General features: G+C 75.4%; 112 protein-coding genes and 5 tRNA genes. 88 read left to right on the forward strand and 29 right to left on the reverse strand.

Annotation, left to right across the window (positions count from 1 at the left end; all coding sequences use genetic code 11):
- Positions 1-59 precede the first annotated feature (59 nt).
- Genes hisD through ACI8AR_RS03795 form a run of 4 tightly spaced genes read left to right on the forward strand, consistent with a single transcriptional unit; the run spans position 60 to position 3,261 of the window.
- Positions 60-1,364: a histidinol dehydrogenase gene (hisD, locus tag ACI8AR_RS03780; RefSeq protein WP_457049784.1), complete on the forward strand. Its 1,305-nt coding sequence runs from the start codon at positions 60-62 to the stop codon at positions 1,362-1,364.
- Complete coding sequence (locus ACI8AR_RS03785) at positions 1,361-2,479, forward strand: histidinol-phosphate transaminase (protein WP_457049785.1); 1,119 nt, start codon at positions 1,361-1,363, stop codon at positions 2,477-2,479. Before hisD ends, ACI8AR_RS03785 begins: the two co-directional genes overlap by 4 nt.
- Positions 2,480-2,484: 5 nt before the next feature.
- Positions 2,485-3,081, forward strand: coding sequence for an imidazoleglycerol-phosphate dehydratase HisB (gene hisB / locus ACI8AR_RS03790; protein WP_456926677.1), 597 nt, complete (start codon positions 2,485-2,487; stop codon positions 3,079-3,081).
- A 3-nt stretch (positions 3,082-3,084) separates the two neighbouring features.
- Positions 3,085-3,261 carry a hypothetical protein gene (locus ACI8AR_RS03795; protein WP_456926678.1) on the forward strand — a complete coding sequence of 59 codons (177 nt, stop codon included), beginning with the start codon at positions 3,085-3,087 and terminating at the stop codon, positions 3,259-3,261.
- Here the strand turns inward: ACI8AR_RS03795 and ACI8AR_RS03800 are convergent.
- Positions 3,248-3,586 (reverse strand): hypothetical protein, encoded by a 339-nt coding sequence (locus ACI8AR_RS03800; RefSeq protein WP_457049786.1) that lies wholly within the window; start codon positions 3,584-3,586, stop codon positions 3,248-3,250. The genes ACI8AR_RS03795 and ACI8AR_RS03800 overlap by 14 nt on opposite strands.
- A gap of 81 nt (positions 3,587-3,667) precedes the next feature.
- Here ACI8AR_RS03800 and hisH point away from each other — a divergent pair, with 81 nt between their 5' ends.
- Positions 3,668-4,303: an imidazole glycerol phosphate synthase subunit HisH gene (hisH, locus tag ACI8AR_RS03805; RefSeq protein ID WP_457049787.1), complete on the forward strand. Its 636-nt coding sequence runs from the start codon at positions 3,668-3,670 to the stop codon at positions 4,301-4,303.
- 85 nt (positions 4,304-4,388) lie between these two features.
- Here the strand turns inward: hisH and ACI8AR_RS03810 are convergent, their stop codons facing one another.
- A complete protein-coding gene (locus ACI8AR_RS03810) occupies positions 4,389-5,429 on the reverse strand; it encodes a molybdopterin-dependent oxidoreductase (protein WP_457049788.1) in 1,041 nt (346 codons plus the stop codon).
- Positions 5,430-5,494: 65 nt separating this feature from the next.
- Between ACI8AR_RS03810 and ACI8AR_RS03815 the strand changes: the two genes are divergently transcribed.
- Complete coding sequence (locus tag ACI8AR_RS03815) at positions 5,495-7,810, forward strand: M20/M25/M40 family metallo-hydrolase (protein ID WP_457049789.1); 2,316 nt, start codon at positions 5,495-5,497, stop codon at positions 7,808-7,810.
- Between the two features lie 33 nt (positions 7,811-7,843).
- Here ACI8AR_RS03815 and ACI8AR_RS03820 read toward each other — a convergent pair whose 3' ends face one another.
- A complete protein-coding gene (locus tag ACI8AR_RS03820; RefSeq protein WP_457049790.1) occupies positions 7,844-8,824 on the reverse strand; it encodes a helix-turn-helix transcriptional regulator in 981 nt (326 codons plus the stop codon).
- A gap of 107 nt (positions 8,825-8,931) precedes the next feature.
- Between ACI8AR_RS03820 and ACI8AR_RS03825 the strand changes: the two genes are divergently transcribed.
- Positions 8,932-9,333, forward strand: coding sequence for a VOC family protein (locus ACI8AR_RS03825; protein WP_457049791.1), 402 nt, complete (start codon positions 8,932-8,934; stop codon positions 9,331-9,333).
- A 6-nt stretch (positions 9,334-9,339) separates the two neighbouring features.
- Here the strand turns inward: ACI8AR_RS03825 and ACI8AR_RS03830 are convergent, their stop codons facing one another.
- Positions 9,340-10,104 (reverse strand): SDR family NAD(P)-dependent oxidoreductase, encoded by a 765-nt coding sequence (locus tag ACI8AR_RS03830; protein WP_457049792.1) that lies wholly within the window; start codon positions 10,102-10,104, stop codon positions 9,340-9,342.
- Positions 10,105-10,114: 10 nt separating this feature from the next.
- Positions 10,115-10,741 carry a nitroreductase family protein gene (locus ACI8AR_RS03835; protein ID WP_457049793.1) on the reverse strand — a complete coding sequence of 209 codons (627 nt, stop codon included), beginning with the start codon at positions 10,739-10,741 and terminating at the stop codon, positions 10,115-10,117.
- Positions 10,742-10,799: 58 nt separating this feature from the next.
- Here ACI8AR_RS03835 and priA point away from each other — a divergent pair, with 58 nt between their 5' ends.
- The 3 genes from priA to hisF are packed head-to-tail and all read left to right on the forward strand — an operon-like array spanning position 10,800 to position 12,708.
- Positions 10,800-11,534 carry a bifunctional 1-(5-phosphoribosyl)-5-((5-phosphoribosylamino)methylideneamino)imidazole-4-carboxamide isomerase/phosphoribosylanthranilate isomerase PriA gene (gene priA, locus ACI8AR_RS03840; protein ID WP_457049794.1) on the forward strand — a complete coding sequence of 245 codons (735 nt, stop codon included), beginning with the start codon at positions 10,800-10,802 and terminating at the stop codon, positions 11,532-11,534.
- Positions 11,531-11,917, forward strand: a complete 387-nt coding sequence (locus tag ACI8AR_RS03845; RefSeq protein ID WP_457049795.1) for a RidA family protein — start codon at positions 11,531-11,533, stop codon at positions 11,915-11,917. The genes priA and ACI8AR_RS03845 overlap by 4 nt, the downstream gene beginning before the upstream one ends.
- Entirely contained in the window at positions 11,914-12,708 is a 795-nt protein-coding gene (hisF, locus tag ACI8AR_RS03850) for an imidazole glycerol phosphate synthase subunit HisF (protein ID WP_457049796.1), read from the forward strand. The genes ACI8AR_RS03845 and hisF overlap by 4 nt, the downstream gene beginning before the upstream one ends.
- A 67-nt stretch (positions 12,709-12,775) precedes the next feature.
- Here hisF and ACI8AR_RS03855 read toward each other — a convergent pair whose 3' ends face one another.
- On the reverse strand, positions 12,776-13,417 hold the full coding sequence (locus tag ACI8AR_RS03855; RefSeq protein ID WP_457049797.1) for a TIGR03085 family metal-binding protein: 642 nt from the start codon (positions 13,415-13,417) through the stop codon (positions 12,776-12,778).
- Between the two features lie 113 nt (positions 13,418-13,530).
- Here ACI8AR_RS03855 and ACI8AR_RS03860 point away from each other — a divergent pair, with 113 nt between their 5' ends.
- The 17 genes from ACI8AR_RS03860 (at position 13,531) to ACI8AR_RS03940 (ending at position 36,008) form a co-directional block, all read left to right on the forward strand.
- Positions 13,531-15,306 carry an ABC transporter ATP-binding protein gene (locus tag ACI8AR_RS03860; protein WP_457049798.1) on the forward strand — a complete coding sequence of 592 codons (1,776 nt, stop codon included), beginning with the start codon at positions 13,531-13,533 and terminating at the stop codon, positions 15,304-15,306.
- Positions 15,303-17,123, forward strand: coding sequence for an ABC transporter ATP-binding protein (locus ACI8AR_RS03865; RefSeq protein ID WP_457049799.1), 1,821 nt, complete (start codon positions 15,303-15,305; stop codon positions 17,121-17,123). The genes ACI8AR_RS03860 and ACI8AR_RS03865 overlap by 4 nt, the downstream gene beginning before the upstream one ends.
- Before the next feature lie 27 nt (positions 17,124-17,150).
- Entirely contained in the window at positions 17,151-17,564 is a 414-nt protein-coding gene (locus ACI8AR_RS03870; RefSeq protein WP_457049800.1) for a hypothetical protein, read from the forward strand.
- A gap of 37 nt (positions 17,565-17,601) precedes the next feature.
- Entirely contained in the window at positions 17,602-18,132 is a 531-nt protein-coding gene (locus tag ACI8AR_RS03875) for a hypothetical protein (protein WP_457049801.1), read from the forward strand.
- Positions 18,133-18,142: 10 nt separating this feature from the next.
- Positions 18,143-19,795, forward strand: coding sequence for an FAD-binding dehydrogenase (locus ACI8AR_RS03880; RefSeq protein ID WP_457049802.1), 1,653 nt, complete (start codon positions 18,143-18,145; stop codon positions 19,793-19,795).
- Complete coding sequence (locus ACI8AR_RS03885) at positions 19,792-20,463, forward strand: hypothetical protein (protein WP_457049803.1); 672 nt, start codon at positions 19,792-19,794, stop codon at positions 20,461-20,463. Before ACI8AR_RS03880 ends, ACI8AR_RS03885 begins: the two co-directional genes overlap by 4 nt.
- 53 nt (positions 20,464-20,516) lie before the next feature.
- The gene (gene hisI / locus ACI8AR_RS03890; protein ID WP_456938849.1) at positions 20,517-20,891 is read left to right on the forward strand and encodes a phosphoribosyl-AMP cyclohydrolase; all 375 of its coding nucleotides are present in this window, start codon (positions 20,517-20,519) and stop codon (positions 20,889-20,891) included.
- Positions 20,878-22,386, forward strand: coding sequence for an anthranilate synthase component I (locus tag ACI8AR_RS03895; RefSeq protein WP_457049804.1), 1,509 nt, complete (start codon positions 20,878-20,880; stop codon positions 22,384-22,386). Before hisI ends, ACI8AR_RS03895 begins: the two co-directional genes overlap by 14 nt.
- Positions 22,383-23,039 carry a Trp biosynthesis-associated membrane protein gene (locus ACI8AR_RS03900; protein WP_457049805.1) on the forward strand — a complete coding sequence of 219 codons (657 nt, stop codon included), beginning with the start codon at positions 22,383-22,385 and terminating at the stop codon, positions 23,037-23,039. Before ACI8AR_RS03895 ends, ACI8AR_RS03900 begins: the two co-directional genes overlap by 4 nt.
- 59 nt (positions 23,040-23,098) lie before the next feature.
- Positions 23,099-23,908, forward strand: coding sequence for an indole-3-glycerol phosphate synthase TrpC (trpC, locus tag ACI8AR_RS03905; RefSeq protein ID WP_457049806.1), 810 nt, complete (start codon positions 23,099-23,101; stop codon positions 23,906-23,908).
- 44 nt (positions 23,909-23,952) lie between these two features.
- Complete coding sequence (gene trpB / locus ACI8AR_RS03910; RefSeq protein WP_457049807.1) at positions 23,953-25,329, forward strand: tryptophan synthase subunit beta; 1,377 nt, start codon at positions 23,953-23,955, stop codon at positions 25,327-25,329.
- Entirely contained in the window at positions 25,326-26,123 is a 798-nt protein-coding gene (gene trpA, locus ACI8AR_RS03915) for a tryptophan synthase subunit alpha (protein WP_457049808.1), read from the forward strand. Before trpB ends, trpA begins: the two co-directional genes overlap by 4 nt.
- Positions 26,120-27,070 (forward strand): prolipoprotein diacylglyceryl transferase, encoded by a 951-nt coding sequence (gene lgt / locus ACI8AR_RS03920; RefSeq protein WP_457049809.1) that lies wholly within the window; start codon positions 26,120-26,122, stop codon positions 27,068-27,070. The genes trpA and lgt overlap by 4 nt, the downstream gene beginning before the upstream one ends.
- A gap of 316 nt (positions 27,071-27,386) precedes the next feature.
- On the forward strand, positions 27,387-32,051 hold the full coding sequence (gene gltB / locus ACI8AR_RS03925) for a glutamate synthase large subunit (RefSeq protein WP_457049810.1): 4,665 nt from the start codon (positions 27,387-27,389) through the stop codon (positions 32,049-32,051).
- Positions 32,044-33,531 carry a glutamate synthase subunit beta gene (locus ACI8AR_RS03930; RefSeq protein WP_457049811.1) on the forward strand — a complete coding sequence of 496 codons (1,488 nt, stop codon included), beginning with the start codon at positions 32,044-32,046 and terminating at the stop codon, positions 33,529-33,531. The genes gltB and ACI8AR_RS03930 overlap by 8 nt, the downstream gene beginning before the upstream one ends.
- Before the next feature lie 189 nt (positions 33,532-33,720).
- Positions 33,721-35,136: a pyruvate kinase gene (gene pyk, locus ACI8AR_RS03935; protein WP_457049812.1), complete on the forward strand. Its 1,416-nt coding sequence runs from the start codon at positions 33,721-33,723 to the stop codon at positions 35,134-35,136.
- Entirely contained in the window at positions 35,133-36,008 is an 876-nt protein-coding gene (locus ACI8AR_RS03940; protein ID WP_456938858.1) for an acyl-CoA thioesterase, read from the forward strand. Before pyk ends, ACI8AR_RS03940 begins: the two co-directional genes overlap by 4 nt.
- Here the strand turns inward: ACI8AR_RS03940 and ACI8AR_RS03945 are convergent.
- Both ACI8AR_RS03945 and ACI8AR_RS03950 read right to left on the reverse strand, forming a co-directional pair.
- A complete protein-coding gene (locus ACI8AR_RS03945) occupies positions 35,986-37,665 on the reverse strand; it encodes an aminotransferase class V-fold PLP-dependent enzyme (protein ID WP_457049813.1) in 1,680 nt (559 codons plus the stop codon). The genes ACI8AR_RS03940 and ACI8AR_RS03945 overlap by 23 nt on opposite strands.
- 184 nt (positions 37,666-37,849) lie before the next feature.
- Positions 37,850-37,923 (reverse strand) — tRNA-Leu (locus tag ACI8AR_RS03950).
- Positions 37,924-38,001: 78 nt separating this feature from the next.
- On the opposite strand from ACI8AR_RS03950, the gene ACI8AR_RS03955 reads away from it, so the two are divergent.
- Both ACI8AR_RS03955 and ACI8AR_RS03960 read left to right on the forward strand, forming a co-directional pair.
- Positions 38,002-38,616, forward strand: coding sequence for an ANTAR domain-containing response regulator (locus ACI8AR_RS03955; RefSeq protein ID WP_457049814.1), 615 nt, complete (start codon positions 38,002-38,004; stop codon positions 38,614-38,616).
- A 150-nt stretch (positions 38,617-38,766) separates the two neighbouring features.
- The gene (locus tag ACI8AR_RS03960; protein WP_457049815.1) at positions 38,767-40,101 is read left to right on the forward strand and encodes an ABC transporter substrate-binding protein; all 1,335 of its coding nucleotides are present in this window, start codon (positions 38,767-38,769) and stop codon (positions 40,099-40,101) included.
- 76 nt (positions 40,102-40,177) lie between these two features.
- Here ACI8AR_RS03960 and ACI8AR_RS03965 read toward each other — a convergent pair whose 3' ends face one another.
- The 5 genes from ACI8AR_RS03965 to ACI8AR_RS03985 all read right to left on the reverse strand — a co-directional run bounded on the left by ACI8AR_RS03965 (position 40,178) and on the right by ACI8AR_RS03985 (position 44,796).
- The gene (locus ACI8AR_RS03965) at positions 40,178-40,597 is read right to left on the reverse strand and encodes a DUF7712 family protein (protein WP_457049816.1); all 420 of its coding nucleotides are present in this window, start codon (positions 40,595-40,597) and stop codon (positions 40,178-40,180) included.
- A gap of 88 nt (positions 40,598-40,685) precedes the next feature.
- Positions 40,686-41,543 (reverse strand): ABC transporter ATP-binding protein, encoded by an 858-nt coding sequence (locus tag ACI8AR_RS03970; protein ID WP_456938862.1) that lies wholly within the window; start codon positions 41,541-41,543, stop codon positions 40,686-40,688.
- Positions 41,540-42,553, reverse strand: a complete 1,014-nt coding sequence (locus tag ACI8AR_RS03975; protein ID WP_457049817.1) for an ABC transporter ATP-binding protein — start codon at positions 42,551-42,553, stop codon at positions 41,540-41,542. Before ACI8AR_RS03975 ends, ACI8AR_RS03970 begins: the two co-directional genes overlap by 4 nt.
- Positions 42,543-43,541: a branched-chain amino acid ABC transporter permease gene (locus ACI8AR_RS03980; RefSeq protein ID WP_457049818.1), complete on the reverse strand. Its 999-nt coding sequence runs from the start codon at positions 43,539-43,541 to the stop codon at positions 42,543-42,545. The genes ACI8AR_RS03975 and ACI8AR_RS03980 overlap by 11 nt, the downstream gene beginning before the upstream one ends.
- Positions 43,542-43,545: 4 nt before the next feature.
- Positions 43,546-44,796 (reverse strand): ABC transporter permease subunit, encoded by a 1,251-nt coding sequence (locus tag ACI8AR_RS03985; protein WP_457049819.1) that lies wholly within the window; start codon positions 44,794-44,796, stop codon positions 43,546-43,548.
- 288 nt (positions 44,797-45,084) lie between these two features.
- On the opposite strand from ACI8AR_RS03985, the gene ACI8AR_RS03990 reads away from it, so the two are divergent.
- A complete protein-coding gene (locus ACI8AR_RS03990; protein WP_457049820.1) occupies positions 45,085-45,705 on the forward strand; it encodes a GNAT family N-acetyltransferase in 621 nt (206 codons plus the stop codon).
- Here ACI8AR_RS03990 and ACI8AR_RS03995 read toward each other — a convergent pair whose 3' ends face one another.
- The gene (locus ACI8AR_RS03995; protein ID WP_456926715.1) at positions 45,706-46,110 is read right to left on the reverse strand and encodes a PaaI family thioesterase; all 405 of its coding nucleotides are present in this window, start codon (positions 46,108-46,110) and stop codon (positions 45,706-45,708) included. It lies immediately after the preceding gene.
- 82 nt (positions 46,111-46,192) lie between these two features.
- Between ACI8AR_RS03995 and polA the strand changes: the two genes are divergently transcribed.
- Positions 46,193-48,931 carry a DNA polymerase I gene (gene polA / locus ACI8AR_RS04000; RefSeq protein WP_457049821.1) on the forward strand — a complete coding sequence of 913 codons (2,739 nt, stop codon included), beginning with the start codon at positions 46,193-46,195 and terminating at the stop codon, positions 48,929-48,931.
- A 96-nt stretch (positions 48,932-49,027) separates the two neighbouring features.
- Here the strand turns inward: polA and ACI8AR_RS04005 are convergent, their stop codons facing one another.
- Positions 49,028-49,870 (reverse strand): class I SAM-dependent methyltransferase, encoded by an 843-nt coding sequence (locus ACI8AR_RS04005; RefSeq protein ID WP_457049822.1) that lies wholly within the window; start codon positions 49,868-49,870, stop codon positions 49,028-49,030.
- A gap of 214 nt (positions 49,871-50,084) precedes the next feature.
- Here ACI8AR_RS04005 and rpsA point away from each other — a divergent pair, with 214 nt between their 5' ends.
- Positions 50,085-51,554, forward strand: a complete 1,470-nt coding sequence (rpsA, locus tag ACI8AR_RS04010) for a 30S ribosomal protein S1 (protein WP_457049823.1) — start codon at positions 50,085-50,087, stop codon at positions 51,552-51,554.
- A 180-nt stretch (positions 51,555-51,734) separates the two neighbouring features.
- Here the strand turns inward: rpsA and ACI8AR_RS04015 are convergent, their stop codons facing one another.
- Positions 51,735-51,914 (reverse strand): hypothetical protein, encoded by a 180-nt coding sequence (locus ACI8AR_RS04015; RefSeq protein ID WP_456939011.1) that lies wholly within the window; start codon positions 51,912-51,914, stop codon positions 51,735-51,737.
- Between the two features lie 248 nt (positions 51,915-52,162).
- Between ACI8AR_RS04015 and coaE the strand changes: the two genes are divergently transcribed.
- Entirely contained in the window at positions 52,163-52,768 is a 606-nt protein-coding gene (gene coaE / locus ACI8AR_RS04020) for a dephospho-CoA kinase (protein ID WP_457049824.1), read from the forward strand.
- A gap of 81 nt (positions 52,769-52,849) precedes the next feature.
- On the opposite strand, the gene ACI8AR_RS04025 is transcribed toward coaE, so the two are convergent.
- From ACI8AR_RS04025 to ACI8AR_RS04040, 4 genes are all read right to left on the reverse strand, one after another.
- Positions 52,850-52,924 (reverse strand) — tRNA-Val (locus ACI8AR_RS04025).
- A 48-nt stretch (positions 52,925-52,972) separates the two neighbouring features.
- Positions 52,973-53,043: transfer RNA gene (locus ACI8AR_RS04030), tRNA-Cys, on the reverse strand.
- 43 nt (positions 53,044-53,086) lie between these two features.
- Positions 53,087-53,159: transfer RNA gene (locus ACI8AR_RS04035), tRNA-Gly, on the reverse strand.
- A gap of 98 nt (positions 53,160-53,257) precedes the next feature.
- A complete protein-coding gene (locus tag ACI8AR_RS04040) occupies positions 53,258-53,707 on the reverse strand; it encodes an SsgA family sporulation/cell division regulator (protein ID WP_457049825.1) in 450 nt (149 codons plus the stop codon).
- 214 nt (positions 53,708-53,921) lie between these two features.
- On the opposite strand from ACI8AR_RS04040, the gene ACI8AR_RS04045 reads away from it, so the two are divergent.
- The 4 genes from ACI8AR_RS04045 to ACI8AR_RS04060 all read left to right on the forward strand — a co-directional run bounded on the left by ACI8AR_RS04045 (position 53,922) and on the right by ACI8AR_RS04060 (position 56,048).
- Complete coding sequence (locus ACI8AR_RS04045) at positions 53,922-54,572, forward strand: sigma-70 family RNA polymerase sigma factor (RefSeq protein ID WP_457049826.1); 651 nt, start codon at positions 53,922-53,924, stop codon at positions 54,570-54,572.
- The gene (locus ACI8AR_RS04050; protein ID WP_457049827.1) at positions 54,569-55,462 is read left to right on the forward strand and encodes an anti-sigma factor domain-containing protein; all 894 of its coding nucleotides are present in this window, start codon (positions 54,569-54,571) and stop codon (positions 55,460-55,462) included. The genes ACI8AR_RS04045 and ACI8AR_RS04050 overlap by 4 nt, the downstream gene beginning before the upstream one ends.
- A gap of 14 nt (positions 55,463-55,476) precedes the next feature.
- Positions 55,477-55,950 (forward strand): TIGR02611 family protein, encoded by a 474-nt coding sequence (locus ACI8AR_RS04055; protein ID WP_456939016.1) that lies wholly within the window; start codon positions 55,477-55,479, stop codon positions 55,948-55,950.
- Between the two features lie 26 nt (positions 55,951-55,976).
- Positions 55,977-56,048, forward strand: a tRNA-Val gene (locus ACI8AR_RS04060).
- A gap of 212 nt (positions 56,049-56,260) precedes the next feature.
- On the opposite strand, the gene ACI8AR_RS04065 is transcribed toward ACI8AR_RS04060, so the two are convergent.
- Entirely contained in the window at positions 56,261-56,806 is a 546-nt protein-coding gene (locus tag ACI8AR_RS04065) for a dihydrofolate reductase family protein (protein ID WP_456939017.1), read from the reverse strand.
- 111 nt (positions 56,807-56,917) lie between these two features.
- On the opposite strand from ACI8AR_RS04065, the gene ACI8AR_RS04070 reads away from it, so the two are divergent.
- The 21 genes from ACI8AR_RS04070 (at position 56,918) to ACI8AR_RS04170 (ending at position 76,973) form a co-directional block, all read left to right on the forward strand.
- Positions 56,918-57,349: a hypothetical protein gene (locus ACI8AR_RS04070; RefSeq protein WP_457049828.1), complete on the forward strand. Its 432-nt coding sequence runs from the start codon at positions 56,918-56,920 to the stop codon at positions 57,347-57,349.
- 57 nt (positions 57,350-57,406) lie between these two features.
- Positions 57,407-57,796: an HNH endonuclease gene (locus ACI8AR_RS04075; RefSeq protein ID WP_457049829.1), complete on the forward strand. Its 390-nt coding sequence runs from the start codon at positions 57,407-57,409 to the stop codon at positions 57,794-57,796.
- Positions 57,797-57,806: 10 nt separating this feature from the next.
- Positions 57,807-58,346: an MOSC N-terminal beta barrel domain-containing protein gene (locus ACI8AR_RS04080; protein ID WP_457049830.1), complete on the forward strand. Its 540-nt coding sequence runs from the start codon at positions 57,807-57,809 to the stop codon at positions 58,344-58,346.
- A gap of 102 nt (positions 58,347-58,448) precedes the next feature.
- On the forward strand, positions 58,449-60,512 hold the full coding sequence (gene thrS, locus ACI8AR_RS04085; RefSeq protein WP_457049831.1) for a threonine--tRNA ligase: 2,064 nt from the start codon (positions 58,449-58,451) through the stop codon (positions 60,510-60,512).
- Positions 60,509-61,102, forward strand: coding sequence for an HIT family protein (locus ACI8AR_RS04090; RefSeq protein ID WP_457049832.1), 594 nt, complete (start codon positions 60,509-60,511; stop codon positions 61,100-61,102). Before thrS ends, ACI8AR_RS04090 begins: the two co-directional genes overlap by 4 nt.
- 2 nt (positions 61,103-61,104) lie before the next feature.
- Positions 61,105-61,737: a phosphatidylinositol phosphate synthase gene (gene pgsA, locus ACI8AR_RS04095; RefSeq protein ID WP_457049833.1), complete on the forward strand. Its 633-nt coding sequence runs from the start codon at positions 61,105-61,107 to the stop codon at positions 61,735-61,737.
- A complete protein-coding gene (locus tag ACI8AR_RS04100; protein ID WP_457049834.1) occupies positions 61,734-62,669 on the forward strand; it encodes a phosphatidylinositol mannoside acyltransferase in 936 nt (311 codons plus the stop codon). The genes pgsA and ACI8AR_RS04100 overlap by 4 nt, the downstream gene beginning before the upstream one ends.
- On the forward strand, positions 62,669-63,880 hold the full coding sequence (locus ACI8AR_RS04105; protein ID WP_457049835.1) for a glycosyltransferase family 4 protein: 1,212 nt from the start codon (positions 62,669-62,671) through the stop codon (positions 63,878-63,880). Before ACI8AR_RS04100 ends, ACI8AR_RS04105 begins: the two co-directional genes overlap by 1 nt.
- An 11-nt stretch (positions 63,881-63,891) precedes the next feature.
- Positions 63,892-64,431, forward strand: coding sequence for a hypothetical protein (locus tag ACI8AR_RS04110; RefSeq protein ID WP_457049836.1), 540 nt, complete (start codon positions 63,892-63,894; stop codon positions 64,429-64,431).
- Between the two features lie 66 nt (positions 64,432-64,497).
- Complete coding sequence (pdxS, locus tag ACI8AR_RS04115) at positions 64,498-65,397, forward strand: pyridoxal 5'-phosphate synthase lyase subunit PdxS (protein ID WP_457049837.1); 900 nt, start codon at positions 64,498-64,500, stop codon at positions 65,395-65,397.
- The gene (gene pdxT / locus ACI8AR_RS04120) at positions 65,394-66,062 is read left to right on the forward strand and encodes a pyridoxal 5'-phosphate synthase glutaminase subunit PdxT (protein WP_457049838.1); all 669 of its coding nucleotides are present in this window, start codon (positions 65,394-65,396) and stop codon (positions 66,060-66,062) included. The genes pdxS and pdxT overlap by 4 nt, the downstream gene beginning before the upstream one ends.
- Positions 66,059-66,811 carry a YebC/PmpR family DNA-binding transcriptional regulator gene (locus ACI8AR_RS04125; protein WP_457049839.1) on the forward strand — a complete coding sequence of 251 codons (753 nt, stop codon included), beginning with the start codon at positions 66,059-66,061 and terminating at the stop codon, positions 66,809-66,811. The genes pdxT and ACI8AR_RS04125 overlap by 4 nt, the downstream gene beginning before the upstream one ends.
- A 147-nt stretch (positions 66,812-66,958) precedes the next feature.
- The gene (locus ACI8AR_RS04130) at positions 66,959-67,828 is read left to right on the forward strand and encodes a L,D-transpeptidase family protein (RefSeq protein ID WP_457049840.1); all 870 of its coding nucleotides are present in this window, start codon (positions 66,959-66,961) and stop codon (positions 67,826-67,828) included.
- Between the two features lie 97 nt (positions 67,829-67,925).
- A complete protein-coding gene (gene ruvC, locus ACI8AR_RS04135; protein WP_456926739.1) occupies positions 67,926-68,492 on the forward strand; it encodes a crossover junction endodeoxyribonuclease RuvC in 567 nt (188 codons plus the stop codon).
- Positions 68,489-69,127, forward strand: a complete 639-nt coding sequence (gene ruvA, locus ACI8AR_RS04140; protein WP_457049841.1) for a Holliday junction branch migration protein RuvA — start codon at positions 68,489-68,491, stop codon at positions 69,125-69,127. Before ruvC ends, ruvA begins: the two co-directional genes overlap by 4 nt.
- Entirely contained in the window at positions 69,124-70,248 is a 1,125-nt protein-coding gene (ruvB, locus tag ACI8AR_RS04145) for a Holliday junction branch migration DNA helicase RuvB (RefSeq protein WP_457049842.1), read from the forward strand. The genes ruvA and ruvB overlap by 4 nt, the downstream gene beginning before the upstream one ends.
- A 171-nt stretch (positions 70,249-70,419) precedes the next feature.
- Entirely contained in the window at positions 70,420-70,785 is a 366-nt protein-coding gene (locus ACI8AR_RS04150) for a preprotein translocase subunit YajC (protein WP_457049843.1), read from the forward strand.
- A gap of 10 nt (positions 70,786-70,795) precedes the next feature.
- Positions 70,796-72,499, forward strand: coding sequence for a protein translocase subunit SecD (gene secD / locus ACI8AR_RS04155; RefSeq protein ID WP_457049844.1), 1,704 nt, complete (start codon positions 70,796-70,798; stop codon positions 72,497-72,499).
- Complete coding sequence (gene secF, locus ACI8AR_RS04160) at positions 72,496-73,866, forward strand: protein translocase subunit SecF (RefSeq protein WP_457049845.1); 1,371 nt, start codon at positions 72,496-72,498, stop codon at positions 73,864-73,866. The genes secD and secF overlap by 4 nt, the downstream gene beginning before the upstream one ends.
- Positions 73,863-74,459, forward strand: coding sequence for an adenine phosphoribosyltransferase (locus ACI8AR_RS04165; RefSeq protein ID WP_457049846.1), 597 nt, complete (start codon positions 73,863-73,865; stop codon positions 74,457-74,459). Before secF ends, ACI8AR_RS04165 begins: the two co-directional genes overlap by 4 nt.
- Before the next feature lie 90 nt (positions 74,460-74,549).
- Complete coding sequence (locus ACI8AR_RS04170) at positions 74,550-76,973, forward strand: RelA/SpoT family protein (protein WP_456939038.1); 2,424 nt, start codon at positions 74,550-74,552, stop codon at positions 76,971-76,973.
- Here ACI8AR_RS04170 and ACI8AR_RS04175 read toward each other — a convergent pair.
- The 3 genes from ACI8AR_RS04175 to ACI8AR_RS04185 form a co-directional block, all read right to left on the reverse strand.
- Positions 76,963-77,610, reverse strand: coding sequence for a class I SAM-dependent methyltransferase (locus ACI8AR_RS04175; RefSeq protein WP_457049847.1), 648 nt, complete (start codon positions 77,608-77,610; stop codon positions 76,963-76,965). The genes ACI8AR_RS04170 and ACI8AR_RS04175 overlap by 11 nt on opposite strands.
- 81 nt (positions 77,611-77,691) lie before the next feature.
- Positions 77,692-78,408, reverse strand: coding sequence for a peptidylprolyl isomerase (locus ACI8AR_RS04180; protein ID WP_457049848.1), 717 nt, complete (start codon positions 78,406-78,408; stop codon positions 77,692-77,694).
- Entirely contained in the window at positions 78,405-79,265 is an 861-nt protein-coding gene (locus ACI8AR_RS04185; protein WP_457049849.1) for a peptidylprolyl isomerase, read from the reverse strand. The genes ACI8AR_RS04180 and ACI8AR_RS04185 overlap by 4 nt, the downstream gene beginning before the upstream one ends.
- Before the next feature lie 167 nt (positions 79,266-79,432).
- On the opposite strand from ACI8AR_RS04185, the gene ACI8AR_RS04190 reads away from it, so the two are divergent.
- From ACI8AR_RS04190 to aspS, 4 genes are read left to right on the forward strand one after another with little or no spacing between them, the layout of a single operon-like run.
- Positions 79,433-80,128 carry an MBL fold metallo-hydrolase gene (locus ACI8AR_RS04190; RefSeq protein WP_457049850.1) on the forward strand — a complete coding sequence of 232 codons (696 nt, stop codon included), beginning with the start codon at positions 79,433-79,435 and terminating at the stop codon, positions 80,126-80,128.
- Positions 80,125-81,399: a histidine--tRNA ligase gene (gene hisS / locus ACI8AR_RS04195; RefSeq protein WP_457049851.1), complete on the forward strand. Its 1,275-nt coding sequence runs from the start codon at positions 80,125-80,127 to the stop codon at positions 81,397-81,399. The genes ACI8AR_RS04190 and hisS overlap by 4 nt, the downstream gene beginning before the upstream one ends.
- On the forward strand, positions 81,399-82,379 hold the full coding sequence (locus ACI8AR_RS04200) for an aldo/keto reductase (RefSeq protein WP_457049852.1): 981 nt from the start codon (positions 81,399-81,401) through the stop codon (positions 82,377-82,379). Before hisS ends, ACI8AR_RS04200 begins: the two co-directional genes overlap by 1 nt.
- A 27-nt stretch (positions 82,380-82,406) precedes the next feature.
- Positions 82,407-84,182: an aspartate--tRNA ligase gene (aspS, locus tag ACI8AR_RS04205; RefSeq protein ID WP_457049853.1), complete on the forward strand. Its 1,776-nt coding sequence runs from the start codon at positions 82,407-82,409 to the stop codon at positions 84,180-84,182.
- Positions 84,183-84,203: 21 nt separating this feature from the next.
- Here aspS and ACI8AR_RS04210 read toward each other — a convergent pair whose 3' ends face one another.
- Positions 84,204-84,734 (reverse strand): ASCH domain-containing protein, encoded by a 531-nt coding sequence (locus ACI8AR_RS04210; protein WP_457049854.1) that lies wholly within the window; start codon positions 84,732-84,734, stop codon positions 84,204-84,206.
- A 74-nt stretch (positions 84,735-84,808) separates the two neighbouring features.
- On the opposite strand from ACI8AR_RS04210, the gene ACI8AR_RS04215 reads away from it, so the two are divergent.
- The gene (locus ACI8AR_RS04215; RefSeq protein WP_457049855.1) at positions 84,809-85,900 is read left to right on the forward strand and encodes a pyridoxal-phosphate-dependent aminotransferase family protein; all 1,092 of its coding nucleotides are present in this window, start codon (positions 84,809-84,811) and stop codon (positions 85,898-85,900) included.
- An 80-nt stretch (positions 85,901-85,980) separates the two neighbouring features.
- On the opposite strand, the gene ACI8AR_RS04220 is transcribed toward ACI8AR_RS04215, so the two are convergent.
- Both ACI8AR_RS04220 and ACI8AR_RS04225 read right to left on the reverse strand, forming a co-directional pair.
- Entirely contained in the window at positions 85,981-86,865 is an 885-nt protein-coding gene (locus ACI8AR_RS04220; RefSeq protein WP_457049856.1) for a hypothetical protein, read from the reverse strand.
- A gap of 160 nt (positions 86,866-87,025) precedes the next feature.
- Positions 87,026-87,895 (reverse strand): aldo/keto reductase, encoded by an 870-nt coding sequence (locus ACI8AR_RS04225; protein WP_457049857.1) that lies wholly within the window; start codon positions 87,893-87,895, stop codon positions 87,026-87,028.
- Positions 87,896-87,930: 35 nt separating this feature from the next.
- Between ACI8AR_RS04225 and ACI8AR_RS04230 the strand changes: the two genes are divergently transcribed.
- The 14 genes from ACI8AR_RS04230 (at position 87,931) to nusB (ending at position 101,523) form a co-directional block, all read left to right on the forward strand.
- Positions 87,931-89,304 carry a replication-associated recombination protein A gene (locus tag ACI8AR_RS04230; protein ID WP_457049858.1) on the forward strand — a complete coding sequence of 458 codons (1,374 nt, stop codon included), beginning with the start codon at positions 87,931-87,933 and terminating at the stop codon, positions 89,302-89,304.
- A gap of 110 nt (positions 89,305-89,414) precedes the next feature.
- Entirely contained in the window at positions 89,415-89,840 is a 426-nt protein-coding gene (locus tag ACI8AR_RS04235; RefSeq protein ID WP_387986799.1) for a DUF948 domain-containing protein, read from the forward strand.
- Complete coding sequence (locus ACI8AR_RS04240; protein WP_457049859.1) at positions 89,840-90,133, forward strand: hypothetical protein; 294 nt, start codon at positions 89,840-89,842, stop codon at positions 90,131-90,133. Before ACI8AR_RS04235 ends, ACI8AR_RS04240 begins: the two co-directional genes overlap by 1 nt.
- Positions 90,134-90,180: 47 nt before the next feature.
- Positions 90,181-92,871, forward strand: coding sequence for an alanine--tRNA ligase (gene alaS, locus ACI8AR_RS04245; RefSeq protein ID WP_457049860.1), 2,691 nt, complete (start codon positions 90,181-90,183; stop codon positions 92,869-92,871).
- 5 nt (positions 92,872-92,876) lie between these two features.
- The gene (gene ruvX / locus ACI8AR_RS04250; protein WP_457049861.1) at positions 92,877-93,542 is read left to right on the forward strand and encodes a Holliday junction resolvase RuvX; all 666 of its coding nucleotides are present in this window, start codon (positions 92,877-92,879) and stop codon (positions 93,540-93,542) included.
- Positions 93,539-95,209 carry an endolytic transglycosylase MltG gene (gene mltG / locus ACI8AR_RS04255; RefSeq protein ID WP_457049862.1) on the forward strand — a complete coding sequence of 557 codons (1,671 nt, stop codon included), beginning with the start codon at positions 93,539-93,541 and terminating at the stop codon, positions 95,207-95,209. Before ruvX ends, mltG begins: the two co-directional genes overlap by 4 nt.
- Positions 95,210-95,216: 7 nt before the next feature.
- Positions 95,217-96,029 (forward strand): shikimate dehydrogenase, encoded by an 813-nt coding sequence (locus tag ACI8AR_RS04260; RefSeq protein ID WP_457049863.1) that lies wholly within the window; start codon positions 95,217-95,219, stop codon positions 96,027-96,029.
- Positions 96,030-96,243: 214 nt separating this feature from the next.
- Positions 96,244-97,422, forward strand: a complete 1,179-nt coding sequence (gene aroC / locus ACI8AR_RS04265) for a chorismate synthase (RefSeq protein ID WP_457049864.1) — start codon at positions 96,244-96,246, stop codon at positions 97,420-97,422.
- Entirely contained in the window at positions 97,419-97,952 is a 534-nt protein-coding gene (locus tag ACI8AR_RS04270) for a shikimate kinase (RefSeq protein WP_457049865.1), read from the forward strand. The genes aroC and ACI8AR_RS04270 overlap by 4 nt, the downstream gene beginning before the upstream one ends.
- A gap of 5 nt (positions 97,953-97,957) precedes the next feature.
- The gene (aroB, locus tag ACI8AR_RS04275; protein WP_457049866.1) at positions 97,958-99,004 is read left to right on the forward strand and encodes a 3-dehydroquinate synthase; all 1,047 of its coding nucleotides are present in this window, start codon (positions 97,958-97,960) and stop codon (positions 99,002-99,004) included.
- Positions 99,001-99,435, forward strand: a complete 435-nt coding sequence (aroQ, locus tag ACI8AR_RS04280) for a type II 3-dehydroquinate dehydratase (RefSeq protein WP_457049867.1) — start codon at positions 99,001-99,003, stop codon at positions 99,433-99,435. The genes aroB and aroQ overlap by 4 nt, the downstream gene beginning before the upstream one ends.
- The gene (locus ACI8AR_RS04285) at positions 99,435-100,535 is read left to right on the forward strand and encodes a M24 family metallopeptidase (RefSeq protein WP_457049868.1); all 1,101 of its coding nucleotides are present in this window, start codon (positions 99,435-99,437) and stop codon (positions 100,533-100,535) included. The genes aroQ and ACI8AR_RS04285 overlap by 1 nt, the downstream gene beginning before the upstream one ends.
- On the forward strand, positions 100,536-101,096 hold the full coding sequence (efp, locus tag ACI8AR_RS04290) for an elongation factor P (RefSeq protein WP_457049869.1): 561 nt from the start codon (positions 100,536-100,538) through the stop codon (positions 101,094-101,096).
- Positions 101,097-101,112: 16 nt separating this feature from the next.
- On the forward strand, positions 101,113-101,523 hold the full coding sequence (gene nusB / locus ACI8AR_RS04295) for a transcription antitermination factor NusB (RefSeq protein ID WP_457049870.1): 411 nt from the start codon (positions 101,113-101,115) through the stop codon (positions 101,521-101,523).
- Positions 101,524-101,531: 8 nt separating this feature from the next.
- Here the strand turns inward: nusB and ACI8AR_RS04300 are convergent, their stop codons facing one another.
- Together ACI8AR_RS04300 and bldD are read right to left on the reverse strand one after the other, a co-directional pair.
- Positions 101,532-101,681: a hypothetical protein gene (locus ACI8AR_RS04300; RefSeq protein WP_457049871.1), complete on the reverse strand. Its 150-nt coding sequence runs from the start codon at positions 101,679-101,681 to the stop codon at positions 101,532-101,534.
- A 377-nt stretch (positions 101,682-102,058) separates the two neighbouring features.
- Positions 102,059-102,595 (reverse strand): transcriptional regulator BldD, encoded by a 537-nt coding sequence (gene bldD, locus ACI8AR_RS04305; protein WP_457049872.1) that lies wholly within the window; start codon positions 102,593-102,595, stop codon positions 102,059-102,061.
- A gap of 231 nt (positions 102,596-102,826) precedes the next feature.
- Here bldD and pyrR point away from each other — a divergent pair, with 231 nt between their 5' ends.
- The 11 genes from pyrR to rpoZ all read left to right on the forward strand — a co-directional run bounded on the left by pyrR (position 102,827) and on the right by rpoZ (position 114,209).
- Entirely contained in the window at positions 102,827-103,420 is a 594-nt protein-coding gene (pyrR, locus tag ACI8AR_RS04310) for a bifunctional pyr operon transcriptional regulator/uracil phosphoribosyltransferase PyrR (RefSeq protein ID WP_457049873.1), read from the forward strand.
- A complete protein-coding gene (locus ACI8AR_RS04315; protein ID WP_456936402.1) occupies positions 103,417-104,334 on the forward strand; it encodes an aspartate carbamoyltransferase catalytic subunit in 918 nt (305 codons plus the stop codon). Before pyrR ends, ACI8AR_RS04315 begins: the two co-directional genes overlap by 4 nt.
- The gene (locus ACI8AR_RS04320) at positions 104,331-105,617 is read left to right on the forward strand and encodes a dihydroorotase (RefSeq protein WP_457049874.1); all 1,287 of its coding nucleotides are present in this window, start codon (positions 104,331-104,333) and stop codon (positions 105,615-105,617) included. Before ACI8AR_RS04315 ends, ACI8AR_RS04320 begins: the two co-directional genes overlap by 4 nt.
- Positions 105,614-106,780 (forward strand): glutamine-hydrolyzing carbamoyl-phosphate synthase small subunit, encoded by a 1,167-nt coding sequence (carA, locus tag ACI8AR_RS04325; RefSeq protein ID WP_457049875.1) that lies wholly within the window; start codon positions 105,614-105,616, stop codon positions 106,778-106,780. The genes ACI8AR_RS04320 and carA overlap by 4 nt, the downstream gene beginning before the upstream one ends.
- Positions 106,780-110,085 carry a carbamoyl-phosphate synthase large subunit gene (gene carB / locus ACI8AR_RS04330; RefSeq protein ID WP_457049876.1) on the forward strand — a complete coding sequence of 1,102 codons (3,306 nt, stop codon included), beginning with the start codon at positions 106,780-106,782 and terminating at the stop codon, positions 110,083-110,085. The genes carA and carB overlap by 1 nt, the downstream gene beginning before the upstream one ends.
- Positions 110,082-111,413, forward strand: a complete 1,332-nt coding sequence (locus ACI8AR_RS04335) for a dihydroorotate oxidase (protein WP_457049877.1) — start codon at positions 110,082-110,084, stop codon at positions 111,411-111,413. The genes carB and ACI8AR_RS04335 overlap by 4 nt, the downstream gene beginning before the upstream one ends.
- Positions 111,410-112,288, forward strand: coding sequence for an orotidine-5'-phosphate decarboxylase (gene pyrF / locus ACI8AR_RS04340; protein ID WP_457049878.1), 879 nt, complete (start codon positions 111,410-111,412; stop codon positions 112,286-112,288). The genes ACI8AR_RS04335 and pyrF overlap by 4 nt, the downstream gene beginning before the upstream one ends.
- Positions 112,285-112,578: a hypothetical protein gene (locus tag ACI8AR_RS04345; protein WP_457049879.1), complete on the forward strand. Its 294-nt coding sequence runs from the start codon at positions 112,285-112,287 to the stop codon at positions 112,576-112,578. Before pyrF ends, ACI8AR_RS04345 begins: the two co-directional genes overlap by 4 nt.
- 297 nt (positions 112,579-112,875) lie before the next feature.
- Positions 112,876-113,232 (forward strand): integration host factor, actinobacterial type, encoded by a 357-nt coding sequence (gene mihF / locus ACI8AR_RS04350; RefSeq protein WP_456926787.1) that lies wholly within the window; start codon positions 112,876-112,878, stop codon positions 113,230-113,232.
- Positions 113,233-113,284: 52 nt separating this feature from the next.
- Positions 113,285-113,890 carry a guanylate kinase gene (gene gmk / locus ACI8AR_RS04355; RefSeq protein WP_456936410.1) on the forward strand — a complete coding sequence of 202 codons (606 nt, stop codon included), beginning with the start codon at positions 113,285-113,287 and terminating at the stop codon, positions 113,888-113,890.
- Between the two features lie 55 nt (positions 113,891-113,945).
- Positions 113,946-114,209 carry a DNA-directed RNA polymerase subunit omega gene (gene rpoZ / locus ACI8AR_RS04360; RefSeq protein WP_089305624.1) on the forward strand — a complete coding sequence of 88 codons (264 nt, stop codon included), beginning with the start codon at positions 113,946-113,948 and terminating at the stop codon, positions 114,207-114,209.
- Positions 114,210-114,223 lie beyond the last annotated feature (14 nt).

The following is a 114,223-nucleotide window of genomic DNA, read 5'->3' on the forward strand; positions in this document are numbered from 1 at the left end:
GCGACCGCGCCCCGACTAGGCTGGGGAGTCGTCCCTCGCCTGGTTCCGGAGGCCTCCCCGTGCTCGCCCGCATCGACCTGCGTGGATCCGCGCTGCCGGGGGTCCGTGACCTGGCCGGCCTGCTGCCGCGCGCCGCCACCGACATCGACTCCGTCCTGGCCACCGTCCGGCCGCTGTGCGAGGACGTCCGCGTCCGCGGCGCCCAGGCGGTCCGCGAGATCACCGCCCGCCTCGACGGCGTCGACCTCGAGGACTTCGCCGTCCCGGTGGAGGCGATCCGGGCCGCGCTCGACGGGCTGGCCCCCGACGTGCGGGCCGCGCTCGAGGAGGCCATCGCCCGGGTGCGGCGGGTGCACGCCGACCAGGCCCGCACCGACGTCACCACCCAGGTGGTCCCCGGCGGCACGGTCACCGAGCGCTGGGTGCCGGTGCGCCGCGTCGGCCTCTACGTCCCCGGCGGGCTGGCGCCGCTGCTGTCCAGCGTGGTGATGAACGTCGTCCCGGCGCAGATCGCCGGCGTCGCGTCGATCGCCGTCGCCTCCCCGCCGCAGCGCGACCACGGCGGCCTGCCCGACCCCGGCGTGCTGGCCGCGTGCGCGCTGCTCGGTGTCACCGAGGTCTACGCCGTCGGCGGCGCGCAGGCGATCGCGGTGTTCGGCTACGGCGCGGGCTCGTGTGAGCCGGTGGACGTGGTCACCGGTCCGGGCAACGTCTACGTGACCGCCGCCAAGCGGCTGCTGCGCGGGCTGATCGGCATCGACTCCGAGGCCGGCCCCACCGAGGTCGCGATCCTCGCCGACGACACCGCCGACCCGGTGCACGTCGCCGCCGACCTGATCAGCCAGGCCGAGCACGACCCGCTGGCCGGCGCGGTGCTGGTCACCACGAGCGAGGAGCTGGCCGACGCCGTCCTCGGCCTCGTCCCCGGCCAGGTCGCGGCCACCAAGCACTCCGACCGCATCCTCACCGCGCTCGACGGCAGCCAGTCGGGGATCGTGCTGGTCGACGACCTCGACGCCGGCCTCGCGGTGGTCGACGCCTACGCCGCCGAGCACCTGGAGATCCAGACCCGGGACGCGCGCGAGGTGGCGCTGCGGGTGCGCAACGCCGGCGCGGTGTTCGTCGGCGCCTGGTCGCCGGTGTCGCTGGGCGACTACATCGCCGGCTCCAACCACGTGCTGCCCACCGGCGGCTGCGCCCGGCACTCCAGCGGTCTGTCGGTGCAGTCGTTCCTGCGCGGCATCCACGTCGTCGAGTACGACGAGCAGGCGCTGGCCGAGGTGGCCGGGCACGTCGACGCCCTCGCCCACGCCGAGGACCTGCCCGCGCACGCGGCCGCGGTCCGGGTGCGGCAGAAGCCGTGACGACCACGCCGAGGACATCGCTCGACGATCTCCCGCTGCGGCCGGAGCTGCGCGGCCGCACGCCCTACGGCGCCCCGCAGCTGCAGGTCACCCACCGGCTCAACACCAACGAGAACCCGCACCCGCTGCCTGCGGAGCTGCTGGCCACGCTCGGCGAGGCGCTCGGGCACGCGGCGGTCGAGCTCAACCGCTACCCCGACCGGGACGCCGTCGCGCTGCGCGCCGACCTCGCCGCCTACCTCGGCCGCGGCGGGGAGCGGATCGAGCCCGCGCAGGTGTGGGCGGCCAACGGCTCCAACGAGGTGCTGCAGCAGCTGCTGCAGGCCTTCGGCGGCGCCGGGCGCACGGCGCTGGGCTTCACCCCGTCCTACTCGATGCACCCGATCATCTCCGCCGGCACCGGGACGGCGTGGGTCGACGGGCACCGCCGCGAGGACTTCACCATCGACGCCGCGCAGGCCGCCGCCCAAGTGCGCGAGGTCCGGCCCGACGTCGTCTTCGTGACCAGCCCGAACAACCCGACCGGCACCGCGGTGGCGCTGGAGACGATCACCGAGCTGTACGACGCCACCGACGGCGTGCTCGTCGTCGACGAGGCCTACGAGGAGTTCGCCCGCGCCGGCACGCCGTCGGCGCTGACCCTGCTGCCCGGCCGCCCGCGGCTGGTGGTCAGCCGCACGATGAGCAAGGCGTTCGGCATGGCCGGCCTGCGGCTGGGCTACCTCGCCGCCGACCCCGCCGTCGTCGACGCGCTGCAGCTGGTCCGGCTGCCCTACCACCTGTCCTCGCTGACCCAGGCCGCCGCGCGGGCCGCGCTGGCGCACACCGACGCGCTGCTGGCCACCGTCGACGCGGTCAAGGCCCAGCGCGACCGGATCGTCGCCACGCTGCCGTCCCTGGGCCTGACCAGCGTGCCCAGCGACGCCAACTTCGTCCTGTTCGGCCGGTTCGCCGACGCGCACGCCGCCTGGCAGGCGCTGCTGGACCACGACGTCCTCGTCCGCGACGTCGGCATCCCCGGCTGGCTGCGGGTCACCGCCGGCACCCCGGCGGAGACCGACGCCTTCCTCACCGCGCTGGGTGAGGTGGCCCCCGACCACCGCCTGGGAGACTGAGACCCATGAGCCGTACCGCCCGCGTGGAGCGCGCCACCAGCGAGACCAAGCTGGTCGTCGAGCTGGACCTCGACGGCACCGGGAAGAGCTCGATCAGCACCGGCGTCGGCTTCTACGACCACATGCTCACGGCGCTGTCGAAGCACAGCGGCATCGACCTCACCGTGCAGGCCGACGGCGACCTGCACATCGACGCCCACCACACCGTCGAGGACGTCGCCATCGCCCTCGGTCAGGCGTTCGGCGAGGCGCTCGGGGACAAGAAGGGCATCACCCGCTACGGCGACGCCACGATCCCCATGGACGAGGTGCTCGTGCAGGCCGCCGTCGACCTGTCCGGCCGGCCGTACTTCGTGCACGCCGAGCCCGAGACGATGACGCCGATGATCGGGCCGGACTACCCGACGTCGCTGACCAAGCACGTGCTCGAGTCGTTCGCCTTCAACGCGCGGATCACCCTGCACGTGCGGGTGCTCTACGCCGGCCGCGACGCCCACCACATCGTCGAGGGCCAGTTCAAGGCGCTCGCCCGGGCGCTGCGCGCCGCCGTCGCGATCGACCCGCGGGTCGCCGACGTCCCCTCCACCAAGGGCGCGCTGTAACGGATGGAGTTCGGCGTCGTCCTCGTCGTCCTCGGCGGGTTCCTGCTGGGCGGGGCGTGGAGCATGTGGAAGGCGGACCACGACACGAAGGGCCGCACCGGCCCGCAGGTCGTGATCGCGGTGGTGCTGCTGGTGGCGGCACTGCTGGCCACCGCGTCGGGGATCCTCAGGCTGGTCTGACGCCCGGGGACCGGTTCCTCGGGCTCGTCCTCGGCGGCCCGACGGTGGCCGCGGTGCTCGAGCGGGCGCCGGCGCTGGGCGTCGGCGGCCGTCGTCGCGGCCACGACCGGCAGCTGGGCCCGCGGCGGCGGGAGGGGCGGGCGGTCTCGGCGGCGTAGGCGAGCGAGCCCGCGTAGACCGGGGACCAGACGCCGAACGCCCAGTCGGCCGGCAGCACCCGGCTGTCGCTCTCCGCGCCGTCGCCGTGGTCGCCGGTGACCCCGCTGACCATGCCGCCGAGCACGCCGGCGACCACGGCGGCCTGCCGCAGGACGTCCCTGTCCACGCCCGGGCAACGACCGGCGCCCACCCGCGGTGCCGGGGAATCCCGGCGGGCGCACCTGCGCTGCCACGTACCGTGGCAGACGTGAAGAAGGTGGTCGTCCTCGACTACGGGTCGGGCAACCTGCGCTCGGCCGAGCGGGCCCTGGCCCGCGTCGGCGCCGACGTGACCGTGACCGCCGACCGCGACGCCGCCCTGGAGGCCGACGGGCTCGTCGTGCCGGGCGTGGGCGCGTTCGCGCACTGCATGCAGGAGCTGCGCGCCGTCGACGGGCCGCGCACCATCGGCCGGCGGCTGGCCGGCGGCCGGCCGGTGCTGGGCATCTGCGTCGGCATGCAGGTCCTCTTCGAGCGCGGGGTCGAGCACGGCCACGACGCCGAGGGCTGCGGCGAGTGGCCCGGCACGGTCGAGCAGCTTGAGGCGCCCGTCCTGCCGCACATGGGCTGGAACGGGGTCGAGGTCCCCGAGGGCAGCGTGCTGTTCGACGGCCTGGCCGACGAGCGCTTCTACTTCGTGCACTCCTACGGCGTCCGCTCGTTTCCCCTCGGCCAGGACGGCCCGCCGTCGCGGCTGGCGCCGCCGAAGGTCACCTGGGCCGAGCACGGCGACCGGTTCGTCGCCGGCGTGGAGAACGGCGCGCTGTCGGCGACGCAGTTCCACCCGGAGAAGAGCGGTGACGCCGGCGCCCAGCTGCTCACCAACTGGCTGGCCACCCTCTGAGGGTCGGCCCCGGCAGGGTCCGCTCCGTCGGCCCCCTGCAGGGTCCCGCCGCGAGCGTGCGAGCGGTGGGGGGTAGGGGGTCCTTCTACTGCAGGGGGACGGGCGGCTGCAGCCACCACGGCGCGTCGACCACCTCCACCCGGCGGACCCACTTCACCCACCAGTAGCCGCGCCGGCCCGGCGCGACCAGCCGCACCGGCGCCCCGTGCCCGGCCGACAGCGGCCGGCCCGCGCAGTGCGTGGCCAGCAGCAGCGCGCCCGCGTCGGCCAGCGGCAGCCGCCGCCGGTAGCCGGTGACGCTGACGACGTCGACGCTGCCGCCGTCGGGCAGGTCGAGGCCGGCCAGCAGCCGGTCCAGCCGCACGCCGCGCCACTGCTGGACGGCGTACCAGCCGCCGGTGCAGTCCAGGACTGCGGTCACCGTGTCGCCGCGGTCCAGGCCGGCCGCGCGCAGCCGGGTCGTGCGGCCGCCCGCGACCAGCTCGACGGTCCCGCCGGCGTCGTCCGGGACGGCGTCGGTGAACCACTGGGTGACCGGCATGGCCGCGGGGTCACCGCTGCCGCGCTCGTGCGAGCCGGTGCCGCGCCGCCGCGCGCCCGGCGCGCCGGTGAGCCGCAGGCCGCCCTCGACCGCGCCCCACAGCGCGGCCGCGGCGACGGCCAGGCCGCCGGCCCGCAGCAGCGCGCGGCGGGAGGCGTCGCTGCGCCGCGGCCGCTGCCGGCTGCCCACGGCGTGCACCGCCAGCAGCACCGCGGTGCCGACCGCCGTCGCGACGTGCACCTGCAGCAGCGCCACGCCGCCCACGGCCAGGCCCGGCCCCGCGACGGTGTGCAGCACACCGGTCGCGACGGTCAGCCCGGCGAGGACCGCGAGGCCCCACGCCGCCGTCGGGTCGCGGCGGCCGCGGGTGCGCGCCCGCGAGCGGCGGACGACGACGGCCTTCCACGGCAGGAGCAGCAGCAGGCCCAGCCCCGCCGCCCCGTGCGCGGCGGCCACCAGCCGCGAGGGCAGCGGCGTCCCGACGCCGAACGCGAGCACCCCGGTCCCGCCGGCCACCAGCAGGAGCACCAGCAGCCCGAGGTTGGTCCGGCGCCCGGCACGGGCGGGGAGCGCACCGCGCAGCATCCCCGGAGTGTCCTCCGCCCGCGCCTAGGGTGACCCGGTCCCGCATCCGGTCGAGGAGGACCCGCTTGCCCGCGTCGCGCACCCCCGCCACGGCACCCGAGCGCCGCGGAGGGCCGGCCGGCCCGCTCGTCACGCTGGTCCTGCTGGCCGGGCTGACCGTCTGGAGCGTGCTGGCGCTCCGGCCGCCGGCCCCCGCGCCCGCCGACGCCCCGGCGGGCTCGTTCAGCGCCGGGCGGGCCTTCGCGCACGTGGAGGAGATCGCCGCGCAGGTGCACGTCGCGGGCAGCCCGGCGCACGAGCGCGTCGTCGACGGGCTGGTCGCCACGCTCACCGACCTGGGCCTGGACACCCGGGTGCAGAAGGCCGTCGGCACCTGGCAGGCCGGCCCCGGGGCGGCGGAGATGGCGCGGGTGCGCAACGTCGTCGCCGTGCTGCCCGGCACCGACAGCACCGGCCGGCTGTTCCTCATGGCGCACTCGGACTCGGTGGAGACCGGCCCCGGCGCCAGCGACGACGCCGCCGGCGTGGCCGCGATCCTCGAGACGGTGCGCGCCCTCGGCGAGGGCGAGCCGCTGCGCAACGACGTCGTCGTGGTGATCACCGACGCCGAGGAGGCCTGCCTGTGCGGCGCCGAGGCGTTCGCCGACAGCCACCCGCTGGCGAGCGAGGGCGGGGTGGTGCTCAACCTCGAGGCCCGCGGCACCACCGGCCCGCCGATCATGTTCGAGACGTCGCTGGGCAACGCCGGGCTGGCCGCGCGGTACGCCGCCGCGGTGCCGCACCCGGTGGCCAGCAGCTTCGCCGTCGAGGTGTACCGGACGCTGCCCAACGACACCGACTTCAGCGTCCTGCTCGGCGACGGCGACTTCACCGGCCTGAACACCGCGTTCATCGACGGCAACGCCGCCTACCACACCCCGCAGGACACCCCCGCCCGGCTGGACCAGCGCACGCTGCAGGCGCTGGGCGACAACACCCTCGCCCTCACCCGGGAGCTCGGTGACGCCGACCTGGCCGACCTGGCCCGCCCCGGCGACGGCGACGCCACCTACTTCCCGCTGCCCACCGGGCTCGCGCGGTACCCGGGCGCGCTGGTGTGGCCGTTGGCGGGGGCGGCGGTGCTCGGCGTCGCCGTGCTGGCGCTGGTGGACCGGCGGCGCGGCTCGTCGCTGCCGCGGACGCTGCTCGGCACGGCCGCCGCGCTGCTGCCGCTCGTGCTCGCACCGCTGGCCGTCGTCGGGCTGTGGCGGCTGCTGGTGCTCGTCCGGCCCGGCTACGCCTCGATGATCGACCCGTGGCAGCCGGGCTGGTTCCGGCTGGCGGCGGTCGCGCTGGTCGCGGCGGTGGTGCTGGCCTGGTACGCGCTGCTGCGCCGCCGCCTGGGTGCCGCGGCGCTGCGCACCGGGGCGCTGGCGCTGCTCGCCGTCCTCGCGGTGCTGCTCGCGGCGCTGGCGCCCGGCGGGTCGTACCTGGCCGCGCTGCCGGCGCTGGCCGGCGCGCTCGCCGGGCTGCTGCCGCGGCGGGCCGGGCTCGCCGGCGCGCTGGTCGCCGGGGCGGTCGCGGTCGTCGTCCTCGCGCCGACCGTGGCGCTGTTCTTCCCGGCGCTCGGCCTGGCCGGCGGGGCCGCGCCCGCGGCGGTTGCCACGATGCTCGCCCTGGCGCTGCTGCCGGTGGTGGAGGGGCTGTTCCCGGCCGGCCGCGCCCGGCTGCGGACGCTCGCCGTGCCCGGGGTCGCCGTCGCACTGACCGTGCTGCTCACCGCCGTCGGGCTGGCCGTGGACCGCTTCGACCCGCAGCACCCGGTGCCCAGCCAGCTGGTCTACGCGCTGGAGGCCGACACCGGCGAGGCGTGGTGGGCCAGCACCGAGGACGCCCCGGGGGAGTACACCGCGCGCTACGTCGGCACCCCGCGGACGCTGCCGCACGACTACCCCTACCTCGCCGGGGAGGCGGTGGCGGCCGGCCCGGCGGAGGTCGCGAACCTGCCGACGTCGCGGGTCGAGGTCCTCGACGACCGCTCCTCCGGCGGGCAGCGGACGGTGACCGTGCGGGTCACGCCGCAGCGCGAGGTCCGGCTGGTGGTGCTGGACCTCACCACCGACGGCGGGACGGTCGGCGGCGCCCGGGTGGAGGCGCGCGACGTCCCGGCGCAGGCGCTGGGGGAGGACCGGCTGTGGGTCACCTTCCACGCGCCGCCCGCGCAGGGCGTGGAGGCCACGTTCACCGTGGACGGCGACGGGCCGCTGCGGCTGCGGGTGGTCGACGGCAGCGACGGGCTGGGCGACCTGCCCGGCTTCGAGGAGCGCCCGCCCGGCGTGGACGCGGCCGGCACGCACAGCTCCGACCTCGTGGTCGTGGGGGCGACGACGGAGCTCGGCTGACCGGCGCGCGCCGGGTGTCGACCTGCTGCGGTCTCAGGACGGCCGAGGCCGCGGCAGGTCGGCACCCGGCGGGTCCCCGTGGCGGGCCAGCAGCTCGGCGCCGATCGCGGCGAGCTCGGCGCGCACCGCGGCGGGCCCGGCCACCTCCACCGCGGCGCCGAACCCGGCCAGCTGCTCGGCGACCGCGCGCACCGTGTGCGCCGCCACCCGCAGCCGCACCCGCCCGTCGCCGTCCGGGCCGCCCTCGACGGCGCAGTGCCGGCCGAACCGGTCCCGCAGCACGGGGACCAGCCGCCCGGCCACCAGCACCGTCGCCGTCACGGGGGACCGCCGGTCCTCGACCGCGCCGACCACCTCGTCCCACACGCCGGGCAGGTCCAGGCCGGCCGGCCGCTCGAAGACCTCCCCGGTCACCGCCGGCGACCCCATGCGGTCGACGCGGAAGGTGCGCCGCCCCGCCGCGGTGCCGGCGACCAGGTACCAGGTGCCGTCCTTGTCCACGAGCCCCCACGGCTCGGCCCGCCGCCGGCCGGGGGTGCCGCCGCGCCCCGCGTAGTCGAACTCCACCACCCGCCGGGCGACGACGGCGTCGAGCAGCAGCGCCACCTCCGGCCGCTCGCGGGCGCGCTCTCCCCAGCCGGCCGGGTCGACGACGACCGCCTCCGCGGCGGCCGCGGCCTCGGCGCGGAAGGTCCCCGGCAGCGCCCGCAGCAGCTTGCGCAGCGCGCCCCGCGCGTCCGGCCCGGCCGCGGTGGTGGGGCCGAGCAGCAGGAACAGTGCCCGCGCCTCGGGCCCGGTCAGGCCGGTGAGGTCGGTGCGCGCCCCGCCGACCAGCCGCCACCCGCCGCCCCGACCGGCCTGCGGGTACACCGGGACGCCCGCCGCCGACAGCGCCTCCAGGTCGCGCCGCGCGGTCGCCACCGACACCTCCAGCTCGGCGGCGGCCTGCGCGGCGGTGACCCGGCCGCGGGCCTGCAGCAGCAGGAGGAGGGCGACCAGCCGGTCGGCGCGCACGCCCCCGAGGATGCCGCGGAAAGTGCTCAGGAGGTGAGCACTTCGCCCGGCAGTGTCGTCCTGGAGCGGGCCGCAGCCGGCGGACCGCCCGACGGAGGGACCCTCCCGTGCTCCGAGGCCTGGCCACCGTGACCCTGCTCGCCGACGACGTCCCCGCGGCCGCCCGCTGGTACGCCGGCGTCCTCGACGCCGAGCCCTACTTCACCCGCCCCGTCGAGGGACCGGCCGCCTACGTCGAGTTCCGCCTCGGCGACGACGAGGACGAGCTCGGCATCATGGACGCCCGCTACGCCACCTGGGCGAGCGGCCGGCCGGCCGGCGCCGTCGTCCACTGGCACGTCGACGACCTGCCCGCCGCGCTGCGGCGCCTCGAGGACGCCGGCGCCACCGTCGTCTCCCCGCCCACCGTGCGCGGGGAGGGCTGGTCGACCGCGGTGGTCGCCGACCCGTTCGGCAACCTGCTCGGGCTCATCACCAGCCCGCACTGGGCCGCCGCCCACGGCGGCTGACCGGGCTCAGCTGCGCAGGTAGGACGCGCCGTTGACGTCGACGATCGTGCCGGTGCTGAACCGGGCCTCGGGCGAGGCCAGCCACAGCACCGCCGAGGCCACCTCCTCCGGGCGGGCGACCCGGCCGAAGGGCGACTGCGCGCGGACGGCGTCGCCGCCGGGGCCGTCGAGCACCTCGCGCGCCATCTCGGTCTGCACGAAGCCCGGCGCCACGGCGGTGACCGAGATGCCCAGCGGCGCCAGCGCCAGCGCCATCGACTGCGCGAAGGCGTTCATCCCGGCCTTCGAGGCGCCGTAGGCCGGGTTCTGCGGCTCGCCGCGGAAGGCGCCGCGGCTGGACACGTTGACCACCGCGCCGCCGCCGGCGGCGCGCAGGTGCGGCACGGCGCGGAAGGTGGCGTGCGCGGCGCCGAGCAGGTTGACCGCGAGCGTCCGCTCCCACACCTCCCGCCACTCCTCGAAGGAGGCGGTCAGCGGCGGGGAGGCCACGAAGACGCCGGCGTTGTTGACCAGCACGTCCAGCCCGCCCAGCGCCTCCGCGGCGGCGTCGACCATCGCGCCCACGGCCTCGGCGTCGGTCATGTCGGCCTGCACCAGCGCGTGGCCGGACCCGGGCAGCTCGGCGAGCACGGCCTCGGCGCGCTCCTCCGAGGTGCCCCAGTGGACGGCCACCCGGTCGCCGCGCCCGGCGAAGGCGCGGGCGATCGCGCGGCCGATGCCGCGGGAGCCACCGGTGACGAGGACGGCGCGCGAGGAGGAGGAGGAGGTCACGGGCGGGCAGTCAACCAGCCGTGCTCCAGCGGCCGCGGTGGACGACCTCCTCCACGCCCCGCCGGCCCCGCCTCAGCGACGGCGAGCGCCGGTCGTCCGCGCCCGGGTAGCCGACCGACACGACGCCGACCGGCCGGTGGGTGCCGGGGATCCCGAACGCGTCCCGGAAGGCGTCCACCCGCTCGGCCGGGACCCCGAACAGGCAGGCGCCCAGCCCCTCGTCGACGGCGGTCAGCAGCACCATCAGCGCCGCCATCCCGGCGTCGACGTCCCAGTACGGCACCGGCCAGCGGGCCTCGTCGCGGTCGGTCCAGCCCTTGTCCGGCTCGGCGTAGCGGTCGAGGTAGGCGTCCTTCGACGACAGCGGGACCACCAGCAGCGGCGCCCGCCGCATCCGGGTCAGCCACGCGTCGGGGCCGGGCGGGTGGGGGACGGCACCGGAGGCGGTCACCGACCAGAACAGGTCCCGCTCCGCGGGCGTCTCCAGCACCAGGAACGCCCAGCCCTGGGTGAACCCGGCCGACGGCGCCCGGATCGCGTGCTCGAGCAGCCGCTCGCGCACCTCCGGCGGCACCGGCCGGTCGGGGTCGTAGTCGCGCACCATGCGGCGCCTGCGGACGACGTCGGTGAACTCCACCCCCGCAGCCTGCCGTGGGCGAGCCAGGACACAGCGGGCCGGTCCCTAGGCTGGGGACGTGCCGACCCTCCAGCTGCTCCCCGCCGTCGACGTCGCCGACGGCCAGGCCGTCCGGCTCGTGCAGGGGGAGGCCGGCAGCGAGACCTCCTACGGCGACCCGCTCGACGCCGCCCTGCAGTGGCAGCGCGACGGCGCCGAGTGGGTGCACCTGGTCGACCTCGACGCCGCCTTCGGCCGGGGCGGCAACCGCGAGCTGCTGGCCCGGGTGGTCGGCGAGCTCGACGTCGACGTGGAGCTGTCCGGCGGCATCCGCGACGACGAGTCGCTGGCCGCGGCACTCGCCACCGGCTGCCGCCGGGTCAACCTGGGCACCGCGGCGCTGGAGTCGCCCGAGTGGTGCGCCCGCGCGATCGCCGAGCACGGCGACCGGATCGCCGTCGGCCTCGACGTCCGCGGCACCCGGCTGGCCGCCCGCGGCTGGACCCGCGAGGGCGGCGAGCTCTACGAGACCCTCGCCCGCCTCGACGCCGAGGGCTGCGCCCGCTACGTGGTCACCGACATCACCAAGGACGGCACGCTGCGCGGCCCCAACCTGGACCTGCTGCGCGAGGTGTGCGCCGCCACCCCGCGGCCGGTGGTCGCCTCCGGCGGGGTCAGCTCGCTCGACGACATCCGCGCACTGGCCGGGCTGACCGCGGTCGGCGTCGAGGGCGCGATCGTCGGCAAGGCGCTCTACGCCGGCGCGTTCACGCTGCCCGAGGCGCTGGCGGTCACCCGCGAGGCGTCGTCGTGACCGCGCGGCGGATCGGCTCCGGCGGGCCCTGGGAGGACGTCGTCGGCTACAGCCGGGTCGTCGTGCACGGCGACTCCGCCTGGGTGAGCGGCTGCACCGCCACCGTCGACGGCGCGGTCGTGCACCCCGGCGACATGGCCGCGCAGGCCCGGGTGGCCTTCGGCGTGCTGGTCGACGCGCTGGAGTCGGCGGGCCTGACCGCCGCCGACGTCGTCCGCACCCGGATGTACGTCACCGACACCAGCCGCTGGGAGGAGGTCGGGCGGGTGCACGGCGAGGTGTTCGGCGCCGTCCGGCCGGCCACCGCGATGATCGGCGTCGCCTCCCTGCTGCACCCCGACATGCTCGTCGAGGTCGAGGCCGACGCGGTGAGGTCCTCGTGAGCCTCGCCGTCCGCGTGATCCCGTGCCTCGACGTCGACGCCGGCCGGGTGGTCAAGGGCGTCAACTTCGTCGACCTGCGCGACGCCGGCGACCCGGTGGAGATGGCCCGCGTCTACGACGCCGAGGGCGCCGACGAGCTCACCTTCCTCGACATCACCGCCAGCTCCGGCGACCGCGAGACCACCTACGACGTCGTCCGGCGCACCGCCGAGAGCGTGTTCATCCCGCTGACCGTCGGCGGCGGCGTGCGCAGCCCCGACGACGTCGACCGGCTGCTGCGCGCGGGCGCGGACAAGGTCGCGGTGAACACCGCCGCGGTCGCCCGGCCCGAGCTGATCAGCGAGATCGCCGACCGCTTCGGCAACCAGGTGCTCGTCCTGTCCCTCGACGCCCGCCGGGTGCGCGACGGTGCGGCCACCGACTCCGGCTTCGAGATCACCACGCACGGCGGGCGCCGCGGCACCGGCCGCGACGCCGTCGAGTGGGTGGTGCAGGCCGCGCAGCTCGGGGTGGGGGAGGTGCTGCTCAACTCGATGGACGCCGACGGCACCCGCGCCGGGTTCGACACCGAGCTGATCCGCGCGGTGCGCCGCGAGGTGAGCGTCCCGGTGATCGCCAGCGGCGGCGCCGGCGCGGTCGAGCACTTCCCGCCCGCGGTCGAGGCCGGCGCCGACGCGGTGCTCGCCGCCAGCGTCTTCCACTTCGGGACGCTGCGGATCGGCGACGTCAAGGCCGCGCTGGCCGGCGCCGGCGTCCCGGTGCGCACCGCCGCGGACACGCCCCTGCGCTGACGGCGGCCAGGGGCCGTGCAGTTCCGCGGAAGTGCACGGGGCGCTTCCGCGGAAGTGCACGGGACCGTCAGTCGACGGGGGTGCCTCCCCGCACGGCCACCTCGGCCACGTCGCCGCGGCCGGTGGCCCACAGCAGGAGCTCCATCGGCTCGCCCTCGACGGTGGTGGGTGCCGACCCGGCGCGGACCCGCCTCCCGGGCCCGGGGACGTCGCTGCGCTGCAGCACCAGGCCGCCGGGGTGCTGCGCGGCCGCCATGCGGGCGAACAGCTGCGCCGCGCCCCAGAGCCGGTCGGCGTCGGCCAGCGGCAGCGCGCGCGGCGCCCAGCCGGGCTGCGCCCGCCGCACGTCCTCGTGGTGGATCGCGAACTCGGCGGAGTCCGCGAGCGCCGACACCCCGGGCCAGCCCATCGGCAGCCACGCCGGCGGGCCCTGCCGCACCCGGGCCACCAGCTCGGGATACGCCGTCGCGGTGCGCAGCCGCTCCTCGACCCGCTCCGCGTGGGCGTGCAGCCGGCCACCGACCGGCGTGCGCTCCAGCGCGTAGCCGGGCAGCGCGTCGGGGCGGCGGTCACGGGTCACCAGGTGGGCGGCCAGGTGCGCCGTCGTCCACCCCGCGCAGCAGGTCGGGGCGTCGGGGCCGAGGTCGTCGAGGAGGTCGGCGAGGGCCGCGCGCTCGCGGGCGGCGAGCGGGCGGGAAGAGGAGGTCACCGCGGCGGGTTACCGATCCCGTCCACCCGGAAAACCCGCAGGCCCCTGTCGGTGCCGCCGGTTAGCCTGACTAACGACTGCGAGTGCCGCGGTCGCGAACCCCGAGGAGATCCGTGCCCCGCGCCCGAGACGCCGTCGTCCGGCGGGGACTGCGCCACGTCGCCCGGTCCATCCGCGAGCAGCGCGGGATGTTCACCCTGGCCGTGGCCGCCAGCAGCCTCTACGCCGCGATGACCGTGCTGTCGGCGTTCGTCATCGGCGAGGTCACCGACCGGGTGGTGCTGCCGGCCTTCGCCGACGGCGACACCACCGCCGGCGCGCTCACCCTCGCCGTCGTCGTGATCCTCGGCGTCTCGGTGCTCAAGATCGTCGGCATCCTCGGCCGCCGGCTGTTCGCCGGCGTGATGGCCTACCGCCTGCAGGCCGACTACCGCCGCCGCGTCACCGCGCAGTACCTGCGGCTGCCGCTGGCCTGGCACCAGCGCCACCCCACCGGGCAGCTGCTGTCCAACGCGAACTCCGACGTCGAGGCCGCCTGGTACTTCGTCTCCCCGCTGCCGTTCGCCTGCGGGACGCTCGTGATGATCGCCATCACCGTCGTCGCGCTGGTGGCCACCGACCCGCTGCTGGCCCTGGTCGGCTTCGTCGTCTTCCCGCTGGTCTTCGTGGTCAACGCCGTCTACTCGCAGGTGATGAGCCCGCGGATGCAGCGGGCGCAGCAGCTGCGCGCCGAGGTCAGCGAGATCGCCCACGAGAGCTTCGACGCGGGCCTGGTGGTCAAGACCCTCGGCCGCGAGGACGTCGAGAGCGCCCGGTTCACCGAGCGCGCCCGGGAGCTCCGCGACGGGCTGGTGTCGGTCGGCCGGGTGCGGGGGCTGTTCGACCCGCTGATGGAGGCGCTGCCCAACCTCGGCACGCTCGCCGTGCTGGTGGTCGGCGCCGGCCGGGTCGCCTCCGGCGCCACCGACGCCGGCGACCTGGTGAGCATCGCCTACCTGTTCACGCTGCTCGCACTGCCCATCCGCGCGATCGGCTGGGTGCTCGCCGACCTCCCGCGCGCCCTCGCCGGCTTCGACCGGGTCACCCCGGTGCTCGACGCCACCGGCGAGACCCCGCACGGCCCGGAGACCGCACCGACCGGTGACGGCGGCGCCCGGCTGGGCCTGCGCGCGGTCGACCACGTCTTCGACGGCGCGTCGCAGCCGGTGCTGTCGCAGGTCACCTTCGACGTCGCGGCCGGCAGCACGGTCGCCGTCGTCGGGCCGACCGGCTCGGGCAAGTCCACGCTGGCCGGGCTGCTGGTGCGGCTGGTCGACCCGGCCGGCGGCGAGGTGCTGCTCGACGGCGTCGACCTGCGCCGGCTGCGCGAGGGCGAGGTCAGCGGTCAGGCCGCGTTCGTCCCGCAGGGCACCTTCCTCTTCGACGACACCGTCCGCGGCAACGTGACCCTGGGCGGGGAGTACGGCGACGGCGAGGTGCGCGCCGCGCTGCGCGTGGCCGCCGCCGAGGACTTCGTCGACCGGCTGCCCGAGGGTCTGGACACCCGCGTCGGCGAGCGCGGCGCCACCCTGTCCGGCGGCCAGCGGCAGCGGCTGGCCCTGGCCCGCGCCGTGATCCGCCGGCCCCGGCTGCTCGTCCTCGACGACGCCACCAGCGCCGTCGACCCCGCCGTCGAGGCGCGCATCCTCGACGCGCTGCGCTCGGCCGACCGGCCCTCGACGGTGGTCGTCGTCGCCTACCGGCAGGCCACCATCGCCCTCGCCGACGAGGTGGTGTGGCTGGAGAACGGCCGGGTCACCGCCCGCGGCAGCCACGAGGAGCTGCTGGCCACCGTGCCCGGCTACGCCGCGCTGGTCCGCGCCTACGCCCAGGCGGAGGTGGCGGCGTGAGCGCCGTGGACACCGAGCGGCGGGAGGGCGCGTTCGCCACGCTGCGCCGCGGGCTGCGGATGATGCCGGAGTTCCGCCGCGGGCTGCCGGCCACCTTCGCGCTCGCGCTGCTCGCCACCGCCGGGCGGGTGGTCGTGCCGATCGCCGTCCAGCAGGTCATCGACCGCGGCCTGCTCGCCCCCGGCGGCCCCGACCTCGGCCTGGTCCGCACGCTGGTCCTGGTCTGCGCGGTCGTCGTCCTGGTCACCGGGGTGGCGGTCTACCGGATGAACGTCCGGCTGTTCCGCACCACCGAGACCGCGCTGGCCGGGCTGCGCGCCCGGGCGTTCCGCCACGTGCACGACCTGTCGGTGCTGCACCAGCAGGGCGAGCGCCGCGGCTCCCTGGTCTCCCGCGTCACCAGCGACGTCGACCAGCTGTCCACCTTCATGCAGTGGGGCGGCGTCCTCGGCGTGGTCAGCCTCGGCCAGCTGGTCGTGGCCACCGTCGTCATGGCGGTCTACTCCTGGCAGCTGACCCTGCTGGTGCTCCTCTGCTTCCTGCCCCTGGCCTTCGCCGTCCGCTGGTTCGCCCGCCGGCTGCAGGTCGCCTACGGCGTGGTCCGCGAGCGGGTCGGCGACGTGCTCGCCGCGGTGTCGGAGTCCGTCGTCGGCGCGCCGACGGTGCGCGCCTACGGCATCCGCGAGCGGACGGCGGCCCGCCTGGACCGGGCCATCGGCCGGCACTACCGCGCCCAGGTCGACGCGCAGAAGGTCACCGCGGCCGTCTTCGTCACCGGCGAGTTCGCGGCCGCGGTCGCCAACGCCGCCGTCGTCGTGGTCGGCGTGCTGCTCGGCCTGGCCGGGGAGGTCACCGCCGGCACGCTGGTGGCGTTCCTGTTCCTCGTCACGCTCTTCGTCGCGCCGGTGCAGACCGCCAGCGAGGTGCTCAACGAGGGGCAGAACGCGGTCGCCGGGTTCCGCCGGGTGCTCGACGTCCTCGACACCGAGCCCGACGTCCGCGACCCCGCCGCCACCGGCACCGCGCGCGAGCTGCCGGCCGGGCCGCTGGGCGTCCGGCTCGAGCACGTCACCTTCCGCTACGCCCCGGGCGCGCGGGCGGCCCTCGACGACGTCGACCTCGCGCTGGCGCCGCGCCGCCGCTACGCCGTCGTCGGGGAGACCGGGTCGGGCAAGACGACGTTCGCCAAGCTGGTCACCCGGCTCATGGACCCCACCGAGGGCCGGGTGCTGCTCGGCTCCGACGCGACCGGCTGGGTGCCGCTGCCCGACGTGGCGTTCGCCTCGCTGCGCCGGCGGGTCGGCATGGTGCCGCAGGACGGCTTCCTGTTCGACGCCACCGTCGCCGACAACGTCCGCTACGGCCGCCCGGACCTCACCGACGAGCAGGTCACCGCGGCCTTCGCCGAGCTCGGCCTCGGCGACTGGCTGGCCGGCCTGGCCGACGGCGTCGCGACGGCGGTCGGCCAGCGCGGGGAGTCGCTGTCGGCGGGGGAGCGGCAGCTGGTCGCCATCGCCCGCGCGCACGTGGCCGCGCCCGACCTGCTGGTGCTCGACGAGGCCACCAGCGCCGTCGACCCGGCCACCGAGCGGCGGCTGACCCTGGCCCTGGACCGGCTCACCGAGGGCCGCACCACGCTGACCATCGCGCACCGGCTGTCCACCGCCGAGCGGGCCGACGAGGTGCTCGTCGTCGACGCCGGCCGGGTCGTGCAGCGCGGCACGCACGCGGACCTGGTCGACGCCGTCGGCCCCTACGCGCGGCTGCACGCCTCGTGGCGCCGGTCGTCGGCGGGGGAGCCCGAGCGCGTCGCCTGAGCGGGCGCCGGTCCTAGGCTCCGCGGTGTGACCGCGTCGTCCACGAGCCCCTCCCGCATGCCCGGCACGGCGATCGCCGCCGCGGCGGTCGGCGCCATCGGCGTGCTGCCGCTGGCCCTGGTCACCGTCCTGCCCTTCGTCCTCGGCGGCGTGCAGTCCGACGACGTCCGGGAGTGGTGGGTCTACGCGCTGCTCCTGCTGCCCGTGATCGAGGTCTTCGGCGTCGTCTGGCTGGTCTCCCGCCGGGGCCGGTGGCCGCTGCTCCTGGGCGCCGTGGCTTCGCTGGGCTTCGCCCTCCTCGTCATCGCGACGGCGGCCGCGGTCGGCGAGGACGTGGGCGCCGCGCCGGTCGTCGTGGCCGTCTGCCCGCTGGTGGCCGCCGGCCTCGCGCTCAGCCCCCGGGTGACGGCCTGGCTCGCCGGGCGGCGCCGCACGGGCTGACGGGGGCCGCCCAGCCGGCGCTCCTACGCTGACCGGCATGCCGTCGTCCCCGCCCCGCCGGACGACGACCCGCCGCTCCCCGCGGGCGGCGCCCGCGCCGTCGTCGGCCGTCCGGCGGACCGCCCCGCCCCCCGCGTCCGGCCGCCCGCTCACCGCGCCGTTCGCCGCGGTGTTCGGCCTGCTCGTCGCCGCCGAGGACCTCTACCTCGGCCGGCTGCTCTGGGACGGGCTGCCCCCGGGCTGGGGCTGGTACCTCGCCGCCTCCGCCGGACTGGCGGTGCTCGCGGTCGCCGGGTCGGTGCTGGTGTGGCTGGGCCGGGGCCGCGGGTGGCGGGTGCTCGCCGTGGCCGCGGTGCTGCCGCTGCTCCTGCTGCTCGGCGTGGCCCTGCTCTTCGGCGCCCTGGGCGACGGCTCGTCGGCCGGCTGGGCGCTGGCGCTGCTGGTCGGCCCGGCCGGCTGCCTGGCGCTGACGGTGCGCCGCCCGATCCGGGAGTGGACCCGTCCCGGCCGGGCGACACCGGCCCCGGTGCAGCCGGGGCGGACCCCCCGGGGCGGCCGCGCCCGCTAGCGTGCCCGCCGTGATCGACACAGACGTCGTCGTGGTGGGGGCCGGCCTGGCCGGGCTGGTGGCCACCGCCGAGCTGGCCGACGCCGGCCGGCGGGTGGTGCTCGTCGAGCAGGAGCCGGAGGCGTCCTTCGGCGGGCAGGCGTGGTGGTCCTTCGGCGGGCTGTTCCTCGTCGACTCGCCCGAGCAGCGCCGCCTGCGGGTGCACGACTCGCTGGAGCTGGCCCGCCAGGACTGGTTCGGCACCGCCGCCTTCGACCGCGCCGAGGACCACTGGCCCCGGCAGTGGGCCGAGGCGTACCTGGAGTTCGCGGCGGGGGAGAAGCGGGCCTGGCTGCGCGAGCAGGGCGTCGGCTTCTTCCCCGTCGTCGGGTGGGCCGAGCGCGGCGGCTACACCGCCACCGGCCACGGCAACTCCGTGCCCCGGTTCCACATCGTCTGGGGCACCGGCCCCGGCATCGTCGAGCCGTTCGCCCGCCGGGTCCGCGCCGCCGTCGAGCGCGGGCTGGTCGAGCTGCGCTTCCGGCACCGGGTGACCTCGCTGGTCGTCACCGACGGCGCGGTCACCGGCGTCCGCGGCGAGGTGCTCGAGCCCAGCGGCGCCGCCCGCGGCGAGGCCAGCTCGCGCACCGCCGTCGGGGACTTCGAGGTCGCCGCGCAGGCCGTCGTCGTCACCTCCGGCGGCATCGGGGGCAACCACGACCTGGTCCGGCAGAACTGGCCGGCCCGGCTGGGCCCCGCGCCGCAGCGGCTGCTGTCCGGCGTGCCCGCGCACGTCGACGGGCTCATGCTGCAGGCCACCGAGGCCGCCGGCGCCAACCTGATCAACCGCGACCGCATGTGGCACTACACCGAGGGGATCGCCAACCACTCCCCGGTGTGGGCGCGGCACGGCATCCGGATCCTGCCCGGCCCCTCCTCGCTGTGGCTGGACGCGACCGGGCAGCGGCTGCCGGTCCCGCTGTTCCCCGGTTTCGACACCCTGGGCACCCTCGCCCACATCGGGCAGACCGGGTACGAGCACACCTGGTTCGTGACGACGAAGAAGATCGTCGAGAAGGAGTTCGCGCTGTCGGGCTCCGAGCAGAACCCCGACCTGACGGGAAAGGACGTCCGGCTCCTGCTGGGCCGGGTCAAGGCGGGCGTCTCCGCGCCCGTGCAGGCATTCCTCGACCGCGGCGAGGACTTCGTGACGGCGACGTCGCTGCCCGAGCTGGTCACCGGGATGAACCGGATCACCGGCGGCGCGCCCGAGGTGTCGCTGGAGACCGTGGAGCGCGAGGTCGTCGCCCGCGACCGCGAGGTGGCCCACCCGTTCACCAAGGACCTGCAGATCACCGCGGTCCGCGGCGCCCGCAGCTACCTCGGCGACAAGCTCATCCGGGTGGCCCCGCCGCACCGGCTGCTCGACCCCGCGGCCGGCCCGCTCATCGCCGTCCGGCTCAACCTGCTCACCCGCAAGACCCTCGGCGGGCTGGAGACCGACCTGTCCGGCCGGGTGCTGCGCGCGAGCGGCGAGCCGTTCCCCGGCCTGTACGCGGCCGGGGAGGCGTCCGGCTTCGGCGGCGGCGGCATGCACGGCTACCGGTCGCTGGAGGGCACCTTCCTCGGCGGCTGCCTGTTCTCCGGCCGCGTCGCGGGCCGGGCGCTGGCGGCGGCCCTGTGAGCCCGCCCGGCAGCCCCTGGGCCGACCCGGCCGCGGGGACCGAACCGGTCGCCTACGCGGGGCCGCCGGTCACCGCCCCGTACGCCGCGCCGCCCCCGGTGTACGGGCCGTACGCGCCGGCGCCGGGCTGGCCGGCCGCGCCGTACTGGCCCGCCTACGGCCCGCCGGTGCCGCGGCGGCCGCGCCGGCCGGGGCAGGTGGTCGCCGCGGCGGTCCTCGCCTTCGTGCAGGCCGCCGTCGTCGCGCTGTCGTCGGCCTACGTGCTGCTGCTGGCCAGCGCGTTCGGCCTGTTCGCGAGCATCCCCGACCACTCCGGCGGCGGGAGCGACGACGTCTCCGCCCTGGTCACCGAGGTCACCGTGCTGTCGGCGGTGCAGCTGCTCTCGGCGGTCCTGCTGGTCGTCGCGGGGGTGCTGGTGCTCAACCGGCGCAGCCCGGGGGTGTGGTCGACGCTGCTCGTCGGCTTCGGCGTGCAACTCGCCCTGGCCGTCTACTGGCTGGTCCGGCTGACCTCCCTCGCCGACCTCGCGGGCTCCGACCCGACCGGCGTGCTCGTCGTCGGCGTGCTGCTCTACGCCGCCGCCCCGGCCGTCGGCCTGGGCCTGCTGCTGGCCGGCGCGGTCCGCCGGTGGGTCGCCGGCGCGGACGCGCCACCGGCCGCGGGGTGACCGCGCGGGGGCGCTGACCCGGCCGGTCCCCGCGGCGGGGGAGAATCGCCGGCATGCCCGCCGTGCCCGCCGTCGACTCCGCCCTCGACCCCGCCGTCGCCGCGCTGCTGCGCCGCGACCCGGCGGGGCTGGTCGCCGCCGTCGTGCAGCAGCACGACACCGGTGAGGTCCTCATGGTCGCCTGGATGGACGACGAGGCGCTGCACCGCACCCTGACCACCGGCCGGGCCACCTACTGGTCGCGCAGCCGCGAGGAGTACTGGGTGAAGGGCGAGACCTCCGGCCACCGGCAGTGGGTCCGCGACGTGCGGCTGGACTGCGACGGCGACGCGCTGCTGGTGCTCGTCGACCAGGAGGGCCCGGCCTGCCACACCGGCGAGCGCAGCTGCTTCCACCGCGACCTGGAGGTTCCCCGTGCGGCTCGGTGAGACCAGCCCCTCCCGCGAGGCCTTCGCCGCCCTCGACCAGCCGGTCGTGCCGGTCACCCGGCGGCTGCTGGCCGACGGCGAGACCGCCGTCGGCATCTACCGCAAGCTGGCCGGCAACCGGCCCGGCACCGTGCTGCTCGAGTCGGCCGAGCAGGGCAAGCGCTGGTCGCGCTACAGCTTCGTCGGCGTGCGCAGCGCCGGGGTCCTCACCGAGCGCGACGGCCGGACGCTGTGGCTCGGCGACCCGCTGCCCGGGCTCACCGACGACCTGCCCGAGGACCCGCTGGCCGCGGTCCGCACGCTGACCCGCCGGCTGCGCTCGCCGCGCCGGGAGGACCTGCCGCGGCTGACCGGCGGGCTGGTCGGCTACCTCGGCTACGACGTCGTCCGGCGGCTGGAGCGGCTGCCGGTCACCGCCGCCGACGACCTCGGCATGCCCGAGCTGTCGCTGGCGCTGGTCACCGACCTCGCCGTCCTCGACCACACCGACGGCACCGTGCTGCTCATCGCCAACGCCCTGACCGGCTCCGGGGACGCCGACACGGCCTGGGACGACGCCGTCGCCCGCCTCGACGCCATGGCCGCCGACCTCACCAAGGCGGTGCCGCCGGGCGTGGCCACGTTCACCCCCGCCGAGCCGCCGCCGGTGCGCAGCACAATGGCGCCGGGGCAGTACGAGGCCGGGGTGGAGACGGTGCGCGAGCACATCCGCGCCGGCGACGCCTTCCAGGTCGTGCTGGCCCAGCGGTTCGAGACCGACACCGACGTCGACGCGCTCGACCTGTACCGGGTGCTGCGGGCCACCAACCCCTCGCCGTACATGTACCTGCTGCGCTTCGCCGGCCGGGAGACGCCCTTCGACGTCGTCGGCTCCTCGCCGGAGGCGCTGGTGACCGTGACCGGCAGCTCGGCCGTCGTCCACCCCCCGGCCGGCACCCGCCCGCGCGGCGCCACCGAGGAGGAGGACCTGCGGCTGGCCGAGGGGCTGCTCGCCGACCCCAAGGAGCGCGCCGAGCACGTCATGCTCGTCGACCTCGCGCGCAACGACCTGGGCCGGGTGTGCGTGCCGGGCACCGTCGAGGTGCCCGACTTCATGCGGATCGAGTACTACAGCCACGTCATGCACCTGGTCTCCACCGTCGGCGGCGAGGTGGCGCCCGGCCGCGACGCGCTCGACGTCTTCGACGCGACCTTCCCGGCCGGCACCGTCTCCGGCGCCCCCAAGCCGCGGGCGATGGAGATCATCGAGTCGCTGGAGCCCACCCGGCGGGCGCTGTACGCGGGCACCGTCGGCTACCTGGACGCCAGTGGGGACATGGACATGGCGATCGCCATCCGCACCGCGGTGCTCCACCAGGGCCGGGCGTACGTGCAGGCCGGCGCGGGGATCGTCGCCGACAGCGACCCCGCCACCGAGGAGGCCGAGACCCGGCACAAGGCGCGGGCGGTGCTCTCGGCGATTGCGACCGCGGAGGGCATGCGGGAGGTGCGGTGAACGCCCGGCGGGAGCTGGGGACGGCGCTCGCCGGCTGCGCGGTCGCCGGCGGGCTGGCGCTGTCGGCGGGCGGGCAGACCTGGGCCACGGTCACGGCCGCCCGCCGCCCGCCGCTGCCGCCGGTCACCGAGACGCTCACCGGGTCGTCCGTGGCGCCGCTGGTGCCCGCCGCGGGGCTGCTGCTGCTCGCCGCGGCGGTCGCCGTCCTCGCGGTGCGCGGCGCCGGGCGGGTCGCGGTGGGGGCGCTGGTGGCGCTGGCGGGCGCGGCGCTGGCCTGGTCGTCGGTGCGCGTGCTGGCCGGCGGGGTGGACACGACCGCGGCGGCGCCGGGGGAGCGGCGCACCGCCGACCTCGCGGCGGCCTGGCCGGTGCTGTGCCTGGGAGCCGCCGTCGTCGCGCTGGCCGCCGGGGTGCTGGTCGCGGTGCGCGGCCGGCGCTGGCCGGCCATGGGCCGCCGCTACGAGCGGACACCCGGCGCGGCCGCCGCGCCGGCCCCGGCCCGCGCCCGCACCGCCGAGGACCGGGCGCTGGACGCCTGGCGCGCCCTCGACCGCGGCGACGACCCCACGGCCGACCCCGCCGACCCCGCGGACGACGCGACACCGGGCCCGGCCGGTGACCCGGCGGCCGGACCCCGGGGCCGCCGTCGCTAGGGTGGGTCCACCCGTCCCGACCGGCACCGGACCGGCCGACCGAGCAGCGAGGAGGCGGAGTGACCGTCCTCGACGACATCGTCGCCGGCGTCCGTGAGGACGTCGCGGCGCGCGAGGCGGCCACCCCGCTGGCCCAGGTCCGGGCCGCCGCCCGCGACGCCCGCCCCGCCCGCGACGCCCTGGCCGCGCTCCGCGAGCCCGGCGTCGGCGTCATCGCGGAGGTCAAGCGCCGCAGCCCGAGCAAGGGCGCGCTGGCCGACATCCCCGACCCCGCCGTCCTCGCCGCCCAGTACGCCGCCGGCGGCGCCCGGGTGATCAGCGTCCTCACCGAGCGGCGCCGCTTCGGCGGCTCGCACGCCGACCTGGCCGCCGTCCGCGCCGCCGTCGACGTGCCGGTGCTGTGCAAGGACTTCGTGGTCAGCAGCTACCAGGTGCACGAGGCCCGCGCCCACGGCGCCGACGTCGTCCTGCTGATCGTCGCGGCGCTGGAGCAGAACGCGCTGCTGGGCCTGCTCGAGCGGGTCGAGTCCCTGGGCATGACCGCGCTGGTCGAGGTGCACACCGAGGCCGAGGCCGACCGCGCGCTGGCCGCCGGCGCCTCGGTGATCGGCGTCAACGCCCGCGACCTCACCACGCTCGACGTCGACCTCGGCACGTTCGAGCGGATCGCGCCCGGGCTGCCCTCGGGCGTGGTCAAGGTGGCCGAGTCCGGCGTCCGCGGCCCGCGCGAGCTCATCGCCTACGCCTCCGCCGGCGCCGACGCGGTGCTGGTCGGCGAGGGCCTGGTCACCGCCGGCGACCCGCGCCAGGCGGTCGCCGACCTGGTCACCGCCGGCTCGCACCCCGCGGTCCCGCGCACCACGCGCTGACCCCCTCCACCACCTGGGGGTCGCCGCGCGGGACACTGGGGGGCATGACCACGAGTGCCGTCCACCCGCCCGAGCAGCGCAGCGACCCGGCGCGCCCGGCGTGGCCCGACGCCACCGGTCACTTCGGCGTCTTCGGCGGCCGGTTCGTCCCCGAGGCGCTGATCGCGGCCCTCGACGAGCTGACCGAGGCCTACGAGGCCATGCGGGTCGACCCCGCGTTCGTCGCCGAGTTCGCCGCCCTGCAGCGCGACTACACCGGCCGTCCGAGCCCGGTCACCGAGGTGCCGCGCTTCGCCGAGCACTGCGGCGGCGCCCGCGTGCTGCTCAAGCGCGAGGACCTCAACCACACCGGCTCGCACAAGATCAACAACGTGCTGGGCCAGGCGCTGCTCACCAGGCGGATCGGCAAGCAGCGGGTCATCGCCGAGACCGGCGCCGGCCAGCACGGCGTCGCCACCGCGACCGCCGCGGCGCTCATGGGCCTGTCCTGCACGATCTACATGGGCGAGGAGGACACCCGCCGGCAGGCGCTCAACGTCGCCCGCATGCGGCTGCTCGGCGCCGAGGTGATCCCGGTGAGCACCGGCTCGCGCACCCTCAAGGACGCCATCAACGAGGCCTTCCGCGACTGGGTGACCAACGTCGAGACCACCAACTATGTCTTCGGCACCGTCGCCGGCCCGCACCCGTTCCCGGCGATGGTCCGCGACTTCCAGCGGGTGATCGGCGACGAGGCCCGCGCCCAGGTGCTCGAGCGGGAGGGCCGGCTGCCCGACGCCGTCCTCGCCTGCGTCGGCGGCGGCTCCAACGCCATCGGGATCTTCACCGCGTTCGTCCCCGACGAGGGCGTGCGCCTGGTCGGCCTGGAGGCCGGCGGCGACGGCGTCGAGACCGGCCGGCACGCCGCGACGATCACCGGGGGAGCTCCCGGCGTGCTGCACGGTGCCCGCTCCTACCTGCTGCAGGACGACAACGGCCAGACGATCGAGTCGCACTCGATCAGCGCCGGGCTGGACTACCCCGGCGTCGGCCCGGAGCACAGCTTCCTGCACGACGTCGGCCGGGCCGAGTACCGCCCGGTCACCGACGCCGAGGCGATGGAGGCCTTCGCGCTGCTGTGCCGGACCGAGGGCATCATCCCGGCGATCGAGTCCGCGCACGCCCTCGCCGGCGCCATGCGGCTCGGCCGCGAGCTGGTGGCCCAGGGGGACGGTGGGCGGGGAGGCGAACCGCCGCTGCTGCTGGTCAACCTCTCCGGCCGGGGCGACAAGGACGTCGAGACCGCGTCGCGCTGGTTCGGCCTCGGCGACCGCGACGAGGTGGACCCCGGGCCCGGCATGGACACCCACCAGCAGCCCACCGAGGGCGCCGTCGCGTCCGGCGACGCGGTGCCCGGCCAGGCCGCGGGGAGCCAGGCATGAGCCGGCTGGAGGAGCGCATCCGCGCCGCCCGCGCCGAGGGCCGCGCCGCGCTGGTCGCCTACCTGCCGGTGGGCTACCCCAGCGTGGACGACTCGATCGCGGCCATGGTCGCGGCGGTCGAGGGCGGGGCCGACGTCGTGGAGATCGGCGTCCCGTACTCCGACCCCGGCATGGACGGCCCGGTCATCCAGCAGGCGGTCGAGCCCGCCGTGCGCGCCGGCGTCGGCATGCGCGACGTGCTGCGCGCCGTCGAGGCGGTCGACGCCGCGGGCGCGGTGCCGGTGGTGATGAGCTACTGGAACCCGGTCGAGCGCTACGGCGTCGAGCGGTTCGCCGCCGACCTGGCCGCGGCCGGGGGAGCGGGCGCGATCACGCCCGACCTCATCCCCGACGAGGCCGCCGCGTGGCTGGCCGCCGCCGAGGCCGCCGACCTCGACCGCGTCTTCCTCGTCGCGCCGTCGTCCACCGACGCGCGGCTGGCGTCGACCACCGCGGCCTGCCGCGGGTTCGTCTACGCCGCGTCCACGATGGGCGTCACCGGCACCCGCGCCACCGTCGGCGACGCCGCCGAGCGCCTGGTCGCCCGCACCCGCGCGGTCACCGACGTCCCGGTGTGCGTGGGCCTCGGCGTCTCCAACGGCGACCAGGCCGCCGAGGTGGCCGGCTTCGCCGACGGCGTCATCGTCGGGTCGGCGTACGTGCGGGAGCTGCTCGAGGGCCGCGGCGCCGACGGCGTGCGCCGGCTGTCCGAGGAGCTCGCCGCGGGCGTGCGCCGCCGGGTGGCCGTGGCGTGACCGTCCTCGCCAGCATCCCGAGCCCGGCCCAGGGGGTGTGGCACCTCGGGCCGTTCCCGCTGCGCGCCTACGCGCTGTGCATCATCGCCGGCATCGTCGCGGCCTGCTGGATCGCCGAGAGGCGCTGGGTGGCCCGCGGCGGGCGGCCCGGCGAGGTGCTCGACATCGCGATCTGGGCGGTGCCCTTCGGCATCCTCGGCGGCCGGCTCTACCACGTGATCACGACGCCGCAGCCCTACTTCGGGGAGGGCGGCGACCCGCTGCGGGCGTTCGCCATCTGGGAGGGCGGCCTCGGCATCTGGGGCGCGATCGCCCTCGGCGGCGTCGGCGCCTGGATCGCCTGCCGCCGCCGCGGCATCCCGCTGCCGGCCTTCGGCGACGCCATCGCCCCCGGCCTGTTGGTGGCCCAGGCGGTCGGCCGGCTGGGCAACTGGTTCAACCAGGAGCTGTTCGGCGGGCCCACCACGCTGCCCTGGGGCCTGGAGATCGACCTCGCGCACCGCCCCGACGGCTACGAGGCGTTCGCCACCTTCCACCCGACGTTCCTCTACGAGCTGCTGTGGAACCTCGCCGCGGCCGCCGTCGTGGTGTGGGCCGACCGCCGCTTCCGGCTGTCCCACGGCCGTGCGTTCGCGCTCTACGTCGCGCTGTACTGCGCCGGCCGGCTGTGGATCGAGGTCCTGCGCATCGACGACGCCAACCGCTTCTTCGGCGTCCGGCTCAACGTGTTCACCTGCATCGTGGTGGGCCTGCTCGCCGTGGCCTACATGGTCTGGCAGCGGGGCCGCCCGCGGGAGGTCCTCGACCGGGACGCCGGCGGCGGACGTGACGACGACGACACCCCGGCCGCCGACGCCGGCACCGCCGACGACGCCCCGACCAGCACCGACGCGCCCGCTGCGGAGCGGCGGGGTGACCGGTCTCACGACGCGCCGGGGACGCCCTGACAGGACGCGCCGACGGATCGGTTCGCGGCGGTGGGCCGGGTCCCGCCGCTGTGTACCCTCCTGTCCAGACCGGCCGGTGATCCCGGCGGGTCGCTCGCGTCGTAACCGGGCCAGCGCTGCCCCGCGGGACGACGACCCCGCGCAACCACCCGTGGGGCCGCCGGTCCTCCGCCTGTCCGGGCCACCGTGTCCCGGCCGGTCACCGGCTCCGCTGTCCTCCACTGCTTCCGTGCACCGCACCCTCTGACCACCGGCCGGGCCCCGCGCCCCGCGACGTCCTCCCGGGACCGCGCGCAGGCCGACGACGGGAGTGATCATGTCCGGGTCCCGCACCCCCGCCCCCCGCACCACCGCCGGCTCGGCCGTCCCCTTCTCGGCGACGCCCGCGGCCTCCGGTCTCTACGACCCGGCGAACGACTCGGATGCCTGCGGCGTCGCCTTCGTGGCCGACGCCCGCGGCCGCCGCTCCCGCGCGATCGTGGCCGCCGGCCTCACCGCGCTGCACAACCTCGACCACCGCGGGGCCGCCGGCTCCGAGCCCAACTCCGGGGACGGCGCCGGCATCCTGACCCAAGTGCCCGACGCGCTGCTGCGGGCGGGCGTCGACTTCGACCTGCCCCCGCTCGGCGAGTACTCGGTCGGCATCGCCTTCCTCCCGGTCGACGAGCAGGAGCGGGCCGCCCGCTACGCCGACGTCGAGCGGATCGCCGCCGAGGAGGGCCTGACCGTCCTCGGCTGGCGCGACGTGCCGGTCGACCCCGACGGCGCCGACCTCGGTCCCACCGCCCGCGCGGTCATGCCGCACTTCGGGCAGCTGTTCGTCGCCGAGACCATGGGCGCCCGCGCCGACCAGCAGGCCTTCGGCGGCCCGCGCGAGGTCAACGGCGTCACCCGGCTGGAGCGGCGCTCGTTCGTGCTGCGCAAGCGCGCCGAGCGGGAGGCCCGCGAGGCCGGCAGCTCCCTCTACGTCGTCTCGCTGTCCAGCCGCACCATCACCTACAAGGGCATGCTGACCACCGACCAGCTGCCCGCGTTCTTCCCCGACCTGCGCGACGAGCGCTACGAGTCGGCGATCGCGCTGGTGCACAGCCGGTTCTCCACCAACACCTTCCCGAGCTGGCCGCTGGCGCACCCGTTCCGGTTCATCGCCCACAACGGCGAGATCAACACCATCAAGGGCAACCGCAACCGGATGCGCGCCCGCGAGGCCAAGCTCGAGACCGAGCTGTTCGACGGCCCCGCCGGCCCGGCCTCCGAGCTCGGCCTGGACCGGGTCTTCCCGGTCACCGCGAGCGACTTCAGCGACTCGGCGACCTTCGACGAGGTGCTCGAGCTGCTGCACCTGTCGGGCCGCTCGCTGCCGCACGCGGTGCTGATGATGATCCCGGAGGCGTGGGAGAACCACGACGAGATGGACCCGGCCCGCCGGGCCTTCTACCGGTTCCACTCCTCGATCATGGAGCCCTGGGACGGGCCGGCCTGCGTCGCGTTCACCGACGGCACGCTCATCGGCGCCGTCCTCGACCGCAACGGCCTGCGCCCGGGCCGCTGGTGGCACACCAGGGACGACCTCGTCGTCCTCGCCAGCGAGGCCGGCGTCCTCGACATCCCGGCCGGCGACGTCGTCGCCAAGGGCCGGCTGCAGCCGGGCCGGATGTTCCTCGTCGACACCGCCTCCGGGCGGATCGTGTCCGACGAGGACGTCAAGGGCGCCCTGGCCGCCGAGCACCCCTACGAGGACTGGCTGCACGCCGGCCTGGTGCACCTGCCCTCGCTGCCCGAGCGGCGGCGCGCGCGGCCCAGCCACGAGTCGGTGGTGCGCCGCCAGCAGCTGTTCGGCTACACCGAGGAGGAGCTGCGCGTCCTGCTCACGCCGATGGCCGCCACCGGCGCCGAGCCGATCGGCTCCATGGGCACCGACACCCCGATCGCCGCGCTGTCGGACCGCTCGCGGCAGCTCTACGACTACTTCGGGCAGCTGTTCGCCCAGGTGACCAACCCGCCGCTGGACGCCATCCGCGAGGAGCTGGTGACCAGCCTCGGGCGCACCTTCGGCCCCGAGCAGAACCTGCTCACGGCCACCCCGGCCTCCTGCCGGCAGGTGTACCTGCCCTACCCGGTCATCGACAACGACGAGCTGGCCAAGATCCTGCACATCGACGACGACGGCGACCTGCCCGGCTTCGCCGCCGTCCGGATCACCGGCCACTTCGACGTCACCGGCGGCGGCCCCGCGCTGGTGCAGGCGGTCGAGGAGCTGCGGAACAAGGTCAGCAAGGCGATCGCGGCCGGCGCGCGGGTCATCGTGCTGTCCGACCGCGACTGCGACGAGAACCGCGCGCCGATCCCGTCGCTGCTCATGACCGCCGCCGTCCACCACCACCTGGTGCGCGAGCGCACCCGCATGGAGGTCGGCCTGGTCGTCGAGTCCGGCGACTGCCGCGAGGTGCACCACGTCGCGCTGCTGCTCGGCTACGGCGCAGCCGCGGTCAACCCCTACCTGGCCTTCGAGTCCATCGAGGACCTCATCCGCGACGGCGTCCTCACCGGCGTGCAGCCCGCCCAGGCGGTGCGCAACGTCGTCAAGGCGCTCGGCAAGGGCGTCCTCAAGGTCATGAGCAAGATGGGCATCAGCACCGTCGGCTCGTACACCATGGCGCAGATCTTCGAGGCCGTCGGCCTGTCCCAGGACGTCGTCGACGAGTACTTCACCGGCACCTCCTGTCCCCTCGGCGGCGTCGGCATGGACGTCCTCGCCGAGGAGGTCGCCATGCGGCACCGGCGCGCCTACCCGGAGAACCCCACCGAGCGCGCGCACCGGCGGCTCGAGACCGGCGGCGAGTACCAGTGGCGCCGCGAGGGCGAGGTGCACCTGTTCAACCCCGAGACGGTGTTCCTGCTCCAGCACGCCACCCGCTCGCGGCAGTTCGAGGTGTTCCGGCGCTACACCGACACCGTCGACGCGCTGTCGGAGGAGGCCGCGACGCTGCGCGGCCTGTTCGAGATCAGGAAGGGCGTGCGCCCGTCGGTGCCGCTCGAGGAGGTCGAGCCGGCCAGCGAGATCGTCAAGCGCTTCCAGACCGGCGCGATGAGCTACGGCTCCATCTCGCAGGAGGCGCACGAGACCCTCGCCATCGCGATGAACCGGCTCGGCGGCAAGTCGAACACCGGTGAGGGCGGCGAGGACCCCGACCGCTACGTGCCCGACCCGAACGGCGACCTGCGCCGCTCGGCGATCAAGCAGGTGGCCAGCGGCCGCTTCGGCGTGACCAGCGAGTACCTGGTCAACGCGGACGACATCCAGATCAAGATGGCGCAGGGCGCCAAGCCCGGCGAGGGCGGCCAGCTGCCCGGCGGCAAGGTCTACCCGTGGGTGGCCCGCACCCGGCACTCGACGCCGGGCGTCGGCCTGATCAGCCCGCCGCCGCACCACGACATCTACTCGATCGAGGACCTCAAGCAGCTCATCCACGACCTCAAGAACGCGAACACCGAGGCGCGGGTCAACGTCAAGCTGGTCGCCGAGGTCGGGGTGGGGACGGTCGCGGCCGGCGTCAGCAAGGCGCACGCCGACGTCGTCCTGATCTCCGGGCACGACGGCGGCACCGGCGCCGCCCCGCTGACCTCGCTCAAGCACGCCGGCTCGCCGTGGGAGCTCGGCCTGGCCGAGACCCAGCAGACGCTGCTCGCGAACGGGCTGCGCGACCGGATCGTGGTGCAGGCCGACGGCCAGATGAAGACCGGCCGCGACGTGCTCGTCGCGATGCTGCTCGGCGCCGAGGAGTACGGCTTCGCCACCGCTCCGCTGGTGGTGTCGGGCTGCATCATGATGCGGGTCTGCCACCTGGACACCTGCCCGGTCGGCGTGGCCACCCAGAACCCGGAGCTGCGCAAGCGGTTCACCGGGCGGCCGGAGTTCGTCGTCACCTTCTTCGAGTTCCTCGCCGAGCAGGTCCGGCAGTACCTCGCCGAGCTGGGTTTCCGCTCGGTCGACGAGGCCGTCGGGCACACCGAGCTGCTCGACACCCGGCGCGCGGTCGACCACTGGAAGGCCAGCGGCCTGGACCTCTCGCCGATGCTCGCCCAGCCCGAGCTGCCCGAGGGGGCGTCCCGCCGGGCGGTCCGCACCCAGGACCACGGCCTCGATGTCGCGCTGGACCAGACGCTGATCCAGCTGTGCGAGGGCGCCCTGCTCGACGCGCGGCCGGTGCGCCTGGAGCTGCCGGTGCGCAACGTCAACCGCACCGTCGGCACCATGCTCGGCTCGATGGTCACCCGCCGCTTCGGCGGCGAGGGCCTGCCCGACGGCACGATCGACCTGACCTTCACCGGGTCGGCCGGCCAGTCCTTCGGCGCCTTCGTGCCGCGCGGCGTCACCATGCGGCTGCTCGGCGACGCCAACGACTACGTCGGCAAGGGCCTGTCCGGTGGCCGGATCGTCGTCCGCCCGGCGCTCGAGGCGACCTTCGCCGCCGAGGACAACGTCATCGCCGGCAACGTCATCGGCTACGGCGCCACCAGCGGGGAGATCTTCCTGCGCGGGCGGGTCGGCGAGCGGTTCTGCGTCCGCAACTCCGGCGCGCTGGCCGTCGTCGAGGGCGCCGGGGACCACGCGCTGGAGTACATGACCGGCGGCCGCGCGGTGATCCTCGGGCCCACCGGCCGCAACGTCGCGGCCGGCATGTCCGGCGGCATCGGCTACGTCCTGGACCTCGCCCGGCACCGGGTGAACCCGGAGATGGTCGACGTCGAGCCGCTGGACGGCGAGTCCGCGCAGTGGCTGCGCGACGTGCTGGTCCGGTACCACGCCGAGACCGAGTCGCCGGTCGCGGCGGCCCTGCTGGCCGACTGGGGCCGCTGGTCCGAGCAGTTCAGCGTGATCATGCCGCGCGACTACCGTCGCGCTCTCGAGGCCCGGCGCGCCGCCGAGGCCGCGGGCACGGATGTGGATCGAGCAGTGATGGAGGCCGCACGTGGCTGACTCCACGGGGTTCCTGAAGTACGAGCGGGCCCTGCCGCCCCGGCGGCCGGTCGACGTCCGCATCCTCGACTGGAAGGACGTCTACCTCTCCCGGCAGAACGGGGAGGACGGCGTCTACCCGGTCGCCGCGCTGCGCCAGCAGGCCGCGCGGTGCATGGACTGCGGCATCCCGTTCTGCCACCACGGCTGCCCGCTGGGCAACCTGATCCCGGAGTGGAACGACCTCGCCCGCCGGGACGACTGGCGCGACGCGATCGAGCGGCTGCACGCGACCAACAACTTCCCGGAGTTCACCGGGAAGCTGTGCCCGGCCCCCTGCGAGGGCGCCTGCGTGCTGAACCTGCAGGACTCGCCGGTCACGATCAAGCAGATCGAGTGGGAGATCATCGACCAGGCCTTCGAGCGGGGGTACGTCGAGCCGCAGACCCCGGCCGAGCGCACCGGCAGGAAGGTCGCCGTCGTCGGGTCCGGGCCGGCCGGCCTCGCCGCGGCCCAGCAGCTCACCCGCGCCGGGCACGACGTCACCGTCTACGAGCGGGCGGACAAGGTCGGCGGGCTGCTCCGGTACGGCATCCCCGAGTTCAAGATGGAGAAGGCCGTCCTGGACCGGCGGCTGGACCAGATGCGCGCCGAGGGCACCCGTTTCGTCACGGGCGTCGAGGTCGGCGGGTCGGGGGAGGGCGACCTCTCCGCCGAGCAGCTGCGCGGGGAGCACGACGCCGTCGTGATCGCCGCCGGCGCCACCATCGGCCGCGACCTGCCCGCCCCCGGGCGCGAGCTCGACGGCATCCACCTGGCGATGGAGTTCCTGCCCTTCGGCAACCGGCAGGCGCTCGGCGAGCTCGACGACCCGCCGATCTCCGCCCACGGCAAGGACGTCGTGATCATCGGCGGCGGCGACACCGGCGCGGACTGCCTGGGCACCTCGCACCGGCAGGGCGCCCGCTCGGTCACCCAGCTGGAGATCATGCCCGCGCCGCCGGACAAGCGGGCCGAGGGCAACCCCTGGCCGACCTACCCGATGATCATGCGGGTCTCCTCGGCGCACGAGGAGGGCGGCGAGCGGCTGTACTCGGTCAACACCGAGCGCTTCCTCGGCGACGACGAGGGCCGCGTGCGCGCCCTGGTCATCCACGAGGTGGAGAGGGTCGACGGCCGGTTCCAGAAGGTCGAGGGCACCGAGCGCGAGCTGCCGGCCCAGCTGGTCCTGCTGGCCATGGGCTTCACCGGCGTGCAGCGCGAGGGCCTGGTCGAGGCGCTGGGTCTCGACGTCGACGGGCGCGGCAACGTCGCCCGCGACGGCGAGTTCATGTCCACCGTGCCCGGCGTGTTCGTGGCCGGCGACGCCGGCCGCGGCCAGTCGCTGATCGTGTGGGCCATCGCCGAGGGCCGCGCCGCCGCCGGCGCTGTCGACCAGTGGCTGACCGGCAGCTCCATGCTGCCCCGGCCGGTCACCCCGACCGCGGTGGCGCTGCGGTAACACCGCGGTCCTCCGGACCGCACCGCGGCCACGTGCCGTCCCACCAGGCGGAGCCCCGCGGTCGTGTCCTCCTCGGGGGACCCTCCGGGCCCCCGCTCGTCGGACCACCCAGGGGCCGGGCCCTCGCGACACCCGCGGGGACCCGGCCCCTGTCCGTTCCGCCGGAGGCGGCCCACTAGCGTTTCCCCCATGTCCCGCCGCGCGAAGATCGTCTGCACCCTGGGCCCGGCCACCAGCTCCCTCGAGCAGATCACCGCCCTGGTCGAGTCGGGGATGGACGTCGCCCGGCTCAACTTCAGCCACGGGGCGCACGCCGACCACGAGAAGGCCTACCTCCACGTGCGCCAGGCGTCGGACCGCACCGGCCGCGCCGTCGCCGTCCTGGCCGACCTGCAGGGCCCCAAGATCCGCCTCGGCACGTTCGCCGACGGCCCGGTCCACTGGGCCACCGGCAGCCGCGTCTGCATCACCGTCGACGACGTCGAGGGCACCGCCGAGCGCGTCTCGACCACCTACAAGGGCCTGGCCAACGACGCCCGCGTCGGCGACCGGCTGCTGGTCGACGACGGCAAGCTCGCCCTGTCGGTCGTCTCCGTCGACGGGCCCGACGTCTGGTGCCTGGTCGTCGAGGGCGGCGAGGTCTCCAACAACAAGGGCCTGTCGCTGCCCGGCGTCGCCGTGAGCGTGCCGGCGCTGTCGGAGAAGGACGAGGAGGACCTCCGCTTCGCCCTGCACCTGTCGGTCGACTTCGTCGCGCTGTCGTTCGTCCGCTCGCCCAGCGACGTCGAGCTGGTGCGCGACATCATGCGCCAGGAGGACGTGCACGTCCCCGTCATCGCCAAGCTGGAGAAGCCCGAGGCGGTGGCGAACCTGGAGGCGATCGTCGAGGCCTTCGACGGGGTCATGGTGGCCCGCGGCGACCTCGGCGTGGAGCTGCCGCTCGAGCAGGTGCCGCTGGTGCAGAAGCGCGCCGTGCAGGCCGCCCGCGAGCGCAACAAGCCGGTCATCGTCGCCACCCAGATGCTCGAGTCGATGATCACCAACTCGCGGCCCACCCGCGCCGAGGCCTCCGACGTCGCCAACGCCGTCCTCGACGGCGCCGACGCGGTGATGCTCTCCGGCGAGACCTCGGTCGGGCGCTACCCGATCGCGACGGTGCGCACCATGGAGCGGATCATCGACGCCGTCGAGAGCTCCGACGCGCGGGCCCCGGAGATCACCCGCCGGTCCCGGTCCCGCTCCGGTGCCATCGTCCGCGCGGCCCGGGACATCGGCGAGGCGCTCGACGTCAAGGCGCTGTGCACCTTCACCCAGACCGGCGAGACCACCCGGCGGCTGGCCGCGCTGCACCCCCGCCAGCCGCTGCTGGCCTTCACCGTCGACGGCCGGGTCCGCAGCCAGCTGGCGCTGTCGTGGGGCGTGGAGACCTTCCTCGTGCCCTCGGTGCAGCACACCGACGACATGGTCGAGCAGGTGGACTTCTCGCTGCTGTCCATCGGCCGGCTCCGGGTCGGCGACCGCGTCGTCGTCGTCGCGGGCAGCCCGCCGAACACGGTCGGGTCGACCAACCTCATCCGGGTGCACGAAGTCGGCACCGACTCGTGACCGGCGGCGGGACCCAGGCCGCCGCGCTGATGAGCGTCCTCGACCTCGAGGAGCGCTCGCCCGACGTCTTCGTGGGGCAGACCCCGACGACCACGCTGCAGCGCATCTTCGGCGGGCAGGTGGCCGGGCAGGCGCTCATGGCGGCCACGCGCACGGTGCCGGGCGAGCGCGGCGTGCACTCGCTGCACTCCTACTTCCTGCGGCCCGGTGACCCGCACGAGGAGCTGCGCTACACCGTCGAGCGGATCCGCGACGGCCGGTCCTTCTCCACCCGCCGGGTCATCGCCTGCCAGACCCGGCGCGGTGAGGACGTCGCCGTCTTCGCGCTGACCGCGGACTTCCACGCCGGCGAGCCGGCCGTCGTCACCCACTCCCGGCCGATGCCCGAGGTGCCGCGGCCCGAGGAGCTGCGGTCGCTGGCCGACCACGCCGCCGGGCACGGCGACCTGGCGGCCCCGGCGCTGGAGATCAGCCGGGCCGTGGAGCAGCGGCCGCTGGTCAACCCGTTCGCGCCGGAGCCGAAGACCCCGCCGGCCACCCAGTCGCACGCCTGGTTCCGGGTGGCCGGCCGGCTCCCCGACGACGCCGGGGTGCAGGCCGCGGCCCTGACCTTCGTCAGCGACCTGACGCTGCTGTCCGCGGGGCTGGCGCGGCTGGGCGGCGGGTGGGGCGGGCGCTACGTCGGCTCCAGCCTCGACCACGCCATCTGGTTCCACGCGCCGTTCCGCGCCGACGAGTGGTTCCTCTACGAGACCGACAGCCCGGCCGCATCCGAGGGCCGCGCGCTGTGCTTCGGCAACATCTGGACCGCCGACGGCCGGCACGTGGCCACGGTGGCCCAGGAGGGGCTCATCCGGTCACTGGGGGAGTAGCCGGGACGGCCTCGGCCGGCTCCGCCCCGGCCGGGGTCTCCTCCGGGGTCTCCTCCGGGGCCGCCTGCCGCTCGGCGGCCTGCTGCTCGGCCGCCGCCTGCTCGGCGGCGTGCCGCCGGGCCGCCTCCTCCTCGGCCGCCCGCCGCTCGGCCTCCTTGCGCTCGGCCTCGGCGCGGGCGCGCTCGGCGGCCTGCTCGGCGAAGTCGGCGGCCAGCCAGTCGTGGCCCTCGCACAGCAGCGCCCACGCCCGCTCGACGTGGGCCCGCGTCGTCGCCGGCGCGCCGATCGCCACCCTCAGCACCACCGAGCCGCGCACGGTCGTGTGGGTGAGGTAGACCTCGCCGCCGTCGTTGAGCCGTTCCAGCAGCGTCATGGTCGCGACGTCGGCGTCGACGTCGGCCGGCCAGCGCGGCCGCAGGCACACCAGCGACAGCGGGTGCGGGGTGGCGACGTCGAAGCGGTCGTCGGCGTCGGCCCAGCCGGCGAGCTCCTGCGCCAGCGCGACACCGGACCGGACGTGCGCGCGCAGCCCCTCGGCGCCGTACCAGCGCAGCACGGTCCACAGCTTGAGCGCGCGGAACCGGCGGCCCAGCTCGATCTGCCAGTCGCGGTAATCGACGACCGCGCCGGCCTCGGTGGCGGCGTTGCGCAGGTACTCGGGGAGGATCGACAGCGCGCCGGTGAGCGCCGCCCGGTCGGCGACCCAGAACAGCGTCGCGTCGAAGCCGGTGAGCAGCCACTTGTGCGCGTCGGTGGTGTAGCTGTCGGCCTCCTCGACGCCGGCCTGCAGGTGCCGCAGCTCCGGGGCGACGGCGCTCACGCCCGCGTACGCGGCGTCGACGTGCAGCCAGGCGCCGTGGCGGCGGCAGATCGCCCCGATCTCGGCGAGCGGGTCCACCGCGGTGGTCGACGTCGTCCCGACCGTGGCGCAGACCAGCACCGGCTCGAGCCCGCGGGCGGTGTCGCGCTCCAGCCGGGCGGCGAGGGCGGCCGGGCGCATCGCCAGGTCGCCGTCGACCTCCACGACCCGGATGGCGTCGGTGCCGAGCCCGGCGATCCGGACGGCCTTCTCCATCGAGGAGTGCGTCTCGGAGGAGACGTAGACCGTGTACTCCTCGGGCACCACGCCGTGCCGGACGGTGGCCCCGCCGCTGGCCCGGTGCAGCGCGGCGAGCAGGGCGACCAGGTTGGCCCCCGAGCTCGAGTCCTGGACGACGCCGCCACCGCTGCCCGTGGAGCGGAACGCCTCCGGCAGCCCGAGCAGGTCGGCCAGCCAGTCCAGGACGTGCTGCTCGAGCTCGGTGGCCGCCGGGCTGGTCACCCACGACATGCCCTGGACGCCCAGGCCCGCGGAGAGCAGGTCGCCGAGCACCGAGGGGCCGGAGGTGTTGGCCGGGAAGTAGGCGAGGAAGCCGGGGTGCTGCCAGTGGGTGACACCCGGCAGGACGACCTGCTCGAGGTCGGCGAGGACCGCGGAGAACGGCTCGCCCTGCTCGGGCGCCGACGGCGGGAGCGCCGCGCGGACGTCGCCGGGGGAGACCCGCGAGCGGACGGGGAAGGACTCGATGCGCGCCCAGTAGTCGGCGATCCAGTCGACCACCTCGTGACCGTGCTGCCGGAACTGCTCGGGGGTCATGTGGGGCACGGGCTCGCTCACCCCGACACCGTATGCGGTGCTCCCGGGATGACCGCGGGACGACGCCGGGACGAGAGCCGCCCTGCGGTGCGGTGGGAGGAGTGGGGGCCGGAGGCTCCCGCGAGCGAGCGCCGGGTGCGGCTCAGCGCAGGTCGGGGACGGCACGCGGTGGCGGTGTCGTCCGGAGGACGACGGTCGAACGGAGTGCCCCCGGTGCGACTCGAACGCACACTGCGCGGGTTTTGAATCCGCTCCCTCTGCCGATTGGGGTACGGGGGCAGGCGCCGCGACCGACGTCACGACCCGGTCAGCGTAACCGGGACGCCACTCCCGGCCGTCGTCGCTAGGCTCCTGCGCGTGAGCAGCGAGCCGACCCGGGTCCTCATCGCCGAGGACGAGGCCCTCATCCGCCTCGACCTCAAGGAGATGCTCGAGGAGGAGGGGTACGTCGTCGTCGCCGAGGCCGGGGACGGGCAGACCGCCGTCGACCGGGCCCGGGAGCTGACGCCGGACCTCGTCATCCTCGACATCCAGATGCCGGTCCTCGACGGGCTGGCGGCCGCCGAGCAGATCGCCTCGGCGCGGATCGCGCCGGTCATCGTGCTCACCGCCTTCAGCCAGCGCGAGCTGGTCGAGCGGGCGCGCGACGCCGGCGCCATGGCCTACCTGGTCAAGCCGTTCTCCAAGAACGACCTGGTGCCGGCCATCGAGGTGGCCCGCGCGCGGTTCACCGAGATCGCCGCGCTCGACGGCGAGGTGCGCACGCTCGAGGAGCGGCTCGAGGCCCGCAAGGTCGTGGAGAAGGCCAAGGGCCGGCTCATGGCCGAGCAGGGGATGACCGAGGCCGAGGCCTTCCGCTGGATCCAGCGCACGGCCATGAACGAGCGCACGTCGATGAAGGCGCTCGCCGAGCGGATCCTCGCCACGGACGGGGCTGCTGCGGAGGGTGCACCCTCCCGGGGGAACGCGTAACCCGGCCGGAACAGGCCAGGTCACGACCCCATCACGGTCTCAACCGTCCCGCATCTATACCCGCACCCAGCAGTTACGTTCACCGGACTGACGGGGCCCCGGCACGTCCGGGGCCCGCCGGACCGACGTACGACAACTGGGAGTTGCTGGATGCGCACGCGTACCTACGCCCGCAGCATCGCCGTCACCTCCGCCGCGCTCGTCGCCCTCACCGCGTGCGGTGGCGGGGACGACGGTGGCAGCGGCTCGGGCGGCGACGCCTCGGGCGGCGGCGAGAAGCAGGTCAACATCTACGGCACCGACGGCAACATGGGCAACGCCCTCGGTGAGGACTTCACCGACGACGGCGCGCTCGCCGGCATGCGGGGCACCACGCCCCTCACCGAGCTGGGCCCGGAGTTCACCGACCGGCTGCTCGAGGTGGACCCCAACCTGCAGGACTACAACTACGCCGGTGAGACCTACGACGCGGTGATCGTCACGGCGCTGGCCGCGCAGGCCGCCGGCACCAACGACGCCAACACCTTCAAGGCGTACGTCAACGGGATCACCACCGGCGGCGACAAGTGCACCGACTTCGCCGCGTGCCTGGAGATCATCAACAACGGCGGCAACGTCGACTACGACGGCATCTCCGGCCCGCTGGCCTTCACCGACGCCGGTGAGCCGGCGGCGGCCAGCTTCGGCCTGCTGCAGTTCGGCGACGACAACGCGCTGGACAACGACGCCACCGAGTACGTCATCGCCGGTGACGAGGCCAACGCCGCCACCGACGAGGGCCCGGCGTACGCGCCGGCCGGCACGACCGGCGGCCCGCTGGTCATCGGCACGCTGCTGCCGCTGACCGGCAACCTGGCCTTCCTCGGCCCGCCGGAGGTCGCCGGCGCCAAGCTGGCGGTCAACGACATCAACGCCGCCGGCGGCGTGCTGGGCCAGCCGGTCCAGCTCGTCGAGGGTGACTCCGGTGACGCCTCCACCGACACCGCCACCCAGACCGTGGACCGGCTGCTGCAGTCCGGCGTGAACGCGATCATCGGTGCCGCGTCCTCCGGTGTGAGCCTGACGGTCATCGACGCCATCACCGGCGCCGGTGTCCTGCAGTTCTCCCCGGCGAACACGTCCGACCAGTTCACGAACTACAACGACAACGGGCTGTACTTCCGCACCGCCCCGCCGGACACGCTGCAGGCCCGCGCCCTCGCGGACCTGATCATCGCGGACGGCAACAACACCGTGGGGATCCTCGCGCTCAACGACCCCTACGGCACGGGCCTGGCCGAGAACACCAAGAACAACCTGGTCAGCGCCGGCCTCTCCGAGGACGACATCGTCAGCGTGACGTACGACCCGCAGGCGGCGAACTTCGACGCCGAGGTCCAGCAGATGGCCGACTTCAACCCGGACGCGATCGTCGTCATCGGGTTCGAGGAGTCCTCGCGGATCCTGCAGGGCCTCAACGACCAGGGCGTCGGCCCGCAGCGGTGACCCCGCGGCGGTGAGGTAGTCACCATCCGGCAGCGGCCCGGTACCCCTCGCGGGGTGCCGGGCCGCTGTCGTGTGCTCAGCGCTGCAGCGACTGGCCCTCGGGCGCCCAGTCGGCCGGGCGCCCGCGGTGGTTGGAGAACTCCACCGCCCAGCGCCACCAGCTGCGGTCGGGCGCGTGCTCCCAGCGCAGCAGGACGCCGACCTCCCCGCCGGGCAGCAGCACCGGCAGGCCCCGGTGGCTCTCGTCGGGCCACACCTCGCTGCGCCGCAGGCCGCCGTCGGCCAGCTCGAGCAGCGTGACGGGGGAGTAGTCGCCGTCGCGGTCGGCGTCGCCGCGGGCCACGACGGTGTCGTCGTCGGCGGTGACCCGCACCGCCAGGCGGGCGGGCGCCGCGTGCACGAGCACGCGGGAGAAGCCGCCGGCGGTCAGCGCCCGGCAGAAGTCCAGGCCGTTCATGCCGCCGTCGCGGCCGCGCAGGTCCCAGGTCCAGTTCACGGACCGGCTCCTACCCACCCGGACCCCGGACGACGAGAGGCCGGCGCCCCGTCGAGGGACGCCGGCCTCGTCAGGGGCCCGCGGGCGGTCAGTGCGCCTTGGCGAGGGTCCCCAGGTAGAGCTCGATGACCTTCGGGTCGGTCATCAGCGACTGGCCGGTGTCGGTGTAGGCGTTGCGGCCCTGGTCGAGCACGTAGCCGCGGTCGCAGATCTGCAGGCACCGCCGGGCGTTCTGCTCGACCATGATGATCGAGACCCCGGTGGCGTTGATCCGCCGGCAGCGGATGAACACCTCGTCCTGGTAGGCGGGGGACAGGCCGGCCGACGGCTCGTCGAGCAGCAGCACCGACGGGTCCATCATCAGCGCCCGGCCCATGGCCACCATCTGCCGCTCGCCGCCGGACAGCGCGCCCGCCTTCCCCTTGCGCCGCTCGCCGAGCAGCGGGAAGAGGTCGATGACGTAGTCGAAGCGCTCCTTGAACGTCTTCGGCCGCAGGTAGACGCCCATCTGCATGTTCTCCTCGATGGTGAGCGAGGGGAACACGTTGTTGTTCTGCGGCACGTAGCCGACGCCCATGGACACCAGCCGGTGCGCCGGCGCGGAGGTGATGTCCTCCCCGCGCAGCTTCACCGACCCCGAGCGCACCGGGATGAGCCCGAACAGCGTCTTGAGCAGCGTCGACTTGCCGGCGCCGTTGGGGCCGATGATCCCGACGAGCTCGCCGTCCTGCAGGTAGAAGTCGGCGCCGCGCAGGATGTTGACCCCCGGCACGTAGCCGGCGACGAGGTCGTCGGCGCGCACCAGGGCGCCCTCGGCGAGGCGCAGGTGCTCCTCGCGGGTGGCGGCCTTCTCCGCCGGCGACAGCTCCGCGGCGCCCGCGGCGGCCTCCTCGGCGCGGGTGACGTCCTCGCCGGACTCGTCGACCCGGAACAGCGGCTCGCTCATCGGTCGGTCTCCCTGCGGGTGTCGGAGCCCAGGACCTCGCCGCCGCCGTGCTCCTCGGCGGCGATCTGCGCCTCGGCCTGGGCGAGGACCTGGTCCTCCTCCTCGACGGTCAGCGGGGCGTCGTGGTGCGCGCCGAGGTAGGCGTCGACCACGGCCTGGTTCTGGCTGATGGACTCGGGCGGCCCCTCGGCGATCACCCGGCCGGCGGCCATGACGACCACCCAGTCGCTGATGTCGCGGACGACGTCCATGTCGTGCTCGACGAAGATCACCGTCATGCCCTCCTCGCGGAGGTCCTTGACGTGCCCGAGCAGGCTCTGGGTCAGCGCCGGGTTCACGCCGGCCATGGGCTCGTCGAGCATGACGACCTTGGGGTCGCTCATCAGCGCGCGGGCCATCTCCAGCAGCTTGCGCTGACCGCCGGAGAGGGTGCCGGCGAACTCGTCCTTCTTGGCGTCGAGCTTGAACCGCCGGAGCAGGTCCATGGCCTTGTCGGTGTTGGCCTTCTCCTGCGACCGCCAGATGCCGGGCACGAGCGCCCGCAGGAAGCTCTCGCCGCGCTGGCCCTGGGCGCCGAGCAGCATGTTCTGCAGCACGGTGAGCCGGGACAGCGCCTTGGTGAGCTGGAAGGTCCGGACGACGCCGAGCCGGGCGACCTGGTGCGGCGCGAGCTTGCCCAGCGGCCGGCCGTCGAAGCTCCACGTGCCGGTGTTGGGCTGGTCGAAGCCGGTGAGCAGGTTGAACAGCGTCGTCTTGCCGGCGCCGTTGGGCCCGATCAGCCCGGTGATGCCGCCGCGCTGCACCTCGAGGTGGTCGACGGCGACCGCGGTCAGGCCACCGAAGGTCCGGGTGACCCCGTCGACGACGATCGCCGGGTCGGGCTTGGCGACGCCGACCTCCCACGGGATGTCGCGCAGCGCCGCCTGGGCCAGCCGCTGCGGGGCGCGGCCGGAGCCGCCCTTGTCCAGCGACGCCGCGTGGGCGCCGGTGGGCGTGTTGTCAGCGGGCATCGAGCATCACCTCTCGTCGGTCGCCGAAGATGCCCTGCGGCCGGAAGACCAACAGCAGCATGAGCCCGATCCCGACCAGGACGAAACGGATCTGCGCCACGTCCGTGGACGACAGCAGCCCCTCCGGGATGATCCCGTTGTCGATGAGGAGCCGCAGCCCGGTGTCGGCGAACTGCAGGATGAACAGCAGGATGATGGAGCCGACCACCGGCCCGAGCACCCGCGCGGCGCCGCCGAGGATCAGGGCGGCGTAGGCCAGGAACGTGTTGGCGTTCTGGTACTGGTCGGGGACGGCCGACCCGGTGCCGACGGCGTACACCATGCCGCCGAGGGCGCCGATGATCCCGCCCAGCACCAGCGCCTGCATCTTGTAGACGTAGACGTTCTTGCCCAGCGCGCGGACGGCGTCCTCGTCCTCGCGGATGGACTTGAGCACGCGGCCCCACGGGCTGCGCATGAGCGCCCAGACCAGCAGGCAGGACAGGGCCACGATCACCCACCCGACGAGGGTGACCCACAGCTCGCCGCCGGACCAGCTGGTGCCGAGGATGCGGTAGCGCTCGTTGGTCGCCCACGGGGCGAGGGCGATGAAGTCGCCGTTGAAGGCGGACAGGCCGCGGGTGCCGTTGGTGACCGGGGTGGCCGACACCGAGCGGAACAGCAGCCGCAGCCCCTCCGCCGTCGCGATGGTCGCGATGGCCAGGTAGTCCGCGCGCAGCCGCAGGGTCGGCAGGCCGAGCAGCAGGGCCAGGACGACGGCGGCGGCGAGGCCGACGACCACGCCCACCCAGAAGGGCAGGCCCCACTGGCTCACCGAGATGGCGATGCCGAAGCCGCCCAGCAGGGCGAAGGCGATCTGCCCGAAGTTGAGCAGGCCGGCGTAGCCGAACTGGACGTTGATGCCGATGGCGAGCAGCGCGAAGAAGATCGCCTGGAACCCGAGGCCGGCCTTGAGGGCGACGGCCAGGGCGTCGATGAGGTCGCCCATGGGTTCAGCCGATCCGGACCCGGCTGCCCAGGATGCCCTGGGGCCGGATGACGAGGATGACGATCAAGAGCAGGAGCCCCCCGACGTACTTGACGTCATTCGGGATGACGAGGGTCGACATCTGGACGAACACACCGACGATCAGGCTGCCCACCAGGGCGCCGTAGGCGGTGCCGAGGCCACCGAGGGTGACCCCGGCGAACATCAGCAGCAGCAGACGGAAGCCCATGTCCCACTGCACCTGGTCGGACAGGCCCAGCAGCACGCCGCCGAGGGCGGCCAGCGCGCCACCCATCATCCAGACCACCAGGATCACGCGGTTGACGTCGATGCCCGACGAGGCCGCGAGGTCGCGGTTGTCGGCGACCGCGCGCATCGCCTTGCCGATCTTGGTGCGCTGCAGCATCAGGGCCACCAGCACCAGGACGACGATCGAGACGACGATCGAGATCAGCGCCCGGTTGGTCAGCGTGAACAGGCCGTAGTCGACGGCCCGGCCGGTGGACACCTGGTACGGGCTGGACCGGCCGCCGTAGATGATCTGGATGAGGTAGCGCAGCAGCAGCGACAGGCCGATGGACACGACCAGCGCGGCGACCAGGCCGGTGCCGCGGCGGCGCAGCGGCCGCCACAGCGCCAGCTCGTTGAGGGCGCCGACGGCCGCGCCGACCACCATCGCGATCACCGTCGCCGCGATGAGCGGGACACCGCCCGACACGTTGACGTACCAGGCGGCGACGGCGCCGATGGTGACCAGCTCGCCGTGCGCGAAGTTGGTCAGCCCGGTGGTGCCGAAGATCAGCGAGAGACCGACGGCGCACATGGCGATGAGCAGGCCGAAGCGGATCCCGTCGACCAGCAGCTGGACGGCGCGGACGGTGCTGCCGCCCTCGCCGCGGCTGCCGTCCTCGAGGCCGATGATCACCGGCTCCCGCCGGCCGGTGTCGACGGTGACCGCGCGGTTGTCCGCGCCGGCGAGCTCGACGCCCTCGGGCAGGTCGTCGCCGTCGATGGTGACGACGTAGTCGCCGGGGCCGGGCAGGTCGACCGACCAGCGCCCGTTCTCGTCGGTCTCGACGGTGTCGACCTCGTCGCCGGCGGCGGTGGTGACCGTCACCTGGACGTCCTCGATCGGGCCGGACCGGCTGGTCTGCAGCGTGCCCAGCACCTGCTCGCCCTCGGCGTTCGCGACCCCGGGGACCAGGACGGCGAGTCCGGTGGCGGCGACGAGGACCAGCAGGAGTCGCAGCAGCACCCCGCGGACGACGCTCCGGCGCCCCGGGCGGATCGCGCTCCGGTGCAGCTCGGGCCGCCCGGCAGTGGCTGACGGGTGCCTCACACAACCTCCCAGGTCGTGGCAGTGGAGGCGTGACGGTAACCCAGGCGTGTTGCGTCCCCGTTCCCTCGTCGCCGCACTGTGACCGAAGCGCGACGCGCCGACGCACCCGTCCTGGTGATCACTCCCGTCCCAGGACCGGCGCGTCGGCGTGGCCGCGGGCGGCGGGAGGTGCACGCTCGGCGGCGCCGTCCAGGGAGGGCTCACGTGTCTGCTACCGGCCAGCGGTCCCGCGTCGTCACGCGCACGGCGCGCCCCGACGACCTGCCCGCCGTCCTCGCCCTGGTGCGCCAGCACCGCGCCGAGGCGCACGCGGAGGGCGTCCTCACCGGGCAGACACCGGGGGCGGCCGCGGCGGCGGGCTTCCGGCGGCTGCTGGCCGACCCCGCGCACCGGGTGGTGCTCGCCGTCCTGCCCGGCGCCAACGCCGCGACCGCGGCCACCGTGGGCGAGGTCGCCGTCGGCCTGGCCGTGCTGGGGCTGGACCCGCTGTCGGCGGTGCTCGGCGTCCCGCAGGTCACCGTGGACAACCTCGTCGTGCACCGGGACCACCGCCGGTGCGGGGCCGGCGCCGCGCTGCTGGCCGCGGCCGCCGACCACGCCGCGGAGGTGGGCGCCGAGCACGTCGTCGCCGCGGTCGGCGGGCACGAGGCCGAGCGGCAGCGGTTCTTCGCGCGGATGGGCTTCGCGCCGCTCACCACCCGCCGGATCGTGCCGCGGGAGACGCTGGCCCGGTCGCTGGCCGCCTGGCAGCGCGGCGGCGTCCCGCTGCCCCGGCCGCCACGACGTCGTCCGGTGTCCCGGGCGGTGCCGGCCCTGGGCGCCTGATCAGGCGGGGAGGATCGCGCAGGTCAGCCGCGCGGTGGCGGTGGTCCGCCCCCGGTCGTCGGTGACCTCGATCAGGAACGTCGACAGCGTGCGGCCGACGCGGGCCGGCGTGCAGACGGCGGTGACCGTGCCCGACGTCGCCGCGCGCAGGTAGCTGGCGTTCAGCTCCACCCCGACGGCCTTCCTCCCCGGGCCGGCGTTGAGCATCGCCGCCCAGGAGCCGATCGTCTCGACCAGCGAGCACGTGGCCCCGCCGTGCAGCAGGCCGAAGGGCTGCTGGTTGCCCTCCACCGGCATCGTCGCCACCAGCCGGGCCGGGTCGTAGTCGACGATCGTGATGCCGAGCTTGTCGTCGAGCGGGCTGCTCGCGCTGGGCGCCAGCCAGTCCGGGGGAGCGGAGGTCACGCCGGGCACCGTAACGGCGGGCGGGCCGGCCCTCCGTGCGGGGCCTCGGAACCGTGGGCGGGCGCACCTAGGATCGTGCGCGATGTCCGCTCCGGTGACCACCCCCGCGCCCACCGCCCCCTCGAGTCCGGGGACGCGGCCGCGGCTGCTCCTCCTCGACGGGCACTCGCTGGCCTACCGCGCCTTCTTCGCGCTGCCGGTGGAGAACTTCTCCACGACGACGGGCCAGCCGACCAACGCCGTCTACGGCTTCACGTCGATGCTGATCAACGTGCTGCGCGACGAGCAGCCCACCCACCTCGCGGTGGCCTTCGACGTCGGCCGGCAGACCTTCCGCAGCGAGATCTACGCGGAGTACAAGGCGAACCGTTCCGAGAGCCCCACCGACTTCCGCGGGCAGGTCAGCCTCATCCAGGAGGTGCTCGCCGCGCTGCGGGTCCCGGTGATCACCGCGCCGGGCTACGAGGCCGACGACGTCATCGCCACGCTCACCGTGCAGGCCGTCGAGCAGGGCATGGACGTGCTCATCTGCACCGGCGACCGCGACGCGCTGCAGCTGGTCAACGAGCACGTCACCGTGCTGTACCCGCGCAAGGGCGTCTCGGACCTCACCCGGTTCACGCCGGAGGAGGTCGAGGCCAAGTACGGCCTGACGCCGCAGCAGTACCCGGACTACGCCGCGCTGCGCGGGGACCCGAGCGACAACCTGCCCAGCATCCCGAGCGTGGGGGAGAAGACCGCGGCCAAGTGGGTCCGCGAGTACGGCTCCCTCGACGAGCTGGTGGACCGGGTCGACACGGTCAAGGGCAAGGTGGGCGAGAAGCTGCGCGAGCACCTGTCCTCGGTGCTGCAGAACCGGCGGCTGACCGAGCTGGACCGGCAGGTCGCGCTGGAGCTGGGCCCGCAGGACCTCGCCGTCCGCGCGTGGGACCGCAACGAGGTGCACACCCTCTTCGACAACCTGCAGTTCCGGGTGCTGCGCGAGCGGCTGTTCGCCACGTTGAGCAGCGCCGAGCCCGAGGTCGAGGGCGGCTTCGACGTCACCGCCGACGACGTCCCGGCCGGCGGGCTGTCGGCGTGGCTGGACGCGCACGCCCGCACCGGGCGGACCGGTGTGATCTTCCGCGGCACCTGGGGGCGGGGGACCGGTGAGCTGGCCGGGCTGGCGCTGGCCGCCGCCGACGACCACGCCGTGTTCGTCGACTGCGGCCCCGACCTCGACGTCGCCGACGAGCAGGCGCTGGCCGACTGGCTGGCCGACCCGGCCGCCGAGAAGGTGGCGCACGACGTCAAGGGCCCGCTGCTGGCGGTGTGGGCGCGCGGCTGGGACCTGCAGGGCCTGGCCAGCGACACCGCGCTGGCCGCCTACCTGGCGACGCCGGGGCAGCGCTCCTTCGACCTCGGCGACCTCTCGGTGCGCTACCTCAAGCGCGAGCTCAGGGACGCCGCCGAGCCCGCGGGCCAGATGACCCTCGACGGGCTGGGCCCGAGCGAGGCCGACCTCGCCGCCGAGGCCGCGCACGCCGACGTCGTCAAGGCGGTCGCGGTCAACGACCTCTCCGACGCCCTCGAGCAGGTCCTCGCGCAGAAGGGCGGGGACCACCTGCTCGCGGGGATGGAGCTGCCGCTGACCCGGGTGCTCGCCCGGATGGAGCTCCGCGGCATCGCCGTCGACACGGACCTGCTCAGCGAGCTGCAGCGCGAGTTCGCCGAGGGCGTGGCCGCCGCGGCCGCCGAGGCGTACGCCGTCATCGGCCGGGAGATCAACCTCGGCTCGCCCAAGCAGCTGCAGGCGGTGCTGTTCGACGAGCTGGGCCTGCCGAAGACCAAGAAGATCAAGAGCGGGTACACCACCGACGCCGACGCGCTCACCGGCCTCCTCGCCCAGACCGGGCACCCGTTCCTCGAGCACCTGATGCGCCACCGGGACGTCACCCGGCTGCGCACGGTCATCGACGGGCTGATCCCGATGGTCGACGACGCCGGCCGCATCCACACGACGTTCCAGCAGACGATCGCCGCCACCGGCCGGCTGTCCTCGATCGACCCGAACCTGCAGAACATCCCGATCCGCAGCGCCGAGGGGCGCCGGATCCGGCAGGCGTTCGTCGTGGGCCCCGGCTTCGAGTCGCTGATGACGGCCGACTACAGCCAGATCGAGATGCGGATCATGGCCCACCTGTCCGGGGACGAGGGGCTCATCGAGGCCTTCACCTCCGGGGAGGACCTGCACTCGTTCGTCGCCTCGCGGGCCTACGACATCCCGATCGGGGACGTCGACCCGGAGATGCGGCGCCGGATCAAGGCGATGAGCTACGGCCTGGCCTACGGGTTGAGCGCCTACGGGCTGGCGACGCAGCTGCGCATCTCCACCGAGGAGGCGCGCGAGCAGATGCACGCCTACTTCGAGCGCTTCGGCGGGATCCGCGAGTACCTCGACGGCGTCGTCGAGGAGGCCCGGCTGCGCGGCTACACCGAGACCACCCTCGGCCGGCGCCGCTACCTGCCCGACCTCACCAGCGACAACGGGCAGCGGCGGCAGATGGCCGAGCGGATGGCGCTCAACGCCCCGATCCAGGGCTCGGCGGCCGACGTCATCAAGGTCGCGATGCTCGGCGTCGAGCGGGCGATCGAGGCCGAGGGGCTGCGCTCGCGGATGCTGCTGCAGGTGCACGACGAGCTCGTGCTCGAGGTGGCGCCGGGGGAGCGGGAGGCGCTGGAGGCGCTGGTCCGCCGCGAGATGTCGGGGGCCGCGCAGCTGTCGGTGCCGCTGGAGGTCTCGGTCGGCGTCGGCCGCAGCTGGGACGCCGCCGCCCACTGACCCTCGACCTCGAGCAGAGGGTCAGGTGCCGGCACGAGCGGCCCCGGTGCAGGGGCCCGCGCCGAGCCTGCGAGGCGTGGGGGGCACCGGGGCCCTTCAGCGAGGGCGGTGCGCGACCAGGACCAGCGTGCCGGGGACGAGGGCGCCGCGGGCCGGCGACCACTGGCCCCACTCCTGCGTGCGGCCCGGCGTCCACTCCGGCTCGACCAGGTCGTCGAGGACCAGGCCCGCCCCGACGACGGCGCGCACCCAGTCGCCGACCGTGCGGTGGTGCTCGACGTAGACCGTCCGCCCCTCGCCGTCGGTCTCCACGTAGGGCCGGCGGTCGAAGTAGGACGAGACGACCCGCAGGTCCCCGGGGTCGGGGGAGTCCGGCAGCGGCCAGCGGAACGGGTGGTTGACCGACGCGGCGAACCGCCCGCCCGGGCGCAGCACCCGCGCCACCTCGGCCAGCGCCCCCTCGACGTCGGCGACGAACGGCAGCCCGCCGAACGCCGAGCAGACGACGTCGAACGACCCGCCGGCCAGCGGCAGCGCGCCGACGTCGGCCTGCAGCAGCGGGACCGCGATCCCGGTGCCGCGGCCGAGCTCCGCCGCGCGGGCGAGCATCCCGGCCGACAGGTCCAGCGCGACGACGTCGGCCCCGGCCCGGCGCAGCCACCGCGCGCACGGCGCCGAACCGCAGCCGACCTCGAGCACCCGGCGGCCGGCGACGTCGCCGAGCAGGTGCGCGTCGGCCTCGCGCAGCCCCTCCGGGCACCACAGGAAGTCGACGTCGCCGAGGTCCTCGCCGTGCTCGGCGAGGTAGGCCGGCGCGGCGGCGTCCCACCAGCCGCGGTTGGCCCGGACCGACTCGGCGGACCCGGCCGGCCGGCGTTCGACGCCCCCGGCCGCGGGGTAGCCGTCGGGCCCGAGGGGGAGCGCGGGCGGCGGCATCATGACACGCCCAGCGTGACACGCCGCGGCGGATCGGCAGAGGTCGCCCACCCGGTGGACCCCGGTGCGCGCGCGTCCGTACCATGGGGGTGCGCCAGAGGTCTGTCAGTGCTGTTACCCGCAAGGGATCGGCGCGCGCCGGCTCTCCCCGCTCCCGCGGTCACCCGGCCGCGGTCCACCTGTCCCTACGCATCCCCCGTCCGGAGCACTCGACCACATGACCTCCACCCAGGTCCGTCCCGACAGCACCCCCCAGATCGCGGTGAACGACATCGGCACCGCCGAGGACTTCCTCGCCGCGATCGACCAGACGATCAAGTACTTCAACGACGGCGACATCGTCGAAGGCGTCATCGTCAAGGTCGACCGGGACGAGGTGCTGCTGGACATCGGCTACAAGACCGAGGGCGTCATCCCCTCGCGCGAGCTGTCCATCAAGCACGACGTCGACCCCAACGAGGTCGTCAAGGTCGGCGACGAGGTGGAAGCTCTCGTCCTCCAGAAGGAGGACAAGGAAGGCCGCCTGATCCTGTCCAAGAAGCGCGCCCAGTACGAGCGCGCCTGGGGCACGATCGAGGCCAAGAAGGAAGCCGACGAGGTCGTCACCGGCACCGTCATCGAGGTCGTCAAGGGCGGCCTCATCCTCGACATCGGCCTGCGCGGCTTCCTCCCCGCGTCGCTGGTCGAGATGCGCCGTGTCCGCGACCTGCAGCCCTACGTGGGCCGCGAGCTCGAGGCGAAGATCATCGAGCTCGACAAGAACCGCAACAACGTCGTCCTCTCCCGCCGGCAGTGGCTGGAGCAGACGCAGTCCGAGGTCCGCAGCGAGTTCCTCAACAAGCTCGCCCGCGGTCAGGTGCGCACCGGCGTCGTCTCCTCGATCGTCAACTTCGGTGCGTTCGTCGACCTCGGCGGCGTCGACGGCCTCGTGCACGTCTCCGAGCTGTCCTGGAAGCACATCGACCACCCGTCCGAGGTCGTCGAGGTGGGCCAGGAGGTCACCGTCGAGGTCCTCGACGTCGACCTCGACCGCGAGCGGGTCTCCCTGTCGCTGAAGGCGACGCAGGAGGACCCGTGGCGCCAGTTCGCCCGCACCCACCAGATCGGCCAGGTCGTGCCGGGCAAGGTCACCAAGCTGGTGCCCTTCGGTGCGTTCGTCCGGGTCGACGAGGGCATCGAGGGCCTGGTCCACATCTCCGAGCTGGCCGAGCGCCACGTGGAGATCCCGGAGCAGGTCGTGCAGGTCGGCGACGAGATCCTCGTCAAGGTCATCGACATCGACCTCGACCGGCGCCGCATCAGCCTGTCGCTCAAGCAGGCCAACGAGGGCGTCATCGGCGACGAGGAGCAGTTCGACCCGGCCGCCTACGGCATGTCCGCCTCGTACGACGAGCAGGGCAACTACATCTACCCCGAGGGCTTCGACCCGGAGACCGGCGAGTGGCTCGAGGGCTACGAGGAGGCCCGGGAGACCTGGGAGCGGCAGTACGCCGAGGCCCAGGCCCGTTTCGAGGCGCACCGGAAGCAGATCGCCGAGGCCCGCGCGGCCGACGCGGAGGCCGCGGCCGGGGGCAACTACTCCTCCGGCGGTGACGCCCCCGCGGACACCACCACCGGTGGCGGCGGCACCCTGGCCAGCGACGAGGCGCTCGCCGCGCTGCGGGCCAAGCTCGCCGGCGGGGAGTGACCCGCTGACCGTGCGCTGACGGTCTGAACGAACGACGGAGGCCCAGGACCTGCGAGGTCCTGGGCCTCTGTCGTGCGCGCACCGGGTGGCGCAGAGGGGTGCCCGCCCGCCGTCCCCGTCCGGGCGGGCACCCGGTCCGATCAGCCCCCGTCCGCCGACGTGCGGCGGAGGGGCGCTCCCTCAGAGGCTGAGGATGATCGCGAAGGCCGAGCGCGGGCGGCCGCCGGCCGCGGCCAGCGACTGCCAGGTGTGGCGGCCGGCCGGGGCGGCGTCGAGCAGCCAGCGGAGGAACGCCCCGCGGCGCGAGGGCTCGGCCTGCTGCAGCGCCATGCGGGCGCGGACGGCGGGGATGTCGGCCACCCGGATCCCGCCTGCACGCTCCGCCCGGTGCCGGCCCGGGGTGCGGGGACCGGCGGGGACCGTCGCGACGGCGGTACGGGGCTGCGACATCGGGCTGCCTGCCTTCCTCGGCTGCGTCCCCCTCCATGGGGAACCGACGGGGCGGACGTTATGAGGAGTGACGGGTGTGACTGGTGCGACGCGCCGGACACGGGGGACGGGTGTTACCCGTCCGTGACCGCGGTCCGCGCGCTCGTTACCGTCCGTCCGTGCTGCGGATCGGGTTGACCGGCGGGATCGGGTCGGGGAAGAGCACGGTGGCCGCGCTGCTGGCGGCCCGCGGGGCGCTGGTCGTGGACGCCGACCGCATCGCCCGGGAGGTCGTGGAGCCCGGCACGCCGGGGCTGGCCGCCGTCGTCGACGCCTTCGGGCCGGAGGTGCTCACCCCCGAGGGCGCGCTGGACCGCCCGGCGCTGGCCGCGGTCGTCTTCGCCGACCCGCAGGCGCGGGCGCGGCTGGACGGCATCGTGCACCCGCTGGTGCGTGCCCGGGCCCTGGAGGTCGTCCAGGCGGCTGCCGAGGACGCCGTCGTCGTCCAGGACGTCCCGCTGCTGGTGGAGACCGGCCAGGCCGGCGCGTACGACCTCGTGCTGGTCGTCGAGGCCGACCTGGACACCCGTGTCGCCCGGCTGGTCCTGCGCGGGCTCACCGAGGACGACGCGCGCGCCCGCATCGCCGCCCAGGCCACCGACGAGCAGCGCCGGGCGGTGGCCGACGTCGTCCTCGACAACAGCGGCGCCCCCGAGGCGCTCGCCGCCCAGGTGGAGCGGTTCTGGGAGGAGCGGGTGGCGCCGGCGGTGGGGGAGCGGCGGTGAGCGCCCGCCCCGCCGGCGCGGGGTGACCGGCCCCGGGAACGACGAGAGCCCCGGACCGCTGGGGTCCGGGGCTCTGCGTGCTGGTGGGCGATACTGGGTTCGAACCAGTGACCTCTACCGTGTCAAGGTAGCGCTCTACCACTGAGCCAATCGCCCGAGTCCGGCCTGCCGACCGGCCCGCTCCACGCGCTCGGCGAGGAGCCGAGGTGGAGACGGGATTTGAACCCGTGTAGACGGCTTTGCAGGCCGTTGCCTCGCCTCTCGGCCACTCCACCGCACACACGGGCGCCGGTCTCGCGACCAGCGCCCGAGGTCCCGAGCGGACGACGGGATTCGAACCCGCGACCCTCACCTTGGCAAGGTGATGCTCTACCAACTGAGCCACGTCCGCGTTGCTGTGTTCTGTTGTGTCGTTCTGTTGTGTCGCTGTCGTGCAGGGAGAACCATACCCGACCCCTGGCGGGGGTTTCACGGGGGGTCCCCCCGGGGTCACCGCGCCCCGGGGTCGGCCCCGCCGCCGGACAGCAGCGCGGCCAGCTCGTCGTCGACGTCGAGCGCCGCCGTCTCCTGCCCGGAGGGCACGAGCTCCTCGGTGCGCTGCAGGAACGCGGCCACCGTGGCGCGGGACAGCTCGAACAGCGCCTCCCCGGACGGGGCGCGCAGGTGCAGGTACAGCACGTCACCGCTGGTGCGGGCCGGCCAGATGCGGACGTCGCCGTCGCCGGCCGGCCGCTCGAGCCCGGCGGCGAGCAGCTCGCGGCCGAGCAGCCAGGTGATGCCGTCGTCGGCGCCCTCCCCGCCCTCGCCGAAGCCGATCCGCACCGCGAAGGGGTCGTGCACCGCGTAGGAGAGGGCGGCCGGCACCTCGGTCCACGAGGTCGGTCCGACCAGGTACAGCGTCGTCGGGACGGAGTACCCGGACGGGGAGCGGTGTGCCATGTCGCCTCGATCCATGCAACGTGTAACGACGAGCGGAGTCGGATGTTGCGCCGGCCTGTTGTCGGGCGTGTCGCCACGGCCGGCCGGCCGCGGCGGTCATCTTCCCGACCGGTCCGCGCGGTCCCGCCGGGTTCAGGGGCGGCGACCATCCGGGGATGCCCCTACCCGGCGTGGTGAACCGTGATGCGCGGTGTTGCGAATGCGACGTGTGACCATGGGAACCGTGACGCGTCCGGCACGACGTCCGGAGGGCGACCCCGGTGACCTGGACCTCGTGGCGCGCGTACGGGCGGGCGACCGGGGTGCCGTGGACGACCTCTACGACCGGTTCCGCCGGCCGGCGTTCGCGCTGGCCAGGCGGGTGCTCGCCGACGACACCCTCGCCGAGGACGTCGTCCAGGACGTGTTCCTCACCGTCTGGCGCGACCCGCACGCCTACGACGGCGCCCGCGGCAGCTTCTCCGCCTGGCTGATGGCGATGGTCCACCACAAGGCCGTCGACGCCGTCCGCCGGGAGGAGTCGCACCGCCGCCGCCGGGCCCGCGCCGAGGACGACCTCGCGCTGAGCGCCCCCACCAGCGCCCGCGACGTCGAGGACGAGGCGTGGGACCGGGTGGTGTCCGAGCGGGTGCGCACCGCGCTCGGGGCGCTGCCCGACGCCCAGCGGGAGGCACTCACCCTCGCCTACTACGGCGGGTACACGCAGCGGGAGGTCGCGGCCCTGACCCGCGCGCCGCTGGGGACGGTGAAGACCCGCATGCTGGCCGGCATGCGCCGGCTGAAGGAGGAGCTCGGCGGGGTCGCCGGGCCCACCGCCGGTGGCGCGCTCAGCGGTCCCGCCGCGGTCGACGGAGGTGCCCGGTGAGCCCGCGCCCCGACTCCCACGAGCCCTTCGACGAGCTCGCCGTCGGGTGGGCGCTGCACGCGCTCGAGCCCGAGGACGAGGCGCTGTTCGGCGCCCACCTGCCCACCTGCCCGCGGTGCACCCGGACCGTCGCCGAGACCGCCGACGTGATGGCGGCGCTGGCCACGGACCTGCCGCAGGCCGAGCCGGACGACCGGCTGCGCGAGCGGCTGCGGGCCGCGGTCGAGGAGACCGAGCAGCTCCCGCCGCCGGCCGGCGTCGACCCCGCGGCCCCGGCCGCGGCGCCCGTGCCGCCGCCGGCGCCGGACACCCCCGGCGGCCGCCGCCGCACCGACCGTCCCGTCGCCACCGGCTTCCCCGGCTACGTGCCCGTGCCGGGGGAGCCCGCGCCGGACCCGCGCCCGGTGTGGCGGCGGGTGCTGCCCAACGCGCTGGTCGCCGCGGCCGTCGCCGCGATCCTGGCGCTCGGCACGTGGAACGTCGTGCTGAGCTCCGCCCGGGACGACGCCCGCGCCGCCGCCGCGGAGCAGCAGCAGGTCCTCGAGGCGCTGCTGCAGCCGGGCCGGGCGACCATCGCCCCCGTCCAGGACGGCGACGGCGACCCGGTGGCCACCGTCGTCGCCCGTGACGCGCAGCTGGAGGTCGTCGCGCACGGCCTGCGGGTCAACGACAGCCGCGACAGCGTCTACGTGGTGTGGGGGGTGGTCGACGACGCACCCGTGGCGCTCGGCACCTTCGACGTCGTCTCCCCACGGACCGACCTCCGGACCGTAGGCTCCGCCTCGACCGGTCTCGACGACTACGCGGCGTACGCGATCAGCATCGAGCCCGGGCGGCAGGCTCCGGCGGGACCGTCGGACGTGGTGGCGAACGGGCAGGTGACCAGCTGAGCGGACAGGACACGGTGCCGCCGCCCCCGCGGGAGCGGCGGGCACGCCCGACCGCGGAGCAGCGGCGGGAGCACTTCGACCACGACGGCGTCCACAGCCTGCGCGAGCGGGTCGCGGAGTCCCGGTGGCGCCGGCGCCTGGCCGCCCGCCGCTCGGTCGACCACGCCTACCGGATGGTCGTCGGCATCGTCGGCGGCCTCGTCGTCGCCGTCGGCCTGGTCACCATCCCGCTGCCGGGGCCCGGCTGGCTCACCGTCATCGCCGGCCTGTTCGTGCTCGCCACCGAGTTCACCTGGGCCGAGCGGCTGCTGGAGTTCACCAAGCGGCACGTCAAGGCCTGGACCGACTGGCTGGGCCGCCAGCCGGTGTGGGTGCGCCTGGGCATCGGCGTCCTGACGGCGGCGTTCGTCTACGGCGTCCTGGTCGTCACCCTGCACGTCACCGGCGTTCCGGACTGGGTGCCGGGGTGGGTGCCCCTGTGGCGCTGACCGTCTGGCATCATGGACGGCGCAACGGGCGATTGGCTCAGTGGTAGAGCGCTTCGTTCACACCGAAGAGGTCACTGGTTCGAACCCAGTATCGCCCACCGGCACGAGAGGGCCGGGCTCCCGACGGGGGCCCGGCCCTCTCGTCGTGAACGGAGGGAACGGCGTCGTCGCCCCTGGCCCGGCCGCCCCGGCCGGGTGGTGCAGGCCGGCCCCGAGGGCGGCGGGTCCTGCCTGCTGCCGCCCTCCTGGACGACGAGAGGCCGGGCTCCCGACGACGGGGAGCCCGGCCTCTCGCGCGGTGACCGGCGGCTCAGGCGGCCGGGCCGTAGGTGAGGTGCGCGACGCCGTTGCTCAGCGCCTCGACGCCGACCAGCGACAGCTTCTGCTTCGTGCCCTCGGGGAACAGGTGGATGCCCTCGCCGACGGCGACCGGGTACACGTACAGGTGCAGCTCGTCGACCAGCCCGTCGGCGACCAGCGCCCGCACGAGGGTGGCGCTGCCGCTGACGTAGAGGTCCCGGTCGGCCTTGAGCTCCCGGATCCGGTCGGCGTCGTAGCCGCCGAGGGAGGTGGAGTTCCGCCACACGCCCTCGGCGTCGGCCAGCGTCGAGGAGACGACGTACTTGGTCGTGTCGTTGAAGAACGGCGCGCCGGGGTCGTCCTCGACGGTCCGGGTGGACCACGCCGGCGCGAACATCTCGAAGGTCGTGCGGCCGAGCAGGATGCCCGTCGCCGGCGCGGTGATCGACCCGATGGAGGCGGCCAGGTCGTCGGGGAACCCGTAGTCGACCGTCCACATCGGTGCGTCGACGACCCCGTCGACGGTGGTGAACTCGTGCACCCGGATGACGCCCATGTCTGCTCCTCGGTCGGTCGGCCGGCCCCTGTCGGCCGGTCTCGTCGGGGCAGACACTGGCCGATCCCGTTTCTCATCGGTGGCGGACCCGCCGTGCTGCACGATGCGGGCATGGAGTCGACCCCGCCGGTGCCCGATGCGTACACGCTGCGCGCCGTCGTCGAGCTGGAGGTGGCGCTCGAGGCGGGGACGGCGGTCGACGCCGCGCACGCCGTCGTCGGGGACCTGGCGGTGCGGGCCTTCGGCCCCGGGGTGTTCGGCTGGATCGGCGAGGCGCTGGCCGCCGAGGGCCGGGACCCCGAGGGCTGGGCGGCGCTGCTCACCGACGACGACCTCGCCGGCCGCGTCCTCGCGCACCTGCGGGACCGCGCCGGCGACGACGGCACCGGGGCGGGCGACCTCGTGTGGTCGGCCTCCCCGCCCGGTGGCGGCCCCGGCCGGGAGCGGCTCCGGCGGGCGGTCCGCCGCCGCCGGCAGGCCGCCCTCACGGCCGCGCTGCTGCCGCGGCCCCCGCGGGTGGCCGGGCGCGCCCGCCGCGACTGACGCGCCAAGCCGGGCGCACCCGCCGCCCGCGTCCGGATCGGGCGCACCATGGGGGTGATGGCACTGGACAGGGTCGCCCGGCTGGACGCGGCCGTGGAGCGGGACGGCCCCACCTGCATCTGGTGCGGCCGCGGGCTCACGGGGCACGTTCCCCCGACCACCGAGCACGTCGTGCCGCGGGTCAAGGGCGGCCCGTCGTGGCTGGAGAACGAGGTGGCCGCCTGCCGGCGGTGCAACGGTGAGCGCGGGCACACCGCGCCGGTCGAGTGGCTGGAGGAGTGCCTGCGCCGCGGCTGGCCCGCCGACGAGGAGCGGCTGGCCCGCGTCCTGACCGGGCTGGCCGAGGCGATCGCCGCCCGCGGCGGGCAGCGCCGGGCCCGGCCGTACCTGGAGTCCCAGCTGCGCCGGCTGCGCCGCCGCGGTGTCGTCGTCGCCCGGTCCGCCTAGCCTGGCCCGCGTGAGCGCGGGGACGGTCGTCGGCATCTCGGTCTACCCGGTCCGCGGCTGCGCCGGGACGCCCCTGCGGTCCGCCGACGTCGGCCCCGCCGGGCTGGCCGGGGACCGCGAGACCGCCGTCGTCGACGCCGACGGCCGGGTGCTGCGCGGCAGGGACGCCCCCGAGCTGGCCGGCGTCACCCCCACCGGCCACCCCGACCTCGACGCCGCCGCCGTCGCCGCGGCGCTGGGCCGGCCGGTGCGCCTCGAGCCGCTGACCGGCCGCCCCGAGGGCGCCGCGGCGGTGCACCTGGTCTCCCGGCAGGCGCTGGACCGGGCGGCGGCCGGCGTCGTCCCGGCCGGCTGCGGCACCGAGGACCCGCGGGCCAACCTGCTCCTCGACCTGCCCGCCGACGACGAGCGGACCTGGGTGGGCCGCCGGCTGCGGCTGGGCTCGGCCGTGCTGCAGGTCACGCGGCTGCCGCGGCACTGCCTGGGCGTCTACGCCGAGGTGGCCGAGCCGGGGACGGTCACGGTCGGCGACGAGGTCCTCCCCACGTAGTCGGGTCCCCGGGGCCGGTGCGGACGCTCGTTAGGCTGGCCGGTGCGCGTCCGCCTCCGGCCGGGCGCCGTCCGAGCACCTCGCGACCCCCCAGGAGCCCCCGTGTCCGCCGCGCCCACCCCTGCCGCAACCGCCCCGATCCGGGTGCCGGCCGGGACGACGGCCGAGCAGGCGCTCAAGGAGGCCGGGGTCGCGCTCAAGGGCCCCGACGGTGCCGTCGTCGTCCGCGACCTCGCCACCGGCGACCTGCGCGACCTCGCCTGGGCCCCCGACGCCGACGCCGAGGTCGAGCCCGTCCCCGCCGCCAGCCCCGAGGGCCGCGCGGTCATCCGGCACTCGACCGCGCACGTGCTCGCCCAGGCCGTGCAGGACCTGTTCCCCGGCACCCGGCTGGGCATCGGCCCGCCGGTGGAGAACGGCTTCTACTACGACTTCGACCCGGAGAAGCCGTTCACCCCCGAGGACCTGCAGGCGCTGGAGAAGCGCATGCAGCAGATCGTCAAGGCCGGGCAGCGCTTCTCCCGCCGGGAGGTCAGCGACGACGACGCCCGCGCCGAGCTCGCGCACGAGCCGTACAAGCTCGAGCTGATCGGCCTGAAGGGCGGCGAGGCCGCGTCCTCCGGTGACGGCGCCGACGTCGAGGTCGGCGGCGCGCAGCTGACCATGTACGACAACCTCGACCCGCGCACCGGTGAGCGCGTGTGGACCGACCTGTGCCGCGGCCCGCACCTGCCGCGCACCTCGACCATCCCGGCGTTCAGCCTCACCCGGTCGGCGGCGGCCTACTGGCGCGGGAGCGAGAAGAACCCGCAGCTGCAGCGGGTCTACGGCACCGCGTGGGAGAGCCGCGAGGCGCACAAGGCCTACCTGGAGCAGGTCGCCGAGGCCGAGCGCCGCGACCACCGCCGGCTGGGCGCCGAGCTGGACCTGTTCAGCTTCCCCGACGAGATTGGGTCGGGCCTGGCGGTGTTCCACCCCAAGGGAGGCGTCGTCCGGCGGGAGCTGGAGGCCTACAGCCGGCAGCGGCACGAGGAGGGCGGCTACTCCTTCGTCAACACCCCGCACATCACCAAGGGCCGGCTGTTCGAGATCTCCGGCCACCTCGACTGGTACGCCGAGGGCATGTACCCGCCCATGCAGCTCGACGAGGAGCGCGACGCCGACGGCACCGTCCGCAGGCAGGGGCAGGACTACTACCTCAAGCCCATGAACTGCCCGATGCACAACCTGGTGTTCGGGTCCCGCGGCCGGTCCTACCGCGAGCTGCCGCTGCGGCTGTTCGAGTTCGGCACCGTCTACCGGTACGAGAAGTCCGGCGTCATCCACGGGCTCACCCGCGCCCGCGGCTTCACCCAGGACGACGCGCACATCTACTGCACCCCCGAGCAGATGGCCGGGGAGCTGCGCGGGCTGCTCGACTTCGTGCTCGGCCTGCTCGCCGACTACGGCCTCTCCGACTTCCACCTGGAGCTGTCCACCCGCAACCCGGACAAGTCCGTGGGGTCGGACGAGAGCTGGGAGGTCGCCACCGAGGCGCTGCGGCAGGCGGCGCTGGACTCCGGCCTCGAGCTCGTGCCCGACCCCGGCGGCGCGGCGTTCTACGGCCCGAAGATCTCCGTGCAGGCCCGCGACGCCATCGGCCGCAGCTGGCAGATGTCGACCATCCAGGTGGACTTCAACCTGCCCGAGCGGTTCGGCCTCGAGTACACCGCCGCCGACGGCTCCCGCCAGCGGCCGGTGATGCTGCACCGGGCGCTGTTCGGCTCGATCGAGCGCTTCTTCGCCGTCCTCACCGAGCACTACGCCGGCGCCTTCCCCGCCTGGCTCGCTCCGGTGCAGGTGGTCGGCATCCCGGTCACCGACGACCAGGTCGGTTACCTGGACGACGTCGCGCTGAAGCTGCGCGCCCGCGGCATCCGGGTCGAGGTCGACGACTCCGACGACCGCATGCAGAAGAAGATCCGCAACGCCAGCAAGCAGAAGGTGCCCTTCGTGCTCATCGCCGGGGCCACCGACGCCGAGGCCGGCGCGGTCTCCTTCCGCTACCGCGACGGCAGCCAGCGCAACGGCGTGCCGGTCGACGAGGCCGTCGACGCCGTCGCCGCCTGGGTGGCCGCGCGGCACAACGCCGACCCGACGGCGGACGCGCCCCTGGAGTCGCGGTGACCGTGGGGCCCGACGGCTTCACGGTCCCCGTCTCCGCCGACGACGGCGGGCCGGCCGCCGTCTTCGAGCACCTGTGGACGCCCTACCGCATGGCTTACATCCGGGGCTCGGGCAAGCCCACCGGCGAGCACGACTGCCCGTTCTGCCTCATCCCGTCCATGCCGGACGAGCAGGGACTGGTCGTGGCGCGCGGCGCGACCGTCTTCGCGGTGCTGAACCTCTACCCCTACAACGCCGGGCACCTCATGGTGGTCCCGTACCGGCACGTGCCCGACTACACCGACCTGACCGACGCCGAGGTCGCCGAGCTGGGCGCGTTCACGCAGACGGCGATGCGGGTGGTGCGGCAGGTGACCGGAGCACACGGTTTCAACATCGGGATGAACCAGGGATCGGTGGCGGGGGCCGGCATCGCCGACCACCTGCACCAGCACGCGGTGCCGCGCTGGGGCGGCGACACGAACTTCATGCCGGTCATCGGCCTCACCCGGGTGCTGCCGCAGGTGCTGGCCGAGACCCGCAGGCTGCTGGCCGCGGCCTGGCCGGGCGCGGCGTCGCCGGCACCGCCGACCGCGCCGACGGGGGACTGACCGTGCTGGGGTCGGGTGCCCGGGCGGCCGTCGGCCGGTTCTGGGCACCGGTGGTCACCCGGCTGGCGCGGGCCGGGGTGACGCCGGACGCGATCACGGTCACCGGGACGGTCGGCGCGATCGCCGCGGCGGTCACCCTCATCGCCACCGGGCACCTGTTCTGGGGCGCGTTCACCGTCACGCTGTTCGTGCTGCTCGACATGCTCGACGGCGCGCTCGCGCGGGCCCGCGGCGGCGGGTCGGCGTTCGGCGCGGTGCTGGACTCGACCTGCGACCGCGCCGTCGACGCCGCGGTCTTCGGGGCGCTGGTGTGGTGGTACACCGGCGCGGGCGACGACCGGCTGCTCGCGCTGCTGGCGATGGTGGGGCTCGTCCTCGGCGTGCTGACCAGCTACATCAAGGCGCGGGCCGAGGGCGTCGGCATCCCGTGCGACGTCGGCCTGGTCGAGCGCACCGAGCGGCTGATCCTGGTGCTCGCCGGCACGGGCCTCACCGGCCTGGGCCTCCCGTACGCCGTCGACGTGGGGCTGTGGCTGCTGGTGGTGGGCGGCGCGGTGACCGTCGCCCAGCGGGTGGCCGCCGTCCACCGCGGCGCCCGCGGGACGTCGCTGACGCCGACGGCGCCGGCCCCGTGAGCGGCCTCCGGGCGCGGGCGGCCGCGCGCGCCACCGACCTCGGCTACGCCGCGGGCTGGCAGGCGGTGCAGTGGCTGCCCGAGCCGGTGGCCCGCGGCGCGTTCGACGCGGTCGCCCGCTTCGCCGCCGGCCGCGAGGGCCGTGGCACCCGCCAGCTGCGGGCCAACCTGCGCGTGGCCACCGGCGGCAAGCTCGCCGAGGACGAGCTCGACGCGCTCACCGCCCGCGCGCTGCGCTCCTACGCCCGGTACTGGCAGGAGGCCTTCCGGCTGCCCCGCCTGGGCACCGCGCGGGTGCTGCGCGACACCGTCGTCCCCGGGATCGACCACCTCGCCCGCGCCCGCGCGCAGGGCCGGCCGGTGATCCTGGCGCTGCCGCACAGCGGCAACTGGGACGCCGCCGGGGTGTGGTTCCTCGACTGGCTCGGCGAGCCGTTCATGACCGTCGCCGAGCGGCTGCGGCCGGAGTCGCTGTACGAGCGGTTCCTCGCCTACCGGGAGACCCTCGGCATGCGGGTGGTGCCGCTGACCGGCGGGGAGCGGCCGAGCTCGGCGGTGCTGCGGGAGTGGCTGGAGGCCGGGCGCTCGGTGTGCCTGCTGGTCGACCGGGACCTCGGCTCCGGCGGCGTGCCGGTCGAGTTCTTCGGCCGGCCGTCCACCATGCCCGGCGGCCCCGCGCTGCTGGCGGCGCAGACCGGCGCCTCGCTGCACCCGGTCACCTGCCGGTTCAGCGAGCGCGGCTGGGTGCTGCAGGTCGGCGAGGAGGTGCCGCTGGACGGCGGGACCCGGCTGCGGGACCGGGTGGCGACGGCGATGCAGGGCGTTGCCGACGCGTTCACCGCCGACATCGCGCGGCAGCCGGAGGACTGGCACGTGCTCGGGCGCATCTGGGCCGACGTGCCGCCCGACCCGCCGGCGGGGGAGCGTCGCTGATGCGGATCGGCCTGGTCTGCCCCTACCAGTGGGACGTCCCCGGGGGCGTCCAGTACCACGTGCGCGACCTGGCCGAGACGCTGCGCGGGCTCGGCCACCACGTCGAGGTGCTCACCCCGGCCGAGCACGAGGAGTCGCTCACCGACCCCTGGCTCACCTGGGCCGGGCGCACCGTGCCGATCCCGTACAACGGCTCGATGGCCAGCGTGCAGTTCGGGCCGGTGTCCGCCGCGCGGGTGCGCCGCTGGCTGCGCGAGGGGCACTTCGACGTCGTCCACGTGCACGACCCGGCGCCGCCGTCGATCGGCCTGCTGGTGTGCATGATCGCCACGGGCCCGATCGTGGCCACCTTCCACGCCGCGACCGTGCGGTCGAAGTGGCTGGCCGCCTGGGGTCCGGTGGTGCGCCCGTGGCTGGAGAAGATCACCGGCCGGATCGCCGTGTCCGACTTCGCCCGCCGCGTGCAGGTCGAGCACCTCGGCGGGGACGCGGTGATCATCCCCAACGGCGTGCACGTGGGGTTCTTCGCCGAGGGCCCGACCCTGCCCGGGGCCGCGCGCGGCGTCGGCGGGCCGACGATCGGGTTCCTCGGCCGCTACGACGAGCCGCGCAAGGGCCTGCCGGTGCTGCTGGAGGCGATGCGGACCGTCGTCCGGGAGCACCCCGGCGCCCGGCTGCTGGTGGCCGGCCGCGGCGACCCCGACGCCCTGCGCGAGGCGGTGGGGGAGGACCTGCGCGCGCACGTGGCGCTGCTCGGCGAGATCCCCGAGGCCGACAAGGCCGCCTTCCTGCGCTCGGTGGACGTCTACTGCGCGCCCAACCTGCTCGGCGAGTCCTTCGGCGTGGTGCTCATCGAGGCCATGGCCGCCGGCGCGCCGATCGTGGCCAGCGACCTCGACGCGTTCGCGCGGGTGCTCGAGGACGGCGCGGCCGGGGTGCTGGTGCGCCGCGGGGACAGCGCGGCGCTGGCGCGGGCGCTGTCGGACCTGCTCGCCGACCCCGCCCGCCGGGCGGCGCTGTCGGCGACCGGCAGCGAGGTGGCCGCGGGCTACGACTGGCAGGTGGTCGCCCGCCGGGTGCTCGCCGTCTACGAGACCGTCGTGCTCCCCGGCGCAGGGGAGGTCACGGCCGGCGACGACGAGGCGTGGCCGGAGGTGACGGCCACCACCGACGGGGTGTTGCCCTCCCTGCTGAGGCGCGTCCGCCGCTAGCGTGGGCCGGTGTGACGCCCGGCGCCTGGTTGCTCGTCACCGCGGTCGTCGTCGTCCTCGTGCTGGCGTGGACCGCCTGGACGCTCACCCGGCTGCGGCGGCTGGAGGCCCGGGTCGCCCGCGCGCGGACGGTGCTCGAGGACCGGCTCCGCTCCCGCGCGGCGCTGGCCGAGGACCTGGCCGCCGGGTACAGCGCCGCGCTCGGTGAGGACCGCGCGACCCGGCTGAAGGCCGCCGCCTACGAGGCGCGGCGGACGCCGGCCGGCGACCGGGAGCTGGCCGAGAACGCCCTGGGCAGGGAGCTGCGCGCGCTGCCGGCGGAGCTGCCGAGGGTCCCCGCGGAGCTGCTCGCCGGGCTGGCCGAGGCGGAGGCCCGGATGGCCCTGGCCCGGCGCTTCTACAACGACGCCGTCCGGGACACCGCGCTGCTGCGCCAGCGGCGGCTGCCCCGGCTGCTGCGGCTGCACGCCGACCGGCCGCTGCCGCGGTTCTTCGACGTCGAGGACGGCCTGGACGCGGTCCCCACGGGCGCCGGCACACCGCGCGGCTGAACCCGCCTACGCTGGGCCGGGTCGCGCGGTCGTGCGGCCTGCCCGCCGCACCACCCAGGAGCAGCCGTGTCCGACCCCGCCCTCCCCGTCACCGGAACCTCCCGCGTCAAGCGCGGCCTCGCCGAGCAGCTCAAGGGCGGCGTCATCATGGACGTCGTCACGCCCGAGCAGGCGAGGATCGCGGAGGACGCCGGCGCGGTCGCCGTCATGGCGCTCGAGCGGGTGCCCGCCGACATCCGCGCCCAGGGCGGCATCGCGCGGATGAGCGACCCCGACATGATCGACGGGATCGTCTCCGCCGTCTCCATCCCCGTGATGGCCAAGGCCCGCATCGGGCACTTCGTCGAGGCGCAGGTGCTGCAGAGCCTCGGCGTCGACTACGTCGACGAGTCCGAGGTGCTCACCCCGGCCGACGAGGCGCACCACATCGACAAGCACGCGTTCACCGTGCCGTTCGTCTGCGGCGCCACCGACCTGGGCGAGGCGCTGCGGCGGATCGCCGAGGGCGCGGCCATGATCCGGTCGAAGGGCGAGGCCGGCACGGGCAACGTCGTCGAGGCGACGCGGCACGTGCGGGCGATCCGGGCCGGCATCCGGCGGCTGGGCACCCTCGACGGGACCGAGCTGTTCGTCGCGGCCAAGGAGCTGCGCGCGCCGTACGACCTGGTGGCCGAGGTGGCCCGCACCGGGAAGCTGCCGGTCGTGCTGTTCACCGCCGGCGGCATCGCCACCCCCGCGGACGCGGCGATGATGATGCAGCTCGGCGCCGAGGGCGTGTTCGTCGGCTCGGGCGTCTTCAAGTCCGGCGACCCCGCCCGGCGCGCCGCCGCGATCGTCCAGGCGACGACGTTCCACGACGACCCCGACGTGATCGCCAAGGTCTCCCGCGGGCTGGGCGAGGCCATGGTCGGGATCGACGTGGACACGCTGCCCGACTCGCAGCGGTTCGCCGCGCGCGGCTGGTGAGCGCGCCCCGGATCGGGGTGCTCGCGCTGCAGGGCGACGTCCGCGAGCACCTCGCGGTCCTGACCGGGCTCGGCGCGGACGCGGTGCCGGTGCGGCGCCCCGCCGAGCTGGCCGCCGTCGACGGGCTGGTCCTGCCCGGCGGCGAGTCGACCACGATGGCGAACCTCGCCGTCCGCACCGGGCTGCTCGAGCCGCTGCGCGCCGCCGTCCGCGGCGGGCTGCCGGTGTACGGCACCTGCGCCGGGCTGGTGCTGCTGGCCGACCGGCTCCTCGACGCCCCGCCCGGCCAGCAGACGATCGGCGGCCTCGACGTCACCGTGCGGCGCAACGCCTTCGGCCGGCAGGCCGACTCCTTCGAGTCCCGCGTCGCGGTGGAGGGCGTGCCCGGCGGCCCGCTGTCGGCCGTGTTCATCCGCGCGCCGTGGGTCGAGGAGGCCGGGCCGGGGGTGCAGGTCCTCGGGCGGGTCGAGGGCGGAGCGGCCGACGGTAGGATCGTCGCGGTGCGCCAGGGCGACGTCGTGGCCACCAGCTTCCACCCCGAGCTGACCGGGGACACCCGGGTCCACGCGTTGTTCGTGGAGATCGTGCGGCGCGTGGCCGGCGGGGCGGTCGCAGTCCCCAGCGGCGCCGGTGCCGGCGCCCCCGACCTCGGAGGAGCACAGTGAGCGGCCATTCCAAGTGGGCGACCACGAAGCACAAGAAGGCCGCCATCGACGCCAAGCGCGGCAAGCTGTTCGCCAAGCTGACCAAGAACATCGAGGTCGCGGCGCGCACCGGCGGCGGTGACCCCGCGGGCAACCCGACGCTCTACGACGCCATCCAGAAGGCGAAGAAGTCCTCGGTCCCCAACGACAACATCGACCGCGCGGTCAAGCGCGGCTCGGGCGCCGAGGCCGGCGGCGTCGAGTACCAGTCGATCACCTACGAGGGCTACGCCTCCGGCGGCGTCGCGGTGCTCATCGAGTGCCTCACCGACAACCGCAACCGGTCCGCCTCCGAGGTGCGCACCGCGATGACCCGCAACGGCGGCTCGATGGCCGACCCCGGCTCGGTGTCCTACCTGTTCACCCGCAAGGGCGTCGTCGTCGTCCCCAAGGCCGACGGCGTCGACGAGGACACCGTGCTCATGGCGGTCCTCGACGCCGGCGCCGAGGAGGTCCGCGACCTCGGCGACACCTTCGAGGTCGTCTCCGAGCCCGGTGACCTGGTCGCCGTCCGCACCGCGCTGCAGGACGCCGGCATCGACTACGACTCCGCCGAGGCCGGGTTCGTGCCCAGCGTCACCGTCGAGCTCGACGAGGAGGGCGCCGGCAAGGTGTTCCGCCTCATCGACGCGCTCGAGGACCTCGACGACGTCCAGAACGTGTACGCCAACTACGACGTCTCCGACGAGGTGCTCGAGAAGGTCGGCTGAGGCGCCACCGCCGCCCCACGCGTCCCGGACACCCCAGCGGTGGCGGCCCGATCCGGACCGCCGGCCCCAGCATGGGGCGACGCGCCGCCTCCCGCGGCGCCCGGTGGACGCGGGTGGGCAGGTGGCGCGCGGGTCGTCCGCGCCGGCGTGGTCCTGCTGCTGGCCGCCGGCGTGCTCGGCGTCGTCGCGCCGCCCACCCCCGGCGCCGCGGCGACGGTCCGCCCGCCGGCGGTCCAGGCCGCACCGGCCGACGGTGACCCGGTGGGCCGCCGCGCCCCGGTGGGGCTGGTGCCCCGGGTGACCGCCGCACCGGTGCCCGCGGCGCCGGCCGCGGGGCCCAGCGTGGAGCCGCCGCCGTCCGAGGCGCCGGAGGCCGCGGTGGCCGCCGTCGCCGCTGTCGCCGAGCCCACGCCGGAGCCCGCGCCCGCCGCCCTGCCGCTGGACGTCGACGCCGGCGGGTCGGCCCAGGTCGTCACCGTCGTCGCCGCCTCCTCCGGCGCGACCACCGCGCAGCTCACCGCCTGGGAGCTCGGGCCGGGCGGCTGGACGGCGGTGCTCGGCCCGTGGCCGGCCCGGGTCGGCGCGTCCGGCGTCGGCGCCGCGCGCGAGGGCAGCACCCGCACCCCGGCCGGCACCCTCCCGCTGACCGAGGCGTTCGGCCGCGCCGCGGACCCGGGCACCGGCCTGGCCTACCGGCAGGTGGACGAGCAGGACTGGTGGGTCTCCGACGTCGCCAGCCCGCTGTACAACCGGCACGCCCGGTGCGCCCCCGGCACCTGCCCGTTCGACGAGGCGGCGGGGGAGAACCTGCTCGCGGCCGGCGCCGTCTACGACTACGCCGTGGTCATCGGCCACAACCCCGCGGGGACGCCGGGCGCGGGGTCGGCGTTCTTCCTGCACGTCAGCAACGGCGCCCCGACCGCGGGCTGCGTGGCGATCGAGCGCGGTCGGCTGCAGGAGCTGCTGCGGTGGCTGGACCCGGGCGCGGCGCCGCTGGTGGCGATCGGCGTCGCCTGACGACCCGCGCACCGCGCCGCGTGTTGCGCGACGGCGCCGTCGTCGGGGACGGTTACGGTTGCGGTCGAACACGCGTTCGGTGAGAGGGGGAGCGGGCATGCGGGTGCTCGGCATCGACCCGGGGCTGACCCGGTGCGGCTGGGGTGTGGTCGACGGCCGTCCCGGCGCACGCCCGGCCGCCGTGGGCGTCGGCGTGATCCGCAGCTCCGCGGACCTGGACCTGGAGCTGCGGCTGCTGGAGCTGCACACCCAGGTCACCGCGCTGCTGCGCGAGCACCGGCCCGACGTCGTGGCCATCGAGCGGGTGTTCACCCAGAACAACAAGGGCACCGCCACCGGCACCGCGCAGGCGGCCGGGGTGGCGGCGCTGGCCGCGGCCCAGGCCGACCGGCCGGTCGCCTGGCACACGCCCAGCGAGGTCAAGGCGGCCATCTCCGGCAACGGCCGCGCGGACAAGGAGCAGGTCACCCTCATGGTCACCCGGGTGCTGGGGCTGGCGTCGGCCCCCAAGCCGGCCGACGCCGCCGACGCGCTGGCGCTGGCGGTCTGCCACGTGTGGCGCGGCCCGGCCCAGGACCGGCTGCGGGTCGCGGCGATCGCCGGCGGCATCGGCGCGCCGGTGGTGCAGCGGACACTGCCGCGCTGGCAGGGGGTGTCCCGGTGATCGCCTCGGTGAGCGGCCGGGTCGCCGCGGTCGGCCCCGAGGGCGCGGTGGTCGAGGTCGGCGGCATCGGCCTGGCCGTGCAGTGCACGCCCGGCACCATCGCCCGGCTCACCGTCGGGGAGGACGCCCGCCTGGCGACCAGCCTGGTCGTGCGCGAGGACTCCCTGACCCTCTACGGCTTCGCCGACGACGACGAGCGGCAGCTGTTCGAGCTGCTGCAGACCGCCAACGGCGTCGGCCCGCGGCTGGCGCAGGCGGTGCTGGCCATCCACCCGCCGCGCGAGGTGCGCCGCGCGGTGTCCATGGCCGACGTCAAGGCGCTCACCCAGGTGCCCGGCATCGGCAAGAAGGGCGCCGAGCGGCTGATCCTCGAGCTGCGCGACCGGCTGGGCCCGACCACCACCGACACGCAGCTGGACGGGCCCGCCCCGGCCGGTCTCGCGCCGGTCACCCCGGTGGCGCCCTGGCGCGACCAGCTGTCCTCGGCGCTGGTCGGGCTCGGCTGGTCCACCAAGGAGGCCGACACCGCCCTCACCGCCCTCGCGCCGGTCGCCGACGAGCAGCTCACCGGCACCGGCCGGGTCGACGTCGCGCTGCTGCTGCGCCAGGCGCTGCAGCTGCTGGGCCGGTCGTGAGCGCCCCGTTCGACCGGTCGCTGACCGGCGAGGTGGAGTCCGGGGTCAGCCGCGACTTCGCCGTCTCCCCGCAGGCCGGGGACGAGGAGCGGGTGGTCGAGTCCGCGCTGCGGCCGCACTCGCTGCACGACTTCATCGGCCAGCCGAAGGTCGCCCGCCAGCTCGCGCTGGTCCTCGAGGGCGCCAAGCGCCGGGGCCGGCCGCCGGACCACGTGCTGCTGTCCGGCCCGCCCGGGCTCGGCAAGACCAGCCTCGCGCTGATCATCGGCTCGGAGCTCGGCACCTCGGTGAAGATCACCAGCGGCCCGGCGATCGAGCGCTCCGGCGACCTCGCCGCGATGCTGTCCAACCTCGGCCCCGGCGACGTGCTGTTCATCGACGAGATCCACCGCATCGCGCGGCCCGCCGAGGAACTGCTGTACATGGCGATGGAGGACTTCCGGGTCGACGTCGTCGTCGGCAAGGGGCCCGGCGCCACCGCGATCCCGCTGGAGATCAACCCGTTCACCCTGGTCGGCGCCACCACCCGCGCGGGACTGCTGACCGGGCCGCTGCGCGACCGGTTCGGCTTCGTCGGGCAGATGGAGTTCTACGAGCCGGCCGAGCTGCAGCAGGTCCTCGCCCGCAGCGCCGCGCTGCTCGGCGTCGAGCTCACCGACGACGGCTCGGCCGAGATCGCCGGCCGCTCCCGCGGGACGCCGCGCATCGCCAACCGGCTGCTGCGCCGGGTGCGCGACTACGCCGAGGTCGAGGCCGACGGCCGGGTCACCCGCGCCGTCGCGCAGGCCGCGCTGGCGCTCTACGACGTCGACGACCTGGGGCTGGACCGGCTGGACCGGGCGGTGCTCGAGGCGCTGGTCGTGCGCTTCTCCGGCGGGCCGGTCGGCGTGTCCACGCTGGCGGTCGCGGTGGGGGAGGAGCCGAGCACCGTCGAGGAGGTGTGCGAGCCGTTCCTCGTGCGCGCCGGCCTGCTCGCCCGCACCCCCCGCGGGCGGGTGGCCACCGAGGCGGCCTGGCGGCACCTCGGCCACCCGGTGCCGCGCGGCGGCATCCCCCTCGGGGGTGTCACAGCCGTCCCGCGTGACCCGGGCGCGTCGTCGGAACCCCTGTTCGACGCCTAGACTCATCGGCGCTGGCGCGCAACTCGGCCCTCCCCGGGCCGACCGGTCCCGGCCGTGCGATCCCGTGTCGGCGCGGACGGTGCCCCGCGCGCCACGACCGACGTACCCGAGCGGTCCCGACCCGGGCCGCACCGACCGCGCGCAGCCGCGCGGTAGAGAGGCACTCCCGTCGTGGAACTGTTCCCCCTGCTCCTGCTCGTGCTGGCGTTCGTGGCGCTGGTCGTGCTCCCCGCGCGGGCCCGCAAGCGCCAGCAGAACCAGACGCAGTCGGCGCTGGCGATCGGCGTGCCGGTCACCATGGCCGGCGGCGTGTACGGCACGGTGGCCGGTCTCGCCGACCCGGCCACCATCCAGGTCCAGATCGCCCCGGGCGTCGTCGTGACCTACGCCCGGCAGGCGGTCCTCCAGGTCCGCCCGGTGGCCGGCGAGGTGCCCGGCCCGGTGGCGACCGGGGAGACCGTGGTCGAGCCCGCCCCGGACGAGACCACGCCCCGGGACGACCGGCCGGGCGACGGTCCCACCGGCAAGACCCTCTGACGGAGGACCCGTGGCCAACCGCGCCCTGCCGGCGCGCCGCTACTTCGGCGCGCTGGTCCTGATCGTGGCCGTCATGTACGGCCTGATCTTCCTCACCGGCTCCGACCGCACCCCCCAGCTCGGCCTGGACCTGCGCGGCGGGACCACGGTCACGCTGACCGCGCGCACGCCCGACGGGCAGGCGCCCGCGCCCGAGGACCTCGAGCTCGCCCGCCAGATCATCGAGCAGCGGGTCAACGGCCTCGGCGTCGCCGAGGCCGAGGTGGTCACCGAGGGCGACGCGAACATCGTCATCTCGGTGCCCGGCGACGACGGCGAGCAGGCCCGCGAGCTGGGCCAGACCGCCCAGCTGCGGTTCCGCCCGGTGGTGACCGGCCCCGAGGCGGCCGCCCCCGCCGAGAGCACCGACTCCGCCACGCCGAGCGACTCCGCCGCGCCCACCGACGGCGCGACGCCGACGGACAGCGCGGCCCCCACGGACAGCGCGGCCCCCACCGACAGCGCGGCGCCGACCGACGCGGCCACCCCGACCGACGCCGCGACGACGGACTCCGCGACCCCGAGCGACGGCGCGGTGAGCGACCCCGCGCTCGACCAGGACCGCCCGGCGGTGACCCAGGAGGAGGCCGCGGCGCGGTACGCGACGCTGACCTGCGCCCCCGAGGACACCACCAGCGAGGTCGCCCGCCCGGACGACTACGTCGCGGCCTGCAGCGAGGACGGCACCCAGAAGTACCTGCTCGGCCCCACGGTCATCGAGGGCACCGAGATCGCCGACGCCAGCGCCGGCACGCAGCAGACCACCGGCGAGTGGGTCGTGCTGCTGGACTTCAACTCCGAGGGCCGCGCCACCTGGGCGGAGTACACCGCCGCCAACGTCGGCACCAACGTCGCCTTCACCCTCGACGGCCGGGTCGTGTCCGCGCCCACCATCCAGGGCGCGATCAACGGCCAGACGACGATCACCGGCTCGTTCGACCAGCAGAGCGCCGAGGAGCTGGCCAACCAGCTGCGCTACGGCGCGCTGCCGCTGACCTTCACCCAGGCCACCGCCCAGTCGATCTCCACCGAGCTCGGCGCCGAGCAGCTGCAGGCGGGCCTGATCGCCGGCGCCATCGGCATCGCGCTGGTGTTCGTCTACGCGCTGGTCTACTACCGGCTGCTCGGCCTGGTGATGATCGCCAGCCTCATCCTGTCGGCGGTCGTCGTCTACGCGAGCCTGGTGCTGCTCGGCCGCGAGATCGGCTTCACGCTGAGCCTCGCCGGCATCGCCGGGTTCATCGTGGCCATCGGCATCACCGCTGACTCGTTCGTCGTCTACTTCGAACGGCTCAAGGACGAGATCCGCGAGGGCCGGACGCTGCGCTCGGCGGTGCCGCGCGCCTGGGTCCGCGCCCGCCGCACGATCCTCTCGGCCGACGCGGTCAGCTTCCTCGCCGCGGCGATCCTCTACTGGCTGGCCATCGGCGACGTGAAGGGCTTCGCGTTCACCCTCGGCCTGTCCACGGTCCTGGACCTGGTCGTCGTCTTCCTCTTCACCCACCCGCTGATGGCCGTGCTCGCCCGGTTCCGGTCGTTCGGGTCGAGCCGGTTCTCCGGCCTCGGCCAGGTCGACCGGTCGCTGCGCTCGGCGGCCCCGTCCGTCCGCGCCGAGCGCGAGCTGGTCGGCGCCGCGGCGGGCACCCGTGCGTCGCAGGACAGGAGCAGGGCATGAGCCGCGAGCAGGACACCCCGGTGCCGGTGGGCACCGAGGCCGACGAGGCCCGCGCGGCCGACGCGTCGGCCGCCGAGGACGCCGCCGCGGCGGCCGACGACGCCGCGCTCGCCGACGCCGGCCTGCCCGCGGAGGGCAGCGCGACCCGCCGTCCCGAGCACCGGGCCTCCCTGGCGCACCGGCTCTACAACGGCGAGGCCGGCCTCGACGTCGTGGGCCGCAGCCGGCTGATCTACAAGGTCACCGCGGTGATCGTGCTGGTCTGCATCGCCTCGATGGTGTTCCGCGGCTTCAACTTCGGCATCGACTTCGCCGGTGGCAACAGCTTCCGGGTGCCGGGCGGCACCGAGCAGCTGGAGCAGGTGCGCGAGGCCGCCACCGACGCCGGCGCCGACGTCGCCTCGGCCCAGGTGGTCGGCGGCGACGAGATCCTGCTGCGCACCGGCGCGCTGGACAACGACGGCGAGCGGGCGGTCGTCGAGGCGGTGGCCGGCGCCGCCGGCGTGGACGCGGGCGCCGTCAGCCCCGAGTCGGTGAGCGCCGAGTGGGGCCAGGACATCACCGACCAGGCGCTCATCGCGCTCGCGGTGTTCCTCGCCGCGGTCATCGCGTTCCTGGCCGTCCGGTTCCAGCCGAAGATGGCCGTCGGCGCCATCGCCGCGCTGCTGCACGACCTCGTGGTCACCGCCGGCGTCTACTCGCTGATCGGCTTCGAGGTGACGCCCTCGACGATCATCGGCCTGCTGACCATCCTCGGGTTCTCCCTCTACGACACCGTCGTCGTCTTCGACAAGGTCGACGAGAACACCCGCGGCCTGGCGCAGACCGCGCGCATGACCTGGGGCGAGGCGGCCAACCTCGCGGTCAACCAGACCCTCATGCGCTCGATCAACACCTCGGTGATCGCGCTGCTGCCGGTGGCCGGGCTGCTGTTCGTCGGCGCGGGCCTGCTCGGCGTCGGCACGCTCAAGGACCTCGCGCTGGTGCTGTTCGTCGGTCTCGCCGCGGGCGCCTACTCGTCGATCTTCCTGGCCACGCCGATCGTCGCCGACCTCAAGGAGCGCGAGCCCGAGGTCGTCGCGCTGCGCAAGCGGGTGCTCGCCCGCCGGTCGGCCGCCGCCCGCCAGGGCGCCCGCGCCTCGGCCGGGCCGGTCGCCAGCGCCCGCCGGGCCCGCGGCGGCGCCGCCCGGGGCGGGGTGGCCCTCGCCGAGCGGGACGCCGGGGCGCTGGGCCCGGCGGAGGCCGACGTCGTCGTCGAGTCGCCGGCCTCGGTCGGTCCCGACGCCGGCCGGCCGCGCGGCGCCACCGCGGCGCCGCGCCCGGGCGTCCGGCCGCAGCGGCCGGGCGGGACGAAGAAGCGCCGGTGAGCACCGCCGAGGCGCTGCCGCCCCTCGACGAGCTCATCGCCTCCCTGACCGTCGACGTCCCGGACTTCCCCGAGCCGGGAGTCGTGTTCCGCGACCTCACGCCGGTCTTCGCCGACGGCCCGGCCTTCCGCCGCATGGTGGAGGGCCTGGCCGAGCCGGTGCTCGCGGACCCGCGCGCGGCGGCGGTCGCGCACACCGACGACGGCCGCCCCGGCGACCCGGGCTTCGACGTCGTGGTCGGCGTCGAGGCCCGCGGGTTCCTCCTGGCCGCGGCGGTCGCGCTGCACGCCGGCGTCGGCGTCGTGCCGGTGCGCAAGGCCGGCAAGCTGCCCCGGGAGCGGATCGCCGCGGACTACGTGCTCGAGTACGGCACCGCGACCGTCGAGATGCACACCGACTCGCTGCACCCCGGGCAGCGGGTGCTGCTGGTCGACGACGTGCTCGCCACCGGCGGCACGCTGGCGGCCTCCGTCGCGCTGGTCGAGGAGCTCGGCGGCGTGGTGACGGCGGTGTCGGTGGTCGTCGAGCTCGCCGCCCTGGGCGGCCGCGAGCGGCTCGCCCCGCACGCCGTGCACACCCTCTGGACCACCTGAGGAGGAGCCCCGGCCCGGCGCGGCCGCGCCCCTGGCGCCCGCGGCTAGCATGGTGCTGGTCGTTCCTCCTCTGCTCCCGCAGGAGTCGCCGTGGCACCCGACGCGCCCGCCACCCGCGTGGCTGGCGCGCGGCCCGAGGAGGACCCCGCCCCGCCGCAGGACGAGCGCGCTCCGCTGCCGTCCCGGCCGCTGGTCCGCCGTCCCGACGACGTCGGCAGCGAGCCGCCGGAGGAGGGCGCCCCCGCCCGCCCCCGCCGGGTGCGCGACCGGCTGGCCCGCCGCATCGTCGCGGGCCAGCGCAGCGAGGTCCGCCCGGTGCTCGAGCCGCTGGCCGCGCTGCACCGGCAGAGCCACCCCAAGGCCGACCTCGGGCTGCTGCAGCGGGCCTACGACGTCGCCGAGGCCGCCCACGCCACCCAGAGGCGCAAGAGCGGCGACCCCTACATCACCCACCCGCTGGCCGTGGCCACCGTGCTCGCCGGGCTCGGGATGGACACCACGACGCTGGTCGCCGCGCTGCTGCACGACACCGTCGAGGACACCGGCAAGACCCTCGAGGCGATCAGCGCGGACTTCGGCCCCGAGGTCGCCCACCTCGTCGACGGCGTCACCAAGATCGACAAGGTGAAGCTGGGCGACGCCGCCCAGGCCGAGACGATCCGCAAGATGATCGTCGCGATGGCCCGCGACCCGCGGGTGCTGGTCATCAAGCTCGCCGACCGGCTGCACAACATGCGCACGCTGCGCTTCCTCCCGCCGGAGAAGCAGGAGAAGAAGGCGCGCGAGACGCTGGAGATCCTCGCCCCGCTGGCCCACCGGCTGGGCATGAACACGATCAAGTGGGAGCTCGAGGACCTCGCGTTCGCCACGCTCTACCCCAAGCGCTACGACGAGATCGTCCGGCTGGTGGCCGAGCGGGCGCCGTCGCGCGACACCTACCTGGCCGAGGTGACCGCGGCGGTCACCGAGCAGCTCAAGGCCGCCGGCATCCAGGCCGTCGTCACCGGCCGGCCCAAGCACTACTACTCGATCTACCAGAAGATGATCGTCCGCGGCCGGGACTTCACCGACATCTGGGACCTCGTCGGCATCCGGATCCTGGTCGACACCGTCCGCGACTGCTACGCGGCGCTGGGCATCATGCACGCGCACTGGCAGCCGGTGCCCGGGCGCTTCAAGGACTTCGTCGCGATGCCGAAGTTCAACATGTACCAGTCGCTGCACACGACGGTGATCGGGCCGCAGGGCAAGCCGGTCGAGCTGCAGATCCGCACGCACGACATGCACCGCACCGCCGAGTACGGCATCGCCGCGCACTGGAAGTACAAGGAGAAGGCGCGGCAGGGCGGCAAGCCCGGCCCCGGCGAGTTCGGCGCCTCGAAGGTCGGTACGCCCGACGACATGCTGTGGCTGCGCCAGCTGCTCGACTGGCAGCGCGAGGCCCAGGAACCCGGCGAGTTCCTCGAGACCCTGCGCTACGACCTCGGTCCGCAGGAGGTCTTCGTCTTCACGCCCAAGGGCGACGTCATGAGCCTGCCCGGCGGGTCGACGCCGGTGGACTTCGCCTACGCGGTGCACACCGAGGTCGGCCACCGCTGCATCGGCGCCCGGGTCAACGGCACGCTGGTCAGCCTGGACAGCAAGCTGTCCAACGGCGACGTCGTCGAGATCTTCACCTCCCGCTCGCCCACGGCCGGCCCCTCGAAGGACTGGCTGTCCTTCGTCGGCTCCTCCCGCGCGCGGACCAAGATCCGCCAGTGGTTCACCAAGGAGCGCCGCGACGACGCCGTCGAGGCCGGCAAGGAGGCCCTGACCCGGGCCATGCGCAAGGCCGGCCTGCCGCTGCAGCGGCTGCTCGGCGGCGAGGCACTGGTCACGCTGGCCAAGGACCTCCGCTACGCCGACGTCACGGCGCTGTACGCGGCGGTGGGGGAGAACCAGATCTCCGCGGCGTCGGTGGTCGACAAGCTGATCACCGCGCTCGGCGGCGCCGAGGGCGCGGTCGAGGACATCGCCGAGACCGCGATCCCCACCCGGCGGCCGCTGCACCGGCGCCCGGCCAGCGGCGACCCCGGGATCGTCGTCCACGGGATGAGCGACGTCTGGGCCAAGCTCGCCAAGTGCTGCACCCCGGTGCCCGGCGACGACGTGCTCGGCTTCGTCACCCGCGGCGGCGGGGTGAGCGTGCACCGCACCGACTGCACCAACGCCGCGGACCTGCGGCGCAAGAGCGAGCGGCTGGTCGAGGTCGAGTGGGCCAGCCAGCCCGGCTCGGTGTTCCTCGTCTCGATCCAGGTCGAGGCGCTGGACCGGCACCGGCTGCTGTCCGACGTCACCAAGGCGCTGGCCGACGAGCGGGTCAACATCCTCTCGGCGTCGGTGCAGACCAGCCGGGACCGGGTGGCGGTCAGCCGGTTCACCTTCGAGCTGGCCGACCCCGCGCACCTCGGCGCGGTGCTGCAGACGGTGCGCAACGTCGAGGGCGTCTTCGACGTCGAGCGCGTCACCGCCTGAGCGCCACCACCGCGTGGAGCGGGTCCCCGGCGCCGGGCGGGGTGCGCAGCGACACCTCCGGCTCGCTGAACAGCCCGGTGCGCCGGACCAGCTCCGCGACCAGCGCGCCGTGCTGCTCGTCGGTGGTGGCCAGCCAGCCGTGCACGGCCTTGGTGGGGAAGCAGCGGTTCGAGAAGGTGACCGCCAGCGGCCCGCCCGCACGCAGCACCCGCCCGGCCTCGGCGAGCACCTCGATCGGCCGGGTCAGGTAGTCGATCGACACGCAGCACACCACGGCGTCGACGTCGGCGTCCGGCAGCGGCAGCCGCGGATCGGCGTTGAGGTCCTGCACGACCCGCTCGGTGGCCGCGGGGTTGGCGGCGAGCTCGCGGGCGTTCAGGCCGAGCACCACCAGCTCCGCCGGCGGGGTGCGGAAGTGCGAGACCCACGAGGACATGAGGTCCAGCACCCGGCGGGGGACCGGCGCCGCGCCGTCGATGCCGAGCTGGGCGTAGAGGTCGCCGACCGCGGCGACCGCGGCGTCGTCGATGTGGGTGACCAGCCGCGGCGGGCCGTAGAACTCCGCGTCGGGCCGCTCGTCGTCGCGCGCGAAGAACCCGGGCGGGAACCCCGCGTAGGCATCAGGTCGGGCGGTCACCGCCACGAGTGTGCCCTTCGGCCCCGTCCCGGGCCCCGCCCCGAGCTCGCGAGGGGTGGGGAGGACGGGGTCCTTCGTCCACTAGCCGACGGGCGCCATCGAGGTGACCGTCACCGGGACGGTCGGGGCGCCGCCGCCGGGGGAGGGGTCCAGCGAGCCGTCGTTGCCGTTGGCCGCGACGACGTCGAGGACGGCCAGGCCGCCGTCGTCGACCCTGCCCACGACGGTGTAGTCCGGCGGCAGCGAGCTGTCGCCCCACACGAGGAAGAACTGGCTGCCGTCGAGGCCCTGCCCGCTGTTGGCCATCGCCACCGTGCCGCGGGGGTAGGTCTCGTCGCCGTCGACGTCGGTGGGGAAGGCGTAGGTGGGCCCGCCGGCGCCGGTGCCGGTCGGGTCGCCGCACTGCAGCACCTGCAGGCCCTCGCTGTCGACCTCGCGGTGGCAGGAGGAGCCGTCGAAGAAGCCCCGGGCGGCCAGGTGGAGCATGCTCGCCGCCGCGCACGGGGCGCCGGCCCGGTCCAGGGTGAGCACGAGCTCGCCCAGGCTGGTCGTCATCCGCAGCGCCGCGGTGCCCTCGGCGGGCACCTCGTCGTCGGGCGGGGCGACCTCCACGGCGTAGGGGTTGCCGGAGCGGGCGGCCACCCACTCGCAGGCCACGGTCGCGGCGCCCGCGCCGCCGCCGGCGGCGTCGCCGGTCCCGTCGGGGACCGGCGACGCCGAGCCGGGGACCGTGCTCGTGCAGGCCGACAGCGCCAGCAGCGCGCCGGTGAGACCGGCGCCCGCCCGCGCCGGCCTCACGCGACGACGGTCATCGAGGTGATGGTCACCGGGAGGTTCGGCGCGCCGCCGCCGGGGCTGGGCTCGAAGGAGCCGTCGTTGCCCGCCGCGGCGATCGTGTCGAGCACCGCGAGACCGGCCTCGTCGACGGTGCCGACCGCGGTGTAGTCCGGCGGCAGGTCGGTGTCGACGAAGCACAGGAAGAACTGGCTGCCCGTGGAGCCGGGCGTGCCGCTGTTGGCCATGGCGATCGTGCCGCGCGGGTAGGTCGTCTCCGGCGTGACCTCCTCGGCGAACTTGTAGGCCGGGCCGCCGGAGCCGGTGCCGGTCGGGTCGCCGCACTGCAGGACGCCGAAGGTCGGCTGGTTGACCTCGCGGTGGCAGGTGCTGCCGTCGAAGAACTGCTGCGAGGCGAGGAAGGCGAAGCTCGCCGCGGCGCACGGGGCCTTCGCGCGGTCCAGCGTCAGGGGGACGTCGCCCTGGTCGGTGCTCATGAGCAGCTGCACCGTGCCGCTGGCCGGGGTGGAGGCCGGGTCCGGCGGGGTGCCGACGTCGGTCAGGTTCGGGTTGCCGGACGTGTCGGGCGCGTACGTGCAGGTGACGGTGCCGTCGGCGTTGGTGACCGCCGGGGCCGCGGTGGCCTCGCTGCCCTCGGTGGCGGCGGCCGAGCTGCTGCTGGCGGCGGCCCGGGCGCTGTCGTCGTCGTCCCCGCCGAGCCCGGCCACCAGGGCCACCGCCCCGGCGACGAGCACGACGGCCATCACGGTCACCACGACGAGCAGGTTGCGGCGGCGCTTGCGGGCGAGCTCGGCGCGCCGCTCGAGCTGGCGCTGCAGGCGACGCTGGGCGGCAACCCGCCGCTGCTTGTTGGTCGGCACGGGTCGGGACACTCCTCGGACGGACGGGACGTTCCGCGGGGTCCGGATCCGGCCTCGGCCGCGCTCCGCGGTCTCCCCGCTGGTCGATCCGCGAGTGTAGGTGCCGCTCCTGTGGACCCTCGGTTGCCGGACCGGAGCGGCCCCGATCCCCCGCGTAACCTGCACGGGTGCTCATCCGCTCGTTCCCGGCCGGCGCCTTCGGCACCAACTGCTACGCCGTCGCCCCCGGGCCCGGCCAGGAGTGCGTCGTCGTCGATCCGGGCATGGACGCGGTGGAGCCGCTGGCCCGGGTGCTCGCCGACGACGGCCTCAAGCCGGTCGCCGTCGTCCTGACCCACGGCCACCTCGACCACACCTTCTCCGTGCTGCCCGTCTGCGAGGGCTACGACATCCCGGCCTACCTGCACCCCGACGACTCGGGCATGCTCGCCGACCCCGCGCGCTGGCACGGCCCGGCCCTGGCGCCGCTGATCACCGGCGTCCGGCTGCCCGACCCCACCGAGGTCAAGCCGCTCGCCGACGGCGCCGTGCTCTCGCTGGCCGGCGTCGAGCTGACCGTCCGCCACGCGCCCGGCCACACGCAGGGCTCGGTGGTCTTCTCCCTCGACCTCGGCAGTGAGTTCGGCGGGGCCCCCGGGCTGCTGGCCGGCGACGTGCTGTTCGCCGGGTCGGTCGGCCGGGTGGACCTGCCCGGCGGCTCCTGGGAGGCCATGCTCACCTCGCTGCGCGAGGTGGTCCTGCCGCTGGACGACGAGACCGTCGTGCTGCCCGGCCACGGCCCGGCGACGACGATCGGACGCGAGCGGGCGACCAACCCGTACCTGGCCGAGGCCGCGAGCGCACCGAAGGGACGGGGTCTGTGACGGGGCTGTCCGCGCCCAAGGGGACCTTCGACGTCCTCCCGCCGGACTCGGCGCGCTTCCTCGCCGTCCGCGAGACGCTCACCGCGCCGCTGCGGCGGGCCGGCTACGGCTACGTCGAGACGCCGGTGTTCGAGGAGACCGCGGTGTTCTCCCGCGGCGTGGGGGAGTCCACCGACGTCGTGACGAAGGAGATGTACACCTTCGACGACCGCGGCGGCCGCTCGCTCACGCTGCGCCCCGAGCTCACCGCCGGGCTCGTGCGGGCGTTCATCGAGCACCGGCTGCACACCGGCCCGCTGCCGGTGAAGCTGTGGACGGTCGGCTCGGCGTTCCGCTACGAGCGCCCGCAGGCCGGCCGCTACCGGCACTTCACGCAGGTCGACATGGAGGCGCTCGGCGTCGACGACCCCGCGCTGGACGCCGAGGTCGTGGCGCTGGGCGTGCAGGGCTTCCGCGACCTCGGGCTCACCGACTTCGAGCTGCTGCTCACCTCGCTCGGCGACTCGACCTGCCGGCCGCAGTACCGCGAGCTGCTCGTCGCCCACCTGGAGAAGCTCGACCTCGACGAGGAGACCCGGCGCCGGGCGGAGATCAACCCGCTCCGCGTGCTCGACGACAAGCGGCCCGAGGTGCAGGCCCAGCTCGACGACGCCCCGCTGATGGTCGACCACCTGTCGGACTCCACGAAGGCGCACTACGACGCCGTCCGCCAGCACCTCACCGACCTCGGCGTCACCTGGACCGAGGCGCCCCGGCTGGTGCGCGGGCTGGACTACTACACGAAGACGACGTTCGAGTTCGTGCACCACGGGCTGGGCGCGCAGTCGGCGATCGGCGGCGGCGGCCGCTACGACGGCCTGTCCGCGGCGCTCGGCGGCCCGGACGTGAGCGGCATCGGCTACGCCGTCGGCGTCGACCGGACGCTGCTGGCCGTGCAGGCCGAGGGGCTCGACGTCGCCGCCGCCCCCGGCGTGCAGGCGTTCGTCGTGCCGCTGGGCGCCGAGGCCAAGCGGCTGGCGGTCCGGCTGGTCGGGCAGCTGCGCGAGGCCGGCGTGTCCGCGGACACCGTCTACGGCGACCGCGGGCTCAAGGGCGCGATGAAGGCCGCCGACCGGTCGGGTGCCTCGCACGCGGTCGTCGTCGGCGAGCGGGACCTGGCCGAGGGCGTCGGCCAGCTGAAGGACCTGCGCACGGGGGAGCAGCGCGCCGTCCCCGTGGGTGACCTGTTCGAGGCGCTGAGAGCTGCGGCTGCTACGGGAGTGAGCGAGTGATGGAGACCCGACCCCTCGGACGGACCGGCGCGGAGGTCGGCGTCGTCGGCCTGGGCACGTGGCAGCTGGGCGGTGACTGGGGCGACGTCGACGAGGAGACCGCGGGCGGGGTCCTCGACGCCGCCCTCGACGCCGGCGTGACGCTGCTCGACACCGCCGACGTCTACGGCGACGGCCGCAGCGAGGAGCGCATCCGCAAGGCGCTGGCCACCCGGTCGGAGCGGCCGTTCGTGGCCACCAAGGCCGGTCGCCGCGCCGACCCGTTCGAGGCGGCGCAGTACACCCCGGAGAACCTGCGGGCCTGGATCGACCGGTCGCGGCGCAACCTCGGCGTCGACACCCTCGACCTGGTGCAGCTGCACTGCCCGCCGACCGCGGTCTACTCCGACCAGCGGGTGTACGACGCGCTCGACTCCTTCGTCGAGGACGGCGCGATCGCGGCCTACGGCGTCTCGGTGGAGACCGTCGCCGAGGGGCTGACCGCGCTCGAGCACCCCGGCGTGGCGAGCATCCAGGTGATCCTCAACGTCTTCCGCCGCAAGCCGCTGGAGGAGCTGCTCCCGGCCGCCCAGCGCGCCGGCGTCGGCATCCTGGCGCGGGTGCCGCTGGCCAGCGGCCTGCTGTCGGGGAAGTACGACGAGTCGACGACGTTCGGCGCCGACGACCACCGCAACTACAACCGCCAGGGCGAGGCCTTCGACGTCGGCGAGACCTTCGCCGGCGTGCCCTACGAGGTCGGCGTGGCCGCCGCGCGGGAGTTCACCGCGATCTGCGGCGACCGGGTGCCCGCCCAGGTGGCGCTGCGCTGGGTGGTCCAGCAGCCCGGCGTCACCTGCGTCATCCCCGGCGCCCGCTCGGTGGAGCAGGTGCGGTCGAACGTCGCCGCCGCCGGACTCGCGCCGCTGACCGACGCCGAGCTCGCCGACCTCGAGCGGCTCTACGACGAGCGCATCCGGCAGCACGTGCACGACCGCTGGTGACACACCCCTTATCCGAGAGGCCCTGAAGTGCTCCGCACCCACGACGCCGGCACGCTGCGCGCGTCCGACGCCGGTTCCACCGTCACCCTCGCCGGCTGGGTGGCCCGCCGGCGCGACCACGGTGGCGTCGTCTTCGTCGACCTGCGCGACGCCTCGGGCTACGTCCAGGTCGTCGTCCGCGAGGAGGAGGCGCACGCCCTCCGCAACGAGTTCTGCGTGCTGGTGACCGGGGAGGTCCGGCAGCGGCCGGCAGGCAACGAGAACCCCGAGCTGCCCACCGGCGAGGTCGAGGTGGCCGCCGTCGAGCTGCGCGTGCTGTCGCCGGCGGCGCCGCTGCCGTTCCCGATCGAGACCGACCAGGCCGCCTCGGACGACGTCCGCTACAGGTACCGCTACCTCGACCTGCGCCGGCAGGGCCCGGCCCGGATCCTGCGGCTGCGCAGCGAGGTCAACCGGATCGCCCGCGGCGTCATGGCCGGCCACGGCTTCACCGAGGTGGAGACGCCGGACCTCACCCGCTCCACGCCCGAGGGCGCGCGCGACTTCCTCGTGCCGGTGCGGCTGCAGCCGGGCAAGTGGTACGCCCTGCCGCAGTCGCCGCAGCTGTTCAAGCAGCTGCTGATGATCGGCGGGCTGGAGCGCTACTACCAGATCGCCCGCTGCTTCCGGGACGAGGACTTCCGCGCCGACCGGCAGCCGGAGTTCACCCAGCTCGACTTCGAGATGAGCTTCGTCGAGCGCGACGACGTCCTGGCCGTGGTCGAGGACGTCGTCCGCGCGCTGTGGCGGGAGCTCGCCTCCTACGACGTCCCCGAGATCCCGCGGATGACCTACCGCGAGGCGATGGACCGGTTCGGGTCGGACAAGCCCGACCTGCGCTTCGGCATCGAGCTCACCGAGCTGACCGAGTTCTTCGCCGACACGCCGTTCCGGGTGTTCCAGGCGCCCTACGTGGGCGCGGTGGTCATGCCCGGCGGCGGCTCGCAGCCGCGGCGCGCGTTCGACGCCTGGCAGGACTGGGCCCGCTCGCGCGGCTACCGCGGCCTGGCCTACGTGACCGTCGCCGAGGACGGCACGCTGGGCGGCCCGGTGGCCAAGAACGTCTCCGACGCCGAGCGCGCGGGGCTGGTCGAGGCCGTGGGCGCGCAGCCGGGCGACTGCGTGTTCTTCGCTGCGGGCCCGCGCCGGTCCTCGCAGGAACTGCTGGGTGCGGCGCGCAACGAGATCGCCAAGCGGCTGGAGCTCATCGAGCCGGGCTCGTGGTCGTTCCTGTTCGTCGTCGACTTCCCGATGTTCGAGGAGACCGAGGACGGCGACTGGACGTTCATGCACCACCCGTTCACCTCGCCCACCCCGGAGTGGCGGGAGCGGTTCGCCGAGGACAAGGCGAACGCGCTGTCCGACGCCTACGACCTGGTCGTCAACGGCAACGAGCTGGCCAGCGGGTCGGTCCGGATCGCGGACCCGGAGCTGCAGGAGCGGGTGTTCGAGACCCTCGGCATGTCCCGCGAGGAGGCCCGCGAGCGGTTCGGGTTCTTCCTCGAGGCGTTCGCCTACGGCCCGCCGCCGCACGCCGGCGCCGCGCTCGGCTGGGACCGGCTGACCGCGCTGCTGGCCGGTGTCGACTCGATCCGCGAGGTCATCGCGTTCCCGAAGACCGGCGCCGGCTACGACCCGCTGACCGGCGCGCCGACGCCGATCACCGACGCGCAGCGCAAGGAGGCGGGCATCGACGCCGTCGCCGACGAGCCCGCGCTGCCCGGCGAGCCCGGCGCCCCGGGGCCGAGCGACCCGACGAGGTGAGGGCCCGGCCGGGCCGGCTGCTCAGCCGGCCCGGTCGGCCACCTCGGGCGGCCAGACGACGCGGAAGCGCTCGAACACGACCTCGAGCGCGTCGTCCCAGGCCTGCCCGCGGGCTGCCTGCGTGCGGGTGAAGTAGCGCCGGTGGCCCTCGAGCCAGCTCGCGCGGGTGCGGTCGCCCTCGCCCTCGTCGAGGGCGAAGCCGTCGTCGACGCTGTCGAGCCGGCCGACGCGCAGCTCGGTGCTGCGCAGGACCGCGCGCGGACGGCCCTCGCCGTCGCAGGCGATCCAGTGCCCGCCGATGCGGGGCAGCGGCTCGTCCGCCTGCGCGAAGTCGGCGACCAGGCCCGCGGTGGCCCGCTTGGTGCCGGCGAGCACCAGCCCGATCAGCTCGTCGGCGAGCGCGCGGCTGTCGCCGAAGCGCTCGACGGGCGGCTCGTCCTCGGGCGGGCCGCCGGCCGGGCGGCTCGCCGTGTACGCCGCCCACATCGCGGCGGCCTCCTCGCGGCGCGGCGCGGCTGGTGCGTCGTCGGTGGTCCGGTCGTGGCTGCTCACCGGCCCATCCTCGGGGCCCCGGCCCGTGGGGTGTCGGGGAGCGGTCGCGGGAGGCCGGTCCTAGGGTGCGGCGCATGCCGCTGCGCGCCCGCACCCTGCTCGGTCCCGGCCCCTCCAACCCCTACCCGGAGGCGACGGTCGCCCTCGGGCAGCCGCTGCTCGGCCACCTCGACCCGGTGTTCCTGGGCGTCCTCGACGAGACCTCCGACCGGCTGCGCACCGTGTTCGGCACGGCCAACCGGCGCACGCTGCCGCTGTCGGCCACGGGGTCGGCGGGGATGGAGGCGGCGTTCGTCAACACCGTGGGGCCGGGCGACGTCGTCGTCGTGGCGGTCAACGGGCTGTTCGGCGAGCGGATGGTCGACGTCGCGTCGCGGTGCGGCGCCGAGGTGGTGCGCGTGGACCACGAGTGGGGCACCCCCGTGGACGCCTCCCGTGTCCTGGAGGCGCACCCGTCGCCGAAGCTGATCGCCGCCGTCCACGCGGAGACCTCGACCGGCGTGCTGTCGGACCTGGAGCCGCTCGCGGCCGGCAAGGGCGACGCGCTGCTGCTCGCCGACTGCGTGACCTCGCTGGGCGGCATCCCGGTGCGGCTGGACGACTGGGGCGTGGACCTCGCCTACTCCGGCTCGCAGAAGTGCCTCGGCGTCGCGCCCGGGCTGGCACCGTTCACCATCTCCGACCGGGCGTGGGAGCGGCGGGTCGAGGAGCCGCGCAGCTGGTACCTCGACCTCGGCATGCTCGGCGGCTACGCGGGGGAGGCGGCCGGGTCGGGTGGCCGCACCTACCACCACACCGCGCCGACCGGGATGGTCGTGTCGCTGCACGCCGGGCTCGGCCGGATCCTCGACGAGGGCCTGGACGCGGTGCACGCCCGGCACGCCGAGGCCGGCCGGCTGCTGCACGAGGGCCTGCAGGAGATGGGCCTGGAGCTGTTCGCCGCGGAGGGACACCGGCTGCCGGAGCTCACCACCGTGCGGGTGCCCGACGGCGTCGACTCCGCGGCCGTGCGCAAGGAGCTGCTCGAGCGCTACGACCTGGAGATCGGCGGCGGCGTCGGTGCCCACGCGGCCACGGTCTGGCGGATCGGGCTGATGGGCCACAACGCCCGCCCGGACACGGTCGCCCTCGTGCTCGCCGCGCTGCGCGAGGTCCTGGGCCGCTGAGCACCGCCCGCGAGTCGATCACGGGGTGCGTGCACGGCCGCGCGGCGTGTCGGCGCGTGTCGCGTGCACGCATCCGATGATCACGACGGCGCGGTGCCGGGACGCCAGCCGCGGCTGACCAGCGCGCCGCGGGACCGCGCGATCACCACGGCCGGCCCGGACAGGTGCCGTCCGGCGAACCGCAGCACGAGCCAGCCGTGGGCCGCCATGAGCGAGTAGCGGTCCACGTCGCGCCCGAACTGGCCGGTGTCGGCGTGCTGCCGGCCCTCGTACTCGACGGCCACCCGGTAGCGGCGCCAGCCGAGGTCGGCGTGCGCCACCACCCGGCCCCCGCGGTCGTGCACCGGCAGCTGGGGCTGGGGTGCGGGCAGGTCGCTGGTCGCGAGCCAGTACCGCAGCAGGCTCTCGGGACGGGACGCGGCCCGGCCGTCGAGCAGGGCGGCGCACTCGCGCGCCCGCACGACGCCGCGCACCCGGTCGGCGCGGCGGAGGCGCGCGTCGAGCGACTCGGGCGTCAGGGCCCCGGTGCGCAGCAGCGCGTCGCCGACCGCGACCAGCTCGGCGGGAGGGAGGCCGGGCGCGAGGTCGAGGAGGGTCTGCGCGCCCGAGGTGACGCGCAGGCCACCCGAGACGACCACGTCCTCGCCCCGGAGCTGCCGCACCGCGACGACCAGCCCGCGCCGCTGCGGGAGGACCGGCCGCGGGCGCAGCACCACCTGGACCTCAGGTGGAGGGTCAGAGTGGGCGCCGAGCAGCACGGCGGCGCTCTCCAGCCCGAAGGCCGCGTCCGGCGGCAGCAGGCGGGTCCAGGCCGCACACCGGGCGCGGAAGGACCCCGCCTCCGCGTGCGAGAGGAAGAGGCCGCGGCTCAGTTCCTCGCCGCCCGCCGCGATCTGCCGTCGGGTGGCGCCGCGGGCCCGCGCGTCCTGCCACGTCCAGCTCGACCCGAGGTCCAGGGGTTCCACCCGGCCACCGTCGGGCGTGGCCGGCCGCGCCGGCCGACGCCCGTGTCATCTGTGGACGCCGCAGGCGGCTGTGTGTGTCAGCGGGTCGTCGTCCGTGACCATCGGATGCGTGCACGGGCGGGCGGCGTGTCCCGCGCGGTGTCGTGCACGCAGCCGGTGATCAACCCGGCGCGGACCCGTCCAGGCGGGCGAGCTGCTCGGGCGTCAGCTCCAGGTCGGCCGCGGCGGCGGAGTCCTGGACGGACGCCGGCCGCGAGGCGCCGGGGATGGGGACCACGACGTCGGCCTGGGCGAGGTGCCAGGCCAGCGTCACCCGGTACACCGACACGCCCAGCTCGGACGCGACCTCCGCGAAGGCCGGCGCGGTGGCCGACAGCGACCCGGCCGCGGTGACGCCGCCGAACGGGCTCCACGGCAGGAACGCCAGCCCGTGCGCCGCGCAGTGCTCGACCTCGCCGGCCGAGAAGCGCCACCCCGGCGAGAACTGGTTCTGCACGGCCGCGAGCGCCGGCCCCACGATCGAGCGGGCGACGTCGATCTGCGCGACGTCGGCGTTGGAGATGCCGACCATCTGCACCAGGCCGTCGTCGGCGAGCTGCCGCAGCGCGCCCATCGACTCCTCCCACGGCGTGTCCGGGTCGGGCCGGTGGTACTGGTACAGCCCGATCGCGTCCACGCCCAGGCGGCGCAGCGAGGCCTCGCACGCCTTCCGCAGGTACGCCGGCGAGCCGTCGAGCTCCCAGTCGGTGCCCCGCCGGGTGTGCCCGCCCTTGGTGGCCACCAGCACGTCGCCCGCGCCCGGCCCGTAGGACGCCAGCGCCTCGGCCACGAGCGTCTCGTTGTGCCCGAACTCGGCCTCGTCGCGAGCGTAGGCGTCGGCGGTGTCGACCAGGGTCACGCCGGCGTCCAGGGCCGCGTGGACGACGGCGACCGCCTCCTCGCGGCCCGGCCGGTCGGTCTTGGTCGACAGGGGCATGGCCCCCAGGCCGATCGCGCCGACGGTGCGGTCTCCGATGCGTCGCTGGTGCACGGGGCTGTCGTGCCCCGCGGGTAGCGTCGCTACCCGTGACGTCCTTGTTCGACGAGCCGGCGGAGGTCACCGGCGACGCCGTCGACCCGGGTGCGCCGCTGGCGGTGCGCATGCGCCCGCGCTCCCTCGACGAGGTCGTCGGCCAGGCCCACCTGCTCGGCCCGCGGGCGCCGCTGCGCCGCCTGGTCGAGGCCGACGAGCCGATGTCGCTGGTCCTCTACGGCCCGCCCGGCACCGGCAAGACGACGCTGGCGCACGTCATCTCGCTGGCCACCAAGCGGCAGTTCGTGCAGCTGTCCGCGCTGGACGCCGGCGTCAAGGAGGTCCGCGCGGTCATCACCGCGGCCAAGCGCGAGCTCACCTACGCCGGCCGGCGCACCGTGCTGTTCATCGACGAGGTGCACCGGTTCTCCAAGACCCAGCAGGACTCGCTGCTGTCGGCCGTCGAGGACCGCATCGTCAGCCTGATCGCCGCGACCACCGAGAACCCGTTCTTCTCCGTCGTCAGCCCGCTGCTGTCCCGCAGCCTCGTGCTCGCGTTGCAGCCGCTGTCCGACGACGACGTCCGCACGCTGCTGCACCGGGCGCTCACCAGCGACCGCGGGCTCGGCGGCGGACTCACCCTGAGCGCCGAGGCCGAGGAGCACCTCGTCCGCGTCGCCGGCGGCGACGGGCGCAAGGCGCTGACCGCGCTGGAGTCCGGGGCGGGCGCCGCGCGGGCCGCGGGTGCGGCCGAGATCGACCTGGCCACCCTGGAGACCGCCGTCGCGCAGGCCGCGGTGCGCTACGACCGCCAGGGCGACATGCACTACGACGTCGCCAGCGCGCTGATCAAGTCGATCCGCGGCAGCGACGTCGACGCCGCGCTGCACTACCTCGCCCGCATGGTCGTGGCGGGGGAGGACCCGCGGTTCATCGCCCGCCGGCTGGTCATCTCCGCCAGCGAGGACATCGGCATGGCCGACCCGACGGCGCTGCAGACCGCGGTCGCCGCCGCGCAGGCGGTCCAGCTCATCGGCATGCCCGAGGGGCACTTCCCGCTGGCGCACGCCGTCGTCCACCTGGCCACCGCGCCGAAGTCGAACGCGGTGACGGTGGCGATCGGCGAGTCGGTGGCCGACGTCCGCGCGGGCCTGGGCGGGCCGGTCCCGGCCGGCCTGCGCGACGCCCACTACGCCGGGGCCAAGAAGCTGGGCCACGGCTCGACCTACGTCTACCCGCACGACGCGCCCGACGGGATCGTGCCGCAGCAGTACCCGCCCGACGGGCTGGTCGGCCGGGACTACTACCGGCCCACGCCCCGTGGCGTGGAGGCCGGCATCGGCGCCCGCCTGGGCAAGCTCCGGGCGATCGTCCGCCGGCACCCGCGGGAGAGCCGCGGCGCGGAGCGGGCCGGCCGCGGCGCCTGACGGGCCGGCGTCGTCCGGCGCACCGGAGGGGCGCCGGAGACCGCGACTACTGTGGCCACGCCGGTCGTTGCCGACCACGCCGGCCGCCGACGGAGAAGAGGAGACGCCGCGTGTCCGCAGGAGAGTGGGCCGGACTGATCGCCGCCCTGGCGCTGGTGCTGCTGGTGCTGCTGCTGGCCGTCCCGCTGCTGAAGCTGGGGCGCACGCTGGACGAGGCCACGCTGACCATCCGGCAGACCCGGGAGGAGAGCCGGCCGATCCTCACCCAGGCGCAGACGACGATCGCCCAGGTCAACAGCAACCTCGAGCGGGTCGACGACATCACCGGCAACGCGGCCAACGTGTCGAGCAACGTCGCGGCGCTGACCAGCGTCGTCGCCGCCACCGTGGGCAGCCCGCTGATCAAGGTCGCCGCGTTCAGCTACGGCGTCCGCAGCGCGACCCGCAAGCGCCGCGAGGGCCAGGCGATCGCCGAGGCCGCCGCCCGTGACAAGGCCGAGCGCCGCGCGCGCCGCGCCGCCCGGCGGGCCGCCTGATGCGCCGGCTGTTCTGGCTGGCGATGGGCATCACCATCGGCGCCCTCGTCGTCCGCAAGCTGTCCCGCGCCGCCGAGAGGATGACGCCCGCCGGCATCGGCGCCTCGATCGCCGAGGGGCTGCGCGACCTCGCCGACGCGATCGGCGAGTTCGGCGCCGACGTGCGCGCCGCGGCCGCCGTGCGCGAGGAGGAGCTGCGCTCGGGCACCGGGCTCGACGCGCCGCTGCCGGAGCGCGACGCGACCCAGCTCCAGCTCCCCGGGCGGCGCGGCGCCCACGCCGCCGACCGCTGAGCACCCACCCCGCGGGGGCCGCCCCCGCCCCGAGGACCGAGTAGGCCATGCAGACCGCCGAGATCCGCCGCCGCTTCCTGCAGCACTTCGAGCAGCGCGGCCACACCGTCGTCCCCAGCGCCTCGCTGGTGTCGCCGGACCCCTCCCTGCTGTTCACCGTCGCCGGCATGGTGCCGTTCATCCCGTACCTGACCGGCCGGGAGCCCGCGCCGTTCCCGCGGGCCACCAGCGTGCAGAAGTGCGTGCGCACCCTCGACATCGAGGAGGTGGGCAAGACCACCCGCCACGGCACGTTCTTCCAGATGAACGGCAACTTCTCCTTCGGGGACTACTTCAAGGAGGGGGCGATCCAGCACGCCTGGGACCTGGTCACCGGGCGGGTGGAGGACGGCGGGCTGGGCTTCGACCCCGACCGCATCTGGGTGACGGTCTACCTCGACGACGACGAGGCCGCCGAGGCCTGGCACCGCATCGCGGGCCTGCCTGAGGACCGCATCCAGCGGCTGGGCAAGAAGGACAACTACTGGCACACCGGCGCCGACGGCCCCGGCGGTCCGTGCTCGGAGATCTACTACGACCGCGGTCCCGAGTTCGGCCCCGACGGCGGCCCGCTGGTGGACACCGCCGGTGACCGGTTCCTGGAGATCTGGAACCTCGTCTTCATGCAGTACGAGCTCACCGACGTCCGGAGCAAGGAGGACTTCCGGATCGTCGGCGAGCTGCCGAAGAAGAACATCGACACCGGCATGGGCCTGGAGCGGGTGGCCTTCCTGCTGCAGGGCGTCGACAACATGTACGAGATCGACGAGGTGGCGCCGGTGCTGCGCCGCGCCGCCGACCTCGCCGGCGTCACCTACGGCAAGGACCACGACGCCGACGTCCGGCTGCGCGTGGTCGCCGACCACGTCCGCAGCGGCCTGATGCTCATCGGCGACGGCGTCACCCCCGGCAACGAGGGCCGCGGCTACATCCTGCGCCGGCTGCTGCGCCGCGCGGTCCGCTCGATGCGGCTGCTCGGCGTCGACGCCGCCACGCTGCCCGAGCTGCTGCCGGTCTCCCGCGACGCGATGGGCGCGAGCTACCCCGAGCTGGTCGCCGACTTCGACCGCATCTCCGCCGTCGCCTACGCCGAGGAGGAGGCGTTCCGGCGCACCCTCACCTCGGGCACCGCGCTGTTCGACACCGCCGTCGCGCAGGCCAAGGCCGCCGGGACGCCGTCGCTGTCCGGCGAGCAGGCGTTCTCCCTGCACGACACCTACGGCTTCCCGATCGACGTCACCCTCGAGATGGCCGCCGAGCAGGGCGTGACCGTCGACGAGGAGGGCTTCCGCGCGCTCATGCAGCAGCAGCGCGACCGGGCCCGCGCCGACGCCCGCGCCAAGCGCACCGGCTCGGTCGACGTCCTGGCCTACCGCCGCCTGCTGGCCGACCACGGCCCCACCGACTGGCGGGCCTACTCCACCCTGCGCACCGACTCCCGCGTGCTCGGCCTGGTCGCCGACCTCGCCGCGGAGGAGGGCGCCCCGGCCGCGCCGGCCGGGGCGGGCGAGGTCACCCGCGTGGTCCTGGACCGGACGCCGTTCTACGCCGAGTCCGGCGGCCAGGTCGCCGACGCCGGCACCCTGACCTGGGACGGCGGCCGCGCCGAGGTCCTCGACGTGCAGCGGCCGGTCAAGGGCCTGGTGGTGCACCAGGTCCGGGTGCTCGAGGGAGAGCTGGCCGAGGGCGCGGAGCTCACCGCCGAGGTGGACCGCGAGTGGCGGCTGTCAGCCTGCCAGGCGCACTCGGGCACGCACGTGGTGCACGCCGCGCTGCGCCAGGTGCTCGGCCCGCAGGCGCTGCAGTCGGGCTCCTACAACCGCCCCGGCTACCTGCGGCTGGACTTCGCCTGGCAGGGCGCGCTCACCCTGCAGCAGCGGCACGACATCGAGGACGTCGCCAACGCGGCCGTGCGCGCCGACCACCGGGTCACCGCCACCTACATGACGCTGCCCGAGGCCCAGGCGATCGGCGCGCTGGCGCTGTTCGGCGAGACCTACGGCGAGCAGGTGCGGGTCGTCGAGATCGGCGGCCCCTGGTCGCGGGAGCTGTGCGGTGGCACGCACGTCGCCGGCTCCGCGCAGATCGGCACGCTCGCGCTGACCGGCGAGTCGTCGGTCGGGTCGGGCGCGCGCCGCGTGGAGGCCGTCGTCGGCCTCGAGGGCTTCCGCTACCTGGCCCGCGAGCGCGACCTCGTGCGCCAGCTCGGCGAGCTGCTCAAGTCGCCCACCGACGGACTGGTGGACCGGGTCGGCGGCATCCTGTCCCGGCTGCGCGACGTCGAACGGGAGGTCGCCGACCTGCGCGCCCAGCAGACCCAGGCCGCGGCCGGTCAGCTGGCCGCGGGCGCGACCGACGTCGGCGGGGTCGCCGTCGTCACCGCGGCGCCGGCCGGCCTCTCCGGCGGTGACCTGCGCACCCTCGCCCTCGACGTCCGCGGGCGGCTCGGCGAGCGCCCCGGGGTCGTCTTGCTGGCCTCGGAGTCGGGGGGCAAGGTGGCTCTGGTCGCGGCACTGAACCCCGCCGCCCAGCAGCGCGGGCTGTCCGCCAGCGACGTGCTGCGTGCCGCGGCGGCCCCGGTCGGGGGCCGCGGTGGCGGCAAGCCCGACGTCGCCCAGGGCGGCGGCACGGACCCGGGCGGCATCCCCGCCGCCCTGCAGGCCGGCGAAGAGGCGGTCGCGACCGCCACAGGGAGGTGAGCGGAGTGCCCGAGCAGCGCCCCGACGAGACCGGTCCGGTGGGGGAGCGGCGCGTGCAGGGCCGCCCGGCGGTGCCGCCGTCGCGGCCCCGGCAGACCCCGCCCCCGGCGCAGCAGCCGGTGCACCACCGCACCGAGCAGATCGACCTGCGCGCCGGCTTCCCGCCGGTGCGCAACGAGACCACGGAGATCGACCTGTCGCAGGGGCTGCCCGCGGGGCTGCCGCTGCCGCCGCGCCGGACCCGGCAGGGCCGCCGGCTCGGGCTCGACGTCGGCACGGTGCGGATCGGCGTCGCGCTGTCGGACCCCACCGGCACGCTGGCCAGCCCGCTGGAGACCGTGGAGCGCCGCCGCGACGGCGGCGACCTCGACCGGATCGCCGCCCTCGTCGAGGAACACGAGGTGACGGAGGTGATCGTGGGGGAGCCGAGGCACCTCTCGGGTGCGTCGGGTGCCTCCGCACGGGAGGCACGTGCCTACTCTCGGTCACTCGCCGGGCGCATCGGCAGCGTGCCCGTGCACCTCGTCGACGAGAGGCTCTCTACCGTGACCGCAGCCAGTTCCCTGCGGGCGAACGGGCTCGACAGCCGCGCCCAGCGCCCCGTGATCGACCAGGCCGCCGCCGTGGTCATCCTCCAGGCGTATCTCGACTCCCAGCGAGGGCACTCGTGAGCGGTCCGGTCCCGCCGTACGGGCGGGGCCTCCCCGGCATGCCGAACGTCCCGGCGCCCTCCGCGGGTGCGTGGCCGGCCGGACCGCCGACGACGCGGCTGCCGGCGGGCCCCGGCCCGGTCCGGCCCGGCAGCCCCACCCGGGCCGGCCTGCTGGACCGCGACGTCCGGCCGGTGACCGCCGGCCGGCACGCCGCCCCGGACGACGCCGACGCCGGCGCCCGGGACGGCGCGCCCGAGGACGACCGCACCGGCCCGCTGCCCGGCGACAGCCAGCCCGTGCCGCCGCTGCCCGGCGTCCCGCCGCGGCCGTCCGGCCCGTGGTCGAGGCTCGCCCGCCGCGACGGGACCGCCGACCCCGACGACGCGCCCACCGTGGCCGCCGCCGCCGTCGGCCCGCACGACGAGCCCGCCGACGACGAGGAGCCCACCGGCGGCCTCGAGGTCCTCGGCGCCGGTGACGCCGACCGCGGACGCCGGCGCGGCCGGCGCGCCCGCGACGAGGCCGAGGAGCACGGGCACGCCGCCGTCTTCGGCGACGACCCCGACGAGACCGGCTCGCACGACCTGCCCGACGACGACGCCACCGGTGCCCCCGCGCCCCGCCGGCGCTCCGGCCGCCGCCGCAGCCCGCTGGCCAACGTCCTCGCGCTGCTGGTCCTCGCCGCGCTCGTCGCCGGCATCGTCTTCGGCGGGCGGGCCCTCATCGGCCTGGTCAACCCGGCCGCCGAGGACTACGCCGGCGCGGGCACCGGCAGCGTCGAGGTGCGCGTCGGCGAGGGCGACACCCTCAGCGACATCGCCCGCACCCTCGTCGAGGCCGACGTCATCGCCTCCTCCGAGCCGTTCGTCGACGCCGCCGAGGCGAACGCGGCGGCGACCGGCATCCAGCCCGGCGTCTACGAGCTGCGGTCGCAGATGAGCGGCCAGGCCGCCCTCGACTTGCTGCTCGACCCGGCCGCCCGCCAGGTCTCGCGGGTCACCGTCCCCGAGGGCTCCACGCTCGCGATCACGCTGCAGCGGATCTCGGAGACCACCGGGGTACCCCTCGAGGAGCTGACGGCCGCCGCGGCCGACCCGGCCGCGCTGGGCCTGCCGGCCTACGCGAACGGGCAGCTCGAGGGCTTCCTGTTCCCGGCGACCTACGACGTCGAGCCCGACGACACCGCCGTCGACGTGCTGCGCGCGATGGTCTCCCGGTTCACCGACACGGCGACCGACCTGCAGCTCGAGCAGCGGGCCGCGGCGGCCGGGCGCTCGGTGTACGACGTCGTCGTCGTGGCCTCGATGATCGAGCGGGAGACCAAGGTCGACGACGAGCGGGCGAACGTGGCGCAGGTCGTCTACAACCGCCTGGCGCAGGGCATCCCGCTCGGGGTAGACGCGACGCTGGCCTACGGGCTCGGCAAGAACGGCAACGACCTGACCGTCAGCGACCTGCAGACCGACAGCCCGTACAACACGCGGACCCGGGCCGGCCTCCCGCCGACGCCGATCGCGGCACCGGGCGAGGCGAGCCTGGAGGCGGCGCTGGCGCCGACCACCGGGGAGCTCCTGTACTACGTGCTGGAGTCCTCGGACGGGCGGCACTTCTTCACCGCCAGCTACGACGAGTTCCTGGTGGCCCGCCAGCGGTGCGCCGACGCCGGCCTCGGGTGTGGTGGCTGACCGGCCCGTGCCCGCACCGGCCCCGCCCGGCCGGGCGGCCGTCCTCGGCCGCCCGGTCGGGCACTCGCTCTCCCCGCTGCTGCACCGCGCCGCCTACGCCGCGCTCGGCCTGACCGGCTGGACCTACGACGCCCTCGACGTGGGCGCCGAGGACCTGCCCGACCTGGTCGCCGGGCTCGGCCCGGAGTGGCGCGGGTTCTCGGTGACCATGCCGTGCAAGCAGGCGGCGGTCGCCGTCGCCGACGCGGTCGAGCCGCTGCCCCGGCTGCTGGGCGCGGCGAACACCCTCGTGCACACCGATGCCGGGTGGCGGGCGGAGAACACCGACGTCCACGGCGTCGGGATGGCGCTGCAGACCGGCGGCGTCGAGCGGGTCGCGCACGCGGCGATCGTCGGCGCGGGCGGGACGGCCGCGGCCGCCGCCGTCGCGCTGGCCGAGCTCGGCGCCGAGTCGGTGGACGTGCTGGTCCGCGACCCCTCCCGCGCCGCCGACGTCACCCGGGTGCTCGGGGTCCTCGGCGTGGAGGCCGTGGTCCGGCGGCTGGAAGCCGGCCCGGTCGAGGCGCCGGTCGTCGTCAGCACCGTGCCGATCGGGGCGCACCGCGACCTCGCCGGCCTCGGCTGGCGGGCCGGGCAGACCGTGCTCGACGTGCTCTACGCGCCGTGGCCCACGCCGGTGGCCGCCGCGGCCGACCGGGCCGGCGCCACGGTGGTCAGCGGCATCGAGGTGCTGTTCTGGCAGGCCACGGTGCAGGTCGAGCTGATGACCGGGCTGCCCGCGCCGCTCGGCCCGATGCGCGCGGCGCTGGACGCCCGCTGACCCCTCCGGTCCCGCGCGGGCCGCTCACCGCGCCCGTCCTCGCCCTCTCGGTCGAGGGACCGCTGGTGACGGGATGGAACGGCCCCCTCTCAGGGGCCCGCCCCGAGCCTGCGAGGGGGGAAGGACCTCCCTGCCCCCCACCGCTCGCACGCTCGCGGCGGGACCCTGCAGGGAGGCCGAGGGGCGCGGTCCTGCAACTGGCAGAATCGGCGCCATGTTGCGCTGGCTGACCGCCGGTGAGTCGCACGGCCAGCAGCTCACCGCCATCCTCGAGGGCCTGCCCGCCGGCGTGCAGGTGCAGACCTCCGACCTCGACGTCGACCTGGCCCGCCGCCGGCTCGGCCACGGCCGCGGTGCGCGGATGTCCTTCGAGCAGGACGAGGTCACCCTCACCGGCGGCGTCCGGCACGGGCTGACCATGGGCGGGCCGATCGCGGTCCAGGTGGGCAACACCGAGTGGCCCAAGTGGACGACGGTCATGTCGGCCGACCCGGTCGACCCCGCGGTGCTCGAGGGCCAGGCCCGCAACGCCCCGCTGACCCGGCCGCGGCCCGGCCACGCCGACCTCGCGGGCATGCAGAAGTACGGCTTCGACGACGCCCGCCCGGTGCTCGAGCGGGCCAGCGCCCGCGAGACCGCCGCCCGGGTGGCGCTCGGCGCCGTCGCCAAGGCGTTCCTGCGGCAGGCGCTCGGCGTCGAGGTCGTGAGCCACGTCGTCGCGATCGGCCCGGTCACCGTCCCCGACGGCGTGCTGCCCGGCCCGCACGACAACCCGCGCATCGACGAGGACCCGGTGCGCTGCGCCGACCCGGCCACCAGCGAGGCGATGGTGGCCGAGGTCGACGACGCCCGAAAGAACGGCGACACGCTCGGCGGCGTCGTCGAGGTCGTCGTCCACGGGCTGCCGCCGGGCCTGGGCAGCCACGTGCACTGGGACCGCCGCCTCGACGCCCGCCTGGCCGCCGCGCTCATGGGCGTGCAGTCGGTCAAGGCGGTGGAGGTCGGCGACGGCCTGGAGACCGCCCGCCGCCGCGGCTCGGTCGCCCACGACGAGATCGTCAGCGAGGACGGCCGGCTGCGCCGGGTCACCGACCGCGCCGGCGGCATCGAGGGCGGCATGACCAACGGCGAGGCGCTGCGGGTCCGCGCGGCGATGAAGCCGATCTCCACCGTGCCGCGGGCGCTGGCCACCGTCGACGTCGCCACCGGGGACGCCGCGGTCGCGATCAACCAGCGCAGCGACGCCTGCGCGGTGCCGCGCGGCGCCGTGGTGATGGAGGCGATGGTCGCGCTCGTGCTCGCCGAAGCCGCGCTGGAGAAGTTCGGCGGCGACTCCGTCGCCGAGACCCGCCGCAACGCGCAGGCCTACCTCGACGCGCTGCTGTACCGGTGAGCCGGCCGCTGCTGGTGCTCGTGGGGCCGCCGGCCTCGGGCAAGACGACCGTCGGGACGGCGGTGGCGACCGCGCTGGGCGTGCCGTTCCGGGACACCGACGCCGACGTCGAGGCCGCCGCCGGCACCACGGTCGCCGACCTGTTCGTCACGCACGGCGAGCCGCACTTCCGGGCGCTGGAGGAGCAGGCGGTCGCCCGCGCGCTCGGCGAGCACGACGGCGTCCTCTCGCTCGGCGGCGGCGCGGTGCTCAGCGCCGCCACCCGCGGGCTCCTGGTCGACCACGGCCGCGCCGGTGGCACCGTCGTCCACCTCGACGTCGACGTCCCCTCGGCCGCCCGCCGGGCCGGCCTGTCCCGGGACCGCCCCCTGCTGGCGGTCAACCCGCGGGCGATGCTGCGCACCCTGCTCGAGCAGCGCGCCCCGCTCTACGCGGAGGTCGCCACCGTGGTCGTGCCCACCGCCGGCCGCACGCCGGAGGACGTCGTCGCGGACGTGCTGTCCGCCCTGCCCGCCGGGACCGCCCGGTGAGGCGGGTGACCGTCGCGGGGGAGGCGCCCTACGACGTCGTCATCGGCCCCGGCGCGCAGGCCGAGCTGGGCCTGCTGCTCGCCGGGACGCCGAAGGCCGCGGTCGTGCACAGCCCGCCGCTGGCGGCGCTCGCCGGCGCCGCCGTCGAGACGCTGCAGACCGCCGGGGTGGCCGCCGAGGCCGTCGTCGTCCCCGACGGCGAGGCCGCCAAGACCGCCGCGGTCGCCACGGCCGCCTGGGAGGAGTTCGGCCGGCTCGGGCTGACCCGCTCGGACGCCGTCGTCGGGGTCGGCGGGGGAGCGGTCACCGACCTCGCCGGGTTCCTCGCCGCCACCTGGACCCGCGGCGTCCGCGTGGTGCACCTGCCCACCAGCGTGCTCGGCATGGTCGACGCCGCGGTGGGCGGCAAGACCGGCATCAACACCGGGGCGGGCAAGAACCTCGTCGGGGCGTTCCACCCGCCGGCCGGCGTGCTCGCCGACACCGACGTGCTCGCCGGGCTGCCCGAGGCGGAGTTCCGCGCCGGGATGGCCGAGGTGGTCAAGTGCGGGTTCATCGCCGACGCGGCGATCCTGGACCTGCTCGCCGCCGACCCGACCGGCCGGCGCGACACCGGGGAGCTCATCGAGCGGGCGGTGCGGGTCAAGGCCGACGCCGTGGGCCGGGACCTGTTCGACACCGGCGTCCGCGAGTTCCTCAACTACGGGCACACCCTCGGCCACGCCATCGAGCGGGTCGAGGACTTCCGCTGGCGGCACGGCGAGGCGGTCGCCGTCGGACTGGTCTTCGCCGCCGAGCTCGGCGCGCAGGCCGGCCTGCTCACCCGCGCCGAGGCCGACCGGCACCGCGAGCTGGTGGCCGCGATGGGCCTGCCCACCCGCTACCGGGGCGACTGGGCGGCGCTGCAGGCGGTGATGCGCGTGGACAAGAAGGCCCGGGGGGCGACGCTGCGCTTCGTCGTCCTCGACGGCATCGGCAACCCGACGATCCTGACCGACCCCGAGCAGGCGTGGCTGGACGCGGCGTGGGCCGCAGTATCGGAGACAGCGTGACGATCCAGGTCCTCAACGGCGCCAACCTCGGCCGGCTCGGCACCCGCGAGCCCGAGGTGTACGGCACGACGACGTACGCCGACCTGGTGGCGATGGTCGAGTCGGCCGCCGCCGGGCTGGGGCTGACGGTGCGGGTGCGCCAGACCGACTCCGAGGCCGAGCTGCTCGGCTGGGTCCACGAGGCGACCGACGCCGGCGACCCGGTCGTGATCAACCCGGGCGGCTGGTCGCACACCTCGGTGGTGCTGCACGACGCGCTGGCCGCGGTGACCGCGCCGGTCGTGGAGGTGCACATCAGCAACATCCACCGGCGCGAGGAGTTCCGGCACCACTCCTACGTCTCCCGCGTCGCCGACGGCGTCATCGCCGGGCTCGGCGTGCAGGGCTACGAGCTGGCGCTGCGCCACCTGGCCGCGAAGGGGGTCTCGTGATGCGCACCGCCGAGCGGCGGGAGCGGCTGCGGGCCACCGCCGCCGAGCGCGGGCTGGACGCCGTCCTGGTGACCAACCTGCTCAACGTCCGCTACCTGACCGGGTTCACCGGCTCCAACGGCGCGCTGCTGCTGCGCACCGACGGCGCCGACCTGTTCGGCACCGACGGCCGGTACACCACCCAGGCCGGCACCCAGGTGCCCGACGTCGAGCTGCTGGTCGACCGCGCCACGGTCCCCGCGCTCGCGCAGGAGGCGGTGCGCCGCGGCGCCGGCCGGATCGGCTACGAGAGCCACGAGGTCACCGTCGACGGGCTGGCCCAGCTCGAGCGGGTGCTCGCCGACGCCGCCACCGGCGGCACCGTGCCCGAGCTGGTGTCAGTCCGCCGCGCGGTCGAGGAGCTGCGCGCGGTCAAGGACGACGACGAGGTCGCGGCGCTGCGCCGGGCCTGCGCGGTCGCCGACCAGGCGCTGGCCGAGCTCGCCGCCGAGGGCGCGCTGCGGCCCGGGCGCACCGAGCTGGAGGTCGGCCGGGAGCTCGACGCCCGCATGCTGGCGCTGGGCGCCGAGGCGCCGTCGTTCGAGACGATCGTGGCCACCGGCGCGAACTCCGCGATCCCGCACCACCGGCCCGACCGCACGGTCCTGGCCGGCGGCGACCTCCTCAAGCTCGACTTCGGTGCCACCGTCGACGGCTACCACTCCGACATGACCCGCACGGTGGTGCTCGGGCACGCCGCCGACTGGCAGCGCGAGGTCTACGCGCTGGTGGCCGAGGCGCAGGCGGCCGGGCGGGCGGCGCTGGCGGTCGGGGCCGACGTCGTCGCCGTCGACGCGGCCTCCCGCGACGTCATCACCGCCGCCGGGCACGCCGAGCACTTTCCCCACGGCCTCGGGCACGGGGTGGGCCTGGAGATCCACGAGGCGCCGGGCATCGGCCCGCTGGGCGCGGGTAGTCTGGCCGCCGGCATGGCCGTCACCGTGGAGCCGGGGGTCTACCTCCCCGGCCACGGCGGTGTCCGGATCGAGGACACGCTCGTCGTCACGGCGGACGCGCCCGAGTTGTTGACCCTCACGAGCAAGGAACTGCTGGTCCTCTAGATGGCTACCACCAACGACCTCAAGAACGGCATGGTCCTCAACCTCGACGGCCAGCTGTGGTCCGTCACCGAGTTCCAGCACGTCAAGCCCGGCAAGGGCGGCGCGTTCGTGCGGACGACGCTGAAGAACGTGCTCTCGGGCAAGGTCGTCGACCGCACCTTCAACGCCGGCACCAAGGTCGAGACGGCCACCGTCGACAAGCGGAACATGACCTACCTGTACCGCGAGGGCAACGACTTCGTCTTCATGGACGGGGACACCTTCGAGCAGATCTACGTCCCGTCCGAGACCGTCGGCGGCGGCGCGGACTACCTGCTCGACAACACCGAGGTCGTCGTGGCGGTGCACGAGGGCACCCCGCTCTACGTCGAGCTGCCGGTGACCATGGAGCTCGTCGTCCAGCACACCGACCCGGGCCTGCAGGGCGACCGCTCCACCGGCGGCACCAAGCCCGCCATCCTCGAGACCGGCGCGCAGATCAACGTGCCGCTGTTCGTCAACACCGGCGACAAGCTCAAGGTCGACACCCGCGACGGCCGGTACCTCGGCCGCGCCAACTGACGCACCGCCCCGAGCCATGGCTGCCCGCACCAAGGCGCGCAAGCGCGCCGTCGACGTCCTCTACGAGGCGGACCTGCGGGGCACCGACCCGGTGGAGCTGCTCCGCGAGCGCATCGCCGACCCGTCGCCGCCCGTCCCCGACCACGCCGTCCGGCTGGTGGAGGGGGTGGCGGCGCACCAGGGGCGCATCGACGGGCTGATCGGGCAGCACGCCCGCGGCTGGTCGCTCGAGCGGCTGCCCGACGTCGACCGCGCGATCCTGCGGATGGCGGTGTTCGAGCTGCTCTGGGCCGACGACGTGCCCGACGCCGTCGTCATCGACGAGGCCGTGGAGCTGGCCCGGGCGCTGTCGACCGACGACTCGCCGGCCTACGTCAACGGCGTTCTCGGGGCCATCCTCGACGCCGAGGTGCCGACCTCCTCCTGAGCCACGACTCAGCCCCGGACGCCGGCCTCGGCGGCGGCCAGCATCGCCGCGGCCCGGGCCCCGGCGGTCAGCCGGTGCACCCGGCGCAGCGCCGCCCGGCGGTCCGCGGCGAGCAGCGACTCGCGGTCGGGCGTCGGGACGGGCGGGGCGGTGCTCACGGGTACTCCTCGGGTGCGCGTTCTCGGCGCCGCCGACGCTAGGTCGCACCCCTGACAGTTCCAGGACCCCGAGCTGCGAGGTCCCTCCGCGGAGCCGCGAGTGTGCGGTCATCGGTCTCACCCGGGACGTCGTGACCCCACTGCGTGCACACACCGCTGACGAGGCGGCGTCCCCGCCGCACTGTGGGCACGAATCGCGCGGGCCGGACGGGAACGCCGCGGCCGAGCCGGGCACCGTCGTACCCGGGCGGCCCGGACCAGGAGTGGGAACGGGCCGTGGGGGTCCGACGGTGCCCGGCGACCGCCGTCCCGGAACGCAGCGAGGCCCGCGCCGGCGGGTGCCGGTGCGGGCCTCGGGGCGTCGCGGTGCGGGTCGCTCAGCGCGGGGCGCGGCGGCGGTCCCAGCTGTCGTCCTCGTCGTCGACGGGCCCGCCGACGCCGTCCATGCCGGGGTTGAGCACGCCCCACTCGATGAGCCGGGTGGTGAGCTCGTCGGGGCTCATGTCGTAGATGATCGCCAGGGACTTGAGGTCCTCCGCGCGGATGGAGAGGACCTTGCCGTTGTAGTCGTGCCGCTGCGCCTGGATGGTCGAGGCGTAGCGGGCGAGCGGGCCGGCCTCGTCGGCGGGCAGCGAGCCCAGCGACTCGAGGTTCAGCACAATCTTGGTCGTCGAGGTGACGGCCGAGGAGGGGCGCGGGTCGGGCAGCAGCTCGGAGACCGGCACGCCGTAGAACACGGCGAGCTCGGAGAGCCGCTGGACGGTCACCGCGCGGTCCCCGCGTTCGTAGGAACCGACGACGACGGCCTTCCAGCGGCCGTGCGACTTGTCCTCCACGCCTTGGAGGGAGAGACCCTGCTGGTTGCGGATGGCCCGCAGCCGGGCGCCGAGTGCCCGTGAGTAGTCGGTGCTCATGCGTCTCTGCTCACTGTCCGTCGTCGTGTCCAGGGCTGGTCCGTCACGCAGCGTACTCACATGTGGCGGATGGCAACAGCGCCTCCCTCGCGCGGGCCGTCCTGGGACTCCTGCGCCGACCTGCGGGGCCACGACGCGCGACGACGGTCACACGGAGGGGTGCAGTACGGTCGAGACCGGTCCACCCCACTCCTTTAACGACCCGTCCCGTGAGGCGGGGAAGGAGGCCTGATGGCCGGCACGACCGGGCCCCTGCCCGGGAACCAGTCCACCGACCCGTCCGACGGCCCGGCGCCCACCGTGCTGCTCGCCGCCGCCGACGTCGCCCGCGTCGTCGACCGCATCGCCCACCAGGTGATCGAGAAGGCCGGCGACGCGCTGCCCGACGTCGTCCTGGTCGGCATCCCCACCCGCGGCGCCCCGCTGGCCCGCCGGCTGGCCGCCCGCATCGCCGCCTTCGCCGGCACGGCGGTCGACGTCGGCACCGTCGACATCACCCTCTACCGCGACGACCTGCGGATGCGCGGCGTCCGGGCGCTGGAGGACACCCTCCTGCCGCCCGCGGGGATCGACGGCCGGCTGGTCGTCCTCGTCGACGACGTCCTGTTCTCCGGCCGCTCGGTGCGCGCGGCACTCGACGCGCTGCGCGACCTCGGCCGGCCCCGCGCGGTGCAGCTGGCGGTGCTGGTCGACCGCGGCCACCGCGAGCTGCCGATCCGCGCCGACTACGTGGGCAAGAACGTGCCCACCTCGCGCGCGCAGAAGGTGCGGGTGCACCTCGCCGAGACCGACGGCACCGACGAGGTGCTGGTGACGAGCCGGTGAAGCGGCACCTGCTGGACGCGGCCGACCTCGACCGCGCCGACGCCACGCTCGTCCTCGACACCGCCGCGCAGATCGACCAGGCGCTGGCCGGCCGCGAGGTCAAGAAGCTGCCCACGCTGCGCGGCCGCACGGTGGTCAACCTCTTCTACGAGGACTCCACCCGCACCCGCATCTCCTTCGAGCTCGCGGCCAAGCGGCTGTCCGCGGACGTCATCAACTTCTCCGCCAAGGGCAGCAGCGTCTCCAAGGGCGAGAGCCTCAAGGACACCGCGCTGACGCTGGAGGCGATGGGCAGCGACGCGATCGTCGTCCGCCACTCGGCGTCGGGCGCCCCGCACCGGCTGGCCGGCTGGGTGCGCGGCAGCGTCGTCAACGCCGGCGACGGCACCCACGAGCACCCCACCCAGGCGCTGCTGGACGCCTACACGATCCGCCGCCGGCTGGGCCGGCTCGACGGCGTGCGGGTGGCGATCGTCGGCGACGTCCTGCACAGCCGGGTGGCCCGCTCCAACGTCTGGCTGTTGACGACGCTCGGCGCGGAGGTCACCCTCGTCGCGCCGCCGACGCTGCTGCCGGTCGGCGTGGGGTCCTGGCCGGTGCAGGTCTCCTACGACCTCGACGCCGTGCTGCCCAAGGCCGACGTCGTGATGATGCTGCGGGTCCAGCTCGAGCGGATGAACGCCTCGTTCTTCCCCAGCGCCCGCGAGTACAGCCGCCGCTACGGCCTCGACGCCGTCCGGATGGCCGCGCTGTCCGACGACGCGATCGTCATGCACCCCGGCCCGATGAACCGCGGCATGGAGATCGCCGCCGACGTCGCCGACTCGGTCCGCTCGACGATCGTCGAGCAGGTCGGCAACGGCGTCTCCGTGCGGATGGCCGTGCTCTACCTGCTGCTCGGAGGCAACGCGTGACCACGCTGATCAAGGGGGCGCGCGTCCTCGGCGGCGAGCCCGCCGACCTGCTGCTCAAGGACGGCCGGGTCGCCGCGGTCGGGGACCGGCTGTCCGCGACCGGCGCGACCGTCGTCGACGCGGACGGGCTGGTCGCGCTGCCCGGCCTGGTCGACCTGCACACCCACCTGCGCGAGCCCGGCCGCGAGGACGCCGAGACGGTGGAGACCGGCAGCCGCGCGGCGGCGCTCGGCGGGTTCACCGCGGTGCACGCCATGGCCAACACCGACCCGGTGGCCGACACCGCCGGCGTCGTCGAGCAGGTCTGGCGGCTGGGCCAGGAGGCCGGGCTGGTCGACGTCGTGCCGGTCGGCGCGGTCACCGTCGGGCTGCGCGGCGAGCGGCTGGCCGAGCTCGGCGCGATGGCCGACTCCGCCGCCCGGGTGCGGGTGTTCTCCGACGACGGGCACTGCGTCGCCGACCCCGCGCTCATGCGCCGCGCGCTGGAGTACGTGAAGGCCTTCGACGGGGTGATCGCCCAGCACGCCGAGGAGCCGCGGCTGACCGCCGGCGCGCAGATGAACGAGGGTGACCGCTCCGCCCGGCTCGGGCTCACCGGCTGGCCGGCCGCCGCCGAGGAGGCGGTCATCGCCCGTGACGTGCTGCTCGCCCAGCACGTCGGCGCCCGGCTGCACGTCTGCCACGTCTCGACCGCCGGGTCGGTGGAGATCCTGCGCTGGGCCAAGTCCCGCGGCGTGCAGGTGACCGCCGAGGTCACCCCGCACCACCTGCTGCTCACCGAGGCCTGCGCCGAGTCCTACGACCCGGTGTTCAAGGTCAACCCGCCGCTGCGGACGGACGCGGACGTGGAGGCCCTCCGGCAGGGCCTGGCCGACGGCACGATCGACGCCGTCGCCACCGACCACGCGCCGCACGCGGTGGAGGACAAGGAGAGCGAGTGGGCGCAGGCCCGGCCCGGGATGCTCGGGCTGGAGCAGGCGCTCTCGGTGGTGCTGGAGACGCTGGTGGAGCCGGGCCTGCTCGACTGGGCCGGCCTCGCCGACCGCATGTCGGCCCGCCCGGCGGCCATCGGCCGCCTGGCCGGACACGGGCGCCCGATCGCGCCCGGGGAGCCGGCCAACCTGCTGCTGCTCGACCCCGCCGCCCGGGCCACCGTCGACCCGGCCGCGCTGGCGAGCCGCAGCCGCAACAGCCCCTACGCGGGCCGGGAGCTGCCCGGCCGCGTGGTCGCCACGTTCCTGCGGGGCGAGGCGACCGTCCTGGACGGAAAGGCACAGAAGTGAGCGAGGCGATCCTCGTCCTGGAGGACGGACGGACGTTCCGCGGCGAGTCCTACGGCAAGGTCGGCACGACGGTCGGCGAGGCGGTGTTCGCCACCGGGATGACCGGCTACCAGGAGACGCTGACCGACCCCAGCTACGCCGGCCAGATCGTCACGATGACCGCGCCGCACGTCGGCAACACCGGTGTCAACGGCGAGGACGACGAGAGCCGCCGCATGTGGGTGGCCGGGTTCGTCGTCCGCGACCCCGCCCGCCGCCCGGCCAACTGGCGGGCCACCGGCAGCCTCGACGACGAGCTCGCCGCGCAGGGCGTCGTCGGGATCAGCGGGATCGACACCCGCGCCCTGACCCGCCACCTGCGCGAGCGGGGGGCGATGCGCGCCGGCATCAGCAGCGAGTCGACCGACCCCGACGCGCTGCTCGCCCGGGTGCGCGCCGCCGAGGGCATGGTCGGCGCCGACCTCGCGCCGCACGTGAGCACCCGCGAGCCCTACGTCGTGCCGGCGGTGGGGGAGCGGCGGTTCACCATCGCCGCGCTCGACCTCGGCATCAAGACCGCGACCCCGCGCCACCTCGCCGAGCTCGGCGTCGAGACGCACGTGCTGCCCTCGACCGCGACCGCGCAGGACCTGCTCGCCGCCGGCCCCGACGGCGTGTTCCTCTCCAACGGCCCCGGCGACCCGGCCGCGGCCGACTACGCCGTCGCCGCGGTGCGGGGTGTGCTCGACGCCGGCCGGCCGCTGTTCGGCATCTGCTTCGGCAACCAGATCCTCGGCCGGGCGCTGGGCCTGGGCACCTACAAGCTGCGCTTCGGCCACCGCGGCCTCAACCAGCCGGTGCTCGACCGGGTCAGCGGCACCGTCCGGGTGACCAGCCACAACCACGGCTTCGCCGTCGACGCGCCGCTGGACCGGCCCACCGACACCCCCTACGGCCGGGTCGAGGTCAGCCACGTCGGCCTCAACGACGACGTCGTGGAGGGGCTGCGGCTGCTCGACGCCCCGGCGTTCAGCGTCCAGTTCCACCCCGAGTCCGCCGCCGGCCCGCACGACGCCGCGCCGCTGTTCCAGCGGTTCGTCGACCTCCTGCAGGCCACGCGGGACGGCGGGGACGCGGTCAGCCCGGCGCCGCGGGTCCGGTCCAGCACGGGGGAGAACGCCTGATGCCCAAGCGCACCGACATCTCGCACGTCCTGGTCATCGGCTCCGGGCCGATCCTCATCGGCCAGGCCGCGGAGTTCGACTACTCCGGCACCCAGGCCTGCCGCGTGCTGCGCGCCGAGGGGCTGCGGGTCAGCCTGGTCAACAGCAACCCGGCGACGATCATGACCGACCCCGACGTCGCCGACGCCACCTACGTCGAGCCGCTGACGCCGGAGTTCGTCGAGCGGGTGATCGCCAAGGAGCGCCCCGACGCGCTGCTGGCCACCCTCGGCGGGCAGACCGCGCTCAACATCGCCATCGGCCTGTACGAGAACGGGACGCTGGAGCGCTACGGCGTCCGGCTCATCGGCGCCGACGTCGACGCGATCAACCGGGGCGAGGACCGGCAGAAGTTCAAGGACATCGTCCGGTCCATCGGCGCCGACGCCCCGCGCTCGCGGGTCTGCGCCACCGTCGAGGAGGCGCTGGAGACCGCCGCCGAGGTCGGCTACCCCGTCGTCATCCGGCCCAGCTTCACCATGGGCGGGCTGGGCTCCGGGTTCGCCACCGACGAGGCGATGCTGCGCCGGATGGCCTCCCACGGCCTGGCCGACTCCCCGGTGCACACCGTGCTCGTCGAGGAGTCGGTGCTCGGCTGGAAGGAGTACGAGCTCGAGCTCATGCGCGACCGCAGCGACAACGTGGTCGTCATCTGCTCGATCGAGAACGTCGACGCGATGGGCGTGCACACCGGCGACTCGGTCACCGTCGCGCCGGCGATGACCCTCACCGACCGCGAGTACCAGCGGATGCGCGACGTCGGCATCGCGGTGCTGCGCGAGGTCGGCGTCGACACCGGCGGCTGCAACATCCAGTTCGCGGTCAACCCGGCCGACGGGCGCCTGGTCGTCATCGAGATGAACCCGCGGGTGTCCCGGTCGAGCGCGCTGGCGTCGAAGGCCACCGGCTTCCCGATCGCCAAGATCGCCGCGAAGCTCGCCATCGGCTACACCCTCGACGAGATCACCAACGACATCACCGGCGTCACCCCGGCCAGCTTCGAGCCGGCGCTGGACTACGTCGTCGTGAAGATCCCGCGGTTCGCGTTCGAGAAGTTCCCCGGGGCCGACCCGCGGCTGACCACGACGATGAAGAGCGTCGGCGAGGTCATGGCGATGGGCCGCAACTTCCCCGAGGCGCTGGGCAAGGCGATGCGGTCCACCGAGACCAAGGTCGCCGGGTTCTGGACCGGTCCGGAGGACGGGTCCAGCGCCGAGGAGCTGCTGGAGGCGCTGCGCACGCCGGTCGACGGGCGGCTGTACGTGGCCGAGGCCGCGCTGCGCGCCGGCGCCACCGTCGAGCAGGTCGCCGAGGCCAGCGGCTTCGACCCCTGGTTCGTCGACCAGATCGCGCTGGTCGGGGAGGTCGGCGCGGAGGTCCGCGAGGCGCCGGCGCTCACCGCCGCGGTGCTGCGGCGGGCCAAGCGGCACGGCCTGTCCGACCGGCAGATCGCCGCGCTGCGGCCGGAGCTGTCGGGGGAGGACGGCGTCCGGCTGCTGCGCCACCGGCTCGGCGTCCGGCCGGTGTTCAAGACCGTGGACACCTGCGCCGCCGAGTTCGCCGCCCGCACGCCGTACCACTACTCGTCCTACGACGAGGAGACCGAGGTCGAGCCGCGGGAGAGGCCGGCCGTGCTGATCCTCGGCTCCGGGCCCAACCGGATCGGCCAGGGCATCGAGTTCGACTACTCGTGCGTGCACGCGGTCATGGCGCTGCAGGACGCCGGCTACGAGGCCGTGATGGTCAACTGCAACCCCGAGACCGTCTCCACCGACTACGACACCGCCGACCGGCTGTACTTCGAGCCGCTGACCTTCGAGGACGTCCTCGAGGTGGTCGAGGCCGAGCGCGCCGCCGGTCCCGTCGCCGGGGTCGTCTGCACCCTCGGCGGGCAGACGCCGCTGGGGCTCGCGCAGCGGCTCAAGGACGCCGGCGTGCCGGTGCTGGGCACCTCGCCGGAGGCCATCGACGACGCCGAGGACCGCGGGGCGTTCTCCCGGGTGCTCGCCGACGCCGGCCTGTCCGCGCCCAAGCACGGCACCGCGACGACGTTCGCCGAGGCCCGCGCGATCGCCGCCGAGATCGGCTACCCGGTGCTGGTCCGCCCCTCCTACGTGCTCGGCGGGCGCGGCATGGAGATCGTCTACGACGACGCCACGCTCGAGGCCTACATCGCCAAGGCCACCGACGTCAGCCCCGCCCACCCGGTGCTGGTCGACCGGTTCCTGGAGGACGCCGTCGAGATCGACGTCGACGCGCTCTACGACGGCACCGAGCTCTACCTCGGCGGCGTCATGGAGCACATCGAGGAGGCGGGCATCCACTCCGGCGACTCGGCGTGCGCGCTGCCGCCGATCACGCTGGGCTCCTCCGACCTGGCGCAGATCCGCACCGCCACCGAGGCGCTGGCCGCCCGGATCGGCGTCCGCGGGCTGCTCAACGTGCAGTACGCGCTCAAGGACGACGTCCTGTACGTGCTGGAGGCCAACCCGCGGGCCAGCCGGACGGTGCCGTTCGTGTCCAAGGCGACCGCGGTGCAGCTGGCCAAGGCCGCGGCACGGATCGCGGTGGGGGAGACGATCGCCGAGCTGCGCGCCGCCGGCGTGCTGCCCGCCACCGGCGACGGCACCGACCTGCCCGAGGACGCGCCGATCGCGGTCAAGGAGGCGGTGCTGCCCTTCCACCGGTTCCGCACCGTCGACGGCCACGGCGTCGACACCGTCCTGTCGCCGGAGATGAAGTCCACCGGCGAGGTCATGGGCCTCGACGACGGCTTCGGCACCGCGTTCGCCAAGTCCCAGGCCGCCGCCTACGGCTCCCTGCCCACCGAGGGCACGGTGTTCGTCTCGCTGGCCAACCGGGACAAGCGGGCCGCGGTGTTCCCGGTCAAGCGGCTGGCCGACCTCGGCTTCCGCGTCCTCGCCACCGCCGGCACCGCCCAGGTGCTGCGCCGCAACGGCGTCGAGTGCGAGGTGGTCGGCAAGTACAGCGAGGGCCCGGGCAACTGCGTCGAGCGGATCCTGGCCGGCGACGTCGACGTCGTCGTCAACACGCCGTTCGGGTCGCCGGGCAACAGCGGGCCGCGGCTGGACGGCTACGAGATCCGCACCGCGGCGGTGGCCGCCGGCATCCCGTGCGTCACCACGGTGCAGGGGCTGGCGGCGGCGGTGCAGGGCGTCGAGGCGCTGCGCCGCGGCGGCCTCGGGGTGCGCAGCCTGCAGGAGGTCCACGCCGGTATCGCTGCCGCGCTGCCGCCGCGCCCGTGAGCATCGTCGGGCGGGTGCGCGACGACCTGGTTGCCCGCGGGCTGGTCGACGGGCTGGCGGCGTCGTTCCTCGCCGGGGTCACCCGGTTCGCGACGCCGCCGGCCGAGGAGCTCGCCGCCCTGCGGGCCGGCGCGGAGGGACTGGCCGCGCGCCTGGCGGCGGGGGAGGCCGGCGACGGCGACCTGCCGCTGCTCACCCGGGTCGCGTTCTTCGCCGGGCACGGCGGGCTGCTCGCCGCGCACGGGGTGCGCACGCCGTCCTACGACCTGCTCGGCTCCTACCGCGACAACCTCCTGACCCCGGTCGGCCCGCGGCTGCCGCGGCGGCCGCGGGCCGGCGACCGCCGGTGGCGGGTGCTCGGCCGGGACGTCGGCTTCCCGATCGGCGTGCCGGCGTGCGTGCTCAACGGCGGCGAGGAGTGGGTCCGCTTCCACGCCCGCAACGGGTTCAGCGTGCTCACCTACAAGACGGTGCGCAGCCGGGCGCACGAGCCGAACGTGCAGCCGAACTGGACGTTCGCGCCGCGCCCGCCGAGCGACGCCGTCGTCTCCGACCCCTGGGACTGGGGGGCGCCCGGCTCCCCGGACGTCAGCACGGTCAACTCCTTCGGCGTCCCCTCGCCGGCGCCGGAGGAGTGGATGGCCGACCTCGAGCGGTCCCTGGCCGCGGTCGACGCCGACCAGCTGCTGCTGGTCAGCGTCATGGGGTCCGGCGACGGCCCCGCCCTGGTCGACGACTTCGCCCGGGTCGCGGCGATGGCGCAGGAGGCCGGCGCGACCGTCGTCGAGCTGAACCTGTCCTGCCCGAACACGCTGTCGGCCTCGCCGGACGGCGTGGAGCCGCCGCTGTGCCTGGACGCGGACGCCACGGTCGCCGTCGTCGAGGGCGTGCGCCGGGCGCTGGACGACCGCACCGGGCTGGTCGCCAAGCTGTCCTGGCTCGACGCGGACCGGCTGGCCGCGCTGGTGCCCCGGCTGGCGCCGCTGGTCGACGGCGTCGCGGGCATCAACACGGTCGCGAGCCGGGTGGTGCGCGGCGACGGCGAGCCGACCTTCCCCGGCCGCGCGGTGGCGGGGCTGTCGGGGGCGGCGGTCCGCGGGCAGGCGCTGGACCTCACCCGCCGGCTGGTGGCGCTGCGCGAGGCGTCCGGCCGGCGCTTCGACGTGCTGGCGATGGGCGGGGTGACCGACCCGGCGTCGTTCGCGGCGCTGTGGGAGGCCGGCGCCGACGCCGTGCAGTCGGCGTCGGGCGCCTTCGCCGACCCCTTCCTCGCCCGCGACTGCATCGCGGCGCACGGCGACACGCTGTCCCGGTCGGTGCCGCGGTGAGCGCGCCGTTCGGGCAGCGGCTCGCCGACGCCGTCGCCGCCCGGGGGCCGCTGTGCGTGGGCATCGACCCGCACGCGCCGCTGCTGGAGCGCTGGGGCCTGGCCGACGACGTCGACGGGCTGCGCCGGTTCACCGACACGGTGGTCGACGCGCTGGCCGGCGAGGTCGCCGTGCTCAAGCCGCAGTCGGCGTTCTTCGAGCGGCACGGCTCCCGCGGCCTGGCCGTGCTGGAGGACGCCGTCGCCCGGGCCCGCGCGGCCGGGGCGCTGGTGCTGCTGGACGCCAAGCGCGGCGACATCGGCTCGACCATGGACGCCTACGCCGACGTGCTGCGCCCGGAGCACCCGTGCGCCGTCGACGCGCTCACCGTCAGCCCCTACCTCGGGCCCGGCTCGCTGCAGCCGGCCGTCGACACCGCCCGGCTGACCGGCGGCGGGTTGTTCGTGCTGGCCCGCACCTCCAACCCCGACGCCGGCACGCTGCAGTCCGCGGCGGTGGGGGAGCGGTCGGTGGCGCAGGCCGTCGTCGACACCGTGCGCGGCTGGAACACCCCCGGCTGGGTCGTCGGCGACCCGCTGCCCGACCTCGGCGCGGTGCAGGACCTCGGCAGCCGCTGGGGCGCCACGACCGGGTCCTTCGGCGTCGTCGTCGGCGCCACGCTGCGCGAGCTCGACGTCGACCTCGACGGTCTCGGCGGCCCGGTGCTCGCGCCCGGGCTGGGCGCCCAGGGCGGCTCGGCCGCGGACCTGCGGCGCCTCTTCGGCACCGGCCGCGCCGTGGTCCCGACCGTCTCCCGCGACGTGCTCGCGGCGGGCCCGGCCCCCGCCGGGCTGCGCGCCGCGGCCGCCCGCTGGGCGGAGGAGCTCGGGCGGTGAGGCGCGCGCTGCCCTGGCTGGTCGCGGGACTGGGGGTGACCCTCACCGTCGCCGGGGTCGCCGTGTTCTGGTGGACGAACACCCGCCCGCCGTCGGGGTACGGCTGGACCGCGTACGCGCCCCTGGAGGAGGTCGACCCCGTCCACGAGAGCACGCTGACCCTGACGTCCGGCCCCGGGTCGGTCGTCCGGGACACCGGGCACCTCGTCGGGGCCGCCCTCGCGGTCGCCGGTGCGCTGGTGCTGGCCGCGGTCGGTGGCTGGGTCCTGGGCCGCCGGTCGGCCCGCTGACGGGCCGCCCGGGCGCGCCGCCCGGCGTGTCACGTCCGGACGCGGCGGGGGCCCTGAGCCGATACGAATGCGTTTCGTATACTTCCTGACCAGCGGTGTTCACGGAGGGTCACAGCGGCCCTCCACAGGGCGTCACGTGCGGACGACCGGAGATCGAAGAGGTCGTGCAAACAGCGCGTGACCTGCGGATTCGTGGTTACTAGGTTGATCGTCGGTGCCCAGACCGCGGGCCCGCACCCGACACCGCACGTACCCGCCGGGTCGCAGATCCCCGGCAACGACACGATGGGACGCACCATGCCCCTCCCCGACCTGTCCCCCGAACAGCGCGCCGCCGCACTGGAGAAGGCCGCCGCCGCCCGCAAGGCGCGCGCCGAGCTCCGTGAGCGGCTCAAGAGCAAGGGCGCCACGGTCGGCGACGTCCTCAAGCAGGGCGAGACCGACGAGGTCATCGGCAAGATGCGCGTCTCCGCCGTCCTGGAGTCCCTGCCGGGCGTGGGCAAGGCGCGGGCTGCGAAGATCATGGAGCGGCTCGAGATCTCCCCGACCCGCCGGGTGCGCGGCCTGGGCGCCAACCAGCGCAAGGCGCTGGAGGCGGAGTTCGGCGGCGATCCGGTGGCCGCCGACCAGGTGCCCGCCGACTCGACGGCCTGAGGTCGCGGTACCGCTCCACCCGTCCGACGCCAGCACCACGAGGGACCACCCGTTGCCGACTGCCCAGCCGATCCCTGCCCCGGCGCGCCTGACGGTGCTCTCCGGACCCTCGGGGGTCGGCAAGGGCACCGTCGTCGCCGAGGTCCGCCGCCGGTACCCCGACGTGTGGGTCTCGGTGTCGGTGACCACCCGCCGGCAACGCCCGGGAGAGGTCGACGGGGTGCACTACCACTTCATCGGCGACGCCGAGTTCGACCGGCTGGTCGCCGAGGACGGCCTGCTCGAGTGGGCCGAGTACGCGGGCAACCGTTACGGCACGCCGGCCGCCCCGGTCCGCGAGCGCCTCGCGGCCGGGGCCCCGGCGCTGCTCGAGATCGAGCTGCAGGGCGCCCGCCAGGTGCGGGCGCGCGCCCCGGAGGCGCAGCTGGTGTTCCTCGCCCCGCCGTCGTGGGCGGAGCTCGAGAGCCGGCTGGCCGGCCGCGGGTCGGAGCCGCCGGCCGTGCAGGAGCGCCGGCTGGCCATCGCGCAGGCCGAGCTGGACGCCGCGGGGGAGTTCGACGTCGTGGTGGTCAACGACGACGTCGCGAGGGCCGCGGACGAGTTGGTAGGATTGCTGGTCGCGCCGTCGGCAGGAAAGGCTGCCGGCGCCTCCGAGTGACCGGCCACCCGAGGCCCCTCACTCCCACCGAGCCAACCGAGGAGCACGCCCGCCCGTGTCCGGAGTCGCACCCGCCCCCGAGGGCATCACCAACCCGCCGATCGACGAGCTGCTCGAGCGCACCAGCAGCAAGTACGGCCTGGTGATCTTCGCCGCCAAGCGCGCGCGCCAGATCAACGCCTACTACAGCCAGCTCTCCGAGGGCCTGCTCGAGTACGTCGGCCCGCTGGTCGACACCGCCCCCCAGGAGAAGCCCCTGTCGATCGCGCTGCGCGAGATCAACGAGGGCCTGCTGACCCACACCGCCGGCGACAACTGAGCAAGGACCCCCTC

The organism is Geodermatophilus sp. SYSU D01036, assembly GCF_054050435.1.

Bases quoted from the DNA above. Each gene is read 5' to 3' on its own strand.
- ACI8AR_RS04285 (WP_457049868.1), top strand. From the start codon at position 99,435: ATGCGCACCGCCGAGCGGCGGGAGCGGCTGCGGGCCACCGCCGCCGAG.
- secF (WP_457049845.1), top strand. From the start codon at position 72,496: ATGAGCCGCGAGCAGGACACCCCGGTGCCGGTGGGCACCGAGGCCGAC.
- hisI (WP_456938849.1), top strand. From the start codon at position 20,517: ATGCCCGCCGTGCCCGCCGTCGACTCCGCCCTCGACCCCGCCGTCGCC.
- bldD (WP_457049872.1), bottom strand. From the start codon at position 102,595: ATGAGCACCGACTACTCACGGGCACTCGGCGCCCGGCTGCGGGCCATC.
- alaS (WP_457049860.1), top strand. From the start codon at position 90,181: ATGCAGACCGCCGAGATCCGCCGCCGCTTCCTGCAGCACTTCGAGCAG.
- ACI8AR_RS04215 (WP_457049855.1), top strand. From the start codon at position 84,809: ATGCCGCTGCGCGCCCGCACCCTGCTCGGTCCCGGCCCCTCCAACCCC.
- ACI8AR_RS04005 (WP_457049822.1), bottom strand. From the start codon at position 49,870: ATGATGCCGCCGCCCGCGCTCCCCCTCGGGCCCGACGGCTACCCCGCG.
- ACI8AR_RS04065 (WP_456939017.1), bottom strand. From the start codon at position 56,806: ATGGGCGTCATCCGGGTGCACGAGTTCACCACCGTCGACGGGGTCGTC.
- ruvC (WP_456926739.1), top strand. From the start codon at position 67,926: ATGCGGGTGCTCGGCATCGACCCGGGGCTGACCCGGTGCGGCTGGGGT.
- rpsA (WP_457049823.1), top strand. From the start codon at position 50,085: ATGACCTCCACCCAGGTCCGTCCCGACAGCACCCCCCAGATCGCGGTG.
- gltB (WP_457049810.1), top strand. From the start codon at position 27,387: ATGTCCGGGTCCCGCACCCCCGCCCCCCGCACCACCGCCGGCTCGGCC.
- ACI8AR_RS04105 (WP_457049835.1), top strand. From the start codon at position 62,669: ATGCGGATCGGCCTGGTCTGCCCCTACCAGTGGGACGTCCCCGGGGGC.
- ACI8AR_RS04045 (WP_457049826.1), top strand. From the start codon at position 53,922: ATGGGAACCGTGACGCGTCCGGCACGACGTCCGGAGGGCGACCCCGGT.
- ACI8AR_RS03810 (WP_457049788.1), bottom strand. From the start codon at position 5,429: ATGCTGCGCGGTGCGCTCCCCGCCCGTGCCGGGCGCCGGACCAACCTC.
- ACI8AR_RS03875 (WP_457049801.1), top strand. From the start codon at position 17,602: ATGCCGTCGTCCCCGCCCCGCCGGACGACGACCCGCCGCTCCCCGCGG.
- hisB (WP_456926677.1), top strand. From the start codon at position 2,485: ATGAGCCGTACCGCCCGCGTGGAGCGCGCCACCAGCGAGACCAAGCTG.
- ACI8AR_RS03975 (WP_457049817.1), bottom strand. From the start codon at position 42,553: ATGCCCGCTGACAACACGCCCACCGGCGCCCACGCGGCGTCGCTGGAC.
- pyk (WP_457049812.1), top strand. From the start codon at position 33,721: ATGTCCCGCCGCGCGAAGATCGTCTGCACCCTGGGCCCGGCCACCAGC.
- ACI8AR_RS03795 (WP_456926678.1), top strand. From the start codon at position 3,085: ATGGAGTTCGGCGTCGTCCTCGTCGTCCTCGGCGGGTTCCTGCTGGGC.
- ACI8AR_RS03970 (WP_456938862.1), bottom strand. From the start codon at position 41,543: ATGAGCGAGCCGCTGTTCCGGGTCGACGAGTCCGGCGAGGACGTCACC.
- pyrR (WP_457049873.1), top strand. From the start codon at position 102,827: ATGGCCGGCACGACCGGGCCCCTGCCCGGGAACCAGTCCACCGACCCG.
- ACI8AR_RS04240 (WP_457049859.1), top strand. From the start codon at position 89,840: ATGCGCCGGCTGTTCTGGCTGGCGATGGGCATCACCATCGGCGCCCTC.
- ACI8AR_RS04200 (WP_457049852.1), top strand. From the start codon at position 81,399: ATGGAGACCCGACCCCTCGGACGGACCGGCGCGGAGGTCGGCGTCGTC.
- aroC (WP_457049864.1), top strand. From the start codon at position 96,244: ATGTTGCGCTGGCTGACCGCCGGTGAGTCGCACGGCCAGCAGCTCACC.
- efp (WP_457049869.1), top strand. From the start codon at position 100,536: ATGGCTACCACCAACGACCTCAAGAACGGCATGGTCCTCAACCTCGAC.
- ACI8AR_RS03960 (WP_457049815.1), top strand. From the start codon at position 38,767: ATGCGCACGCGTACCTACGCCCGCAGCATCGCCGTCACCTCCGCCGCG.
- trpB (WP_457049807.1), top strand. From the start codon at position 23,953: ATGACCACGAGTGCCGTCCACCCGCCCGAGCAGCGCAGCGACCCGGCG.
- ACI8AR_RS04075 (WP_457049829.1), top strand. From the start codon at position 57,407: ATGGCACTGGACAGGGTCGCCCGGCTGGACGCGGCCGTGGAGCGGGAC.
- polA (WP_457049821.1), top strand. From the start codon at position 46,193: ATGTCCGCTCCGGTGACCACCCCCGCGCCCACCGCCCCCTCGAGTCCG.
- carB (WP_457049876.1), top strand. From the start codon at position 106,780: ATGCCCAAGCGCACCGACATCTCGCACGTCCTGGTCATCGGCTCCGGG.
- ACI8AR_RS04070 (WP_457049828.1), top strand. From the start codon at position 56,918: ATGGAGTCGACCCCGCCGGTGCCCGATGCGTACACGCTGCGCGCCGTC.
- nusB (WP_457049870.1), top strand. From the start codon at position 101,113: ATGGCTGCCCGCACCAAGGCGCGCAAGCGCGCCGTCGACGTCCTCTAC.
- ACI8AR_RS04040 (WP_457049825.1), bottom strand. From the start codon at position 53,707: ATGGCACACCGCTCCCCGTCCGGGTACTCCGTCCCGACGACGCTGTAC.
- mihF (WP_456926787.1), top strand. From the start codon at position 112,876: ATGCCCCTCCCCGACCTGTCCCCCGAACAGCGCGCCGCCGCACTGGAG.
- ACI8AR_RS03980 (WP_457049818.1), bottom strand. From the start codon at position 43,541: ATGGGCGACCTCATCGACGCCCTGGCCGTCGCCCTCAAGGCCGGCCTC.
- trpA (WP_457049808.1), top strand. From the start codon at position 25,326: ATGAGCCGGCTGGAGGAGCGCATCCGCGCCGCCCGCGCCGAGGGCCGC.